This is a genomic window from Stenotrophomonas sp. YIM B06876, assembly GCF_030711595.1.
Classification (GTDB): Bacteria; Pseudomonadota; Gammaproteobacteria; order Xanthomonadales; family Xanthomonadaceae; genus Stenotrophomonas.
In genome coordinates this window covers 1-110,684 of record NZ_JAUJUJ010000007.1, presented here as the reverse complement: position 1 = coordinate 110,684, position 110,684 = coordinate 1, and the positions used below count along the sequence as shown (strand labels likewise).

Genomic DNA, 110,684 nt, shown 5'->3' with positions numbered 1-110,684 from the left:
CAGCGGCCTTCGGCGCCTCCGCGGCGGCCGGTGCCGGCGCAGCGGCGACCGCGCCTGCTTCGATGATGGCCAGGATCTGGTTCGAGGTGACGGTATCGCCTTCCTGGAACTTGATTTCCTTCAGCACGCCATCAACCGGCGCCGGCACTTCCAGCACGACCTTGTCGGTTTCCAGGTCGAGCAGGTTCTCGTCACGCTTGACGGCGTCACCGACCTTCTTGTGCCAGGTGGCGATGGTGGCGTCGGATACGGATTCGGGCAGTACCGGAACTTTGACTTCGGTGGCCATTCGGAGAGCTTCCTGGGTTCGTTTTCTTGAAAGGTGAAAAATTATTCAGCGATCTGGTCGTTGAACGGATTGACCAGTGCATCGGCCACCAGCTTCTGCTGTTCGATCACGTGATCGGCCATATGGCCCACCGCCGGCGACGGCGAGCTGGTACGACCGGCATAGTGCAGGCCCTGATTCTTGCCGGTGCAGAACTGCAGGTGATGGCGGATCTGGTACCACGCGCCCTGGTTCATCGGCTCTTCCTGGCACCAGACCACGTCGGCGGCCTTCGGGAAGCGGGCGAGCTCGGCCACCAGGGCCTCGCGCGGGAACGGATACAGCTGCTCGACGCGGACGAGGGCGACATCGTCCTGGCCGCGCTTGGTCTGGTCTTCAAGCAGGTCGTAATAGACCTTGCCCGAGCACAGCACCACGCGCTTGACCTTCTTCGGGTCGGCCTTGGCGTCGCCGATCAGGGTCTGGAACTCGCCATTGGCCAGCTCCTCCAGGCTCGACACGGCCAGCTTGTGGCGCAGCAGCGACTTGGGCGACATCACCACCAGCGGCTTGCGGGTGGTCATGCACATCTGCCGGCGCAGCATGTGGAACGCCTGCGCCGGGGTCGAGGGCACGCACACCAGCATGTTTTCCAGCGCGCACAGCTGCAGGAAACGCTCCAGACGGGCGGAGCTGTGCTCCGGCCCCTGGCCTTCGTAACCATGCGGCAGCAGCAGGGTCAGGCCGGAGATGCGGCCCCACTTGGCTTCCCCGGAAGCGATGAACTGGTCGATCACGACCTGGGCACCGTTGGCGAAGTCGCCGAACTGGCCTTCCCAGATGCACAGCGTGTTCGGGTCCGTGGTGGAGAAGCCGTACTCGTAGGCCATCACCGCTTCTTCGCTGAGCAGCGAATCGATGATGGTGGCCTGTTCCGGCGACTCGACCAGCTGACGCAACGGCAGGTAATAGCTGTCGGTCTTCTGGTCGTGCAGGATCGCGTGGCGGTGGGTGAAGGTGCCGCGGCCGACGTCCTGGCCGACCAGACGCAGGCCGTGGCCGTCATCCAGCACGGTGGCGTAGGCCAGGTTCTCGGCGAAGCCCCAGTCGCCCGGGATCTCGCCGGCGGCCATCTTGCGACGGTCGTCGTAGACCTTGGCCACGCGCGAGTGGACTTCCACGCCTTCCGGAATGGTGTTGATCATCTTGGCCAGCTGGGTCAGCCTGCCCATCTCGACCCTGGTGCTGACCGGGTCGGCCAGCTTGCCCGACAGGTACTTGGCCCAATCCACGAACAGCTTGCTGGTGGCCGGGGTCTTGCCCACATCGGCCAGCTCGGTGGTGACTTCACCGGCATCGAGCTTGTTGCGATAGCGGTCGACCATGTCCTTGCCGGCACCGGCGGGAATCACTCCGGCCGCTTCCAGCTGTGCGGCATACAGCTCGCGGGTGGTCTGGTGCTTGCGGATCACCTGGTACATCAGCGGCTGGGTGATCGCCGGTTCGTCGGCTTCGTTGTGGCCCCAGCGGCGGTAGCAGATCAGGTCGATCACCACGTCCTTGCTGAACTTCTGGCGGAAGTCGTAGGCCAGCTTGGCGGCGAACACCACGGCTTCCGGATCGTCGCCATTCACGTGCAGTACCGGCGCCCCGATCATCTTGGCGATGTCGGTGCAGTACAGCGTGGAACGGGCGTCGTCACGGTTGCTGGTGGTGAAACCGACCTGGTTGTTGATGACGATGTGGACCGTGCCGCCGACCGCGAAACCGCGGGCCTGCGACATCTGGAACAGCTCCATCACCACGCCCTGGCCGGCGAAGGCGGCGTCGCCGTGGATCAGGATCGGCATCACCTGTTTGCGCGCGGTATCGCCGCGGCGCTCCTGGCGCGAACGCACCGAACCGGCAACCACCGGGTCGACGATCTCCAGGTGCGACGGGTTGAACGCCAGCGCCAGATGCACCGGACCGCCGTCAGTGGCGACGTCGGCCGAGAAGCCCATGTGGTACTTCACGTCACCGGCGACGGCACGCTCGTCATGCTCGAACTTGCCTTCGAACTCGTCGAACAGCTTGCGCGGGTTCTTGCCGAGGGTGTTGATCAGCACGTTGAGGCGGCCGCGGTGGGCCATGCCGATGATCACGTCCTTGACGCCATCGGCGCCGGCGCCGCGGATCACGGTGTCCATCAACGGAATCAGCGAATCGCCGCCTTCCAGCGAGAAACGCTTCTGGCCGACGTACTTGGTGTGCAGGTAGCGCTCCAGACCTTCAGCGGCGGTCAGGCGTTCCAGCGTACGGCGCCGGGTGTCGGCATCCAGGTTGTACTGGCCGCCGGCGGTTTCCAGCCGCTGGTAGATCCACTGGCGCTGCTCCACTTCGGCGATATGCATGAACTCTGCGCCGATCGAGCCGGTATAGGTCGCCTTCAGGCGGGCAACGAGGTCGCGCAGCTTCATCCGCGGCTGACCTGCGATACCGCCGGTACTGAACTCGTCGTTGAGATCGCCTTCGCTCAGATGATGGAACGGCAGCCCCAGGTCCGGCGGATTGACCGGCGGGGTGAGACCCAGCGGATCCAGCCTGGCGCCGAGGTGTCCGCGCGACCGGTAGGCCGTGATCAGACGGCCAACGTGGCGCTCGCGCTCGTCGCCTTCGCCGCCGGCAGGGCCGGCCGTGAGCGCGTTCTTGGCGGCCTCGGTAATGTGCGCGATAACGGCCGAATGCGGCACGTCACCGGCTTCGCGACCTTTGAAGCCGTCGAAGTAGGACTTCCACTTGGGGTCCACACTGTCCGGAGAAACGAGGTACTGCTCGTACAGATCCTCGATATAGGCGGCGTTGCCGCCGGCGAGCTGCGATGACTGCGCAAACTGCTTCAGGAGATTGTCCACGATTGAGTGTCGGATTCGCTTGTGGGGTATGACGCATAGAAACCGGCGTAGACCTTGCTGCAAGGCCGCCGCGCGGGCGTGTTCTAACCTGCAAATTATACCCCCGCCCGGACAGGAAGGGGCAGCACTGCGTCCCGGTCGGTTCATGCATGACCGGGCACTGGCCTGCTTGTGTGCGCTCAGATCCCGAGGGCACGCAGTTCGCTGCATTGGCGGGAGCGTTCCCACATGCGGGTGAACTCCGCTTCCAGCGGCCGGGTGCGTGAAGGCTGCTCGAACGTGGCTTCGCCATCGAAACGGTAATCCAGTAGACGAAAGTAGCAATCACCGTTGTCGTTCAGGACATAGGCCGAAGGGTAATTGCGGTCAACCGGATCCACCGGCTCGCGAAAATGGAACACGCTGGGCAGGCGCTGGGCCAGCGCCAGCAGCGGTGAGTGCGCCTGCTGCACAACCGAGGCGTCGTGCACCAGGATCGACACCTGCTTGTCGTTGCGGGCCGTGGCAAAGCGGCGCAGGGCCTCCATCACCGGCGGCGCATCCAGCACCTTCGGGTCCAGGTGGCGGCTGTGGATCAGCAGACGCCGGCGCGCCCGGGCCACGAGCGCGGTGGTGGCGGCAATGGCGGCCGCCACGCCCTCCACCGTGGCCGCGCCGGACAGGCGCCGGCACATGGTCTGGTGCATGATTCCGGCCTCCTCGAATTCCGACCCTTCGGGCAGGAAGCCGTGGCGCACGTAGAAGTCCCGCGCGGTGAGCTGGGCATGCAGGGTCACCGCCTCCCACTCGCGGTCGCCGGCCTGCCGCAGCAACGCCTGCAGCAGGGCGCCGCCGACGCCTTGTCCCCGCCATTGCGCCCGCACCGCCATCCGCCCGATACGCCGGTCCGGGGTCAGGCGGCCGGTGCCGATGACGCTTCCGCCCTTATCGCGCGCCAGCACGTGCCAGCTCAACGGGTCCAGCGTATCGACCTCCAACTCGGCCGGCACCTGCTGCTCTTCGACGAATACCGCATGGCGGAGCTCGTGCAGCAGCGCCTGCTGGGTGGCGTAGTCGGCCGGCTCGATGTGGAAGGTCGATGGCGAGGTCATTGCGCGTCGGGCTCCGCGTCTTCTTCGTCGAAGCTGACCACCACCTCGACCCCGGCTTCGCTGACGATCACCTGGTCGATCACGATCTGCTCCGCTTCCTCGTCAGCGGCATCGTCTTCGCCGTCCTCGTCGATCTCGATCGCCTGGAACTGGTCGAAGGCGGCCGCATCGCTGTCGTCGTCTTCAAACCCGTCGCCGTGCTGCAGCAGCTGGAAGTGGCCGCTGTCGATCAGTTCGAATACCGTCTCGCGGCCTTTTTTTGAGAGCTTGGCGAACAGTCTGGCATCGATGTATTCGACCGCGGCCAGCGTCTGCGCATCCTTCACCGGCAGCGCGAAGTCCAGCCCGCTGCAGAACAGGCTGGCGCCGCGGTTGGCCCGGCGCCAGGCCAGGCGGGCCCACGGGTGGCGTTCCAGCTGTGCACCTTCCGCCAGTGCGGCTTCGATTTCCTGGCGCGGGCGCGGGGCCTGCGACGGCATCACTTCGCCCGCGGCGCGGTAGGTGGTGATGAAACGGCCGAACCACGCGCCCAGTTTGTCGGGATCGTTCATGCGGATCGCGTTCAGCGCGGTGACCACACGGTTCATCGCGTTGACGTCGATCTCGTTGGGATCTTCCGGCAGCTTCAGGTCCGGGTCCTGGTAGCGGATGGCTTCATCGGCATCGGCGATCAGTGTGTCCAGGTAGTCGCTGATCAGCTCGGCCGACGACGGCGCGCGCATGCCGAAGGAGAAGGTCAGGCACGGGTCTTCGGCCACGCCGTGGTGCGGCACGTTCGGCGGCAGGTACAGCATGTCGCCCGGGGCCAGCACCCAGTCATGGCTGGGCTTGAAGCGCTTGAGCAGTTTCAGCTCGACGTCGTCGCGGAACGCCAGCGGCGGCCGCTTGCCGTTGATCGATTCGCTGGCATCGATCTGCCAGCGGCGATGGCCATACCCCTGCAGCAGGAACACGTCGTACTGGTCGACATGGGCGCCGACCGAGCCGCCGGGGGCGGCGAAGCTGATCATCACATCGTCCATGCGCCAGCGCGGCAGGAAGCTGAAGTGCGGCAGCAGCGCGCGGACGTCCGGGTCCCATTTGTCCACGTCCTGCACCAGCAGGGTCCAGTCGTGGTTCGGCATGCCCGGAAATTCCTCTTCCGCGAACGGGCCGGTACGCACGCTCCAGCGGTCGGTGGCGCGGTCATGGCTGATCAGCCGCGCCAGCGCGCCCTCCTCACAGGCCAGGCCGGCCAGATCCTCGGGCATCAGCGGGGTTGCGAAATCCGGGAAGGCGCCGCGGATCAACAGCGGCCGCTTCTGCCAGTAATCACGCAGGAAGGTGGTGGCGGGCATGCCCAGCGGCAGTCCCGGCTTGGCCTGGACTTCGATGACAGGGGTTTTGGTCTTGCGTGCGGCCATGGGGAAATCCTTGCAGCGTGTAGACGGGAATGCGGGGCGCGGCCGAAGCCGGCGTCACCCGGCTATTGTCCGCTGCCTGCCTGGGATGTGCACCTGCGCTGGAGAGGCGCGGATACCGGTTTGCGCGGCGGGAGCGGCACCCGGTGCGCCTGGGTGGGCGCCGGATGCAAAAAAGGGCGGAGGTTTCCCCCCGCCCCGCTGGATACATGTTGTCTGGAAACTCAGATCGCCTTGGCCAGGCGCTCGGCCAGTCCGACATAGCCACCCGGGGTGAGTTCGCGCAGCGCCTGCTTGGCATCGGCCGGCAGCGCCAGTGATTCGACGAAGGCCTGCATCGACTCGGCAGTGATGCCGTGGCCGCGGGTCAGCGCCTTGAGCTGTTCGTAGGGGTTGGGCAGGCCGTGGCGACGCATCACGGTCTGTACCGCTTCGGCCAGCACTTCCCAGGCGGCGTCCAGATCGGCATCCAGCTGTTGCGGGTTCACGGTCAGCTTGCCCAGGCCCTTGGCCAGCGAATCCAGCCCGACCTGGGTATGGCCGAAGGCGGTGCCGATCGCGCGCAGCACGGTGGAGTCGGTCAGGTCGCGCTGCCAGCGGCTGATCGGCAGCTTGGCGCTGAAATGCTCGAACAGCGCATTGGCGATACCGAAATTGCCCTCGGCATTCTCGAAGTCGATCGGGTTGACCTTGTGCGGCATGGTCGAAGAGCCGACTTCGCCTTCCTTGAGCCGCTGCTTGAAGTAGCCCAGCGAGATGTAGCCCCAGATGTCGCGGGCCAGGTCGATCAGGATGGTGTTGGCGCGCCGGGTCGCATCGCCGATTTCGGCGATGTTGTCGTGCGGCTCGATCTGGGTGGTGTACGGGTTGAACACCAGCCCCAGCGAGGTGACGAAACGCTCGGCAAAGGCCGGCCAGTCCACATCCGGGTAGGCAATGACGTGGGCGTTGTAGTTGCCCACCGCGCCATTGATCTTGCCGGTCAGCTCGACCGCGCCGATCTGCTTGATCTGCCGTTCCAGACGGGCCACGACGTTGGCGATTTCCTTGCCCAGGGTGGTCGGCGAGGCGGTCTGGCCGTGGGTGCGCGAGAGCATCGGCTGGCCCGCCTGGGCGTGGGCCAGCTGACGCAACGCGGCGGCAATGGCGGCAAACGCCGGCAGCACCACTTTTTCGCGGGCTTCCGCCAGCATCAGGCCGTAGGACAGGTTGTTGATGTCCTCGCTGGTGCAGGCGAAATGGACGAATTCCAGCGCCGGGGCCAGTTCGGCATCATCGGCGAGCTGCTCCTTGATGAAGTACTCCACCGCCTTGACGTCATGGTTGGTGGTGCGCTCGATTTCCTTGACGCGGGCGGCGTGGGCCGGCGAGAAGCCGTCGGCCAGCGCATGCAGGCGGGCCGCGGCCGCCGCGGAAAACGCGGGCAGTTCGCCAATGCCGGGTTCAGCTGCCAGCGCCAGCAGCCATTCGATCTCCACTTTCACCCGGGCCTTGATCAGGCCGTACTCGGAGAAGATCGGGCGCAGCGCGTCGACCTTGCCGGCATAGCGGCCATCGAGCGGGGACAGGGCGAGCAGGGTGGCTTCCGGGCGGGACGTATCCGACATGGTCAGCAGGCATCAGGCAGTGGCGGGGGCCATATTCTACGCCGACGCCGCTGCGGGACCGGGCGCCCATGTCATGCACGCGGGCTGCGGCGTATGGTTGGGCCATGGCTCGCGGCGGGCGCACCCGGCGCCGGTGCGACCGCACTGACACCCCACAAGGAGAACTCGGATGAGCGGCAAGACCCGGATCGAACACGACAGCATGGGCGAGCTGCAGGTGCCGGTCGAAGCGCTTTGGGGCGCGCAGACCCAGCGTGCGGTGGAAAACTTCCCCGTTTCCGGGCAGCGCATGCCGCGCGCCTTCATCCGGGCGCTGGGGCTGATCAAGGCTGCGGCGGCCGAAGTGAATGCCGGGCTGGGCCTGCTGCCCAAGGGCGTGGCCAGGGCGATCCAGTCCGCCGCGCGCGAAGTGGCCGAGGGCGCACACGATGCGCACTTCCCGATTGACGTCTACCAGACCGGATCGGGCACCTCCTCCAACATGAATGCCAACGAGGTGATCGCCACGCTGGCCACGCGCAGCGGCCAGGCCGGCAAGACCCGCGTGCATCCCAATGACCACGTCAATCTGGGGCAGAGTTCCAATGATGTGATCCCCACCGCGATCCGGGTCTCGGCGCTGCTGGAAACGGGCGAGCACCTGCTGCCGGCGCTGCGGCATCTGCGCAAGACCATCGACAGGCGCGGCAGGGCGTTGAACAAGGTCGTCAAAACCGGCCGCACCCATCTGATGGACGCCATGCCGCTGACCTTCGGCCAGGAATTCGGCGCCTGGTCGGCGCAACTGGTCTCGGCGCAGGCGCGGATCGAGGACAGCCTCAAGCGCCTGCGCCGGCTGCCGCTGGGCGGTACCGCGATCGGCACCGGGATCAACGCCGATCCGCGCTTTGGCGGCAAGGTGGCCAAGGCGCTCTCGGCGGCGAGCAAGGTCCGCTTTGACAGCGCGGACAACAAGTTCGAGGGGCTGGCCGCGCAGGATGATGCGGTGGAGCTGTCGGGACAGTTGAACGCGCTGGCGGTGGCGCTGATCAAGATCGCCAACGACCTGCGCTGGATGAATTCCGGGCCACTGGCCGGGCTGGGCGAACTGGAATTGCCGGCGCTGCAGCCGGGCAGTTCGATCATGCCGGGCAAGGTCAATCCGGTGATTCCCGAAGCCACGGTGATGGTCTGTGCGCAGGTGATCGGTCACCACACCGCGATCACCGTGGCCGGGCAGACCGGCAACTTCCAGTTGAACGTGACCCTGCCGCTGATCGCGGCCAACCTGCTCGATTCGATCCACCTGCTGGGCAACGTGTCGCGGCTGCTGGCCGATTCGGTGATCGCCGGGGTGGTGGTCAATCAGGCCAGGGTGCGCGAGGCGCTGGATCGCAACCCGATCCTGGTCACCGCGCTCAATCCGATCATCGGCTATGAGAAGGCGGCGGCGATCGCCAAACGCGCCTACAAGGAAAAACGTCCGGTGCTGGAGGTGGCCAGGCAGGACAGCGGGTTGTCGGAGGCCGAGCTGCGGCGGTTGCTGGATCCGGCGGCGCTGACCCGGGGCGGCATCCACGAGGGCTGAGCCGGACAGGGGCAACGGCGCCGACCCAGGCTCCGGCGGCTTGCGGCACCCGGGGGATCAGGGCTCGGCGCGCGGGTTTGCCAGGGCGTCGCCGTAGTCCTTGAACTCGGGAATGCGCTTGACCAGTTCCGGCGGGAACGGCTGCATGTTCGCAGGGACGATGATCGGCACCGAGCGCTGGGCAGCCTGCCCGGCAGGGCGATCGGCCAAGGTGTTCTGGCGCAGGATCTGCAGCTGCACGAAGCTGTGCTGCAGCAGCTGGCGCTGCGCATCGTCCAGTGGAATCTCGATGTCGTCCACCTTCATCCGGCCATCCGGCAGGATTTCGATGTTGGGGTAAGGCGCGCGGCGCACCATCAACGAGTTCTGGCCGACGGCCACCTTGGGTTTGCTGCGCTCGGCGCGGTGGGCGGCGAATTTTTCGCGATCACAGCCGGCCGCCAGACTCAGCAGCACGACAACAACCAGCAGCAACAGCTTTTTCATGGACATATCGGACGACGGGAGAAGGGGGCCATTCTAGACCCCCTCCCCGCAGACGGTCTCAACGTACCGAAACATGCCCGTTGTGGCATTCGTCGATATCGCTCTGGTCCATCCGCGCATACGGCTTGAAGGCCGGTAGCGAGGCCGCCAGTGCCTGCTGGGTGTCGCGCATGGCCGGCAACTGTTCGCAGATCTTCTGCGCGCTGGCTTCGATCTTGCGCGCTTCCTCGTTCACCCGCGCCTCGATGCCGTCGGTGTTGCCGGAAAAGATGCCCTTGATCGCTTCGCCAGCGGCTTTCACCCCGAGGTTGGCGCCCTGCACGCCAATGTCCATGCCGGTCTCGGCGACCTTGATCACCTGGCCGCGATATTCCAGCAGCAGTCTGCGTTGCGCCGCATCGACGATGACCGGTGTGCCGTCGATCAGCAGGTCGCCGGCCGGGGAGATCTCGGCCTTCGCCGTTCCTTCGCCGGAAATGCTGATGTTGCGCACCGCCAGTTCCCGGCGCGCCTTGTCCGTGGCTTCCTGGACCTTGCGGCCCACGGTGGTGTCCGGCGACGTTCCGGGGGCGGTGGGTGCGGTATTGGTGGAATTGCGCTCACCGCAGGCGGCCAGCGGCAGGCATAGCAGCAGGGCGAGAAGGGGAGCTTTGATCCGGGTCATGAGAGGCATCCGTTGCAGGTCGATGGAAACAGCTGTCAGCGCTTGCGCGGCAATTCGACGGTGCCGCCGACACCGGCGTGGCGGATCGAACCGCTGCCGCTGCGCCCGACCGTGAGGTTGCCGCCGGCATTGCGCACGTCGAAGTCGCCCGAGCCGATCGAGCCCAGGGTGACATTGCCACGCACCGTGGCCACCTCGATATCCCCCGAGCCGAGGCTGTCAATGGCGACATCCCCCTGGACATTGCGCAGTTTCAGGTCGCCCGAGCCGACGCTGCCGATCTTCGCCGCGCCCCGCACGCCGTCAACCTTCACATCGCCGGAACCGATGGACAGCACGTGCAGCGGGCCGATATCGGTGAAGTCGATATCCCCCGAGCCCACCGCGGCGGTGACCGGCCCCTTGATGTTGCGGGCCGTCACATCGCCCGAGCCGACATCGGCGCTCATGCTCCCGGCCCCGGCCAGGGTGGCATCGCCGGAACCGACCTTGAGCTGCACCAGGATGGTGTCGGGCAGGGTGCCGCTGATGTCCAGGTAGGCATAGCTGCTGCCGAAGTCCAGGCTCAGGCCTTTGCTTTCGCGCTTGAGCTGCACCACCAGCTTGTCTCCTACCCGTTGCTGGGAAACGGTCAGCTTCGCCAGCAGGTCGGTGGTGGAGGCGCAGGCCCGGCCGCTGAGGTGCGCGGGGGCGCCAGGGGTGGCGGTGAGGTGCAGGTCGTGACTGTTCACTTCGAACACCACCGCCTTGGCACCGGCCAGGTCCAGATCCAGCGCTTTGGGTTGGCTGTGTTTGCATTGCGGGGCGGCGAACGCCGAGGCCGGGAGCAGCAACAGGGCACAACAGGCAAGTTTCAGGTGCATGGCAATTCCTCTGCAGAAAAGGAGATATCAGACTTCGTCGCGCGAGCGGCGCAGGTAGATGGCACCGACGATGAAGGCGATGCCGACGACGGCGCCGATCCACAGCTCGGGGGTGGTGAGGGTGGCAAGCTGGTTGGCAGGCGAGAAGTCGGTGGTCAAACGCTGCAGCGATGCGCCCTGGGTATCCACGGCCCGATAGGCCAGGTCGCTGCCCGGCACGGTACTGAGCAGCAGGCGGCTGACGATATGGCCCCAGAACCAGCCGGCGTTGAGATTGAACAGCTTCATCAGGCCGAACCAGCTGACGATGATCCCGGCAAACACCGGCACCATCACCGCCCACAGGAAGGGCTTGCTGCGCGCCCAGGCCGAGCAGAACAGCAGCCAGCCCACCGTCGGCAGCGCCCACAGCGCATACACCGGCACCCATGACAGATGGCTGGCGGCCACGGTCAGCGGACTGGCCGGCCCCCAGATCAGGGTGATCGGGTTGCCGCCATGGAACAGCACCACTGCGCTGATCATCAGCAGGAAGCCGAACATGGTGAGGATCGCGGCCAGCACCGCCAGCACCGGCGCCACCACCAGCGCACTCAGCGCCTTGGACAGTACGGTCTGCGCATCGGACAGCGGCAACGACTTCCAGAACAGCACGCTGCGGTCGCGGCGGTCGTCGTACAGGGCGCCAAGGCAGTAGAAGAACACCACGAATGCCAGCACGATGAACGGCCACGCCGAGCTCAGCAGCAGGGTGAAGTTGATGCCATCGGCCAGCTTGGCCATGTCTGCGGCGGACAGGCGGCTGGTCAGCAGGCCCAGGTCCAGTCCGTTGACGTTTACGCCTTCGATGTGCAGGTCGCCATTGCGGGCGGCGCGGTGGGTGGCGACCAGGCCGACGATGATCGCCATCAGCGTCAGCAGCAGCGACACGCCGCCGGCCACCAGCGGGGCCCACAGGAAGCCGCCCCGGTTTTCCCAGTATTCGCGCTTGAGCAGCCACTTCATGGTGGTGGCCTTGCTGATGTGTTTGACCGCGTTCATGCGTAGGTTCCCTTCATGATGGCCACGAACAGGTCGGCCAGGCCGGGGTTGCGGGTTTCGCCCAGGGCGGCCAGCTGCTGCGGGTCGGCCCCGTCATAGAGCAGCACGGTCTTGCCGAAGGGCAGCGAGCGCTCGTCGATCGGAGACAGGGCGCGGGCACGGTTCAGGGTGTCGGCCGATGCCAGCACCTCGGTGTAGCGGCCGGCCAGGCTTTCCATATCGGTGGACAGCACGATGCGGCCTTCGCGGATGAACATCACGTCGGTGAGGATGTGCTCGATCTCCTCCACCTGGTGGGTGGTGACGATGATCGTCTTCTGCTCGTCGAAGTAGTCCTCCAGCAGGCGCTGGTAGAACTCCTTGCGGTACAGGATGTCCAGCCCGAGGGTGGGTTCGTCCAGCACCAGCACCTTGGCGTCGATCGCCATCACCAGCGCCAGGTGCAACTGCACCACCATGCCCTTGGACAGCTCGCGCACCCGCGATCTGGGCAGCAGCTTGGTGTTGGCCAGGAAACGTTCGCAGCGGTCGCGATCGAAGCGCGGATGCACGCCGGCCACGAAATCGATGGCATCGCGCACCTTCAGCCAGCGCGGCAGGATCGCCACATCGGCAATGAAGCAGACATCGTTCATCAGCGCGTCGCGCTGGGTGCGCGGGTCCATGCCCAGCACCTGCAGCTCGCCCTCGAACGAGGCCAGTCCCAGCATGGCCTTCAGTACGGTGGTCTTGCCGGCGCCATTGGGTCCGATCAGGCCGACGATGCGGCCCGGTTCAATGGTGAAACTGGTGTTGTCCAGCGCCAGCTTGTTCTTGTAGGCCTTGCGCAGGCCTCTGGCGGAAACAACGGCATCGGATACGACGGCGGCATTCATAGTGTGGTCCCCGGTGGCAGTAGATCTTCCAATGTCAGGCCCAGGCGCTGGATGCGTTCCAGTACCGCCGGCCACTCGTCTTTGAGAAAACGTTCGCGCTCATTGCCGCGCAGCTTCAGGGCGGCCTCCTCGGTCATGAACATGCCCAGGCCGCGGCGCTTTTCAACCAGATTCTCGTCGGCCAGTTCCTGGTAGGCGCGTGAAACCGTGATCGGGTTGAGCTGGTACTCGGCCGCCACCTGGCGCACCGAGGGCAGGGCGTCGCCCGGCTTGATGATTCCGTCCAGCATCATCGCAATCACGCGATCCTTCAGCTGGCGGTAGATGGGAGCACCATCACTCCACTGGATATCGCTCATGGTCAGCTCCGCGGGTTCAGCGTATTTGCAAAGGAAAAATAAGGCATCGACAGGCTGGCGTGGATGCGCCGCGTCGAGCGCCTGTCCGGAGCGGCGAGGGCGGCATCGCATTCTTCAACGGGCTGCGAGGCGGCATACTCCGATCCTGGCGACCGGCCGCCCTCGGCCGAAGCCGGGCAGCCCAGCAGCATCAGGCTGCCGGTGGCTGTTACGGCCTGGAGGGTGTATCTGCAGAGCATCAGGCTCATCGCATGTCCCCTGTGTAGGGTGGCTGGTGTTGTATTCAACTATAACACCGGCACGCCGGTAGTCAACACCCCCGTATATAGACTTTCGGCCTATCTCCATTTCCCGCTTCCCCGCCACAGGACTACTCGAATGAAAATCCGCAAGCTTTTGATTGCAATAACTGTTTCGTCCGTGTTGACGGTGGCGGGCAGTGCCATTGCCGCGCCGTTGCTGGACCAGGCGTTTCGTCCGCTGGCCGGCAAGGGCTCGGTGAACCTGAACCGCGAATACGGTGGGAAAGTGCTGCTGGTGGTGAACACCGCCAGCAAATGCGGCTTCACCCCGCAGTACGAAGGGCTCGAGGCTCTCCAGCAGCAGTACGCCGCACGCGGATTCAGCGTGCTCGGCTTCCCCTCCAATGATTTCCGCGGGCAGGAGCCGGGCAGCGAGGCGCAGATCCAGGAATTCTGCACGCTGACCTACGGGGTCAAGTTCCCGATGTTCGAGAAGGTCAGTGTGATCGGCGCCAACGCCACCCCGTTGTACCAGCGCCTCACCCGCGAGACCGGGGTGGCGCCGGGCTGGAATTTCCACAAATATCTGATCTCCCGCGATGGCCGGGTGGTGGCGCAATTTCCCAGCAAGGTGACGCCGGATGATCCGCAATTGCGCGCGGCCATTGAACGCGAGCTGGCCGCCCCGGCGCGCGGGCGTTGAGGCGTCTCGACATCTCTGGCGTGCGTGCGACAATGTCGCCCCTCGCGCCGACGGCGGCGTCTATTCACTTCCAGGAAAGCAGCGAATGAAGATGGGAATGCGTGGCGCCGCGGCGTCGCTACTGATTCTGGCGATAGCGGCACCGGGTGTCGTGATGTCGCAGCAACCTGCCGCTCCGGCGGCCAGCAAGGAGAAGTCTGTTTTGACCTCGGAACGTGAAAAAGTCGGCTACGCCATCGGTATCGATGTGGCCAGTTCGTTTGAGCCCATCGCATCGGAAGTGGATGTCGCTGCGCTGCGTCGCGCCGTCGAAAACGCGTTTGCAGGCGGCCAGCCGCTGATTTCGCAGGAAGAAGCCCAGGCCACCGACCAGGCGCTGCGCACCGTGATGATGGCGCGCAGCGGCCAGCAGGTGCCGGGCATGGCGCCGGGCAGCCAGCCGCCGGCGGTCAACCGCGAAAAGGTCGGTCTGATGCTCGGCGGCTATGCCATCGGCCCGTCGCTGACCCCGATCCAGAAAGACATCGATCTGGACTCGGTGTTCCAGGCCATCAGCACCGTGTTCGCCAAGGGCACCCCGCTGATGGACCGCCAGCAGGCCCAGGCCACGTTGCAGGCCTTCAGCAGCGCCAAGCAGGCCGCGGCCGGTGCCGACAACCGCAAGGCCGGCAATGACTTCCTGGCCAAGAACAAGACCCAGCCGGGCGTGGTGACCACCGCCTCGGGCCTGCAGTACCAGGTGCTGCGCGCCGGTAGCGGCGAGCGTCCACTGCCCAGCAGCAAGGTCCGGGTGAACTACGAAGGCAAACTGCTCGACGGCACCGTGTTCGACAGCAGCTATCAGCGTGGCGAGCCGATCGAGTTCGGTCTGGACCAGGTCATCAAGGGGTGGTCGGAAGGCGTGTCGCTGATGCCGACCGGTTCGAAATACCGTTTCTGGATCCCGTCCGAGCTGGCCTATGGCAGCAACGGCACGCCGGGTGGTCCGATCGGCCCTGACGCGGCCTTGACGTTCGACGTCGAGCTGCTGGGTATCGTGCGGTAAGAATCACAGGAGTCACCACCGCCATGCGTGTTGCGATATTCGGTACCGGCTATGTCGGCCTCGTCACCGGCACCTGCCTGGCCGAAGTGGGCCACCAGGTGGTCTGCGTCGACATCGACCAGGCCAAGGTGGACGGCCTCAACCGCGGCGTCATCCCGATCTACGAGCCGGGACTGGAATCGATGGTCAAGGCCAACCACGCTTCGGCGCGGCTGGCTTTCACCACCGAGGCGGCCACCGCCATCGCCCATGGGCAGGTGATCTTCATTGCCGTCGGCACGCCTCCCGATGAGGATGGCAGTGCCGACCTGCAGTACGTGCTGGCGGTGGCCCGCACCATCGGCCGCCACCTGAGCGTGCCGGCCGTGGTGGTCAACAAGTCGACGGTACCGGTCGGTACCGCCGACCAGGTGCGTGCGGCCATTGCCGAAGAGCTGCGCGCACGCGCGGTGGAGATCGACTTCGACGTCGTCTCCAACCCCGAGTTCCTCAAGGAAGGCGATGCGGTCGCCGACTGCATGCGCCCCGACCGTATCGTCATCGGCGCCAGCAGCGCCGAGGCGGTGGCGCTGATGCGCCGGCTGTATGCGCCGTTCAACCGCAACCGCGACCGCGTGGTGGAGATGGACGTGCGTTCGGCCGAACTGACCAAGTACGCGGCCAATGCGATGCTGGCGACCAAGATCAGTTTCATGAACGAGATCGCCAATATCGCCGAGCGTGTCGGTGCGGATATCGAGCAGGTCCGCCAGGGAATCGGTTCGGACCCGCGCATCGGCTGGCACTTCATCTATCCCGGGGCCGGGTACGGTGGTTCGTGCTTCCCCAAGGATGTGCAGGCGCTGGCCCGCATCGCGACCCAGCACGGCCATGAGCCGCGCCTGTTGAACGCGGTGGAAGCGGTCAACGAGGCACAGAAGGGCCATCTGTTCGAGCTGATCCAGCGCCATTACGATCGCGGCGAAGACGAGGGCGTCCACGGCAAGACCTTTGCCGTGTGGGGCCTGGCGTTCAAGCCGGATACCGATGACATGCGTGAAGCCCCCAGCCGGCGCCTGCTGGCCCAGCTGTGGGAAGGTGGTGCCAAGGTGCGCGTGTACGATCCGGAAGCCAGCGCCGAAGCGCGACGTGTTTTCGGTGAGCGCGACGATCTGGTGTTCTGCGAGTCGGCCTCGGCCGCACTCGAGGGCGCCGATGCGCTGGCCGTGGTTACCGAATGGAAACAGTTCCGCAGCCCGGATTTTGCCGCCATGCACAGGGCGCTGGGCGATGCCGTCGTGTTCGACGGTCGCAATCTTTATGACCCGCAGGAAATCGAGGCCGCCGGCCTCGCCTATTACGGCATTGGCCGGGGACGTTCGTTGAATGCATGAGTTGCCCCCCACACCGCGCGAGCAGGCCCTGGAAGAGCGTCTGGTCGAGCTGGAAATGCGCGTCTCCTTCCAGGAGCAGGCGCTGGCCGAACTGAGCGAGGCCTTGGCTGACGCGCGCATGCAGGGGTCGCGCAATTCCGACGTGCTGCACCACCTGCTCGATGACCTGGGCAAGGTGCGTACCGCGTTGTATGCCGATGCCACCGATGAACCGCCTCCGCCGCATTACTGACAATTCCCATGAGCGATACTCTCCGCGACCAGCTGCTCGGGCTGGGCTTCAAATCTGCGCCCAAACCGGAGCGCAAGCCCGATTCCCGGCGTGATCAGACACCTTCTGGCGGCCGGTCCACCGGCAAGCCGGGCGATGCCGGCCGCAGCCGTAATGGCGAGCCGCGCAAGCCGCAGGCACGCGCTGGCAACGGCCGGCCCGCACAAGCGCAGGGTCCGGGCAAGCCGCGTTCGCGCGAGGATATCGACCTGGCCAAGGCCTATGCGATCCGGGCCCAGCGCGAGAAGGACGAGCGGCTGGAAGCCGAGCGCCTGAAGCAGGAAGAAGCGCGACTGCGCCGCGAAGCCCGCGCCAGGCTGGACGAGCTGATCAAGGACAAGGGGCTCAACGACCCCGCCGCCGAGATCGCCCGCCACTTCCCCTACGGTGGCAAGATCAAGCGGATCTATGTAAATGCCGAGCAGCTCAAGGCGCTCAACGCCGGCGAGCTGGGCGTGCTGCAGCAGAACGGACGCTATTTGCTGGTCAGCGCCGAGTTGCTGGCGCAGGCCGAGGCGGTATTTGCGCAGGCGGTGGCGTTGAAGGTGGACCCCAACGCCAGCGCTGAAGAAGATCCCTACGCCGATCCGCAATACCGGGTGCCCGACGACCTGGTCTGGTGACTGCGGTCTGGACCGGCAGCGGCAACAGGCGCCCTTGCGGCGCCTGTTTTTTTTCCTGTTCTCAGCCCGTCACCGGCGCAGGCACGGGGGTGCGCGGGGGCAGGAACCGCCAGGCGATCAGGGTGCCCGTCAGCGCGAAGAAACCGGCCACGATAAAGGCGACCTTGCCGTTGCCCAACGGCCACAGCTGGCCGGCGATCAGCGCGCCCAGCACGCCACCCAGGCCGGAGGAAAAACCGTAGAACAGGCCCTGGCCGTGACCGTTGAGGTTGCCGGGGAAATAGCGCGCCAGCAGCTGCATCGCCGAGGCGAAGAAGGCGGCAAAGCCCAGACAGTGGGTGGCCTGGGCGACCAGCATCACCGGCAGGTTCTCCGGCCACAGCGCGGTGGCCCACCAGCGCAGCACGGCACTGGCCATCGACATGATCATCAGCCAGCTGGCATCCCAGCGCCGGAAGAAGCGGGAGATCAGGAAGAATACCGCCAGCTCGAACACCACCCCGACGGTCCACATCAGGCCCAGCGTCGAGGTGGCATAGCCGTGATCGTCCATGTAGAGCGAGAAGAAGGTGTAGTACGGGCCGAACGACAGCTGCTCTAGGAAGGCGGCGATGAAGAACGCCAGCACTGCCGGGCGGCGCACGATGGTCCAGAAACCTTCGGCGTGCAGGCTGTGGCTGCCGACATGGCGCGCATAGCGGTTGGCGAATGACGAGGCGACCAGCAGCACGAACAGCGGCAGCATCAGCCAGGGCAGCCGGCCGGCACCGTAGCGCTCGATCAGCCAGCCGAACAGGCTCACCACCGCGATGAACCCGAGCGAGCCCCAGACCCGGATCATGCCGTAGCGGTGGCTGTCGGCGCCCAGGTGGGTGAGGGTGATCGATTCGAACTGCGGCATCACCGCGTTGTAGAAGAAACAGAACACCACCATCAGCGCATACAGTGCCCACTGTTGCTGCGGCAGCAGGAATCCGGAGAACGACAGCAGGGTGAGCACGCAGCCGAGCCGCAGCCAGCGGATCGGCTGTGGCGACACCGCCGCCAACGAGGTCCAGGTGCTGGGGGCGACCACGCGGGTGGCATACCACAGGCTCATCATCACGCTGATCGCGGTGACGCTCATGCCGCGTGACTGCAGGTACAGGCTCCAGTACGGGGTGAACGCGCCCAGCGCGGCGTAGTAGAAAAAGTAGAAACTGGACAGCCGTGCGGCGGGCACGGCATCTGGAAGGCGGGGAACGGAAGTCATCGGTATCGCGCCCGGAGACGCAGGAAAACAGAAGGGGAAGGTGCTGCGGTCGTGGCACGGGCAGCGCCGATGCACCACATTGTGGACCGGATGCCGGTCTGATGACAGCTGCAGTTATTGCCTTGGATGCATCGGCGCGTTGGGCGATCGCAGGCGGGGCAACGGTTCACCCGCGGCCGTTGTCCTTGCCACGAAGTGATGACGCGCCGGGACGACCGGCGCGTGGCCATGCGCCCACCTGCCTGCCATTCGGCAATGCCCCCTATTCGGGGTCGTAGTCGAGGTTGGACGCCAGCCAGCGCTCGGCCTGCGCCCGCTCCACGCCCTTGCGCCTGGCGTAGTCGCTGGCCTGTTCGCGCGACACCCGGCCGACCACGAAGTACTGGCTCTGCGGGTGGCTGAAGTAGTAACCGGACACCGCCGCGGTCGGCAGCATCGCGAAACTTTCGGTCAGCGACATGCCGATGCGTTCGGCGTCGAGCATCGCGAACAACGTCTGCTTTTCCGAATGCTCGGGGCAGGCGGGGTAGCCGGGGGCCGGGCGGATGCCGCGGTACTTCTCGGCGATCAGCGCCTCGTTGTCGAGCTGCTCGTCGCGGTCATAGCCCCAGAACTCGGTACGCACGCGCTGGTGCAGGCGCTCGGCCAGGGCCTCGGCCAGGCGGTCGGCCAGCGCCTTGAGCAGGATCGAGCTGTAGTCGTCATGATCGGCGGCAAAGCGCGCCAGGTGTGGTTCGATGCCGAGCCCGGCGGTCACTGCGAAGGCGCCGATCCAGTCCTGCTTGCCGCTGCTTTCCGGGGCGATGAAGTCGGCCAGGCAGAAATCCGGGCGTTCGGCCGGCTTGTCCACCTGCTGGCGCAGGAAGTGCAGGGTGGTGGGCTGTTCGGCGTTGTGGACGATGACATCGTCGCCGCGGCTGTTGGCCGGCCACAGCCCGAATACCGCGCGGGCAGTGAGCCATTTCTCCTTGAGGATCCGCTCCAGCATGGCGCGGGCATCGCGGTACAGCTCGCTGGCCTGCGGGCCGACAACCTCGTCGGTGAGGATGGCCGGATACTTGCCGGCCAGCTCCCAGGCCTGGAAGAACGGCGTCCAGTCGATGACCGGCAGCAGATCCTCCAGCGGGTAGTCGTCGAACACATGGAGGCCCGGCTGCGCCGGCACCGGCGCGATGTACTGCGCCCAGTCGCACTGGAAGCGCTGGCCGCGGGCGTGTTCCAGCGAGACCAGCCGCTTGGCGTCGCCGCGGTTGCGGTGGCGCAGGCGGATGTCGGCGTAGTCGGCCTCGTTGGCGGCGACGAAATTCGCGCGCAACTCCCTGGAAATCAGCGACTGGGCCACGCCTACCGCGCGCGAGGCGTCCTTCACCCACACCGTCGGCGCCTGGTAGAACGGGTCGATCTTCAACGCGGTGTGCGCGCGCGAGGTGGTAGCGCCACCAATCAGCAGCGGCAGCTCGAAACCCTGGCGCTGCATCTCCTTGGCCACATGGCTCATTTCCTCGAGCGAGGGCGTGATCAGCCCCGACAGGCCGATCAGGTCGGCTTTTTCGGCCCGCGCGGTATCGAGGATCTTCTGCGCCGGCACCATTACGCCCAGGTCGATCACCTCGAAGTTGTTGCAGGCCAGCACCACGCCGACGATGTTCTTGCCGATGTCGTGCACGTCGCCCTTGACCGTGGCCATCACGATCTTGCCATTGCTCTTGCCGGTGTCGCCGCTGCGCGCCTTTTCCGCTTCGATGTAAGGCAGCAGATAGGCCACGGCCTTCTTCATCACCCGGGCGGATTTGACCACCTGCGGCAGGAACATCTTGCCGGCGCCAAACAGGTCGCCGACCACGTTCATGCCGTCCATCAAGGCACCTTCGATCACATCCAGCGGGCGCGATGACTGCTGGCGCGCCTCCTCGGTGTCTTCCTCCACCCAGGCATCGAGCCCGTGCACCAGCGCATGGGCCAGGCGCTCGCGTACCGGCTTGCCGCGCCAGGCCAGCTCTTCGGTCTTTTTCTCGCCCTTCCTGCCTTTGTAGCGCTCGGCGATTTCCAGCAGCCGCTCGGTGCCGTCGCGGCGCCGGTTGAGGATCACGTCCTCCACGCGCTCGCGCAGTTCCGGGTCCAGATCGTCGTAGATCGGCATCGCGCCGGCGTTGACGATGCCCATGTCCATGCCGGCGGCGATGGCGTGGTACAGGAACACCGCGTGGATCGCCTGACGCACCGTCTCGTTGCCGCGGAACGAGAACGACACGTTCGACACGCCGCCGGAGACGTGGCAGTGCGGCAGGGTCTTGCGGATGATGCGGGTGGCTTCGATGAAATCCACCGCGTAGTTGTCGTGTTCCTCGATGCCGGTGGCCACGGCGAAGATATTCGGGTCGAAGATGATGTCCTGCGGCGGCATTCCCACTGTTTCGGTGAGGATGCGGTAGGCGCGGGTGCAGATTTCCACCTTGCGCGCACAGGTGTCGGCCTGGCCGTCCTCGTCGAAGGCCATCACCACCGCGGCCGCGCCATAGCGCTGCACCTTGCGCGCATGTTCGATGAACTGCGCTTCGCCTTCCTTGAGCGAGATCGAGTTGACCACGCTCTTGCCCTGCAGGCACTTCAGCCCGGCTTCGATCACGTTCCACCGGGACGAATCGACCATCACCGGAATGCGGGCGATATCCGGCTCGGACATGATCAGGTTGAGGTAGCGGGTCATCGCCTTTTCGGAGTCGATCAGCCCCTCGTCCATGTTGACGTCGAGGATCTGCGCGCCGCTGGCGACCTGCTGGCGGGCGACTTCCACCGCTTCCTCGTAGCGCTCTTCCTTGATCAGCTTGCGGAACCGCGCGCTGCCGGTGATGTTGGTGCGCTCGCCGATATTGACGAACAGCAGGTCCGGCGTGATGACCAGCGGTTCCAGCCCGGACAGGCAGGTATAGGCCGGCAGGCTCATGGCGCCTGCTCCTGCCTGCCGGGAAGTTGCCGCGGTGCGATGCCGGCAACAGCCCGGGCAATCGCGCGGATGTGGTCCGGGGTGGTACCGCAGCAGCCGCCGACCAGATTGAGCAGGCCCGACTGGGCGAACTCCTTCAAGGTGGCGGCCATCTCTTCGGGTGTCTCGTCGTATTCGCCGAAGGCGTTGGGCAGGCCGGCGTTGGGATGGGCGCTGATATAGCCACGGCTCACCCGCGACAGTGTTTCCACATGCGGGCGCATATCGGCGGCGCCCAGCGCGCAGTTCAGGCCGATCGACAGCGGGCGGCCGTGCGCGACCGAAGCGTGGAAGGCTTCGGCGGTCTGCCCGGACAGGGTGCGCCCGGAGGCATCGGTGATGGTGCCGGAAATCATCACTGGCAGGCGTCCCCCGCGGGCTTCAAACACCTCTTCGATGGCGAACAGCGCCGCCTTGGCGTTGAGCGTGTCGAAGATGGTTTCCACCATCAGGGTATCGGCACCGCCATCGATCAGGCCCTCGATGGCCTGGCGGTAGGTGTCGCGCAATTCATCGAAACTGGTGTTGCGGAAGCCCGGGTCGGTCACGTCCGGGCTGATAGACGCGGTGCGGCTGGTCGGGCCGAGCACGCCGATGACAAAACGCGGCTGGTCCGGTGTGCGCGCCTCGGCTGCGTCGCAGCATTGCCGCGCCACTGCCGCGCCGGTCCGGTTCAACTCGTACACCAGATGTTGCAGGTGGTAGTCGGCCTGGCTGATCGCGGTGGCGTTGAAGGTGTTGGTTTCCACCAGGTCGGCGCCGGCTTCCAGGTACGCGGTGTGGATCCCGGCGATCACCTCCGGCCGCGTCAGCAGCAGCAGGTCGTTGTTGCCCTTGAGGTCGTGCCCGCAACCCGGGCCATGCCCCTGCCGGCTGTCGAAGCCGCCGGCGAAACGCTCGCCGCGGTAATCGCCTTCTTCCAGCCGGTGGCGCTGGATCATGGTGCCCATGGCGCCATCGATGACCAGGATGCGCTGCTCGAGCGCCTGCAACAGCTTGGCGACACGCGCGGGATGGAGCCAGGGGGAGGCGTGCATGGAATAGGAGACTCTGCGGGAGGGGATCAGGACTTGTGGGCGATCAGCGAGATCACTTCAAAATGCGGCGGGCGCTTTTCACGGGTCACGGTTTCCAGGCTGGAGACGTCCAGCCCGGCCTTCTCGACGAATCTGCGCAGCTCCTTGGCGGTGAAGCCCAGATTGACGTGGCCGTAAGCCTCGACCGCGGCCTTGTGCTCGTGCTGGGCCAGGCTGCACAGCATCAGCCGGCCACCGGGGCGCAACACCCGCGCGCCTTCGGCCACGGCCTGGGCCGGCTTGCTGGCGTAGGTCAGGGCGTGCATCAGGATCACCAGGTCGAAACTGCCGTCGTCGAAGGGCAGGGCATGCATATCGCCTTCAAGGACTTCGACATTGGCCAGCCTGCGCAGGCGCTCGCTGGCCGCGGCCACCACGCGGGTGCTGGTGTCGATGCAGACATAGCGCTGCGCATGCGGTGCCAGCAGCTCGGCCAGTACGCCATCGCCGGAGGCGATATCGAGCACGTCGCCGGTTTCCAGCAGCGGCAGCGCGCTGCGCGCCATGGCTTCCCAGGTGCGGCCGGGTGAATAATGGCGCTCCATATCGCCGGCCACGCTGTCGGCCCAGTTCTGGTCGGCGGCGCGCATGGCCAGTACCGAAGGCACCCGTTCAGCATCCTGGCGCAACAGCGGGTCATCGCTGCCACTGCTCAGCGCATGCCACAGGGCGCGCTGTGCCGGGTCCAGCGCCGCGTCGTCGAAGCGGTAATAGGCCGATACCCCGGCGCGGCGGTCGCGCACCAGCCCGGCTTCCTTCAGTCGCGCCAGATGGGTCGAGACCCGCGGCTGCGCCAGCGTGGTGATGGCCGAGAGCTCGGCCACGGTCAATTCCTCCTGTTCCAGCAGGGTCAGCAACCGCACGCGGGTGGCGTCGGCAAACACTTTCAGCCGGGTTGACCAGTCTTCCAGATCCATAAATATCCACCTATCGCGATATAAAGATATTCTCTTCCCGTGAAGACATCGGGTCAAGCTGCATAGGCTGTGGACCTTGCGGTCGTTACAATCCCGAAATCAAATTCCGGGAGTGGTGCAGTGGATTTCAGCTTTACCGAAGAGCAGTTGATGATTCAGGACGTGGCGCGGCGCATTGCGCAGGAAAAGATCGCGCCGAGCGCCGAGCACCACGACCAGACCGGCGAGTTCCCGCTGGAGAACATCCGTCTGTTGGGCGAAAACGGCCTGATGGGCATCGAAGTGCCGGCCGAATACGGCGGCGCCGGCATGGACCCGATCGCCTACGTGCTGGCGATGGTGGAGGTTGCCGCCGGCGACGCCGCGCATTCGACCATCATGTCGGTCAACAATTCGCTGTTCTGCAACGGCATCCTGACCCACGGCAGCGAGGCGCAGAAGCAGAAATACGTGCGCGCGATCGCCGAGGGCACCGCCATCGGGGCGTTCGCGCTGACCGAGCCGCAGTCCGGATCCGACGCCACGGCGATGCGCTGCCGCGCGGTCAAGCAGGATGACGGCACCTTTATCATCAATGGCAAGAAGAGCTGGATCACCTCCGGCCCGGTGGCCAGGTACATCATCCTGTTCGCAATGACCGACCCGGCGCAGGGTGCGCGCGGCATCAGCGCGTTCATGATCGACACCGACAAGGCCGGCTTCCACCGCGGCAAGACCGAGCCGAAGCTGGGCATCCGCGCCTCGGCCACCTGCGAGATCGAGTTCCAGGACTACGTGGCCAGTGCCGATGACGTGGTGGGCAAGGAAGGCGATGGCTTCAAGATCGCGATGGGGGTACTCGATGCCGGCCGCATCGGTATCGCCTCGCAGGCGATCGGTATCGCCCGCGCCGCCTACGAGGCCACCCTTGCCTACGTGAAGGAGCGCAAGGCGTTCGGCGCACCGATCGGCACGTTCCAGATGACCCAGGCCAAGATCGCCGACATGAAGTGCAAGCTGGATGCGTCGCTGTTGCTGACGCTGCGCGCGGCGTGGGTGAAGGGGCAGGGCAAGCGCTTCAGCAACGAGGCCGCCATCGCCAAGCTCACCGCGTCGGAAGCGGCGATGTGGATCACCCACCAGGCCGTGCAGATCCACGGCGGCATGGGGTATTCCAAGGAGATGCCGCTGGAGCGTTACTTCCGTGACGCCAAGATCACCGAGATCTATGAAGGCACTTCGGAAATCCAGCGTCTGGTGATCGCTCGCAACGAGACCGGCCTGCGCTGAGCCTCGGCCGCCGCGCGAAGGCGGCGCCAACAGAAAGCCCCGGCATTGCCGGGGCTTTTTTTTGTCTGGCCATGGCGGTCCGCGGCGCGGGCGCTTCCATTCGGGGGGTCCCGGCATTCCGCGCCGGGACACACCTTTTCACGATCAGCGGTCCTGCTGGACCGTGTGGACCTGGTGCTGGTCCTGGTATTCCCTGGATGGCTCATCCAGTTTGTCGCCCAGCATGCGCCGCACGATCACGAAGAACACCGGAATCAGCAGCAGGCCGAGGAAGGTGGCGAACAGCATGCCGCCGACCACGCCGGTACCGATCGCATGGCGGGCGTTGGCGCCGGCGCCGGTGGACAGGGTCATTGGAATCACGCCCATGATGAAGGCGAAGGAGGTCATCAGGATCGGGCGGAAGCGCAGGTGCGCCGCCTCGATGGTTGCCTCGCGCAGGGTCTTGCCGGCAGCGCGCTGTTCCACGGCGAACTCCACGATCAGGATCGCGTTCTTGGCGGCCAGGCCGATCACCGTGATCATGCCGATCTTGAAGTAGATGTCGTTGGGCAGGCCGCGCAGCATCGAGAACGACAGCGCGCCCAGCACGCCCAGCGGCACCACCAGCAGCACCGCGACCGGGATCGACCAGCTTTCATACAGCGCGGCCAGGCACAGGAACACCACCACGATGGACAGGATCAGCAGCAGTGTGGCGGCGTTGCCGGCCAGGATCTCCTGGTAGGACATCCCGCTCCAGTCAAAGCCGAACCCGGCCGGAAGATCGTTGTTGACGATGTCTTCCATGGCCTGCATCGCCTGGCCCGAGCTGCGTCCCGGTGCCGGCGAACCGACGATTTCCACCGCCGAATAGCCGTTGTAGCGGCTCAGCGAGGGGGAGCTGGAAATCCACTGCGACTTCACCACGTTGCTCAGCGGGATCATTGCCGGGGTGCCGTCGGCATTGGTGCTGAACGAGCTGGGGGTATAGAAGTTGCGCAGCGATTCGGCGCCGGTGCGGTACGGCGCATCGGCCTGCAACGTCACCCGCTTGATGCGGCCCTCATAGAAGAAATCGTTGACGTATACCGGGGCCAGCATCAGCTGGATCGCGCTGTAGATGTCGGTCACCCCCAGCCCCATCGACTGTGCCTGCACCCGGTCCACATGCAGCTGCAGCTGCGGCGCATCTTCCAGCCCATTGGGGCGCACCCCGGTCAACAGGGTGGGCTGCGCGGCGGCCTTGCCCAGCAGGGTGTTGCGGGCCTGGATCAGCTGGGCATACCCGGCACCGCCGCGGTCCTGCAGCCACATGTCGAAGCCGCCAAACTGGCCCAGCCCCTGCACGGTGGGCAGGTTGACGACAAAAATGCCGGCCTCCTTGATGCCGTAGAACGCGCCGTTCATTTTCTGGATGAACTCCGGCACGGTGACCTTGCGTTCGTCCCAGGGCTTGAGGCGGATGAAGCCCATGCCGACGTTTTCACCGGAACCCAGGAAGCTGAAACCGGCAATCTGCAGCATGCCTTCGAAACCGTCCTGCTTTTCCAGAATGCTCTGCATCTGGGCGAACGCGGCATTGGTCTGGCTCTTGGTCGAGCCGGGCGGCAGCTGCACGATGGCCAGTGCGTATCCCTGGTCTTCCTCGGGCAGGAAACTGCCGGGAATCCGCGTGAACAGGAAGCCGCACAGCACGCTGAGCACGACGAACAGCATCATCCAGCGTGGCGCATGGCGGATCGCACTGCCGATGTGGCCGACGTAGGTGCGGCTGACCCGGTCGTAGTACTTGTTGAAGGTGCGGTATACCCAGTTCGGCTTCGCGTTGTGGGTGGGCTTGAGGAAGCTGGCGCACAGGGCCGGGGTGAAACCCAGCGCGAGGAAGGCGGAGAAGCCCATCGCGATGGCAATGGTCAGCGCGAACTGCTTGTATATCTCGCCCGCGGCGCCACCTTGCAGGGCGCTGGGGATGAATACCGCGGCCAGCACCACGGTGATGGCGACCACCGCTCCGGTGATCTGCCCCATCGCCTTCTGGGTGGCCGGTTTGGGGAGCAGTCCTTCCTCGGTCATGATGCGCTCGACGTTCTCGATCACCACGATCGCATCGTCGACCACGATGCCGATCGCCAGCACCATCGCAAACAGGGTGAGCTGGTTGATGGTGAAGCCGATCACGCTCATGCCGACGAAGGTGCCCAGCAACGCCACCGGGATCACCAGGGTGGGGATGATGGTGGCGCGCAGGTTCTGCAGGAAGATCAGCATCACCAGGAACACCAGCACCATCGCCTCGACCAGCGTCTTGACCACTTCCTTGATCGAGATCTTGACGAAAGTGGTGCTGTCATACGGCGAGAACCACTTCACCCCTTGCGGAAAGCTGGGTTGCAGCTCGTCCATCTTCGAGCGCACCGCGGCGGCCACGTTCAACGCATTGGCGCCGGGCAGCAGCTGGATCGCGAACGCGCCGATCGGCTTGCCGTTGTACTGGGTATCAAAGCCATAGGCCGAGGCACCGAAAGCGACGCGGGCGACGTCCTTCAAGCGCACCATCGAGCCGTCGCTGTCGGCCCGCAGGATGATCTGCTCGAACTGCTCGGGACTGCTGAAGCGGCCCTCGGCCGATACCGTGGCGGTGAACATCTGGCCTGCCGGGGCCGGGTCCGAACCCAGCGAGCCGGCGGCGAACTGCACGTTCTGGGCCTTGATCGCGGCCACCACCTGGCTGGCCGACAGACCATAGCCCTGCAGCTTTTCCGGGTTGAGCCAGATGTTCATGGCGTACTCGGCACCGAACTGCTGGGTGCTGCCGACGCCGGGCACGCGCGAGATCTGGTCCAGCACCCGGGCGCCGACGATGTCGTTGAGTGCGTCACGGTTGATCGACGGATTTTCCGAACGCAGTGCCACCACCATCAGGAAGCCGGCATTGGCCTTGGCCACCACCACACCCTGCTGGGTGACTTCCGACGGCAGACGCGGCGTGGCCAGCGAGACCTTGTTCTGCACCTGTACCTGGGCGATATCGGCATCGGTGCCGGTTTCGAAGGTCAGGGTGATGCTGGCGCGCCCGGACGAGGACGAGGACGAGCTGAAGTACAGCAAGTGATCGATCCCGGTCAGCTGCTGCTCGATCACCTGGGTGACCGACTTTTCAGTGGTGTCGGCGCTGGCACCGGGATAGGTGGCACTGACCGTCACCTGCGGCGGGGCGATGCTGGGATAGGACTCCACGCCCAGGCCGAGGATCGTGATCACACCGCTCAGTGAGATCAGGATCGCGACCACCCAGGCGAAGACCGGATGTTCAATGAAAAATTTAGGCATGGCAGCGGTCCGTTACTGCTTGGGCTGGTCAGCGGCGGCGGCAGGCGGGGCCTGTGCCGGGGTGGCGGTCTCCGGCTTCCACGGCACAGCCTTGGCCGGAGCGCCTTCCTTCACTTTCTGCAGGCCGGCCACGACCACCTGGTCGCCCGGTTCCAGGCCCGAGGAAATGCGCCAGTTGGGGCCCTGCTGGCCGTCGACAGCGACGTTCTTGCGCGTCACCTTGCCGTCCTTGCCGACCACCAGGACGAAGCCGCCATTGGTATCGCGCTGCAGCGCCTGCTGCGGTACCAGATAGGCGTTCTTGCGTTCACCCAGATGTGCGTCGAACGTGACGAACGCGCCCGGCAGCAGCACCCCGTCGGGGTTGGGCAGCACGGCGCGCAGCGACACCGCGCCGGTGCTCGGGTCCACCGTGGTATCGGAGAAATCCAGCGTGCCGGGCTGTGCATAGGTGCTGCCATCGGACAGCAGCACCTGGATGGTGGATTTGTTGTTGTCGTTCAACGCGACCGAGCCCTGGCTCTGGGCCTGGCGCAGCTGGGACAGCTCATCCACGCCCATGGAGAAATTCACGTACAGCGGGTCGATCTGGTCGACGGTGGTCAGCAGGGTTGCTTCGCCCTGGCCGACCAGGGCGCCTTCGGTGACCTGCTGCTTGCCGGCGCGGCCGGGAATCGGCGAGGTCACGTCGGCATAGCCCAGGTTGATCCGGGCGCCGGTCACTGCCGCCTGCGCCTGCTGCACGGCGGCCGCGCCGCTGCGTTCGGCCGCTTCGGCAGTGTCCAGATCGGACTGGGAAACAAATTGCATGGGCGCCAACTTGCGCGCGCGGTCGGCCAGCGCCTTGGCGTTGATGTAGTTGGCGCGGGCCGCGGCCAGCTGGCCTTCGGCCGAAGCCAGCGAGGCGCGCAGCGGGGCCGGGTCGATCTGGAACAGCAACTGCCCTTCCTTGACCAGGCTGCCTTCGGCATACACGCGCTTGAGCAGCACGCCGCTGACGCGGGCGCGGACATCGGCCGAACGGAACGGCGAGAGCCTGCCCACCAGTTCGCGTTGCAGCGGAAGCGTCTGCGGGGCGGCGGTGATGACGCCCACTTCCGGAGGGGGCGGGGCCTGCTGCTCTTCGGATTTCTTGCAGGCGGCCAGCAACACGGTGGCTGCGCAGATCAGAGCAAGGGTGCGGCGCGGGGCGATCATCGGGAGAAACTCCGGGTGGTGTTTATATAAGGTGTCATCGGCCTGTCCGGTGCTGCGGCGGGCGCACGCGGGGCACGCCCGATGGAGGATTCGCGGCAACGCCTGCACTGATGCGCATCGTTGCGGGGAAATACGTGAAAGGGTTGTGCTGCAACATCCAGCCCCGTGATGATGCTCATTAGCAGCCCGGCGATGAAATGCAGGTCGTCATGGTTCTTCCATCCTTGCAGGCCCGGTTTTCATTTGGCCATGGGATGCCCGGAGGATTTCGGCACAGGTCGAAACGGGCGCCCGGGTCGGATCGCGGCCCCTGGCGAGAGCATTGCGTCCAATCTCGCCACGAGGCGCGATTGGATGTGCCGCGGGCGATAGCGGATCAGCAAATCGACCAGGCGCACGCGTGCCGGCCGGCAGCTCGCAAAACACAGTGGGGTCGATGTGCGCCCGGCGTACGCGCGCCGCGTGCAACCGCGGACGCTGGCCATCATGGAGGTGTTCCCGCGTGTGCCCGGCGCGGCCGGTGTGGTCCGCCGCCTGTGTTGCCGGCAACTGGCGCACACCTGCCAACACGCGATGAGCGCGCGCGTCCGTTGCGCCGGGAGCGGGATGGGCTGGAGTCACAGGGTCAGAACTATACCGGTCGGTACAGGATTAATACAGCAATCCAAAGGGTCGGTTGTGATCGGCAATTGCCCCCGTGCCCATCTGCTGGAGTGGGCCGTGGCGTTGTACATATGGCCGGATAAAGCGCAATGGATAGCGGCGCATTGAACGCTGGTTGTTGTCGAAGGCATTGCCGTCCTGCAGCAAGGTTCTTTGAGTTGCGGGGGATACAATCGGTTTTTCCCCAGCCGAGCCTCGCCGTAGCTCTCCCATGAAACTGCAAAAAAGCGCTGCCAAACCCGCAAAAAGCAATTCAAAGTCGGCCGACAAGCAGGTGGTTTCTGCTGCAGGCTTCTCTCTCGACCCGGTGTTTGCAGCGTTGCGCAAGCGCTACCCGGCGGCCGCACAGGCCGAAGCGGTGACCTTTGCTGGAGATTTCTACAGGCGGATGGAAGCGGACGAGTTCCCGCACCATTCGGCGGCGGAGTGGGCGGCGGTTGCCGCTGACATGCTCGAGTTCGCCCGGGTGCGCAAGGCTGGCCAAGCCAATGTGCGGGTATTCAACCCGACCACCAAGAGCGATGGATGGGAGTCGCTGCACACGGTGATCCAAGTCGTCAATGACGACATGCCGTTCCTGGTGGACACGCTGGGCATGGCCTTGGCCGATCGCGGCATCGGCGTGCATGTGCTGGGCCATCCGGTGCTGCAGGTGACCCGCAACAAGGCCGGCAAACTCACCGCCGTGGGCACGGGAAATGCCGAATCGTTGATGCTGCTGGAGATCGATCGCCAGTCTGCCGAGGGCATGGCGCAGGTGGAAGCGGCGATCCGCAAGGCGCTCGACAACGTCCGGGGCATCGTCAAGGACTGGACGCCGATGCGCGAGAAGATGCTGGCGCTGTCCGAAGACCTGGGCAAGCGCCGCCTGCCGGTGGATGACACCGCCCGCCGCGAGGCGCAGGAGTTCCTGCGCTGGGCCGCCGATGACCACTTCACCTTCTTCGGCTACCGCGAATACAAGGTCGTCAAGCAGGGCAAGGAAGATGTGCTGTCGCCACAGGGCGAGACCGGCCTGGGCCTGATGCGCGTGCGCGACCAGTCGCCGCCGCGTCCGGTCAACACGCTGGCCGCGCAGGGCCTGAACACCACCACAGGCCTGGGCGATGCGCTGATCCTGACCAAGACCAATGCCCGTTCGCAGGTCCACCGGGCGGGGTACATGGACTACATCGGCGTGCTGGAATTCGACGCCAAGGGCCGCATCATCGGTGAGCAGCGTTTCCTCGGCCTGTTCACCTCCAGCGCCTACAACCGCCGCCCGTGGGAAATTCCGCTGGTGCGCGAGCGCTACGACTACGTGATGCGCACCTCCGGTCTTGCGGCCAGCAGCCACAGCGGCAAGGCGCTGCGTCACATTCTGGAAACCCTGCCGCGCGAAGAGCTGTTCCAGTCCAACAAGGAAGAGCTGTACCGCACCGCGATGGGCATCCTCGGCCTGCAGGAACGCGTGCGCAGCCGTCTGTTCCTGCGTCGCGACAAGTTCGGCCGTTTCATCTCCGCGCTGGTGTACCTGCCGCGCGAACGCTTCAACACCGATCTGCGGCTGCGCATCGAGGCGATGCTGAAAGACGCGCTGCAGGGCGAATACATCGACAGCAGCGTGGTGCTGGGCGATTCGCCGCTGGCCCAGGTGCACATGATCGTGCGCCCCAAGGTCGGGGGCAGTCTCGATTTCGACACCAGCGAGCTGGAATCGCGCCTGGCCCACCTGTTGCGCAACTGGCAGGACGACCTGCGTGAGGCGCTGGTGGCGCGCCATGGCGAAAGCGCGGGGCTGGAAATCGCCGCCCGCTTCGGCCGCGCCTTGCCGGCCGGCTACATCGAAGAATCCAATGCGGCGATCGCGGCCAATGACGTCAGCCAGCTGGCGGCGCTGACCGGTCCGGACGACCTGCGCCTGAGCCTGCAGTCGCTGCCGCGAGAAGGCGGCGACGGGCTGCGCCTGAAGCTGTATCGCCAGCTCAAGGACATTTCGCTCTCCGACGCACTGCCGCTCATGGAGAACATGGGCCTGCGCGTATTGGCCGAGCGTCCATACCGGCTGATGGTGGACAACGCCGCGACCTACATCCAGGACTTCGAGGTGGAGTCCGCCTCGGGTGAGATCGATGCGGCGCGGGTCGATGCCGTCTTCAGTGAAACCTTCGCCCGGGTGTGGCGTGGCGAGGCCGAAAACGACGGCTTCAACCGGCTGGTGCTGGCGGCCGGGCTGGACTGGCGGCAGCTGTCGATGCTGCGCGGTTACTGCAAGTACCTGCTGCAGATCGGCGTGCCGTTCTCGCAGGTATATGTGGAAGGCACCTTCACCCGCTATCCGCTGTTGGCACGCCTGATCGTGGAACTGTTCGAAGCCCGCTTCGAGCCGAGCCCGGCCACCGACAGCACGGCGATGGATGCCCAGCTGGCCCAGTTCAAGCTGCTGGCCGGTGACGACGCGGCAACGCTCAAGTTGCTCGACGGCGTGGTCAAGGCGCGCAAGAGCAGCCGTGATGCGCGCATGGCTGTTGTCCGCGAGGCGATGTACAAGCTGCTCGATGGTGTCTCCAGCCTGGATGAGGACCGCATCCTGCGCAGCTTCATCGGCGTGATCGGGGCGACCCTGCGTACCAGCTATTACATGCCGCGCACCGATGGCCTGCGCGCCGATGGTGGCCCGGCCGACTACATCAGCTTCAAGTTCGACGCCGCCAAGGTGCCGGACCTGCCCAAGCCGCGTCCGTACCGCGAGATCTTCGTCTGTGGCCCGCGCGTGGAAGGCACCCATCTGCGTTTCGGCCCGGTAGCCCGTGGTGGCCTGCGCTGGTCCGACCGTCGCGAGGACTTCCGCACTGAAGTGCTGGGCCTGGTCAAGGCGCAGATGGTGAAGAACACCGTGATCGTGCCGGTCGGGTCCAAGGGCGGTTTCTTCGCCAAGCAGCTGCCCGATCCGGCCGTGGACCGTGACGCGTGGTTTGCCGAGGGCGTGGCCTGCTACAAGCGCTTCATCAACGGCCTGCTCGACATCACTGACAACATCGTCAACGACAGGATCGTGCCGCCGCTGGGGGTGGTCCGCCACGACCAGGACGACCCGTATCTGGTGGTCGCTGCCGACAAGGGCACCGCGACCTTCTCCGATACCGCCAACGGCATCGCCCGCGCCCACGGGTTCTGGCTGGACGACGCCTTCGCTTCCGGTGGTTCGGTCGGTTACGACCACAAGGGCATGGGCATCACCGCGCGCGGTGCGTGGGAGTCGGTCAAGCGCCACTTCCGCGCCCTGGGCCAGAACTGCCAGAAGCAGGACTTCACCGTGGTCGGCATCGGCGATATGTCCGGTGACGTGTTCGGCAACGGCATGTTGCTGTCTGAGCACATCCGCCTGGTGTGCGCGTTCGACCATCGCCACATCTTCCTCGACCCGCACCCGGACGCGGCCTCGACGTTCAAGGAGCGCGCGCGCATGTTCAAGGTGCCGCGTTCGAGCTGGGCCGATTACGACACCAGGCTGATCAGCAAGGGCGGCGGCGTGTACCCGCGTTCGCTCAAGTCGATCGAGATCACCCCGCAGGTGCGTGAGGTGCTGGGGATCGATCCGGGCATCAAGACCATGACCCCGACCGAACTGATCAGCGCCGCGTTGCGTGCGCCGGTCGACCTGTTGTGGAACGGCGGCATCGGCACCTACATCAAGTCCTCGGCCGAGACCCACGCCGATGTCGGCGACCGCGCCAACAACGCGCTGCGCGTCAACGGGGGCGAACTGCGGTGCCGGATCGTGGGCGAGGGCGGGAATCTGGGTATGACCCAGCTGGGCCGGATCGAAGCCGCGCAGGCCGGGGTGCTGCTCAACACCGATTTCATCGACAACTCGGCCGGTGTCGACACCTCCGATCACGAAGTCAACATCAAGATCCTGCTCAACGATGTGGTGCGGGCCAGGAAGTTGACCGTCGAGCAGCGCAACAAGCTGCTGGCCTCGATGACCGACGAGGTGGCCGGTCTGGTGCTGATGGACAATTACCGCCAGAACCAGGCCATCAGCCTGATGGAGCGGATGAGCACCAAACGCCTGGGCTCCAAGCAGCACTTCATCCGCACGCTCGAGCAGCAGGGCCTGCTGGACCGGCAGATCGAATTCCTGCCGTCCGATGCCGAGCTGTCGGCGCGCAAGGCCCGCGGCCAGGGCCTGACCCGTCCGGAACTGGCGGTGTTGCTGTCGTACTCCAAGATCGTCGCGTTCCAGCAGCTGCTGGCCACCGACATCCCGGAAGACCCGTACCTGTCCAAGGAGCTGCTGCGTTATTTCCCGCTGCCGCTGCAGAAGAAGTACGCCGATGCCATGGAGCGCCACCGCCTCAAGCGCGAGATCATCGCTTCGGCCGTGACCAACCAGACCATCAACCGGATGGGCGCCACCTTCCTGATGCGCATGCAGGAAGACACCGGCCGCAGCATCGGCGAGGTCGCCAAGGCCTACACCATCAGCCGCGAGACGCTGGATGCACGGGCGCTGTGGGCGCAGATCGATGCGCTGGACGGCACCTTGCCGGAGTCGGTGCAGGTGGATGCACTGGAGGTCATCTGGAAGCTGCAGCGCTCGTTCGTGCGCTGGCTGCTGTCGCGTCCGGGCCCGATGCCCGGCATTACCGCGGCGGTGGAACGCTACCAGTCCGCATTCAACGACATCCGCGTTGCGTCCGGTGTGCTGCCTGATTCGCAGCGTCCCGCGTACGAAGCCAGCGTGCAGGAATGGAAGGACAAGGGGTTGCCGGCGGCCCTGGCACAGCAGCTGTCTGAGCTGCAGTTCCTGGAACCGGCGTTCGACATCATCGAGCTGGCGCGTACCCGCAAGCTGAAGCCGGTGGATGTCTCCAAGGTCCACTTCCGGCTGGGGGAGGCGTTGCAGATGCCATGGCTGTTCGAGCAGATCGACGCGCTGGAAGTCAACGGCCGCTGGCATGCGGTGGCCCGTGGCGTACTGCGCGACGAGCTGGCCGCCCACCAGCGCAACCTCACCGCGCAGGTGCTGCCGATGAAGGCCAGCGGCGCCGAGGCCAAGGTTGCGGCCTGGATGAAGCGCGATGACAGCAGCCTGCGCTTCACCCTGGCGATGCTGCAGGAGTTGGGCGAGCAGAAGACGCTCGACTACCCCACGGTATCGGTGGCGGTGCAGCGTCTGGGCCAACTGGCCGCGCACGGGGCCTGATTCCGTTGTTGCGGCCTGGCAACCGCCGGGCCGCGGTTTCAGTGATCGCAGCGACAGCCCCGTTCATGACGGGGCTGTCGTCTTTTCGGCCGCAGGGTATGCTCGTCACCCGAGTTGGAGCCGATGATGACCGTGTCCCCCCGTATCGCCTTTCTCGCCAGCAATACCGCGCCGGCCCAGGCCGCGCTTGCGCTTATGGTCGCGCGCTACGGCGATTACGCACCCGACCAGGCCGACGTGCTGTGCCCGCTGGGCGGCGACGGCTTCATGCTGCAGACCCTGCATCGGCACGGCAGCATGGGCAAGCCGGTATTCGGCATGAAACTGGGGACGGTCGGCTTCCTGATGAACCAGCACCACGACGATGATCTGGTCGAGCGCCTGGCGTTGGCCGAACCGGCGCACCTGCATCCGCTGGAGATGATCGCCCAGACCGAATCGGGCACCACCACCGGCTCGCTGGCCTACAACGACGTGTCGATGTTGCGGCAGACCCGGCAGGCCGCGCACATCGGCATCGACCTCAATGGCCAGGAGCGGGTGGCCGAGCTGATCTGCGATGGCGTGCTGGTATCCACGCCGGCCGGCAGCACCGCCTACAACTATTCCGCGCATGGTCCGGTGTTGCCGCTGGGCTCACATACCATCGCGCTCACGCCGCTGGCGCCCTACCGGCCGCGACGCTGGCGCGGGGCGATCCTGAAGTCCGACACCGAGGTGCGCTTCCGGGTGCTGGACCCGTACAAGCGCCCGGTCAGCGTCACTGCCGATTCGCATGAAACCCGCGATGTGGTGGAAGTGAGGATCCGCGAGTCGCGCCAGCGCAGGGTCACGTTGCTGTTCGACCCGGAACACAACCTGGAAGAACGCATCCTCAGCGAACAGTTCATGTTCTGAGGATGGGCCGCGGTCGCGGCCGCGATGGTCAAACGCCGGTGTGCGCCGGCAACGCTTTCCCCGATCCGGATATGCAGCATATGGGCGACAACTCACCAAGACTCCTCACCGTGGCCGTGACCTCGCGCGCCCTGTTCGACCTCGAAGAAGGCCATGCCCTGTTCGAAAGGGAAGGCGTGGAGGCGTATGCCGCCTACCAGCGCGAACACGAGGACGATGTGCTCAAGCCCGGCGTCGCGTTTCCGGTGGTGCGCAAGCTGCTGTCGTTGAATGCCGGCGCGCCGACGGAAGTGCCGCGGGTGGAGGTGATCCTGCTGTCGCGCAATTCTGCCGATACCGGACTGCGCATCTTCAATTCGATCCAGCATTACGATCTGGATATCGTGCGTGCCACGTTCACCGCCGGCGAGCCGACCTGGCCCTACGTCAAGCCGTTCGGCACCGATCTGTTCCTGTCGGCCAATCCCGAATCGGTGCGGCGGGCGCTGGTGCATGGCATCGCCGCGGCAACAATCCTGCCCAAGGCGCCCGGCGAAACGATGGCCGCCGCCCAGGAGCCGGTGGACAGCGATCGTTGCCCGGCGCAGCTGCGGATCGCCTTCGATGGCGATGCGGTGATTTTCGGCGATGAAAGCGAGCGCATCTCGCGCGAACAGGGCGTGGCGGCGTTCGGCCGCCACGAGCGCGAAATGGCGCATGAACCGCTCAGTGGCGGCCCGTTCCGTAATTTCCTTTCGGCCTTGCACGAACTGCAGGCGGCGTTTCCGGCCGGCGAGAACGCGCCGATCCGCACCGCGCTGGTGACCGCCCGTTCGGCCCCGGCCCACGAGCGGGTGATCCGCACCCTGCGCGAGTGGGGCGTGCGACTGGATGAGGCCCTGTTTCTGGGCGGGCGCCATAAAGGCCCCTTCCTGGAAGCGTTCGGCGCCGATATTTTCTTCGATGATTCGCAACACAACATCGACAGTGCGCGGCAGCATGTCGCCGCGGGCCATGTGCCCCATGGCGTGGCCAATCCCGATTGATCTGGAGTGTTTTACGGCGGCCCGCGTGACGTGTGACAGTTGCCGGCCATCGCCAGGGCCATGTTAGGATGGCCGCGCTCTTGCGAGTCTTCCTGCGACACCGCGTCGCGCACAACCTGCAGAACTGCGGCAGGTTCCACTTGCGGAGCACCCACCCGGTTGGATAGAGGGGCGGGGCCTGATTCCACGGCCGGTAGCGTTTTCGACTGCCTTTACCCCCTGTGATCGCACTGCTTACGGCGGCGGCCGGGTGCCCGTGTGCCATCCGGAGTTCGACCCTTGTCTCTCCGAGTGGCGCGTACCGCGCCCTTGCGCAGTACCGCACCGGTTTCGATGCGGTCGCAACACAGGAGAAACAATCCGAATGACCATGCGTATCGCCATCCTTGGCGCCGGCCCCAGTGGGCTGGCTCAACTCCGTGCTTTTGAATCGGCCCGGCGGGCAGGGGCCGAGGTGCCCGAGATCGTCTGCTATGAAAAGCAGTCCGATCTTGGCGGGATGTGGAACTACACATGGCGGACCGGGCTGGATGCCTACGGAGAACCGGTGCACGGCAGCATGTACCGCTACCTGTGGTCGAACGGACCGAAGGAGGCGCTGGAGTTCGCCGACTACAGCTTCGAGGAACACTTCGGGCGGCCGATCGCCTCGTATCCACCGCGTGCGGTGCTGCGCGACTACATCATGGGCCGTATCGAGAAGAGCGGCGTGCGCGACCAGATCCGCTTCAACATGGCCGTGCAGTGGGTGGAGTACTCCGCGCAAACCGGTCGCTTCACCGTCACCGTGCGCGACCTGAAGAAGGACGAACTGGTCACCGAGCAGTTCGACCGCGTGATTGTGGCCACCGGGCATTTCTCCACGCCCAATGCGCCATTTTTCGAAGGTCTCGAGCGTTTTCCGGGGCGGGTACTGCATGCCCATGACTTCCGCGATGCCTGTGAATTCACCGGCAAGGATCTGCTGCTGGTAGGCAGCAGCTATTCGGCGGAAGACATTGGCACGCAGTGCTACAAGTACGGCGCCAAGTCGGTCACCTTCAGCTACCGCAGCGCGCCGATGGGCTATGACTGGCCGGCGACCTTCGACGAACGGCCGCTGTTGCTGCGGCTGGAAGACGACATCGCGCACTTTGCCGATGGCAGCTCGCGCAAGGTCGATGCGATCGTGCTGTGTACCGGCTACCAGCACCATTTCCCGTTCCTGTGCGACGAGCTGACCCTGCGCACGCGCAACCGGCTGTATCCGGGCGACCTGTACAAGGGCGTGTTCTGGATCGACAACCCCAAGCTGGTCTACCTCGGCATGCAGGACCAGTACTACACCTTCAACATGTTCGACGCGCAGGCCTGGTATGTGCGCGATGAGATCCTTGGCCGGGTGACCCTGCCGGACACCACCACGATGCGCGCCGACAGCGAGGCATGGGTGGCGCGCGAAGAAGCCACCACCTCGGTGGAGGAGGACATCGACTTCCAGACCACCTACGTGCGCGACCTGCTCGATGCCACCGACTACCCGGACTTCAACGTCGAGGCGGTTGCGGCGTTGTTCAAGGAATGGAAGCACGACAAGCAGGCCGACATCCTCGGCTACCGCAACCACAGCTACCGCTCGGTGCTGACCGGCACCCTGGCGCCGCCCCACCACACGCCGTGGATGGAGGCGATGAACGATACGCTGGAAGCATTCCTGGCCGACCGCGAAGTCGAAGACGTCCGCAAGATCGCCTGAGTCAGGCCGGCGCCGGGTTCATCCCGGCGTCGGCCGCAGCGGCAGCACGATGTCGGTCAGCTGCCAGCGCAGCCCGCTGCGGGAAAACACGAACACCATCGGCGTGCCGTCAGCGGTATAGGTGGTGGCGGTGAAACGCGACCACGATTCGTAGCGGTGGCGGGCGCCCTGCAACGGCCTGGCCGGCGCGGGTGCGGCATAGGTGTCGCCGCTGGCGGTATCGCCGATGGCCCGCTTCCACACGTTGCGCCCCTGCAGCAGCGCGCCGATGCCGGCCGGCGTCACCAGCGTATCGACCCCGGCACCGGCCAGATTTCCGGCAATGCCCACTGCCACCGCGCCAAACAGGCTGCTCTGCACCTCCGGGCCGGCGCGGCGGACCATGTAGTCGCCCAGTTGCGCCTTGAGGTTGATCCGGACCGAGGGGAAATCCACATAGCGCGAAAGCCGGGCGCTGTCGTTGTGTTCGAGTGCCTTGGCGATGCCGTGGATGGCCAGGTACGGCCCGGCGGCGACATAGCCGCCCAGTATCAGCAGGATCAGGGTTGCCGCCAGCAGCCACTTCTTCATCGTCCATCCTCGTCATCATGTGCCGGGCAAAGCGTGCCGCAAAACCGCGCTGGATGGGTGAACCGCAGCCCGGCACAACGGCCGACGCCTTCGCAGCCGCTGAGACGCACTCGTGCTGACATGGCCGCAGGATCGCCGGCGGTGCACACTTGCCGCTCTTCGCCACAGCGGATGCGCCTCCGCCATCCACGTCTTTCCGGGAACCGCTTCACATGCGCCTGCTGCACACCTCCGATCTCCACCTGGGCCAGAACTTCCTCGGCCAGTCGCGCGAAGCCGAACATGCGGCGTTTCTGGACTGGCTGGTCGGGCAGGTACAGGCGCACCGGGTGGATGCGGTGCTGGTGGCAGGCGACGTGTTCGATACCGGCACCCCGCCCAGCTACGCGCGCGAGCAGTACAACCAGTTCATCGTCGCCCTGCGCGATACCGGTGCGCGGCTGGTGGTGCTGGGTGGCAACCACGATTCGCCGGCAATGCTTTCCGAATCGCGCGATCTGCTGGCGCGGCTGGATACGCTGGTGGTGCCCACGCTGATGGCCGAGCCGCAACAGCACGTCTACCGCATTCCCGGCCGCGACGGCGCACCGGGCATGATCCTGTGCGCGGTGCCCTTCATCCGCGCCCGCGATGTGGCACGCAGCGAGGCCGGGCAGAGCGCCGATGACAAGCGTGGCACGATGATGGACGGCATCGCCGCGCATTACGCGTGCATCCACGCCGCCGCCGTCGCCCTGCGCGAGGCCGAAGCCGCGCCATTGCCGATCGTGGCTACCGGTCACCTGACCACGGTCGGTGCCAGCACCAGCGATTCGGTACGCGAGATCTATGTCGGCTCGCTCAACGCGTTTCCGACCAGCGCGTTTCCGCCAGCGGCCTATATCGCGCTGGGCCACATCCACCAGCCGCAGAAGGTCGGCGGGCTCGAGCACATCCGCTACAGCGGCTCGCCGATTCCGCTGAGCTTCGACGAGGTCGGGCAGGCCAAGCAGGTGTTGCTGGTCGAGCTGGAGGGCGAACAGCTGCAGTCGGTGACACCGCTGCCGGTGCCATGTTTCCAGGTGCTGGCGCGGGTGGCCGGCACCCTGGCCAGCCTGCCGCAGCAGCTGGCCGACGTGGCTGGGCGTGTGCCGTCCGGCGCGCTGGGCTGGGTCGAGGTCACCGTTGAGATCGATGACTACTTGCCGGACCTGCAAGGCCGCATCGCCGCGCTGGTCGAGGCGCTGCCGCTGGAGGTGCTGCGCATCCGCCGCAAGCGCAGCAGCGTCGGCGCGGTGATCGAGGCCGCCGACGGCCAGCACCTGGACGAGCTGCAACCGCGCGAGGTGTTCGCGCAGCGGCTGGCGCAGGAGGAAGAACTGCCGGAAGCGCGGGTGGCCGAGCTGCACAGCTGTTTTGAGCAGGTGCTGGCTGCGATTGAAGGCGGGGAGCCGGCATGAAGATCCTCTCGCTGCGGCTGAAGAACCTCAATTCGCTCAAGGGCGAAACCCATATCGATTTCACCGCGCCGGCCTTTGCCGATGGCCTGTTTGCCATCACCGGCTCCACCGGTGCCGGCAAGACCACGCTGCTGGATGCCATCTGCCTAGCGCTGTTCCATCGCACCCCGCGCATGGCCACCATCTCGGCCGCACACAACCCGCTGATGACCGAACACACCGCCGACTGCCTGGCCGAGGTGGAGTTCGAGAGCCGTGGCCAGCGCTACCGCGCGTTCTGGGCGCAGCGGCGCGCGCGCGACAAGGTGGATGGGCGCCTGCAGGCGCCGCAGGTGGAACTGGCGCTGGCCGACGGCAGCATCATCACCACCTCGATCAAGGAGAAGCTGGAGGAAACCGAGGCCCGCACCGGGCTGGATTTCGACCGTTTCACCCGCTCGGTGCTGCTGGCCCAGGGCCAGTTCGCCGACTTCCTCAACAGCTCCGACAAGGACCGCGCCGAACTGCTGGAACAGCTCACCGGTACCGATATCTACAGCGACATCTCCCAGCGCGTGTACCAGCAGACCGAGCAGCGCAAACGCGAGGTCGAGCAGTTGCAGGCCCGTGCCGGCGGCGTGCAGCTGCTGCCTGAGCCCGAACGCACGGCGCTGCAGGAACAGGCCGAGCAGCTGGCTGCGCAGCTGCCGCCGCTGCTGGCCGCGCAGCAGCACAGCCGCGAAGCGCTGGCCTGGCGGCAGGAGCTGGACCGGGTGCAGGCGCAGTTGCACGCGGCCGACGCGGACACGCACGCCGCGCAGCAGGCGCTGGAGGATGCCGCGCCGGCGCGCGAGCGCCTGCAACGCGCGCAGCCGGCCGAAGCGGGATGGCCGGCTTACAGTCATTGGCAGCAGGCGGTACAGGCGCTGGTCGAGGCCGGCGCTGGCCGCGAGCACGCGCAGCAGCGGCACGTTGAACACCGCGAGCTGGAGCGCAATGCCCTGTGGCAGTGCCTGCAGCTGGCGCGGCAAAACGCACAGGCCAGCCGTGCTGCGTTGCAGCGCGATGAGCAGCGGCTGGAGCAGCTGCAGGCGATCCAGACCGGTGTTGCCGCGCACGCGCAGCTCGGCGACAAGTTGCCGGGCTGGCGCGCGGGGTTTACCCAGTTGCAGGCCGCCAGCCAGCAGCAGGTGCAGGCGCAACAGGCGTTGACCGATGCGGCCGGCAAGCACGTACAGGCGCAGGCCCAGCTGCAGGCCGGCGACGCCGAGCAGGCAGGGCTGGCGGTGGCAGTGGCGCAGGCCATTGCACAGCGGGACACGCAGGCCGCACAGTTCAGCGCTGCCAGCGCCGGCACCGGTCTGGAGGCGCTGCGCGCCTCGCGCGACCAGCTGCGTGAACGCTATGGGGCATTGCGTGATCTTTCGCCGCTGGCCGAGCAACGGCAGACGCTGCGTGCGCAGATCAGCGCCGAGCAGGCACAGCTGCAGGAGCTGCAGGCCGCACGGGTCGATGACGAACAGCAGCTGTCAGCGGCGCAGGCCGCGCTGGCCGTCGCCAAGGCAACCTGGGACGACCGCCAGCGCATCGCCGCGCTGGAACGGCAGATCATGGATCTGGCCGGTCATCGCGCCGCGCTGGAAGACGGGCAGGCCTGCCCGCTGTGTGGTGCCACCGAACACCCGGCCATCGAGCAGTACCGGCAGCTGGACCCCAGCGCGGCGCAGGCCGCCGCCAGTGCCGCCGAACAGCACTACCAGCAGGCCTACGAACAGCAGCAACGCAGCGAGCTGCAGCTGGCTGCGCGGCAATCGGAACTGGCTCGGACCGGCAAGCAACTGGAAGTCTTGAACGGGCAGTACGCTGCGCTCGGCAACGAGTGGGCGACGCGTTGTGCGCAGCTGCAGCTGCAGCTGGTGCTGGGCGAAGGCGACGAACAGGCATCGCTGCAGGCCGAACTGGATGCCACCCGTGCAGCGGGCACGCAGCTCAGCGAACAGGTGAACCGGCTCGAACAGCTGGGAAACGCGCTGCAGGCTGCGCAGCAACACTGCACCGAACAGCAGCTGGCGCTGGACCGGCATGACACCCGGCTGCAGGGGCTGCGCGACGCATTGGCGCTTGCCGCCGGCCGCGAGCAGGAGCTGAGTGATCGCCACGCTGCGGCCGTCGACGAAAGCGCACGTCTGCGCGAGCAGTTGTCGGCCGGCCTGCCCGAAGGCGAGGTGCCGGCCGATAGCGGCGCATGGCTGCAGCAGCGCGAACAGGAATGGGCGCAATGGCGCCAGCGTGAAACGGAGCTGCAGCAGCTGCAGCAGTTGCTGGTGCAGCGGCGCAGCGATGTCGGGCAGGCGAGCGAGCAGGGTAGTCACTGGCAGCAGCGCTGGGACGACAGCGGCCATCCCGCCGAGCCGGCGCTGGCGGCGGTGGCCGATCCCGCCGCCGCGCTGCGCCACGCCATTGCCGGACTGGAACAGGTGCGGCAGCAGTTGCAGCGTGCCGCCGCCGAAGCGCATGCGGCCGAGGTGCTGCTGGAGAGCCGCACGCAGGACCTGCGCCAGGCCGAAACCCGGCTCGAGGCGGCGCTGCACGAACACGGCTTCGCCGACGCCGGGGCGCTGCTGGCCGCGCGGCTGCCGCCCGAACAGCGTCAACAGCTGCAGGCCCAGCAGGATGCGCTGGCGCAGTCGCTGGCCGATGCCCGCAGCCGTGCGGCGCAGCTGCGCGAACGCGAGCAGGAGCTGCAGGCCAGCCCGCGCAGCGATGCCAGTGTCGAACAGCTGGAACAGCAAGTGCAGGAAAACGAGGCCGCGGTGGCGCAGGCACGCGACCAGGCCACCCAGCTGCGTACCCGGCTGGAACTGGATCAGACCCAGCGCACTGGCCTGCAGGCGCTGCACGCGCAGATCGCCGAGGCCGGCGCGCGGCTGGAACAATGGCAGCACCTCAACGGCCTGATCGGTTCGGCGCAGGGCGACAAGTTCCGCACCTTCGCCCAGGGCCTGACCCTGGACCAGCTGGTGCGGCTGGCCAACCAGCACCTGCAACGTCTTGATGGCGGCCGCTACCTGCTGGCCCGCGCCGGTGCCGGGCTGGCCTTGAGCGTGCTCGACACCTGGCAGGCCGACGTCCGGCGCGACACCCGCACCCTGTCCGGCGGCGAGAGTTTCCTGGTCAGTCTGGCGCTGGCGCTGGGGCTGTCGGATCTGGTCAGCCACAAGACCCGCATCGACTCGTTCTTCCTCGACGAAGGCTTCGGCAGCCTCGACCCGGACTCGCTGGATGTCGCCCTGGACGCGCTGGACAGCCTCAACGCCCAGGGCAAGCTGATCGGCGTGATCAGCCATGTCGATGCGGTCAAGGAACGCATCCCGGTGCAGATCCAGGTACGCAAGACCCGCGGGCTGGGCCACAGCACGGTGCTTAGCCCCTGAGCCGGGGACGTCCTGCGGGCAGATAGCCCCGCGTTCCGAGCAAATTGCTCCATTGGCCGGACAAAAAGCCCCGCGCACCGGGGAAAAAGCCCCGGACTCCGAGCAAACTGCTCCATCAACCGAGCAAAAAGCCCGGCGTTACAGTGGCAGGCGGGGTGAAGCGGGGCCCGATCAGAACTCCAGATCCAGTGCCGCGCACAGGTAGTCGATGAACGGCGCCAGCGTGGTGTAATCCTTGACCAGGGTCTGGCGCAGCTGCGGGCTGCACATCTGCGCTTCGGTCAGCGGGCGCGAATACACCCAGTTGCGCTGTTTCAGATCCTCGATGTGTGGGTGATCGGCCGGGTAGCCGCGCGGCGGCCGCTGCAGCTTCTCGTCGGTTTCCATTTCGAAGCGGCGGGTGATGGCCGGGTCGCGCACCGCGCGCTCCCAGCTGGCCGGGTTGTCGAAAATGAACTGCCGCACTTTGCGCATGCTGTCCGGTTCGGGATGCCACAGGCCGCCGCCGAGGAAACAGTTGCCCGGCTGCAGGTGCAGATAGAACAGCGGCACGATCTGCAGGCGGCGGCGCTCGTGATAGAAGCGCGCGCCCTGCCAGGTCTTGTACGGCGATTTGTCGTTGGAAAAACGTGCATCGCGCTGGATGCGGTACAGCGAGCCGCCCACGGTGCGCGGATCGGCGCGGAAATGCGGGCTGATCGCTTCGATGTCCGGCTGCAGGTCGGCGATCAGGCGCAGGAACGGCTGGCGCACATGCGCTTCGTACTGCGCCTTGTGGTCGTTGAACCAGGTCTTGTCGTTGTGCGCGGCCAGCCCACGCAGGAACTTGAAGCTGGCGTCGGAAAAATAGGCGGTCATAGCGATTGCTGCAGGTGCTGGCCCCACTGCTGCAGGTGCTCCAGCAGGGCGAGGCGCTCGGGTTGGTCGTGGTGTTCGGCGCACAACTGCTCGATCTGCGCGAAATACTGCGGCAGGGTCTGCTCGCCCAGGCGGGCGGCCTCATCGAACAGGCGCAGGCGGCGGTAGTCGTCCCAGCGTGCGCGGTCCTCGCTCTGCAGCGTGTGCGGATGGTTGCGGGCGCGATAGCGGAACAGCAGTTCGGGCAGGCGTGGGTCGCGGAAGCGGCCTTCCAGCTCGGCCAGCGCTTCGGGCGGAGCGGTGCGCACCTTGGGCATCAGCGCCTTGTCGCCGTCGGCCAGGAAGCCGTCGTAGAGCGAGGCGTCGGCATCGACCGGACCGGCCGGGCGCTCGCCGGCGAACACGCAGCGCACCTTCTCGGCCAGTTCCGGGCCTAGCGCACGCAGCTGTTCGACCTTGGCCTCGATGGCCGCTGGATCGATGGCCAGACGTTCGAAGTCAGGCGCGCGCAGGTGGTTCCAGGCGACCAGCGCCGGCACCTTGTTCAGATGCACTTCCTTCAGCGGCACGCGCTGCTGGCCCTCTGGCAGGTCGGCGGCGCGGGTGTACAGGCGCGCGGCGATCTCCTCGGCCGACAGGTCCAGCAGCTGCTGCACGTCGCCTTCCAGATCGAACACGATCACCCGGTTGCTGATGTGCGGGTGGCGGGTCAGCGGCAGCACGGGTGCGGCGCACAGCCGGTTGGCCGGGTAGCGCATGGAGATGTGCAGCACCGGCGTCATCGCCACCACGTCCAGCAGGCTGGCGACAAAGCGCTTGTCGCGCAGCTTCAGCGCGTAGTCCCACATGCGCGGCTGCGCCTGCTTGAAGCGGCGGGCCATGCCGATGGTGGCGTAGACGTCGGACAGCGCTTCATGGGCGTCGCCTTCGCGCACGTTGTTGGCGATGGCCAGGTGTTCGAGCTTGAACGAGGTGGCGCCGTCCTCGCGCTGCGGCCATTCGATGCCGTCCGGGCGCAGTGCGTGCACCAGCCGCAGCATGTCCAGCAGGTCCCAGCGCGAATTGCCGCTGCGCCATTCGCGCTCGTAGGGATCGAAGAAGTTGCGGAACAACCCGTAGCGGACGAACTCGTCGTCAAAACGCAGGGTGTTATAGCCCAGCGTGCAGGTCTGCGGCCGGCTCATCAGGTCGTTGATGCGGGCGAAGGCCTCGGCCTCGCTGACGCCTTCGGCCAGCGCGTGCTGCGGGGTGATGCCGGTGATCAGCGTGGCCACGGGCGAGGGCAGCAGGTCATCGGCTGGCTTGACGTAGAAGCTGACCGGCTCGTCGATCACTTCCAGCTCGGCATTGGTGCGTACCGCCGCGAACTGGGCGATGCGGGTGCGGCGCGGGTCCTGACCGAAGGTTTCCAGGTCGTAGAAGAGGAAGGAGTCTGGCATGTTGGTTTTTACCGTCGGCTATTCGTTTATGTCAGCCGTGGCGACGGCATCGTTCATACGCGACCGGAACGGTACTGGGGTGCGCCATCAGTGCGCTCCTTCCAGAACCGGCAGCTGGGCATGGATGATCTGCTCCAACGCGGCCCAGTCCATATGTTCAAGTGTGGTGTGGCCGGCGGTGGCGTCGGCAAGAATGCGTTGCTGGATGCGGGTGCGCTCCAGCGCCACGGCATAGGGCGTGTGCAGGAAGGTCACCATCGTGTAGTGCGGCACGAAACGGGTGGGCCAGCGTGCCTGTAGTGCCTGTTCCAGCTCGCGCTGTAGCAGGAAGGCTGGATCGGCCACCTGGTCACGCATCTCGATGTAGTTGTCCAGCGCCATCTGCTGGATGGCGGCGGCGTTGGGCTTGCGCTCGGCCTGGAACGCGGCAAATGCGGATTCCACCGAATCGTTTTGCTGCAGCATGCGCGCCAATGCCACACAGTCCTCGAATGCGCAGTTCATGCCCTGGCCGTGGAACGGCACCATGGCATGGGCGGCATCGCCGAGCAGCACCGCGCGCCCGCGCAGGTGCCAGCGGTCCAGGTACAGCGTGCCGAGCAGGCCGGGCGGATGCTGTTCCCAGTCATGGTGCAGATCCGGGATCAGTGGCAGCGCGTCGGCGAAGTCGCGCTGGAACAGCGCTTCGGCCTCGATGCCGTTGCGCACGCTGGCAAAACTGGGGTCGCCCTCGTTGGGCAGGAACACGGTGACGGTGAACGTGCCTTCGTCATTGGGCAGGGCGATGCACATGTAACGTCCGCGCGGCCAGATATGCAGCGCGTGCGGCTCGATCTGGAAACCGCCGGTCGGGCCGGGCGGTATTTCAAGCTCCTTGTAGGAGTGGTCGAGAAACTCGGTGTGCTCGCCCAGCGGCGATTTTCGGTTCATCGCCGCGCGCAGCGCCGAGCCGGCACCGTCGGCCCCGATCAACGGCGTGTTGAAGTGGATGTCGTGCGGCTGGTCGTCGCGGTCGTCGATGAAGCGGGCGTAGCCGGCGTCGAAATCCACGGTGTGCAGGCGGCGGTGGAAGTGGATCTTCGTCCCGGCCTGTTCGGCCAGCTGCAGCAAGGTGGTGTTGAGGTCGCGGCGATGCACCGACCAGATGACTTCGCTGTCATCGCGGCCGTAGCGCTGCAGTTCCTGGCTGCCATCGCGGGCATGCACCATGCGCCCGCGCATCATCACCGTCTTGGCCATCACCTCCGCTTCCACGCCGGCCTGGCGCAGCGCGTTGCGGCCGCGTTCGGCCAGCGCCAGGTTGATCGAGCGGCCGGACTCGTAATCGGCGATGCGCGGGTCGCCGCGGCGTTCGTAAATGGTGATCTGCCAGCCCTGCCGTGACAACAGGATGGCGAGCAGGGAGCCGGCCAGGCCGGCGCCGATGATGGTCAGGGAACGCGGGTTTTCAACGGTCAATGCGATGGTCCGGAAAGGGTTATACGCCCGCCCACGTTTCCACTTCCTCGACGAAGCGGTAGACGTCGCGGTAGCGGTTGTACATCGGGGTGGGGGAGATGCGGATCACGTCCGGTTCGCGCCAATCGCCCAGCACGCCGACCGACTGCAGGTATTCAAACAGGGCGCGGCCCTGTTCGCGGCCGCCGAGCACGCGCAATGACAGCTGGCAGCCACGGCGTTCGGCTTGCGACGGTGTGACGATCTGCAGCACATGCGCCAGGCGGTGCTGCACCAGCGCTTCGAGGAAGCCGGTCAACTGCAGCGATTTGCGCCGCAGCGCTTCCATGCCGGCCTGGTCGAACAGGGCCAGCGAGGCGCGCAGGGGCGCCAGCCCCAGCACCGGCGGGTTGCTCAGCTGCCAGCCTTCGGCGCCGACTGCGGGCACGAACTGCGGCGCCATCTGGAAACGCGAGGCTTCCTCGTGGCCCCACCAGCCGGCAAAGCGCGGCAGGCCGGTGTCGCGGGCATGGCGTTCGTGCACGAAGCAGCCGGCCACTGCGCCGGGGCCGGCGTTGAGGTACTTGTAGTGGCACCACACGGCGAAGTCGGCGCCGTTGTCATGCAGCGACAGCGGCAGGTTGCCCACCGAATGGGCCAGGTCGAAACCGACGTTGGCACCTTGGGCCCGCGCCAGCCGGGTGATCGCGGCCAGGTCGAATGCCTGCCCGCTGCGGTACTGCACGCCGGGCCACAGCACCAGCGCCAGGCGCTTGCCGTGCTCGCCGATCGCGCGTTCGATGGCCTGCATCGAGATCGTGCCATTGGCCTCGTCGGGCTGCACTTCGATCAGGTCGGTAGCCGGGTTGAAACCATGGAAACGGATCTGCGCTTCCACCGCATGGCGGTCGGTGGGAAATGCACCGGCTTCGATCAGGATTGCCGGGCGCTCGGCGGTGGGCCGGTAGAAACTGACCATCATCAGATGCAGGTTCACGCTGAGCGTGTTCATCGCCACCACTTCCGTGGGCTGCGCGCCGACCACGCGCGCCAGCGATTCGGCCACCAGGCGGTGGTAGCCCATCCAGCGGGTCGGCCCGGTGAAGTGGCCTTCAACGGCGATGCTGCCCCACAGGTCCATCACTTCCTGCACCATCGCCCGGGCGCCGCGCGGCTGCAGGCCGAGGGAATTGCCGACGAAGTAGGTCTGGTCTGCGCCCTGGTGCTGCGGGAAAATGAACTCGCCGCGCAGCGGCTTCAGCGGGTCGGCGGCATCAAGGGCGATGGCGTGGGTGCGGGATAGCGTGTCAGTCATCTGCGTGGGCTGCGTTCGGACGAAGCGGCAGTTTACCTGCCGGCCCGTGGTTGCTGCCGGTGCTCTGACCAGCCGGGTGAGAGCCGCGGCTCAGCTGTCGTGCGTCGCCGGTTGCGGCAGCGGATGCAGCGTGCCGCATTTGTTGCAGGTGCGATGCTCCAGCGAGCCGTGGAAACGGTCGAACACCTTGGGCAGGTCGGTCTCGATGTTCTCCAGGGTGAAGAACTCTTCGTAGAGCTTGTGGTTGCACTGCGGGCAGAACCACATGAAGCCGTCGCGCTCATGCGCCAGCCGCTTGCGCTCGACCACCAGCCCGACCGAGCCGGGCATGCGTTGCGGCGAATGCGGCACGCCACCCGGCAACAGGAAAATTTCGCCGGCGCGGATCGGAATATCGCGCACCGCGCCATCTTCCTGCACCCGCAGCACCATCTCGCCTTCGAGCTGGTGGAACCATTCCGGGCCGGCATCCCAGTGATAGTCGCTGCGGTTGTTGGGGCCGCCGACGACCATCACGATGAAGTCGCCGTTGTCGATGACCTTGTTGCCCACCGGCGGCTTGAGCAGGTGGCGGTTCTGGTCGATCCATGCCTGCAGATTGAGGGGGGAAGCAAGCATGGGGCGAACGCCTGTGCTGGGGGGAAGAGGGGGAGTCAGTCGCGGCGGCCCTGGCGCGGCACATGGGCCAGGGCCCGGGCATAGGCCGGCAGCAGGTCATCGGCGCTGCCGACGTCGATGCCCATCTCGCGCACCTTGCCGTCGCGCAGGCTGTAGACCCAGCCGTGCACCATCAGCTTCTGGCCGCGTTCCCAGGCGTCGTTGACGACGGTGGTGTGGCAGACGTTGACCACCTGCTCGATCACGTTGAGCTCGCACAGGCGGGCATGCCGTATTTCCGGATCATCGATCCGCGCCAGCAGATCGGCGTGCTTGGAGGCGACATCACCGACGTGGCGCAGCCAGTTGTCCACCAGCCCCACGCGGGTGTTGTTGAGCGCGGCATGCACACCACCGCAGCCGTAATGGCCCACGATCAGGATGTGCTTGATCTTCAGCTGGTCCACGCCGTACTGGATTGCGCTCAGGCAGTTCAGGTCGGTATGCACCACCACGTTGGCAACGTTGCGATGCACGAACACTTCGCCCGGAGCCATGTCGATGATCTGGTTGGCCGGCACGCGCGAATCCGAACAGCCGATCCACAGATACTCGGGGTTCTGCTGGGTGGACAGTTTGTGGAAGAACTCCGGGTCTTCCTGCACCTGGCGCTCGGCCCATTCGCGGTTGTTCTGCAGCAGCTGGTGGATGTCTTTCATGCGGTGTGGTCCCGGACGTGGAAAAGGGGAAGGCGCTGCGCAGGGGGCGTGGCGTCGTCGGGGGAGTAGAGGGGGTGGCAGCGGCTGTCGCAGCCCAGCCGGTATGCCGAGGCGAGTGGCACACGGCGCTGGCCGCCGCCTTCAGCCGCGCACGCAGGTCGCGCGCGTGACTTCCGGGTGGTGGCAGTGCAGCGGGCCGGATTGGGCATGAAAGCTCTCAGGCGCGGGCGCCCAGGCTCTGCACCATGCGTCCGCGCAGTGCGTCGTCACTGTCGGCCTGCGGGGGCTGCACTTCATGCAGCGAGAAGCCCCGGATCAGCGCGTCTTCTTCGTCGAGGCCGCCAAATGCGACGAACTCGGCGTCGAACAACGCCGCGCGGGCGGTGTCTTCGCTGTCGTAGCTCAGGGTGTTGCCGTCGCTGTCCAGCACCTCGGCGGTACCGGCGGGACGGGTGCGCAGGCGCGCCCAGATCAGGGTGTTGCCCAGACTGGCCAGCCACCATTGGTCAACGGTTTTTTCGGAATCGTTCATGCAAATACCTGTGAGAGCAGCCACAGCGCCAGCGCCATGCCGATGCCGAACACCGTGGCGCCCAGTGCGACAAGCGCCGGCGTCGCCAGCCCGGACAGCGAGCGGTCGCCAAGCTGGCGATAGCTGCGCCTGCCCAGCCAGCGCAATGACGCCGGCTTGAGGAAGGCGCCGGGGCCGAACTGTTCGGCCAGCGCGGGGTGACGGTCGCGGATATGGATCAGGGTGAGGGGCCAGAAAATGAGGAAGGCGCTGACCCCGGCAATTGCCACCGCAACGAAACAGAGTGCAAAAAACAGGGTCATCGCAGCCTCCTAACCGGCATCGGTTGATCAGAACTCCGCAGAGCCCGGTGCGCGCGGGTAGGGGATGGCGTCGCGGATATTGCTCAGCCCGCAGACGTACACCACCAGCCGTTCGAAGCCGAGGCCGAAGCCGGCATGCGGCACCGAGCCGTAACGGCGGAAATCGCGATACCAGCCGTAGTGCTCCCGGTCCAGGCCGAACTGGGCCATGCGCGCATCGAGGACATCCAGACGCTCTTCGCGCTGGCTGCCGCCGATGATTTCGCCGATACCCGGCGCCAGCACGTCCATCGCCGCGACGGTCTTGCCGTCGTCGTTCAGGCGCATGTAGAACGCCTTGATGTGCTCGGGATAGTTGGTCACCACCACCGGACGGCCGATGTGTTCTTCGGTCAACCAGCGCTCGTGTTCGGTCTGCAGGTCCAGGCCCCATTCGACCGGGTAATCGAACTTCCTGCCCGAGTTCTGCAGCAGCCGGATCGCCTCGCCGTAGTCGATCTGCTCGAACGGCGCGTTGATGAAGGCTTCCAGCTTGGTGATCGCGTTCTTGTCCACGCGCTCGGCCAGGAACGCCAGGTCGTCGCCGCGCTCGTCCAGCACCGCGCGGAACAGGTATTTCAGGAACTGTTCGGCCAGCCGTGCGTTTTCAGCCAGATCGGCGAACGCGATTTCCGGCTCGATCATCCAGAACTCGGCCAGGTGGCGGGTGGTGTGGCTGTTCTCGGCGCGGAAGGTCGGCCCGAAGGTGTAGACCTTGCTCAACGCCAGGCAGTAGGCCTCCACGTTGAGCTGGCCCGATACGGTCAGGAAGGTTTCCTTGCCGAAGAAATCGCGGCTGAAATCGACCTCGCCCTTGTCGGTGCGCGGCAGGTTGACCATATCCAGCGTGGAGACGCGGAACATCTGCCCGGCGCCCTCGGCGTCGGAGGTGGTGATGATCGGGGTGCTGATCCAGTTGAAGCCGTTGTGGTGGAAGAACCGGTGCACGGCCTGCGACAGGCAGTTGCGGATGCGGGTCACCGCGCCGAACAGGTTGGTGCGCGGGCGCAGGTGCGCCACTTCGCGCAGGAACTCCAGCGAGTGCGCCTTGGGCTGGATCGGATAGGTTTCCGGGTCTTCGACCCAGCCCACCACTTCCACCGCCTCGGCCTGGATCTCGAACCCCTGGCCCTGGCCCTGCGAGGCGACCAGCTTGCCGCGGGCGATCACGGAGCAGCCGGCGGTCAGTCGCTTCACTTCACTGTCGTAGTTCGGCAGGTCGGCCGGTACCACCACCTGGATCGGGGCGAAGCAGGAGCCGTCGCTGACATTGACGAAGCTCAGGCCGGCTTTGGAGTCACGCCGGGTGCGGACCCAACCTCGGACTGTTACTTCGCCGCCTTCCGGGATCTTCCCGGCAAGCGCATGTTCAACGCTGACCACCGTCATGACTTGAATCCTCTGCTGATCGACTCGATCTGTGAATGCGGGAGTTTAGCGGTTGCCGGCTCACCCTTGCGAGGCATTTGTGCTTCCGCCACCGGCGGCAACCAGGCCCAGGCCCTATAATCATTGCGTATTCTGCTGGAGTTGGTTTGCCATGGCTGTTCATCTCACCCCCGTCGCCTTCGCCCGCGTGCAGCGTTTCGTCGAGCAGAGCCCCGGCGCGCTCGGCCTGCGTTTTGGCGTGACCCGCACCGGCTGCTCCGGCTGGGGGCATGTCACCGATCTGGCGCGTGAGCAGAAAGACGGCGACACCGTATTTGAGCAGGAGGGCGTTCGCATCTATGTGGACGCCGACAGTCTGGCGCTGGTCGATGGCACCGAAATCGACTTCGGCAAGCAGGGGCTGAGCGAGACGTTCATTTTCAGGAACCCGAATGCCACCGCCGAATGCGGCTGTGGCGAGAGCTTCACCGCGGATGCCGACAAGGCCTGAGCCCGTGCGGACTCGCCTGGTGGCGGCCTGCGGCCGCATCCGGGTGCGCTGCTGCAGCGACGGGCTGGATTCCACCGCACGCGCCGCGCCGCGGTAACCGCCGCGACCGCTTTACGGCCCCCTCCCGCGTCACCGGCCGGGTCGCTTGTCTGGCTGCGATGCCCGGTTGGTTGCTTGTAGGCACGTTCCCGACCTGCCATAATTTGCGGCTTCCTGCGCCCTGGTGGCGCGGGAACCCTTGCTCCACCGTATGCCGCCTTGGCCTGCGGGGGGCTGTCCGGCCCTTGCGGGCCACATCCGAAAGGTAGAAAAACATGAGTCGTCATTACGAAATCGTGTTCCTGGTCCATCCGGACCAGAGCGAGCAGGTCCCGGCGATGATCGAGCGCTACAAGGCGCTGGTCGAGAACGGCAACGGCACCATCCACCGCCTGGAAGACTGGGGCCGCCGTCAGCTGGCGTACCCGATCCAGAACCTGGTGAAGGCCCACTACGTGATGTTGAACATCGAAGCCGACCAGGCCGTGCTGAGCGAGCTGGTGGAAAGCTTCCGCTTCAACGACGCCGTGCTGCGCAACCTGGTCATCAAGCGTGACGGCCCGGATACCGAGCAGTCGCTGATCATGAAGAGCAAGGACGAGAAGGGCGAGAAGCCCGAGCGTGGCGAGCGTCGTCGTCGTGACGATGAAGAAGGCGAAGCCGCACCGGCCGCCGAAACCGATGCTGACGGCGACAACGCCGTCTCTGCCGCCTAAGGAGCACTGCCATGTCCAAGTTCTTCCGTCGTCGCAAGTTCTGCAAATTCACGGCTGAAGGTGTGAAGGAGATCGATTACAAGGATCTCAACACCCTGCGCCAGTACCTCACCGAGAACGGCAAGATCGTGCCGAGCCGCGTGACCGGTACCAAGTCGAAGTACCAGCGCCAGCTGGCAACGGCCGTCAAGCGCGCCCGTTTCCTGGCCCTGATCCCGTACACCGACAACCACGACGTCTGATCCGCACTCCCGGCAGTGTCCGCCGCTTGATGTGCAGGTCTTCAGGCCTGCCACCGGTAGCGGACGCTGCAAGGCGCTGGAATCCTGACCGTCCTATTCGGACAGCAAGCGTTGCGGCGGCCCCCGGCTGTCGCTAACGAATAACGGAGCAACACAATGAAGCTGATTCTTCTGCAGAAAGTAACCAACCTTGGCGGCCTGGGCGACCTGGTCGACGTCAAGCCGGGTTACGGCCGCAACTTCCTGGTGCCGACCGGCAAGGCCGTTCCGGCCACCACGGCCAACATTGCCGAGTTCGAAGCCAAGCGTGCCGATTACGAGGCCAAGGCCCAGTCGATCCACGCCGACGCCGAAGCCCGCAAGGTCAAGCTGGAAGGCAAGAGCGTCACCATCGCTGCCAACGCGTCCACCGAAGGCAAGCTGTACGGCTCGGTTGGCCCGCGCGACATCGCCGAGGCGTTCACCGCCGCTGGCCTGCCGCTGGAAAAGAGCGAAGTCATCCTGGGCGAGGGCGCTTTCCGCAATGTGGGCGAGTACGAGGTGACCATTCACCTGCACGCCGACGTGGAAACCACCGTCAAGGTCGTGGTCGAGGCGGAAGCCTGATCACAACTGCCTGATGGCAGGAAAAGGGCGCCGCAAGGCGCCCTTTTTGTTTTTCCGGCCGCCGATCGGCGGGACGCGCTGCGGTGTCGCTATACTCAGCCACTCGCGCCGCCATCGACGCCTTGAAATCCAGTGGGGATCAAAGGCTTGAGGTCGGAAAAGACATCCGGACATTCACCTTCGGCGCTGGCCTGCGGCCGCCACCGCCCGGAAAAACCCAGATCCCATGCGTCTATCCACGATCAAACTTTCCGGTTTCAAGTCGTTCGTCGATCCCACCACCTTGCATCTGCCTACCAATATGACCGGGGTGGTCGGTCCGAACGGGTGTGGCAAATCCAACATCATCGATGCGGTGCGTTGGGTGATGGGCGAAAGCTCGGCCAGCCGGCTGCGTGGTGATTCGCTGACCGACGTGATCTTCTCCGGCTCGTCCGCGCGCAAACCGGTATCGCAGGCCACGGTGGAGCTGATTTTCGACAACTCCGACCACACCATCACCGGCGAGTACGCCTCGTTCAACGAGATCTCGGTCAAACGCCTGGTCAGTCGCGACGGCACCAGCAATTACTACCTCAATGGCACCAAGTGCCGCCGACGTGACATCACCGACCTGTTCCTGGGGACCGGGCTGGGGCCGCGCAGCTACTCGATCATCGAGCAGGGCATGATCAGCCAGATCATCGAGGCGCGTCCGGAAGACCTGCGCGTGTATCTGGAAGAAGCCGCCGGCATTTCCAAGTACAAGGAGCGCCGCAAGGAAACCGAAACCCGCATCCGCCATACCCGCGAGAACCTGGACCGGCTGAACGACCTGCGCGAGGAGATCGGCAAGCAGCTGGAGCACCTCAAGCGCCAGGCGCGGCAGGCCGAGCAGTACCAGGGGTTGCAGGAAGAGCGCCGGATCAAGGATGCCGAATGGAAAGCGCTGGAATACCGCGGACTGGACGGGCGCCTGTCCGGATTGCGCGAGGCGCTGTCGCAGGAGGAAACCCGGCTGCAGCAGCTCATTGCCGAGCAGCGCGATGCCGAGGCGCGGATCGAGACCGGGCGCGTCAACCGTGAAGAAGCGGCCGAGGCGCTGGGCAAGGCGCAGGCCGACGTCTACCAGGTCGGCAGCACGCTGGCGCGGATCGAACAGCAGATCCAGCATCAGCGCGAAATGTCGCAGCGTTTGCACAAGGCGCGTACCGAGGCGCAGCAGGCACTGGCCGAGCTGGGCCAGCACATCAGTGGCGACGAGGCCAGGTTGGGGGTGCTGCGCGAAGCGGTGGACCTGGCCGAGCCGCAGCTGGAGCAATTGCAGGAAGACAACGAATTCCGCCAGGAAGCGCTGCGCGAGGCCGAAGCCCGCCTCGCCGATTGGCAACAGCGCTGGGAATCCCATACCCGTACGACCTCCGAGGCGTCGCGCTCGGGCGAAGTGGAGCGCACCCGGGTCGATTACCTCGACCGCCAGATCCTGGAAGCCGATCGCCGCCGCGAGAGTTTGATTGGCGAACGCGCGGGGCTGGATCTTGAGGCGCTGGATGAGGCCTTGGAACAGCTGCAGGTGCAGCATGAAACCCAGAAGACCGCGCTGGACGGGCTCAACGAGCAGGTCGAACTGCGCCGCGAAGCGGTTTCCGCGCTGCAGGAACAACAGCGCGCCAGCCAGACTGAACTGGCCGAAGTGCGCAAGCAGGCCCAGGCTGCACGCGGCCGGCTGTCATCGCTGGAAACCCTGCAGCAGGCGGCGCTGGGCCAGGAGCAGGGCGCGGCAGTGGCATGGCTGAAGGCGCGCGGACTGGATTCGGCCGCACGCGTGGGCGAGCGCCTCAGCGTCGAGAGTGGCTGGGAAACCGCGGTGGAGAGCGCGCTTGGACAGCTGATCGAAGGGGTGCTGGTGGATGCGCCGGAATCGCTGGTGGAGGCCCTGGCCGAACTGGGCGATGGCCGCATCGCGCTGGTCTCGGGCGAACACGGCGATGCCAGCTTCGCGCCGACCTCGCTGGCAGCCAAGGTGCAAGGGCCGCTGGCGATCCGGCGGCTGCTGGCGCGTCTGCATGGCGCAGAAGACCTTGCGGGCGCCCGGGCGCTGCAACACACCCTCGGCGAAGGCGATTCGGTCATCACCCGTGAGGGCGGACGCCTGGGGGAGGGCTGGGTGCGGGTATCACGCTCGGGCGCGGCCAAGCAGGGCGCGCTGTTGCGCGAACGCGAGATCGTGACCCTGCGCGAGCAGATCGATTCGTTGCAGGATCGCGAAAGCGAGCTCGAGCAGCGCCACGCCAGCTTCCGCGCGCAGATGCTGGCAGCCGAGCAGCATCGCGAGGATGCGCAGCGGGCGCTGTACCAGGCACACCGCAGTGTTTCCGAGCTGGCCGGGCAGCTGCAGAGCCAGCAGGGCAAGGTGGAAGCGGCGCGGACCCGGATCGAGCGCATCGAAGGCGAAGTGGCGCAGCTGCTGGAGACCCTGGACAGCAGCCGCGAGCAGGCCCGCGAGGCGCGCGCGCGACTGGACGATGCGGTCACCAGCATGGGCGATCTGGAATCGCTGCGGCACGCGCTGGAAAGCGAGCGCCGGCAGCTGGCCGAGGCCCGCGATCTGGCGCGCGATGCGGCGCGCAATGTGCGTGACAGCATGCACGCGCTGGCGCTGACACTGGAGTCGCAACGGGCACAGATCAACTCGCTGAGCCAGGCGCTGGAACGCATGAGCACCCAGCGCGGGCAACTGGATTCCCGCCTGGGCGAGCTGCATGCGCAGCTGGATGAAGGCGATTCGCCGGTGCAATTGCTCGAAGAGCAGCATCAGAATGCGCTGGGTGAGCGCGTGCGCGTGGACAGGGTGCTGGCGGAAACGCGGGCTTTGCTCGATGGCATCGATGCCCAGTTGCGCGGCTACGAGCAGACCCGTCAGCAACGCGATGAACAGGCGCTGGCCCAGCGTGAGCGTATTTCCCAGCGCAAGCTCGACCAGCAGGCCCTGGTGCTCAGCGCCGAGCAACTGGCGGCGGCCGTCGAAAAGGCCGGCTTCGTGCTGGAGGACGTGATCAACAGCCTGCCCGAAGACGCGCGACTGTCCGATTGGGAGCAGGCCGTGCACCAGATCGATGGCCGCATGCGCCGGCTCGAGCCGGTCAATCTGGCTGCGATCCAGGAATACGGCGAGGCCTCGCAGCGGTCGGAATACCTGGATGCGCAGAACACCGACCTGACCACTGCACTGGAAACACTGGAGGACGCCATCCGCAAGATCGACCGCGAGACCCGCGGCCGCTTCAAGGACACCTTCGACCGCGTCAACGCCGGCGTGCAACAGCTGTACCCGCGCCTGTTCGGTGGCGGCCATGCCTATCTGGAATTGACCGGCGAAGACCTGCTCGATACCGGGGTGACGATCATGGCGCGCCCGCCGGGCAAGCGGGTGTCGAGCATCTCGCTGCTGTCCGGTGGTGAGAAGGCGATGACCGCAGTGGCGCTGGTGTTTGCGATCTTCCAGCTCAACCCGGCCCCGTTCTGCCTGCTCGACGAGGTGGACGCACCGCTGGACGAGGCCAACGTCGGCCGTCTGGCCAATATGGTCAAGGAGATGAGCGAGAAAGTGCAGTTCCTGTTCGTCAGCCACAACAAGGCCACGATGGAGGCTGCACAGCAGTTGTCGGGTGTCACCATGCGCGAGCCGGGTGTCAGTCGCCTGGTCAGTGTGGATCTGGAGGAAGCCGCGCGTTTGGCGGGCGCGGCCTGACGTGCGATTCTTGTGTGAATGAACAGACGGCGGGGACCTTACTGAATGTCCGACATGGCACTGCTTCGCATCGGCATCCTGGCCGCCGGCTTGTTGCTGGTGGCGGCCATCCTTCTTTTCGGGCGCCCGAAAAAGCCGGTGCAGGGCAAACGGCGCGAGCCGGTCGAGTCTGAAAAAACGCGTCAGGAACCGGCACTGTCTGGCGATGCCGAGACCGCTCCCGCCGGTGATCTGGCAACCGGAGAAGGTGTCAGCCAGCCCGAACTCGGCTTGCCCGAAGTCACGCCCGGCACCACCAGCGAGCTGGGCAAGCGCGTCAGCCAGGATTTCGACAAGATCGTGTCGCTGTACGTGGCCGCGCGTGCCGGTGAAATGCTGCGCGGCGAGGACATCGTGGTGGCGGCCGAGAAGACCGGGCTCGTATTCGGGCACATGAATGTGTTCCACCGGCTGCTGGAAGGGCATTCCGAGCGCGGCCCGATTTTCAGCATGGCCAGCATCATGAAGCCCGGCAGCTTCGACATGACCCATATCCGCGAGATGGAAACGCCGGCGATCGCGTTCTTCCTGACCCTGCCGGCACCATTGACCGCGCTTGATGCGTGGGAAAAGATGCTGCCCACGGTGCAGCGCATGGGCGAGTTGCTGGATGGCGTGGTGCTCGATGATGGCCGCAACGCCCTTGGCCGCCAGCGCATCGCGCATATCCGCGACGAACTGCGCGCCTACGACCGCCAGCACCAGGCGCCGCCGTTGACCAAGGCGCCGCGCTGGTAATCGACAGCGCCCGTCACGGGCGCCTGCTTTCCAGGTGGACGGTGCAGGCGGGCGCCGGCCATCAGCGGCCAGGCCTGCGGCCGGTTAAAATCGCCGGATGACTTCCGACTCCCCCGTCCAGCAACAGATCGCCGCGTTGCGGCAGCAGGTGGCCCGCGCTTCCAGTGCCTATCACGAGCGCGACGAGCTGCTGATTCCCGACGCCGAATACGACCGGCTGCTGCGCGAGCTTGAAGCGCTGGAAGCCTTGCATCCGGAACTGGATTCGCCCGACTCGCCGACCCACCAGATCGGTGGCAAACCGTCCTCGCGCTTTCCCGAGGTGGTGCACGCGATGCCGATGCTCTCGCTGGGCAATGCCTTCAGCGAAGAGGAAGTGCGCGATTTCGTGCGACGCATCGACGAGCGCCTGCACCGCGCGCAGCTGGTATTTTCCGCCGAACCCAAACTCGATGGCCTGGCCATCAGTCTGCGCTATGAGAACGGGGTGTTCGTGCAGGGCGCCACGCGCGGTGACGGCGCCAAGGGCGAGGATGTCAGCGCCAATCTGCGCCAGATCAAGGTGATCCCGCAGCAGCTGCGGGGGCAGGGCTGGCCGGCAGTGCTGGAGGTGCGTGGCGAGGTGTACATGCCGCGGGCGGATTTCGAGCGCTACAACGAACAGGCGCGGCGGCAGGGCGGCAAGGTGCTGGCCAATCCGCGCAACGGCGCCGCCGGGTCGCTGCGGCAGCTGGACCCCAGGATCAGTGCGCAGCGGCCGCTCAGCTTCTTCGCCTACGGTACCGGTGAGGTGACGGGCGGCGAGTTGCCGGACACCCATTCGGCAACGCTGCAACGTTTGCAGCAGTGGGGCTTCCCGGTCAGCGACCTGTGCATGGTCGTGGCAGGGGTGCAGGGCTTGCTGGATTACTACCAGGACATCGGCGCCCGCCGCGACGGACTGGCATTCGATATCGACGGCGTGGTCTACAAGCTGGACGACCGCGAAGGCCAGCAGGCGATGGGCTTCGTCGCCCGCGCCCCGCGCTGGGCCATCGCCCACAAATTCCCTGCGCAGGAACAGACCACCACCGTGGAGGCGATCGAGATCCAGATCGGCCGCACCGGTGCGGCTACGCCCGTGGCACGGTTGCAGCCGGTGCATGTGGCCGGCGTGGTGGTCACCAATGCCACCCTGCACAACGCCGACCAGATCGCGCGGCTGGATGTACGCGTAGGCGATACGGTGATCGTGCGCCGGGCCGGCGATGTCATTCCCGAGGTGGTCAGTGTGATCACCGGCCAGCGGCCAGCGGGTACCGTGCCTTGGCAGATGCCGATGCAGTGCCCGGTATGCGGCGCGGAAGTCGTGCGCGAGGAAGGTGCGGCGGTATGGCGCTGTTCCGGCGAACTGAGCTGTCCGGCGCAGCGCAAGGAGGCCATCGCCCATTTCGCCTCGCGCAAGGCGATGGATATCGATGGTCTGGGCGATCGCTATATCGAAACCCTGGTCGATGCCGGCAGCGTGCGCGGCGTGGCCGATCTGTACCAGCTGCAGCGTGACCAGCTGCTGTTGCTCAAACTGGTGCTCGATGCGGCGTCGCCGGAAGCGCTGGCCAGCCTGGTCAGCCCGCATCTGTCTGCCGAAGGCAGCGGCGTGTATCTGAACCGCATTCTCACGCTGGATCCGGGCAATGGCGGCTGGCGGGCGCAGGCCATGGCGATCCCGGCGCGGTTCGAGTGGAACGCGAAGAAGATTGCCACGCGCTGGGCCGACAACCTGATCACGGCGATCAGCAACAGCCGTGACACCACCCTGGAGCGGCTGCTGTTCGCGCTGGGCATCGAACATGTCGGTGAAAGTACGGCCAAGGCATTGGCGAGCTGGTTCGGCGATCTGGAGCTGGTCCGTCACCTGCCGTGGCCGCTGTTCAAGCGGGTGCCGGATATCGGTGGCGAGGTGGCGCGCTCGATTGGCCATTTCATGAGCCAGCCGGGCAACCAGCAAGCCATCGATGAGCTGCTGCAGCGCGGGGTGCGCATCACCGATACCCATGCACCATCGCCGAAGTTGCGCGGCGGGCTGGGACTGGCGTCGCTGCTGCTGGACCTGGAAATCCCCAGGATCACCAAGCTGCGCGCCGAACAGCTGGCTGCCGCGTTTCCCTCGGCGGCGGCGATCCTGGATGAGGACATCCACAACTTCGTCACGGCCGGCTTGCCCAGCGAAACGGCGCTTGCGCTCGGTGCCTGGCTGGAGGTGCCGGGCAATGCGGAGCTGTTCTCGGCCAGCGGCGATGCATTGGCCCGCCTGCTGGAGCGCGTGCCGCAGATCACCGACCAGCACGCCGGGGTATTGGACGGGCAGACCGTGGTGCTGACCGGCACCCTGTCGCAGATGAACCGCGATGATGCCAAGGCCCGGCTGGAAGCGTTGGGCGCGAAGGTGGCAGGCAGCGTGTCGAAGAAAACCAGTTNCGTGGTGCTGACCGGCACCCTGTCGCAGATGAACCGCGATGATGCCAAGGCCCGGCTGGAAGCGTTGGGCGCGAAGGTGGCAGGCAGCGTGTCGAAGAAAACCAGTTTCGTGGTGGCCGGTACCGAGGCGGGCTCGAAACTGGACAAAGCCAACGAGCTCGGTGTGGACGTCTGGGACGAGTCGCGCCTGCTGCAGTTTTTGAACGAGAACGAAAAAACATCATGACCAACGTATTGCAGGCCCGCAGGGCCACCCCCGCCGAGTTTCCCCAGGTCCTGGCGATGGTGCGCGACTTCTATCAGGAAGACGAAATCCTCTATGACGCCGCGCGCGTGGAACCGGGCCTGCACAGCCTGCTCCAGGACCCGGCCTGCGGCGCGCTGCTGCTGCTCGGTTCGCAGGACATGCCGCTGGCCGGTTACATCACCCTGGGCTGGTGTTTCAGCGTGGAGCAGGGCGGTCGCTTCATCTTGCTCGACGAGCTGTATCTGCTGCCATCGGCGCGCGGCCGCGGTTGGGGCCGGCAAGCCTTGCAGCTGGCACGCGAATGGGCCAGCGGCCAGGGCGCCAGCGTGCTGCGGCTGGAGGTGAACCACCACAACGAACGCGCCAAGGCGTTGTATCTGTCGGCCGGATTCAACGATGACAGCCGCGACATCCTCACCCTGCCGCTGACCGGGGCGGTGCGGAGCACGCATTCGTGATCCAGGCGCTGCGCCAGCGGGCCAGGCTCAATGCGCTGATCCGTGATTTTTTCGCGCGGCGGGATGTGCTCGAGGTGGAAACGCCGATCCTGTCCGAGGCGGGCAACACCGAGCCGAACATCGACAGTTTCCAGACCCGCTTCAGTGGCCACGTCGATGCCGGCTCCCCGGTGCGCTGGCTGCGTACCTCGCCCGAATATCCGCTCAAACGCCTGTTGGCGGCCGGTGTCGGCGACTGCTATGAACTGGGCCGGGTCTTCCGCAACGGTGAAGCCGGCGGGCGCCACAATCCCGAATTCACCATGCTCGAGTGGTACCGGGTGGGCTGGGACCATCATCGGCTGATCGACGAGACCGTGGCGCTGGTCCGCGCTGCGCTGGCGCTGGTCGGGCGCGGGGCGGAACTGCGCGTCACCACCTTCCGCGAGCTGTTCGTCGATGGCGTCGGCGTGGACCCGTTCACCGCCAGCCAGGCGCAGCTGCGTGCGCCGCTGGCCGATATCGCGCTCGATCCGGACGGGCTGACCCGTGATGACTGGCTCGACCTGCTGATGACCCACTGCATCCAGCCGGCATTTCCTGCCGAAGGCATCACCGTGGTCCACGACTGGCCCGCCACGCAGGCGGCCCTGGCGAAGATCCGCCCCGGCTCGCCGCCGTTGGCGGAGCGTTTCGAGCTGTATCTGGGCAACATCGAGTTGGCCAACGGCTATCACGAGCTCACCGATCCGCTCGAGCAGCGCGCCCGTTTCGAGCGTGACCACGCGGTACGCCACGCGCGTGGCAGCGTGTTGCCGCCGATCGATGAATGCCTGCTGCAGGCGTTGCCGCAAATGCCGCCCTGCGCCGGCGTAGCGGTGGGGGTGGACCGCTTGCTGATGGCGCTGGCGTCCACTGCACGCATCGACGAGGTGCTGGCGTTCGATTTCGCCAACGCCTGAGGCAAGCTCGCGATCCGCCTGATCCCACTCCGTCACCGTTCTGTCTTGCCTGTCGCATGATGATGGTGTTCTGATCACAGCGTCCCATGGAGGGTACGACGCTGTTTATTGTTCAAAGACGTTCCAGGGGGCAAGACCGATGAGGATGTGCAGCAGCCTGCTGTTACTGGCGCTTCCGGCAATGGCGGGGGCCGCTGCGCCGGCCCCGTCGCGCTATGCCGACCAGGTGGTGCGCTGCGAATCACGCGATATGGAACGCGTGCACTGTGATCTGGAGGCGCCTGGCGGAATTCAGCTGGCAAGGCAGCTTTCCGAACGCAGCTGCATCCGCGAGAGCACCTGGGGCGCCGATGCGAGCGGGGTGTGGGTCAGTCACGGATGTCGCGCCGAGTTCAGTCGGATCACGCCGGCATCCGCGCGTCCGACACGGCGGGTGATCCGCTGCGAATCCAGCGGGCGTCCGCAGAGCTGTCCGGTGATCCTGCGCGGCGCCCCGGTGCGACTGCTGAAGCAGCACTCGGCGATGCCGTGTCGTGAGGGGCACAGCTGGGGGGTCAAACGCAACGAGCTCTGGGTGACGCGGGGGTGCCAGGGCGAGTTCGAGGTCGGCGCTGAGGATGGCAGCGGGTTTGTCGATATCCCGCGCAAGCTGGTGTGTGAATCCAAGGGCGGTCTCCGCCGCGAATGCGGTGTCAGCGTCCAGCACCGGGTCACCTTGCTCCGGCAGCTGTCGGGGACTCCGTGCGAAGAAGGGCGCAACTGGGGCTGGACCCGCGATGGCGTGTGGGTGGACAAGGGCTGCCGCGCCGAATTTTCCGCGGACTGACGCTGACCCGCTTTGCCGCTGCCGATTACAATGGCCCGATGAACGATTCCGCCCCCATCGATTACGCCCGTTACGACCGCATCCGTCCGATCCAGTGGACAGGTGATGCGCTGGAGCTGCTGGATCAGCGCAAGTTGCCGTTCGTGGTGGAGCATGTGCAGTGCCACAGCAGCGACGAGGTTGCCGAGGCGATCCATGCCCTAACCGTGCGCGGTGCGCCGGCCATCGGTATCGCGGCGGCCTGGGGCGTGGTGCTTGCCGCCCGCACCGTCGACGCCGCTGATGGTGCGCAAGCGCTGCTGGCACTGGAGCCGGCCCTGCAGCGGCTGAACGCCTCGCGTCCGACCGCGGTCAACCTGGCCTGGGCACTGGCGCGGATGCGCCGTGCCCTGGCGGCCGCCCGCAGTGACTGGAAACAGGTGGCCGAGCGCGAAGCGCGGGCCATCGCCGACGAAGACCTGGCGGCCAACCACCTCATGGGTACCCTCGGTGCCGGGCTGATCGCGGCCGGCAGTGGCGTGCTGACCCACTGCAACACCGGCTCGCTGGCCACCGCCGGTTTCGGCACCGCCCTGGGCGTGATCCGTGCCGGCGTGGCGCAGCGGCGCATCGACCGGGTATTTGCCGGTGAGACCCGGCCGTGGCTGCAGGGGGCGCGGCTGACCGTGTGGGAGCTGCAGCAGGACGGCATCGACGCCACCCTGATTGCCGATTCGGCCGCCGCGCATCTGATGAAGACCGGCGTGGTGCAATGGGTCATCGTCGGCGCCGACCGTATCTGTGCCAACGGTGACACCGCCAACAAGATCGGCACCTATCAGCTGGCGATCGCCGCCCGCCACCACGGCGTCAAGGTCATGGTGGTGGCGCCGTCCTCGACGGTGGATATGGCCACCGCCGACGGCGGACAGATTGAAATCGAACAGCGTGACCCGGGCGAGTTGTTTGGCGTGGGTGGCAGCCGCACGGTGGCTGAAGGCATCACGGCCTGGAACCCGGTGTTCGATGTGACCCCCGGCGGGCTGATCGACGCCATCGTTACCGAACGCGGCGTGATCGAACATCCGGACCGCGAATCGATGGCGGCCGCTTTCGCGGCCTGAGGTGTTTCAACGCGTTCCCGCAATATCGCGGCCGCGGCCGCAAGTGCTTGTTTCAACCCGGCAAAAAGCAGCGGAAAGGGGTGGTTTGTGCTAGGATTCACGGGTTGAACCGCAAGCCCGGGATGCCTCTCCTGAACAGGCCGATTGTGCTGGTTGGGGCAGGCGGCATCCACGGCCGGATCGCTACCAGAATACGGAACCCGAATGGCAGAAAACGCCAAGGAAATCATCCAGGTCAACCTGGAAGACGAGATGCGCAAGAGTTACCTCGATTACGCGATGAGCGTGATCGTGGGGCGCGCACTCCCCGATGCCCGCGATGGCCTCAAGCCGGTCCATCGCCGTGTGCTGTTCGCGATGAACGAGCTGGGTGCCCACAGCAACAAGGCGTACTTCAAGTCGGCGCGTATCGTCGGTGACGTGATCGGTAAATACCATCCGCATGGCGACCAGTCGGTGTACGACACGCTGGTGCGCATGGCGCAGCCGTTCTCGCTGCGTTACATGCTGGTCGATGGCCAGGGTAACTTCGGTTCGGTCGATGGCGATTCCGCCGCGGCAATGCGCTACACCGAAGCCCGGATGTCGCGGCTGACGCATGAGCTGATGGCCGATATCGACAAGGAAACGGTCGATTTCCAGCCCAACTACGACGAGAAGGAACTGGAGCCGACGGTCATGCCGACCCGGTTCCCGAACCTGCTGGTCAACGGGTCGGCCGGTATCGCGGTCGGCATGGCGACCAATATCCCGCCGCACAACCTGACCGAGTCGATCAACGCCTGCATCGCGCTGATCGAGAACCCCGAGATCGATGTCGACGGGCTGATGGAGTACATCCCCGGTCCGGACTTCCCGACCGCGGGCATCATCAACGGTACCGCGGGCATCATCGCCGGCTACCGGACCGGCCGGGGCCGGGTGCGCATCCGTTCCAAGGCCGAGATCGAGGTGGCCGACAACGGTCGCGAATCGATCATCGTCACCGAGCTTCCGTACCAGGTGAACAAGGCGCGGTTGATCGAAAAGATCGCCGAGCTGGTCAAGGAAAAGAAGCTCGAAGGCATCAGCGAGCTGCGCGACGAGTCCGACAAGGACGGCATGCGCATCTACATCGAAATCAAGCGCGGCGAGTCGGCCGAGGTTGTGCTCAACAACCTCTACCAGCAGACGCAGATGGAGTCGGTGTTCGGCATCAACATGGTGGCGCTGGTCGATGGCCGCCCGCAGCTGCTGAACCTCAAGCAGATGCTGGAGGCGTTTGTCCGCCACCGGCGCGAAGTGGTCACCCGCCGCACCATCTTTGAACTGCGCAAGGCCCGCGCCCGCGCGCACGTGCTGGAAGGCCTGACGGTCGCGTTGGCCAACATCGACGAGATGATCGAGCTGATCAAGACGTCGGCCAATCCGGGCGAGGCCAAAGAGCGCCTGCTGACGAAAACCTGGGAGCCGGGTCTGGTCGGTGCGCTGCTGGGTGCCGCTGGCGCCGAGGCTTCGCGCCCGGAAGATCTGCCCAAGGGCATTGGCCTGGTCAATGGCAATTACCAGCTCAGTGACATCCAGGCCACGCAGATCCTGGAAATGCGCCTGCACCGCCTCACCGGGCTGGAGCAGGATCGCCTTACCGAAGAATACAAACTGCTGCTGGAGGCCATTGCCGGCCTGATCCGCATCCTGGAAAACCCGGATGTGCTGTTGCAGGTGATCCGTGACGAGCTGATTGCCGTGCGCAGCGAATTCGGCGACGAACGTCGCACCGAAATCCGCCACAGCGAGGAAGACCTCGACATCCTCGACCTGATCGCCCCGGAAGACGTGGTGGTCACGCTGTCGCGTGCCGGCTATGCCAAGCGCCAGCCGGTCAGCGACTACCGCGCCCAGCGTCGCGGCGGTCGTGGCCGTAGCGCGGCGGCGACCAAGGACGAGGACTTCATCGAGCAGCTGTGGCTGGTCAATACCCATGACACACTGCTGACCTTCACCAGCAGCGGCAAGGTGTTCTGGCTGCCGGTGCACCAGTTGCCGGAGGCCGGCTCCAACGCCCGCGGCCGTCCGATCATCAACTGGATTCCGCTGGAGAACGGTGAGCGCGTGCAGGCGGTATTGCCGGTGCGCGAGTACGACGAAACCAAGTTCGTGTTCTTCGCCACCCGCCATGGCACGGTGAAGAAGACCCCGCTGAGCGAATTCGCGTTCCGTCTGGCGCGCGGCAAGATCGCCATCAATCTTGACGATGACGATGCGCTGGTCGGCGTTGCGCTGACCGACGGTGAGCGCGACGTGCTGATGTTCGCGTCCAACGGCAAGACGGTGCGTTTCGGCGAAGACCGCGTGCGTTCGATGGGGCGTACCGCTACCGGTGTGCGCGGCATCAAGCTGGCCAAGGGTGAGGAAGTGGTCAGCCTGATCGTTGCTGAAAGGGCCGGCGGCGCCGAAGAAGAGGGTGAGGAGGACAATGCAGTCGTCGAGGACATCTCCACCGGTTCCGCCGAGGTTGTGCTGGAAGACGGTGCCGAGGATCCCGATGCGCTGTACATCCTGACCGCGACCGAGAACGGCTATGGCAAGCGCACGCCGCTGCCGGAGTATCCGCGCAAGGGGCGGGGCACGCAGGGCGTGATCGGCATCCAGACCAGCGAGCGCAACGGCAGGCTGGTCAGCGCGGTGCTGCTGGGTGGTGCCGACGAGGTCCTGCTGATTTCCGATGGCGGCACGCTGGTGCGGACCCGTGCATCGGAGATCTCGCGGGTCGGCCGCAACACCCAGGGTGTCACCCTGATCCGCCTGTCCAAGGGCGAGAAGCTGCAGGCCGTGGAACGGCTCGATGCGTCGCTGGATTCGGGCGATGACGGCATGGAGGATGCCGAGGCAATCGTGGCGGACGACGCTGCAGTTGTGCCGCCCGCGGAAGCCTGAGGGCCTGCCGCCAACTGCATGAACCGAAGCGCCGGCAGCAATGCCGGCGCTTTTTTTTGCGCCGGCTTTCTGCAATGCGGCCGACAGCCCCTGACCAATGGCGGGCGTGCGACGGGAGGGCCGGTGCTAGATTCAGCCGTCGTCCGGCCGTGGCGTTGCATACGGTCAGCCATTCGCGTGCAAGGAGAAAAACGATGCTCACCGCTAGACCCGCCTGGTCCGTGGCCTTGGCCGCCGCCGTCACCACGCTGTGCTGGACGCCGATGGCGCTGGCCGAATACGCCACACCGCCAGCCAACCTGCTCAAGGTGCTGAAAGCACCGCCTCCGCCCGCGCCCAGCATCGATCCGACCGGACAGCGCCTGCTGCTCACCACCGTGCAGACCTATCCGTCGATCACCCGCGTCGCGCAGCCGTATCTGAAGCTGGCCGGCGTGCGTCTGGAGCCGAAGAACCGTAGCCGCCATGACACTCCGGGCGGCTACGGCATTCCCTCGTGCGTAGCCGATTTCACCGTGGTGGACATCGCCAGTGGCAGGCAAATCCGGGTGCCGCTGCCGGCCGATGCCTGCGCCGGCATGGCGCTGTGGTCGCCCGATGGCCAGCGCTTCGCCTTCCAGAATGTGGTGGCCGATTCGGTGCAGCTGTGGGTCGGCGACGCGGCGACCGGGCAGGTGCGGCAGATGCCCGGGGTGCGCCTCAATCCGATTTTCGGCAGCACCGTGCAGTGGCTCGATGGCGGCCGCCACCTGCTGGTCAAACTGGTGCCAGCCCGGCAAGGCGCTGCGCCGTCCGACCACGGCGTGCCGTCCGGGCCGGACGTGCAGGAATCGCTGGGCGCCACCGGGCAGAGCAGCACCTATGAAACCCGCGACACGCTGACCAGTGCGTATGACGAAAAGCGCTTCGCCTACTACGGGCAGTCGCAGCTGGCGGTGGTGGACGCCGGTTCGGGCAAGGTGCGCGAAATCGGCGCGCCGCAGCTGTTCAACGGTATCAGCGCCGCGCCCGATGGCGTGCATGTGCTGACCGAAACCATCCGCCCGCCGTTCTCGCATGCGGTCACCTACCAGCGCTTCGCCTATGACGTGGACGTGCTGGATCTGGATAGCGGGAAGCGCCTGCAGATTGCCTCGTTGCCTCTGGCCGAGCGTGTGCCGATCCGCGGCGTGCCTGAAGGTCCGCGTGATTTCGACTGGCGCGCGACCGAGCCGGCCACGCTGGTCTGGGCCGAAGCGCTGGACAAGGGCGACTGGAACGTCAGCGTGCCGCAGCGCGACCGCGTGCTGATGCTCAAGGCGCCGTTCACCGCCAAGCCGCGGGAAATCGCCCGTACCACGCAGCGCTTCAATGGCATCGCCTGGGGCGAGCGGCCGGAGCTGGCCTTCCTCGACGAATACGACGAGAACCGCCACTGGCGCCAGACCCGCATCGTCGATGTCGACAAGCCGATGCAGGCCGGCCGGCTGTTGTGGGATCTGTCCAGCGACGAGCTGTATGGCGACCCCGGCAACTTCGTCTACCGGCGTCTGCCCAACGGCGCGCTGGTGGTGCGCGAGGAAGATGGCCAGGTGTTCCTGCGCGGGCAGGGCGCTTCGGCGCAGGGCGATCGCCCGTTCCTCGACCGGCTGGATCTGCGCACGCTCAAGAGCGAACGCCTGTTCCGCAGCGGCACCGATGCCTATGACCAGTTCCTCGGCTTCACCGCCGTCCCCGGCCGCTTCCTCAGCTGGCACCAGTCGGTGATCGATCCGCCCAACGCCTTCGTGCGCGAGCTGGGCGCGCGCGATGGCGCGGCCCGGGCCGGTGAGGCGCAATATGCCTCCAGCACTACCGCGTTGACCCGTCTGGAAGACCCCACGCCGGAAGTGCGGCAGATCCAGAAGCGGCTGGTGACGTACAAGCGCGCTGACGGTGTCGATCTGTCCTTCACCCTGTACACGCCACCGGGCTACACCGAAGGGCAGCGCGTGCCGGCGATCCTGTACGCGTATCCGGCCGATTTCGCCAATGCCGAGCAGGCCGCGCAGGTGTCCGGTTCACAGCAGACCTTCACCCGGCTGGCACCGTACCGGCTGATGCTGCTGGCCGGCTACGCGATCATCGATAACGCCTCGTTCCCGATCGTCGGCGATCCGAAAAGCGCCTACGACACCTATCTGGAACAGCTTGAAGCGAATGCCCGCGCGGCCGTGGACAAGGCGGTGGAACTGGGGGTGGTGGACCGCAACCGTATCGGCGTGACCGGGCACAGTCATGGCGCGCTGATGACCGCCAATCTGATCGCGCACACCGATCTGTTCCGCGCCGGCGTGGCCACCAGTGGCTCGTACAACAAGACGTTCACCCCGTTCGGTTTCCAGAACGAACGCCGTTCGGTGTGGCAGGCGCAGGATGTGTACCTGAAGGCGTCGCCGTACTTCTATGCCGACAAACTCAAGTTGCCGTTGCTGCTGGTCCACGGTGAGGACGACGCCAATCCCGGCACCGAGCCGTTCCAGTCGCGCAAGTTCTACCAGGCCATCCGTGGCAACGGCGGCACCACCCGGCTGGTGATGCTGCCGCACGAACCGCACTGGTACACCGCGCTGGAATCCAACGAGCAGCTGGTGGCGGAAATGCTGGCCTGGTTCGACCGCTACGTGAAGAACGCCCCGGCGGAAAAGGCCGCGGCCAAGCGATAAGAAATCGCGGTCCGGCCTGCCTCGGGGGCAGGCCGGACTTTGGATTTGATCCCGCCGCAGCGCACCGGAATTCCGGTGCCTGTGGTGTTTGCATCCACGCGCAGCGGAGGGCTGCCGCGCTCAATCAGTCGCCCGCGCCGCGCAGTTGCGAACGCTGCCCACATCCCATTTCCGCTGCGACCTTGGCCGCGGAAGTCGGATAGGACGAGTGATGTTTCCGGCGTCGTGGCAATCAGCCAAAACCTCGGGCAGGACCGGGATGGCGTGCGGCATTGCCGCTGCGCTCAGTCGAATCTCCAGCGCAGCCCGGCGTACATCCCGAACCCTTCGCCCGGAGTGGAGCGGGCCAGATCCTTGCCGGCATCGTCATAGCCCGGGGTCACCGTGGCGGCATAGTGGCGGTCGCCCAGGTTGCGCAGCTCCAGCCAGCCCTGCCAGCGGCCGCCGGGCGCATCAACGCCGAGCCGGGTGCCGAAGATCAGATGGCTGTCGGCGTAGAAGGTGTTGGCATAGTCCACCGCCATCGTCGATGCGTATTCGGTAGTGAACCCGGCGTACAGGCCGGAAGGATGCTGGTAGCGCAGCTGCGCCTGATAGTAATGACGTGGCAGGCCGGGCAGGCGGTTGTCGCCAAAGCGCGCATCATGGCGGTAGCGGAAATCGCTGAAGGTATAGGCCTGACGCAGCGACAGCCGGCCGGCGTCGCCCTGCCACAAGGCGCTGTCGAGGCCGGCTTCCAGCCCACGATGCACGGTGGGGCTGGCGTTGTTTTCGGCCACGAACAGATTGGGCAGCGGTTGCAGTTCCACGCTCAGCAGCTCGTGGCGCACATGGGCGTAGTAGCCGGTCAGCTCCCAGCGGCCAAGCGGGCCATCGCCGCGCGCGCCCAGTTCCAGCGTGCTGGCGCTCTGGTTGTCGAGCGGCACGGCGGCACGCTGGCGACCGCTGGAGGGGCCGTGGCCAGGCGCGAAGTACCGGTTCGAGCCCCAGATCATCGACCACGGGTGCGCCGGTTCGACCGAACGGCTCAGGTTGCCGAACCATTGCGTTGCCGGCGTGGCCTGCCAGCTGAAGCCTACGCGCGGGGCGTAGTCCCATGCGCGTCCGGCAAGGTTTTCGTCAGTCACCGGCCAGGTCACCCGTACCTCGCGCCGGGTGTGGATCAGCGCCACTCCGGTCTGCAGCCGCAGGGTGTCGCTCAGCGCCAGATCGTTGCCGACGTGCAGCACGCTGTCAGTGCCGTGGTGCATGAAGTCGCGGGTAGGGGTGCCGGCCGGGTAGCCGTTGTTGGCAACGCGCAGGGTCTCGCGCACATCGGCGTCGAGGTCATGGGTCACGCGCACACCGACAGTGGTGACGCTGTCGTGGCCGAACAGCGCATGCCGGCGCCGGTAATCCAGCGTGCCGTTGAGGTTGGCGTAGTCCAGCTGCTGCCGGTACAGGCTTTCGTTCAGATCCATCGGATAGCGGTGATAGACCAGCCCGGCCTGCAGCGAGGAATCGGCGTCCAGTTGCAAGGTGGTGGTATTGCCGATCCAGGTGCTGCCCGGCTGTGGGCGGCGCGCATCGATCGCCACGCTGGCGGGGTTGGCGGCGCGCGGCTGATGGCGGATCTGCTCACGGGTCAGTCGCCCGGGTGTCTGGTGATCGGTCTGGCGATAGCGCACGGTGAAACGGGTCTGCAGCTCCGGGCTGATCTGCCAGCCGAGGTTCGCCGCCATGCCTTTCCCGTTGCCGGCGGCGTGCTGCTGGTAACCGTCATACGCGCTGTCGGTGTAGGCCAGGAAATAATCGGCATCGCCCGTCGCGCCGGCATAGGCCACGCTGCGTTTCTGATAGCCATGGCTGCCCGCTTCGTAATGCAATTGCAGTCCCGGCGAATCGCGGCCGCTGCGGGTGACGTAATTGATCGCCCCGCCCAGCGCCAGCGCACCGCGGTCAAAACCGTTCGCCCCGCGCAGCACTTCCACCCGGCTCAGCCACAGCGGCTCCAGCAGCTCATACGGGGTGCCGCCGGGGCCGCTCAGCGGCAGGGCGTCGAGCGATACCGAAACACCGGAGGCGTGCGCGCCGGGCCCGCGATTGATGCCCGAGCCGCGGATCGACACCTTGGTGCCTTCGTTGCCAGGCGATTGCGCGTTGATGCCCGGCTGGTAAGCCAACACATCGGCGGTACCACCGACCCGGCCCCGGCCAACGTCGTTGAGATCGATCACGTTGCTGCCGCCGGCAACACGGTGCAGCGCCTGGCGTGCCTGGGTGGTGGCATCGGTAGCGGTCACCTTGACCGAATCCAGGGTGACGGCCTGCCCGGAAGGCGCGGCATGTGCGCTGGCAGTGGCCAAGCCGGTAAGAACCGCGATGGAGGTCAGGGACAGGGCAGGGGAACAGGGGCGGAACGGGAAGACAGGCATGCGTAGATCGGTTCTGGCAGAGAGGTTTCGCCCGCCGCCGTTGACAGCAGCACAGGCGCAGCCGCGAGGAGGCGGCTGCGGCAGGGAGCTGGCGTCGGAAGGGAAGGGCAAAGACGGGAAGGAGCGGATATCGAGAGCGTTCGCGCGAGGCAAGACGGCCCTCTGTAAACCTTGTTATTTTTTTGAAAGTTAACAGAAGGCGTACCCTCCGTCACTTCAAAAGTGTCATTCCCGGCCGATAGAATCGGTCCGAGTGTCGATCAAGCCCACGTATTTCATGGATTTTTAAGGATTTCCCGATGGTTCTGGAAAGCTAGGCCCAGCACTGCGCCCCATCCCTGGATCGCGTTGCCGAGCCGACTTGCGCGGGAGCGGGGTCGAGTGAAGCCGAGCTCCAGGTAGCGTTATTTCCGGGCCCATGCAGGAAGAACGTTTGAAGGTGGGGGATTACCGTGGCAGTTGGGATTGCCCGGATATCACCGGCGCTGACCGCGGGGTTGCCGCTCCGCGATCTTCTCCAGTAGGCAAGGCCGAAAATCAGGGACAGAAGAACTTGATCCGGTGTGTTCAGCCGGTTCCCCGGCATGCGGGGAACCGGCTGCACCCCTTGAAGACATCTCCCGTTCGCCGGTTGCGACGCTCGACCATTCCGGCACCGCACCGGGGGCAGGGAAATACGCCATCGGCTGGGCGGTTGCCGACTGTCTCAACACGTCCGGCAGAAGGAGTCTTGGCATCCGCCTGGGGCGGGGCCTGCGCCGTGCGGATCATCCGCAGCAGCTCTTCGCCTGTCACCAGCTCGATGGGTTTGCCATCGGCAAATACCTCTGCAGCATGGGTGTAGGTTCCGGTGCTGACGATCTTCACCGCGTCGGCGTTGTAATGGACCAGCAGGCCGTACATCTCGCGGACGACGGCGACGCCCACCTGCTGTCGTCTCCACTGTTTGCATTGGACAAGGGTGCGGTGTCCGCCCTTGTGCAGGACCAGATCGATACCGCCATCAGGGCCGGGCCGGTGATTTTCATCGACGCTGTATCCCTGGCGCCGGAAGGCTTCGCCGACCAGCTGTTCGAAATTTCTCCAGCCGGTGGAGAGGCTTTCCAGATTGGTCCGGGTATCGAGCAGGCGGCGCCTCTTCCGGGCGTTGAAGAACGATGCCAAGGCGCCGAGCAGGCAGGCCACCAGCCAGAACCACGCCAGCAGTTTGAGCATTGGCGAGAACGCTGGTGCCAGCATGCCGCCGGTATTGAGCAGCCAGCCGGCGAGTCCATATCGGATAAACAGGAATCCGATGACGGCAAGTGCCACGCCGCCTTGCCACGGCATTACTGCCACAGCGTCCATCAGTCCATTGGGTTTGCGCTTGCGTCCCATGCAGCCCCCTGTAGCTGGATGGACCATAGCAGCGCCGCGGATAAAAGGCAGCCAGCCAGAAAGGCAGCGGCACTGGGTTGCTGTTGCTGGCAGCATTTGAATTTCCAAAGCCGTGAAAGCATGCCGAGCATCGCAGCGTAGCCGGGGGGAGAAGGCGCGGGTGTCTGAGCGCAGCGAGTTCCGCGCCGCCCCGTTCCGCGAGAAACGCAGGGTACCGATGCGGCTCTACCGCATCGGTACCCGTCCGGCGCAAGCGGTTTGACTCGCACCGTGGTGCTCGCCCTTCGGGCCGGCTTCGCCGTTCGTCGCTACGCTCCGTTGGTTACTTTTGCTGCGTCAAGCGCTCTTCAACGGCCGAATGGCTGGTCAAAAGTGACCCGGTTGCGACAGCAAACGGAATGCCTTTGATCTTGATTTTCCGTTTCCAACGAAGCTGGGTTGATGAAGCCAACCCAGCCTACGGCTCTGAAATTTGGCAGCAAGACAAAAGGCAGCCCGGAGGCTGCCTTTTGCGGTTCTGCGAATAACCGAGCGGGATGTTTCCGCTCCGGCAGGGTGAATCAGCCGAGAATCCCTGGCAGGTCCAGCCCCTTTTCCTTCGCGCAGTCGATGGCGATGTCGTACCCGGCATCGGCGTGGCGCATGACGCCGGTGGCCGGGTCGTTCCACAGCACGCGGGCGATGCGCTTGTCAGCGGCTTCGCTGCCGTCGCAGACGATCACCACGCCCGAATGCTGCGAGTAGCCCATGCCGACGCCGCCGCCGTGGTGCAGGCTGACCCAGGTGGCGCCGCCGGCGACGTTGAGCATGGCGTTGAGCAGCGGCCAGTCGGAGACGGCGTCGGAGCCGTCCTTCATCGCTTCGGTCTCGCGGTTGGGCGAGGCGACGCTGCCACTGTCCAGATGGTCGCGGCCGATCACCACCGGCGCGCTGAGTTCGCCGTTGCGGACCATCTCGTTGAAGGCCAGGCCCAGCTTGTGGCGCAGGCCCAGGCCGACCCAGCAGATGCGCGCCGGCAGCCCCTGGAAGGCGATGCGCTCGCGCGCCATGTCCAGCCAGCGGTGCAGGTGCGGGTCATCGGCGATGATCTCCTTGACCTTGGCGTCGGTCTTGTAGATGTCTTCCGGGTCGCCGGACAGCGCGACCCAGCGGAACGGGCCGACGCCGCGGCAGAACAGCGGGCGCACATAGGCCGGCACGAAACCGGGGAAGTCGAAGGCGTTCTTCAGACCCTCGTCGAAGGCCATCTGGCGGATGTTGTTGCCGTAGTCCACCGTCGGGACGCCGGCGGCGTGGAAGGCCAGCATCGCCTCCACATGTACGCGCATAGCGGCCTTGGCGGCGTCACGCACCATCGAAGGGTTGGCCTTCTGTTCGCTGAGCCACTGCTCGACCGTCCAGCCGATCGGCAGGTAGCCGTGCACCGGGTCGTGGGCGCTGGTCTGGTCGGTGACCGCATCCGGGCGCACGCCACGGCGGACCAGCTCGGGCAGGATCTCGGCGGCGTTGCCGAGCAGGGCGATGGACTTGGCTTCACCGCTGGCGGTGTACCTGGCGATGCGGGCCAGCGCGTCGTCGATATCGGTGGCCTGTTCGTCCACGTAGCGGGTGCGCAGGCGGAAATCGATGCTGCTCTGGCGGCATTCGATGGTCAGCGAGCTGGCACCGGCCAGCGAGGCGGCCAGCGGCTGCGCGCCGCCCATGCCGCCGAGGCCAGCGGTGAGAATCCACTTGCCGGTGAGGCTGCCGCCGTAGTGCTGGCGGCCCATCTCCACGAAGGTCTCGTAGGTGCCCTGGACGATGCCCTGGCTGCCGATGTAGATCCAGCTGCCGGCGGTCATCTGCCCGTACATCATCAAGCCCTTCTTATCGAGCTCGTTGAAGTGCTCCCAGTTGGCCCAGTGCGGCACCAGATTGGAGTTGGCGATGAGTACGCGCGGGGCGTCGGGGTGGGTGGGGAACACGCCGACCGGCTTGCCGGATTGGACCAGCAGGGTCTGGTTGTCGTCCAGCCGCTTGAGCGTTTCCAGAATCTTGTCGTAGCTCTCCCAGTCGCGCGCGGCACGGCCGATGCCGCCGTAGACCACCAGCGAGGCGGGGTCTTCGGCCACTTCGGCATCGAGGTTGTTCTGCAGCATCCGGAACGGCGCTTCGGTCTGCCAGGACTTGCAGTTGAGCGTGGCGCCGCGCGGCGCGCGTGGGTGGCGGGAAGGATCGTGACGGGTGTTCATGCATCTCTCCGGGAAGCAAAGTCGAGGCAGGCGCGCAGCACCTGTTGCAGGGTGTCGCGCAGTGCGGTGGCGTGACCGGGGTCGTAGGGCGAGGGCCAGTTGTGTTCGTCGATCCGTGCCGGCTCATGCATGTATCCGCGACAACCCAGCTCCATCTGCAGGGTGTGCACGCCGGCGGGGATGTCGCTGTAATGGCGGGTGATCCAGCCACCCTTGAAGCGGCCGTTGCGCACATGGCTCATGCCGCTGAGCGAGCACAGGTTGTCGACCACATCGGCCAGCGCGTTGTCGCAGGAGGTGTCCGGCTCGCCAGTGGGACCGGCGGTGCCGAGGTTGAACTGCGGCAGCTCGCCCTCGAACAGGTGCGGGATGCGCGAGCGGATCGAATGCGCGTCGTAGACGACCACGCTGCCGTGCTGCGCGCGCAAACGGGCGATTTCCGTTTCCAGTGCGGCGTGGTAGGGGTCGAACCAGATCGCCCGGCGTCGCGCGATTTCGGCCTCATCGGGGACGCAGCCCTCGCGGTACAGCGGCTGGTTGTCGAAGGTGGTCAGCGGGCACAGACCGGTGGTGTTCTGGCCCGGATACAGGCTGATACCGCGCGGATCGCGATTGACGTCGATCACCGAGCGCGAGATAGCGGTGCGCACGGTGGTGGCGCCGAGGTCTTTGGCGAAGGCGTACAGCTCGTGCACCCACCAGTCGGCATCGCGGCGCGCCAGCCATGGCGAGACGAAGTCACCAGCCAGTTCTTCGGGCAGCGCGGTGCCGGTATGCGGAAAGCTGAGGATCAACGGCGCATCACCGCGGTGGATCTGCAGCCAGTCAGGTGCGTGGGTCATGGCAATCTCCTGAAGCGTGGTGCGGGTTTGGTTGGTGGCTGAAGACTGGCAGAGGAGCGCCCCTTATCGGGCGCTTCGCGCCACCTTCTCCCGCACGCGGGAGAAGGGAGACCTGCTGTGCAGGCAGGTGGCCGCCACCGTGCGCGCACAGATGCGGCCATCCGCTCCCTTTCACCGCTTGCGGGGGAAGGTGCCCGCAGGGCGGATGGGGGCGCTGTTCGAGACGGCTGGCAGAAGCGTCCTCACCCGGTATCGCGTCGCCCTTTCGTCCGCTGGCGAGTGGAGGGAGTGCGGGCCGGGCTGGCCTGCGAAGAGCGGCTTCATCGGGCGCGTCGCCTTCTTCTGCGAGCGCGGCAAGGGAAGGGAAACGCGGCGGTGCGCGCGGGATATCAGTGCTGAGCGCGCACAGATGCGGCCATCCGCCCCCTTCCACCGCTTGCGGGGGAAGGTGCCCGCAGGGCGGATGGGGGGCGTTGTTGGACGCAAACTGCAGAAGCGCGCCCATCCGCTGCCATGCACCACCTTTTCCCGCTTCCGTTGCACGCGGGAGGAGGGAGGGCAACGCCGGAGACGTCAACGGCTGGGTGCCCACGCTTCGGCTCATGCGGAGCGGCCAGCCTCTGTCGCATCAACGCCCGGCAGTGCGATATCGATGCTGCGGGCAAGGGCGCCGCTGCGTACCAGCGTGGTGGCGGCGAGCATGTCCGGGTGGAAGTAGCGGTCGTCCTGCAGCGTGGGCACCTGCGCGCGCAGCGTGGCGCGGACGGTCTCCAGCGCGGCGCTGGAGGTCAGCGGGGCGTGGAAGTCACAGCCCTGCGCGGCGGCCAGCAGTTCGATACCGACCACATTGGCGGCGTTCTCGGCCATCGCCAGCAGGCGCCGGGCGCCGTGCGCGGCCATCGACACGTGGTCTTCCTGGTTGGCCGAGGTCGGGATGGAATCGACGCTGGCCGGGTAGGCGCGCTGCTTGTTCTCCGAGACCAGCGCCGCGGCGGTGACCTGCGGGATCATGAAGCCCGAGTTCAGGCCCGGCTTGGGGGTGAGGAACGCGGGCAGGCCGGACAGCGCCGGGTCCACCAGCATCGCGGTGCGGCGTTCGCTGATCGAGCCGATCTCGCAGATCGCCATCGCCAGCATGTCGGCGGCAAACGCCACCGGCTCGGCGTGGAAGTTGCCGCCGCTCAGCGCCTCGCCGGTATCGGTGAACACCAGCGGGTTGTCGGACACGCCGTTGGCTTCGATCTCCAGCGTGGTGGCGGCCTGGCGCATGACGTCGAACGCGGCACCCATCACCTGCGGCTGGCAGCGCAGGCAGTACGGGTCCTGCACGCGCACGTCGTTGTCGCGGTGCGATTCGCGGATGGCCGAACCACTCATCAGCTGGCGCAGGGTGGCGGCGGTGGCGATCTGTCCGCGCTGGCCACGGATGGCGTGGATGCGCGGATCGAACGGGGTGTCCGAGCCCTTGGCCGCTTCCACCGACAGCGCGCCGGTAACCAGCGCGGCCTGGAACACGGTCTCGATCTCGAACAGCCCGGCCAGCGCGTAGGCGGTCGAATACTGGGTGCCGTTGAGCAGCGCCAGGCCTTCCTTGGCGCCCAGCGTCAGCGGCGTCTGGCCGATACGGGCCAGCGCCTCGGTTGCCGGCAGGCGCACGCCATCGACGAAGGCTTCGCCGACGCCGATCATCACCGTGGCCAGATGCGAGAGGGGGGCCAGGTCACCGGAAGCGCCGACCGAGCCCTGGCACGGAATGACCGGAATGAAGTCGTGCTGCAGGAACGCTTCCAGCAGCGCCAGCGTCTTCGGCTGGATGCCCGAGGCGCCCTGGGCCAGGCTGGTGAGCTTGAGCGCCATCATCAGCCGAACGACATTCGCCGGCATCGGCTCACCGACACCGGCGGCGTGGGAGAGCACGATATTGCGCTGCAGGGTTTCCAGGTCCTCGCGCTCGATGCGCACGCTGGCCAGCTTGCCGAAGCCGGTGTTGATGCCATACACGGGATCGCCCTTGGCGACGATGGCCTCGACCACCTGCGCGCTGCGCAGCACCGCGGCCTGCGCGGCCGGGTCCAGCTGGACGCGCGCGCCGTCATAGATCTGCCGCCATTGCGAAAGCGGCACGTGGCCGGGGCGAAGGGTGAGGCGGGAACTCATGGGGTTACTCCATTGGATATGCGAAGCGGAATGCCTGTGTTGGTGTAGGAGCGAGGCAAGTCGCGAGCGTGTTTTGCAGGAAAGCTTCGTTCGCGACTTGCGTCGTCCTACACGGAGGGCCGTGTTTGTCAGGGGGCAGGTTCGCCGCGGAAGACGCGGGCGTGCAGCGGGTTGAAACCCATGCGGTAGACCAGATCCGCGGGCGCTTCGATGTTCCAGATCGCCAGGTTGCATTCCAGCCCCGTCGCCAACCGGCCGATGCGCCCATGGCGGCCCAGCGCGCGGGCAGCTTCGCGGGTGAAGCCGGCGATGCACTCGTCCACGGTCATGCGGAACAGGGTGGCGGCCATGTTCATCGCCAGCAGCGGGCTGGTCAGCGGCGAGGTGCCGGGGTTGCTGTCGGTGGCCAGCGCCAGCGCAACGCCGGCTTCGCGCAGTTTGCCGATCGGGGGCAGGGTGGTGTCGCGGGTGAAATAGAACGCGCCGGGCAGCAGCACCGCGGTGGTGCCGGCCGTGCGCATCGCGGCGATGCCGGCATCATCCAGATGCTCGACATGGTCGGCCGACAGCGCACCAAAGCGCGCAGCCAGCTCGGCGCCATGCTGGTTGGACAACTGCTCGGCGTGGATCTTGATCGCCAGCCCGTGCCGCTGCGCCGCCTCGAACACCTGCTGCGCCTGCGCCGGGGAGAACGCGATGTTCTCGCAGAACACATCGACCGCCTCGGCCAGCGCCTGGGCGGCGATGGCCGGGATCATCACCTGGCAGACTTCGTCGATGTAGTCCTGCCCATCGCGACCGGGCGGGATGGCGTGGGCACCCAGGAAGGTGCGGACGACCTCGACTTTGCGCAGCTGGCCCAGTTGTCGGGCCACGTGCAGCTGTTTGGCCTCGTCCACCAGGGTCAAGCCGTAGCCGGATTTGATCTCGAGGGTGGTGACGCCCTCGGCCAGCATCGCGTCCAAGCGCGGCAGGCTGGCGGCAAGCAGTTCGGCCTCGCTGGCGGCGCGGGTGGCGCGCACGGTGGAGACGATGCCGCCGCCGGCGCGGGCGATATCGGCATAGCTTGCACCCTGCAGGCGTTGTTCGAATTCGCCGGCGCGGTTGCCGGCATAGACCAGATGGGTGTGGCAATCGATCAGGCCGGGGCTGATCCAGCGGCCGTTGCAATCAATGCGCTCGTCCGCCGCGAAGACCGGCGCCGCGCTGGCCGGGCCGACATGGACAATGTGGCCCTGCACGCTGGCGACCACGCCATCACGGATCACGCCCAGGCCGTTGCCGGCGGCGTCCAGCGTCATCAGATGGGCGTTGTACCAGACGGTGTCGCAGCGCATGGGGGCACTCCCGGATATATTTGTATATACAATAATGGCGGCAATCGGAGAGTGTCCAGCGATGGAAACGAAAGAGCAGGCAAGCATTTCTTTCTGGGCGCGGCAGGCGCTGCTGCCGCACGGCTGGGCGCAGGACGTGCGCATCGAAGTGTGTGGGAACGCCATCACTTCGGTTCAGCCCGGTACCGCCACGCGCCCGGGCGACCGGCCGCTGGCGATCGCGATCCCGGGGCTGGGTAACCTGCACAGCCATGCTTTCCAGCGCGGCATGGCCGGGCTGACCGAGATTGGCGGCGCCCGTGGCGACAGTTTCTGGAGCTGGCGCGAGCTGATGTACACCTTCCTGGACCGGCTGGATCCGGACAGCTTTCAGGCCATCGCCGAGCAGGCCTATGTGGAAATGCTCGAGTCGGGCTTCACCCGCGTCGGCGAATTCCACTATCTGCATCACGCCATCGACGGCACGCCATATGCCAACCGCGCCGAGATGGCTGCGCGCGTGGCGGCCGCAGCGCACACCAGCGGCATCGGCCTGACCCTGCTGCCGGTGTTCTACGCACATGCGGACTTCGGCGGGGCACCACCGAATCCTTCGCAACGCCGCCTGATCCATGACGTGGAGGGCTTCGCCCGGCTTCTGGAAGGCTGCGCCCGGGCGCTGGCACCACTGGACGATGCGGTGTTGGGCATCGCCCCGCACAGCCTGCGCGCGGTGACCGGGGCCGAACTGGCCGCACTGCTGCCGCTCAACCGCGGGCCGGTGCATATCCATATCGCCGAGCAGACGCGCGAGGTCGAGGCCTGTCTGGCCTGGAGCGGCCAGCGCCCGGTGCAATGGCTGTATGAGCAGGCCCAGGTCGATCACCGCTGGTGCCTGGTGCATGCCACCCATGTCGACGCCGCGGAGCTGTCCAGCATCATCGCCAGCAATGCGGTTGCCGGGCTGTGCCCGATCACCGAGGCCAACCTGGGCGACGGGGTATTTCCGATGCAGGCCTTCGCCAGGGCGGGGGGGCGTTTCGGCGTGGGTTCGGATTCCAATGTGCTGATCGATGCGGCCGAGGAGCTGCGCCTGCTCGAATACGGCCAACGCCTGCAGCTGCGCGGACGCAACGTGCTCTCGCCGGGCGCGCAGTCCAGTGGCCGCTGGCTGTACGAACAGGCCGCGCAAGGCGCGGCGCAGGCCTTGGGCGTGGAACATGGCTTGCGCATCGGCGCACCGGCCGATCTGGTCGAGCTGGACCCGGAGCATCCTGCTCTGCTGTCGCGCAGCGGTGATGCCTGGCTTGACAGCTGGTTGTTCGCTGCACGTAATGGCGCGGTGCGCTCAGTCTGGCGTGGCGGGCGCGAATGGGTCCGGCATGGCCGCCACCTGCAGCGCGATTCCGTCGCCAGGCGTTTTTCCGCGGCACTTTCCAGGGTGCTGGCGTGAGCTGCCGATTGGCCCCTGGCAACACCGCCTCCCCGCAGGAAACCCGCGAGTGAAGGGCAAGAAAGCACCCACCCTCAATCATCGTATCCGCAGTGAAATCGAAGGCCGCATCCTCAGTGGCGAGTGGCGGCCGGGCTTCCGGATTCCGTTTGAACACGAGTTGATGGAGCAGTACGGCTGCTCGCGGATGACCGTCAACAAGGTGCTCACCGCACTGGCGGAGAACGGCATGATCGAGCGCCGCCGCCGCGCCGGCTCGTTCGTGGCCCGGCAGCATCCGCATCTGGAACAGGTAGCGCTGGAAATCCCGGATATCGCCACGGCGGTAGCCGCGCGTGGCCATCGTTACGCTTACCAGCTGCTGGATCACCAACACCGGCGCGCCAATCGCCAGGTAACCGATGAAGTCGAGCTGGTGGGCGAGGGCATGTTGCTGGCGATGCGCTGCCTGCATCTGGCCGACGGGCAGCCGTTGGCCCTGGAGCAGCGCCTGATCAACCCGGCGACCGTGCCGGAAACCCTGGATGTGGATTTCTCGCAGACCGCACCGGGCAGCTGGTTGCTGCAGAACGTGTCGTGGACCCGGGCGCAGCACCGCATCAGTGCGATCGCCGCCACCGCCGCCGAAGCGGCCCTGCTGCAGGTGGAGGCCGGCGCCGCGTGTCTGGTGATCGACCGCCAGACCTGGCGTGGCGACCAGCCCATCACCTGGGTACGGCAGATGTTCCTGGGCGGTTCCTACGACCTGGTCGCGCGCTTCGCGCCGGGATCGCGCTGACGTCGGCCGCCAGGACCGGCGGCCGTGTTGCGACTCAGATCGTGCTGCACTGGCGCCAGCGCACCGGCTCGTTCGTGCCGGGGCGCGGGTTGAGTTGGATGCGCACGGTACGCAACGCCGGGTAGCGCTGCACTTCCTTGCAGATCAACGGCCAGGTGGCATCGTCGTCGCCGGTGCGATCCACTGCCAGGGTAAGCCGGGTGAGCCAGATTCCACTGGTGATGCCGGGGGTGCGAGCCAACGCCTTGGACACCGCTTGCTGGTAACGCTTCAGCGTTTCATCGTCCGGGTTTTCCAGCAGATCCTGCGCGGCAACCACGGCAGCGGTCGGAGTGGCCGGCGTGGCCTCATCGCTGGCCATGACCGTGGCCGTGTCCGCAGGCGCTGCCGCCGCCGGCACCAGGGGGGCTTCCGCTGCAAGTTCGGACCTGCCGGTATGCGATGTCAGGTAGCCCATACCCACCAGCAGCCCGAGCGTGAGGGATGCCAGGGCGGCGATTCCGATCCGGCGCTGCGCTTCACGCTGGGCGGCGGTGGTCACCTGGGACTCCATTTCGGCCGGGACATACGGTTTGAGAAACGGCCACAGGTGGCGGGCATCCAGCACTTCGATGGACTGTTTTTCCGCCGCCACCAGGCCGTCGCGCTGGACCTTGCCTTCGGTGATCAGAATTCCGCCGCGGGCGCCTGCCAAGCGCAAGGCAGAACCCAGTTCGTTGACCGCGGCTGATCCGATCCGGTAGGCGCGGCCGTGCTTGCACGAGAGCAGCCAAGGCTGCCCGTTCTGCAGCATCAGGAAATCGCTGCTGGGTTCGCGGTGGTCTTCCCCGGTTGTCGGCATATCCTGCATGCCGCGCTGTTCGCTCATCGCGCGGCGCACGATCCGCGAAAAATCGCGCCAATGCATCCCTGCCAGCGCACTGACCCCAAGACTGGCTTCGGTATTGCGACGTTGGACCAGCCAGAGATAGGCGGAAGAAAGGCACCAGACAAGCAGGGCCAGAACCAGTGCCAGAATCCAGGAAAACATGTACGTACCTGAAGCGGATAATTTGAACAGACGCCGAGTCTATCGTTGTTTGCCGCATCCGGGCTGGGCAGTGTTCAACGGGATCGCGACAGCCCCGCAGGGGATGCTTCAAGTACCTTCCCAATGTCCTGCCGGCATCTCGCCTCAGCCGTAGAAACGATGCGATCAGGGTGACGATTGCACAGAACGCCTGGCCCGCCAGTGGGCAATCGTGGCGCTGGGAATGATCGTCAACATGGAAGTGGAATCCTGGAGCAGGCAGGCGCCGGTTGCAGGCAGTTGCAGCAATTGCACACGCCCGCCCGAAGCCGCCGGCTGGGCGCCAACCCTGCGCGATTGCCGCCAAGCCGCTACGCCGGCTTCCCGGCTCCATCGGGTGACAGAGCCGACGGCCATGTGCGTGCACAGCCCGGCGTGGCGAGAGCTGTCACCTGGCGCCGGCCGGCGTCGGCCAGTACAGGCTGTCGGGCGTGGCACGGGCGCCATAGATCGCCTGGCCGACCCGCACCACCGTCGCGCCTTCTTCAATGGCGATCTCGAAATCGCCGGACATGCCCATCGACAGCTGGTCCAGTCCGATCGCCGCGGGTGCCTGTTGCCGCAGTTGATCGCGCAATTGGCGTAGCCGGATGAAGCATTGGCGCACGCGTCCGCTGTCGGCTGACAGCAAGGCCAGCGTCATCAATCCGCGCACCCGCAGCGCGGAAAACGCGGGCAGCTCCTGCAGGAAGCCGGCCACCTCGGCGGGCGGAAGGCCGTATTTGCTGGCTTCCCCCGAGGTATTCACCTGTACTAAGACATCCAGGCTGCGGCCCTCGTGCTGCAGGTGCCGGTCCAGTGCTTCGGCCACGCGCAGGCTGTCCAGCGCCTGGAACTCGTCCGCAAACCGCGCCACCCGCTTGGCCTTGTTGGTCTGCAGATGGCCGATGACCGACCAGCGCAGATCTCCAAGGTCCTGCATGGCTTCCCATTTCTGATAGGCCTCCTGCACTTTGTTTTCGCCCAGGAAACGGCAGCCCGCCGCGTATGAAAGCCGGATATGGGCCTCATCGATGGTCTTGCTGACCGGCAACAGCCGTATCTGATCGGCGCTGCGGTCCACGCGATGGCAGGCCGCGGCAATCCGGGCGTTGATCACCGCCAGGTTGCGGCGGAAGTCCTCGACGGTTTCCGCTTTCAGATACTGGCCATGCAGTGCCTGTGGGGTCGGGGAATCTGTGCGGGTGTCGTTGCGGGAAATCTTCATGGCGGCGTTCATCGAATCTGCTGCGGGCGCAGGACTGGCGCGTCCATCGCGGGCGCCCGTGGAGGCCTATTTTTGCATCCGCAGCGGGGACAGGAGCAATTGCAGTTCCCGCGTGAATAGCGCCGCGCGACCGGTGGTTCGCACGGGTCACCTTCGCGGTCCATGGACGCGCCGAAGAAACGCAGGACAGCATGCAATCACGTCCAGTTGGGTCAAGCCGGAAATCGTTGCAGCTGCGGTGATCGCGCGCCGCCCGGACGAAAGGCCTCGCCGCGGGCCCTGGAAAATGAGCGGACGGGACAGCGGCGGACTACGGCCAAACGGGGTAGGCCGATATCCAGTATCAATGGGAGGACGCCCCAGATCTGCGGGGCGGGGTGGCACACGCGGTGCTGGCGCACGTAAAAACGCGGCCGCAGTGCTCTGCCGCGCTTTTCCAGATGGATGCGGGCCCACGAAAAACCCGCCATCCGGGCGCCGTGAGGGGAGGGGATCAAACGGCGCTCGGTGTTGCTGGCGGGTGCGGGCTATTTTCGCCGAACTTATGCTGCTTTGCAACATCACTCGGTGTGCGGCGGCGTCGCAGTCCCGGAAGAGTGCTCCGCGTCGTGGCGGGCAGCGTTGGCTTCGCTACGGTTGAGGCGGCTGTTCAGCGCGTCGAGGCGCTCGTTGAGTACTTCGATATCGTCTCGGGTGGGAATCTGCAGGCGCCGCAGAACCCGCTGCACACGGTCATCAAAGCTCTTCTCGACCCGGTCCCAGGTGCCGGCCGCACGTTCGCGGGCCTGGCCCAGGGTGGTCTCCACCGTGTCACGCAGGCTGTCGCCGCGTTCGGAATCCTGGCGAGACCGCGCTTCCCAGGATTCCCCTTCCTTGACCAGGGTTTCAAACAGCTTGCCACCTTCAGCCTGCGCGCGACCCAGCGCACCCAGACCGGCCAGCCATACCTGGTGGGCCGACTCGCTGACCCGGCGGCTCAAACGTTCAGCTTGATCGTGCAGGTTCGGGCCCGATGCAGCATCAGAGGTGTGGTCGTGTTTGGTCATGGGCATGCTCCCTTGGGATTGATCGCGTCCCAATCAGCCTAGCCACAGCGGGTACTGCGCCACGTGATGGCGTTATGACCTTCAGCCCAGCTTGTCAGCCAGAACCCGCTGGATTTCCGACTCGACCATTCCCTTCATCGCCGACAACAGGAATCCCAGCTCGGCGGTCACCCGCACCTGGCTGGGCAGCAGTTCGATCGCACCCTCCACGCCGGAGCGCGAAAAACGCAGGATCTCGCCGTCCCAGCGCGAGTTCATCTCGAACCGCTCCTGCAGCTTGCGTGCGACCTCATCAATCGCGGCGCGGGCTTTATCGGCAGGCAGGGAATGGGCGTGGCGGATATCGATGGTGGACATGGAACTCCTGACGGTACGGCATGGATTGGGAGAGCGGCATTGTGCGTATCCCCGCGCCACAGTCCAAGTGCCCATGCACTATCTTCTGCATCCCGGGTCAACCTGATAGGCTGCGCCGGTGCCTAGCCTGCAAGTCCATTTCAGCAACCGCCAACAGCCCGATCAGCCATTGCAACCGGGTGTGCAGCGCATTGTGCGTCATGCCTCCGGCACCGTGCGGCTTGACGATGGCAGCGTCGGTCCGTTGCTTCTGGCCCAGTACTGTCTGGATGATCGCGGACTGTGGCTGCAGGTCGCCAACGGCATCCGTGGCATCCACGTCAACGGTCGTCCTGTGAGGCGCATGGCAATGCTGCGCGCCGGTGATGCGGTGTATGCCGATGGCGTGGAAATGGTGGTGCGCGGCGATTGTGAAACGCTGACGCATCCACCCGGGCCCGTCGCGGTCGATGCGGACAACCCTCAGGTGCTGTTGCGGGGAGTGGGCGGTCAGCACCACGGTCGCAGCTTTACCCTGGATTCTCCGCGGCTGGTGGGGCGTGGCCGCGAGGCCGATATCGAGATCGACAATCCCGCGTTCGCCGCCGGCCACGCACGCATCGAGTGCCACGGCGACAAGGTGCTGCTGCGGGATCTGGGGTCGGCCGACGGCAGTGTCGTCAATGGCAATCCGGTGAGGCATTGCTGGCTGCAGCCGGGCGACCAGGTGGTGTTCGATGGCCATCATCGTTTCGTGCTGGAAGTGCCGCTGCTGCCGCGTCCGCCCGCCTGCGAGGGGAAGGCCTCCAATGACGACGATGCCGGTGCGGCCGAGGCGATGCCGGTTGCAGCGGCTACGCGTCGGTCGCGGCGCTGGCCGTGGTTGTTGCTCAGCGCCGTGCTGCTGGGCGTGCTGATCAGTGCGTTGCTGTTGTTCGGCGCCCGCTGATCGGCAAATTTTCGCGCTGTTGCTGGCATTGTCCGGACGATAGAGCGGGAGCTGGCATGCGCGGTGCACTGCGGTAATTGGGTGCAAATGCAACCAAATTCCACCGTCCCCAAGCCTGTTGCGCTGCGGCATACTAGGGCCAAAGTCCTACAGGTGTGAGATGACGCGCGCATTCAATTTCAGTGCAGGCCCTGCAACGCTGCCGGAGCCGGTCCTGCGCCAGGCGCAGGAGGAAATGTTGGAATGGAATGGCGCAGGTGCTTCGATCGTGGAGATCAGCCACCGCAGTGCCGAGTTCATGGCAGTAGCGCAGCAGGCCGAGACCGATCTGCGCACGCTGCTGGGCATTTCCAACGACTATGCGGTGCTGTTCCTGGCCGGGGGCGCCACCACCCAGCAGGCGTTGTTGCCGTTGAATTTCGCCGCTCCCGGTCAGCGCGTTGACCATGTGGTGAGTGGCCACTGGGGCAAGACGGCGATCAAGCAGGCGCGGCCGTATGTCGACGTCAACATCGCCGCCACTGGCGAGGCGGACGGTTTCCACGACATTCCGCCACGTGCGTCCTGGCAGCTCTCGTCCGATGCCGCCTATGTCCACATCACCGCCAACGAAACCATCCATGGCGTCGAGTTCCGCGACAACCCGGACGTGGGCGATGTGCCGCTGATTGCCGATTTCAGTTCCTCGATCGCCTCCGAGCCGATCGATATCTCCCGCTACGGCGTGATCTATGCGGGCGCGCAGAAGAATCTGGGACCGGTCGGGATTTCGGTGGTGATCATCCGCCGCGATCTGCTCGAGCGCAGCGGCCAGCCGCGCGCCGACATCTTCGATTACCGTTCCCACGCCGCGCGTGATTCGATGCTCAACACGCCGCCGACCTGGAACTGGTATCTGGCCGGGTTGATGTTCAAGTGGATGCTGGCGCAGGGCGGCGTTGAAGAGTTCGCTCGCCGTAGCGCTGCCAAATCGGCAAGGATCTATGCCGCCATCGATGGCTCGGGCGGTTTCTATCGCAACGAGGTTGCAGTTGCGGTGCGCTCGCGCATGAACATCCCGTTCTTCCTGCCCAGCGATGAACTCGACGCGCGTTTTGTCAGTGAAGCCAAGGCGGCAGGATTGCTGGCGCTGAAGGGGCACAAGGCCGTCGGTGGGATCCGCGCTTCGCTGTACAACGCGATGCCGCTGGCCGGTGCCGAGGCACTGGCCACGTTCATGCGCGACTTCCAGCAACGTCACGGCTGACTCCCATTGCACATCACAGCCATGCCGCTCTGCGGTGAGGGTGCTGCCATCCCCGCCTTGAAATAAACGGAATCCGATATGGCCTCCAAGCCGCCCAAGCTGACCCGCAAGCCCGTAGCCACGCGCAGTTCCGAAAAAGCGGACAAAGCCGCAACGCCGGCGAACCCCCCCAAGATCGTCAAGACCGCAAAAAGCCCGGCTGTGGCCGCCCCGGTGTTGTCGGACGTGCGCGCCAAGATCGACCACATCGACCGCAGCATCCAGGCGCTGATCGCCGAGCGCGCGCAGTTCGCCCACCAGGTCGGCAAGGCCAAAGGCAAACTGGCCGCGGCGGTGGACTACTACCGTCCCGAGCGCGAAGCCCAGGTGCTGCGCATGGTGGTGGACCGCAACGAAGGCCCGCTCAGCGATGAAGTACTGGTGCATGTCTATCGTGAAATCATGTCGGCCTGTCTGGCCCAGCAGGAGCCGTTGAAGATCGGCTACCTCGGCCCGGAAGGAACCTTCAGCCAGCAGGCCGTGCTCAAGCATTTCGGTCGCTCGGCGCTGGGTTTGCCGCTGGCCAGCATCGAAGAAGTGTTCCAGGAAGTGGAAGCGGGCAACGCCGATTTCGGCGTGGTGCCGGTGGAAAATTCCGGGCAGGGCACGATCCAGATCACGCTGGACATGTTCCTTACCTCCAACCTGAAGATCTGCGGCGAAACCGAGCTGCGCGTGCAGCAATACCTGATGTCGCGCAGCGGCCGCATCGACGATATCGAGCGGATCTACGCCCATCCGCAGTCGTTCATGCAGACCTCGTCATGGCTGCGCGCCAATCTGCCGAAGGTGGAGAAGATTCCGGTATCGAGCAATGCCGAAGGCGCGCGCCGCGCCCGCAATGCCGATGACGCTGCCGCGATCGGTGGCGAAAGCGCCGGCCACGTCTACGGTCTGAAGAAGGTGGTGACCAAGCCGATCCAGAACGATGCCGACAACACCACCCGGTTCCTGGTGATCGGCCGGCAGATCTTCCCGCCCTCCGGCCACGACCGCACTTCGATACTGGTGTTCATCCACGACAAGCCCGGCGCGCTGTTCGACGTGCTCAGCCCGTTTGCCCGCCACGGCATCAGCATGAACCGCATCGAGTCGCGGCCCTCGCACCAGGCCAAATGGGAGTACGGCTTCTTCATCGATCTGGCCGGCCATATCGAAGACCAGGCGATGCAGGCCGCGCTGGCGGAACTGGAAGCCCATTCGGCACAGATCAAGGTGCTGGGTTCGTATCCTGTGGCCGTGCCCTGATCCGGAAAGCCACGAGCGTCGAAGCCCGGCCCGAAGCACGGATGAGGGCGCTTCGCATTCCCCCACTTGCCCCAACTTCCCTTCTTTTTCGCGTTTTTGCGGAAAGAGCAGCATTCAGAGGACCCGCATGACCGCTCAGTGTTACTGGATTGCACGCAAAGGTTCCGCCCTGCAGGGCACGCTGGCCATTCCCGGCGACAAGTCGATTTCGCACCGCGCGGTGATGTTCGCCGCGCTCGCCGATGGCACCTCGCATATCGACGGCTTTCTGGAAGGCGAGGACACCCGCGCCACCGCCACGATCTTTTCGCAGATGGGGGTGCGGATCGAAACCCCCTCGGCCTCGCAGCGGATCGTGCATGGCGTCGGCGTGGATGGGCTGAAGCCGCCGCCGCGCGAGCTGGACTGCGGCAATGCCGGCACCGGCATGCGCCTGCTGGCTGGCCTGCTGGCCGCGCAGCCCTTCGATTCCACGCTGATCGGTGATGCCTCGCTGTCCAAGCGGCCGATGCGCCGGGTCACCGCGCCGCTGGCGCAGATGGGCGCGAAAATCGATACCCGGGCCGATGGCACCCCGCCGCTGCATATCCACGGCGGGCAGCCGTTGCAGGGCATCGACTACGAACTGCCGGTCGCCAGTGCACAGGTGAAGTCTGCGGTATTGCTGGCCGGACTGTATGCCCACGGCGAGACTTGCGTGGTGGAACCGCACCCGACCCGCGACTACAGCGAACGCATGCTGCGCGCGTTCGGAGTGGAAATTGAATTTTCGCCCGGCAAGGCGCGGTTGCGTGGCGGCCAGCGCCTGCGCGCTGCCGATATCAGCGTGCCGGCGGATTTCTCGTCGGCGGCATTTTTCATTGTCGCAGCCAGCATCATTCCCGGTTCCGAGGTGCGCCTGGGTTCGGTGGGACTCAACCCGCGCCGCACCGGGCTGCTTACCGCACTGCGCTTGATGGGCGCGGACATCCGTGAAGAAAATCACGCCGAGCAAGGCGGGGAGCAGGTGGCGGATCTGGTGGTGCGCTATGCACCGCTGCACGGCGCGGAGATTCCCGAGGCCGTGGTGCCGGACATGATTGACGAGTTTCCGGCGCTGTTCGTGGCCGCGGCTGCGGCCAGCGGGAAGACCGTGGTGCGCGGCGCCGCCGAGCTCCGGGTCAAGGAGTCGGACCGCCTGGCGGCGATGGCCACCGGCCTGCGTTCACTCGGCCTGCGCGTGGATGAAACCGAAGATGGCGCCACCATCCACGGCGGCCCGCTGGGCAGCGGCACCATTGAAAGCCATGGCGATCACCGCATCTCGATGGCCTTCGCGATTGCCGGTCAATTGAGCACTGGCGAGGTCCGGATCAACGACGTGGCCAATGTGGCGACTTCGTTCCCGGGCTTCGACACGCTGTCCGTCGGCGCCGGCTTCGGCCTCAGCGTGCGGTCCTGAACTCCACAGGCACCTGCACCACGCTGGCGATCGCGTGACCTTCGCGCATTGCCGGCTCGAACCGCCAGGTGCTGAGCGCATCGATCACCGCCTGGTCCAGCTGGCGGTCGCCCCTGCCGTGATGTTCGACGATCGCCACATCACGCACATTGCCATGCGCATCAACGCTGAGGCGCGCCACCACCCTGCCTTCAAGGCCGGCCCGCACCGCCGCAGGCGGATAGGCCGGCGGCAGGTTGCCTGGCAGCGGGGTCGCCCCGCGGTTCAAAACCGCCCGGACAATCCTGTGTTGCTGGCGTGCCGCCGCGGCGCTGTTGTCGGAGCCGGCCTGCTGCGTCGACCGGGTTTGCGATGGCACGGAAGCGGGAGTGACGGCGACAGGACCTGGCGTGCCGCGCTCGTGCTGCAACCACCCGATCGTGGCAATGATCAAGGCCGCCCCCAACGCCAGGCACAGCCACAACGCAACCGCCCGCCCGGGGGAGACGGCAGCCTGCGCGTTGCGCAGCCTGTCGTGCAGTTCCTGGGGATGGGTCCTCGACACGGCGCCTCGGGCGTTGCTGGAACAGCTCCAGTCTTGCGCGGAGCGAAGGTCGCAGTGTCAGCCGGCTGTGAACCCGGGGCCGGTCGGGCAGGAGGGATTCAGCTTATTGAACCGGCTTGAAATCGAAGGGGATTTCAATACTGCCCGGCACCGCCTGACCGTTGTTCTGCGCCGGCTGGAAACGCCAGTCGCGGACCGCTTCCAGTGCCGCACGATCGAGCAGCCGTGATCCGCTGCGTTGCACCAGGGTGACGGCCGCAGGCACCCCGCTGGCATCCACATCAACCCGCACCACCACCATTCCGCTTTCCCCGCTGCGCAATGCCGCCGGCGGATAGGCCGGCGCAGGACTGTGGTCTACCAGTGGCACCGGCAGGTCGCTGGCGACCGGTGCCGGCGTTGCCGCCGTGGTGCTCGGCTCCGGTGCTTCCGGCACGACCTGCGGCGGCGCGGTCTCCACCAGCTTGGGCTTTTCTTCAAGGGTCTGCGGCCGCGCATCGGGCATGTCGCTGGCCCCGGCGCTGGCGGCAAGCGGCTCGGGCAGGGGGGCAATCTCGGCCATCGGGTTGTCCGCCTGCACCGGGCCGGCCCGATACTCGTGGGTGTCGCGGCTGCCCAGCCACACGATGAGGAACAACAGCAGCCCAGCGCAGAAGGCGAGCCCTGCGATCTGCAGGCTGCGTCGTGGCAACGGGAACATGATGTGGCGGCTGGGGCGCGGGTTGGATGCAGGCATGGAGTTGACCGTGTTGACCGCTCGGATTCTGGCACAGGAAAAATGAATCGAACGGCAGAGTCGCCCGGTTCAGGCGATAATTGCGCCCAATATCCGTCCACACGTGTCGTTTGCCATGCTCGATCCCGCCCTTCTTCGCCAACAGCCCGCCGAACTGGCCGAACGTCTGCGCGCCTCGCGCGGCTTTGATCTGGACGTGGCCGAGCTGGAAACCCTTGAGGCCGACCGCAAGCGCATCCAGGTGCGCACGCAGGAACTGCAGAGCCTGCGCAACAGCCGCTCCAAGGCGATCGGGCAGGCCAAGGCCAAGGGCGAGGATGTGTCGGCGATCATGGCTGAAGTGGCCGGGTTCGCCGAGGAGCTGAAGGCCTCGGAAGTGCAGTTGGACGAACTGCGCGAGCGCATCGACGCCATCGCCATGGGGCTTCCGAATCTGCCCGCCGCCGATGTCCCCGCCGGCAGGGATGAAAGCGACAACGTGGAACTGGCGCGTGTCGGCACCCCGCGCAGCTTCGATTTCCCGGTGCTGGACCACGTCGAGCTTGGCGCCCGCAACGGCTGGCTCGATGGTGAAACCGCCGCCAAGCTGTCCGGGGCGCGGTTCACCGTGCTGCGCGGCCAGGTGGCGCGCCTGCATCGGGCGCTGGGCCAGTTCATGCTGGACCTGCACAGCAACGAGCACGGTTATGAGGAAACCAACGTCCCGGTGCTGGTCAACGCCGATTCCCTGCGCGGCACCGGGCAGCTGCCCAAGTTCGAGGACGACCTGTTCCAGACCGCGATCGGCGAATCGAAGCGTTACCTGATTCCCACCTCGGAAGTACCGCTGACCAACATCGTCCGCGACGAGATCATCGATGCCGAGCGCCTGCCGCTGCGCATGACCGCCCATTCGATGTGCTTCCGCGCCGAAGCCGGCAGCGGTGGCCGCGATGTGCGCGGCATGATCCGCCAGCACCAGTTCGAGAAGGTGGAACTGGTGACGGCGTGCAAGCCGGAAGACAGCGAGGCCGAGCACCAGCGCATGACCCGGTGTGCCGAAGTGGTGCTGGAAAAACTGGGGCTGCCGTATCGCAAGGTGCTGCTGTGCACCGGCGACATGGGTTTTTCGGCCATCAAAACCTACGATCTGGAAGTGTGGCTGCCCTCGCAGGACACCTATCGCGAGATCTCCTCGTGCTCGAACTGTGGTGATTTCCAGGCCCGGCGCATGCAGGCGCGCTGGCGCAATCCGGCCACCGCCAAACCGGAGCTGCTGCACACGCTCAATGGTTCCGGTGTGGCCGTAGGTCGGGCGATGATCGCGGTGATGGAAAACTACCAGAACGCCGATGGCTCGATCACTGTTCCCGACGTGCTGCGGCCTTATATGGGTGCGCTGGAACGCATCGGCTGAGCGCGGCGATCACGCCCGTTGGGGATGTACACCGGGGCCCGCGATTGCGGGCCCCGTCGTATCGGACAGGGCAGTGCCCAAAAAGTGACGTTCCGTTGCGGAGCCGTCGGGCGGTTGGTCGCCGGGGGAGGAGGGCGACCAGCAGCGGGCGCCTGCCGACCTCATCGCTGGGACGGAGGCCGGCTCGAATGGCTCAGGCGGCTTCGGCCAACAGCTGCGGAATCGAGGCCAGCGCGCCAGCCAGTGCATCGACCCGATGCTGCGGCGAATAGGCCACCCCTTCGGCCCGCACGAATTCGACGGTGTCGATGCCAAGGAAGGCGAACACCTGGCGCAGGAACGGCTCCTGGAAATCGACGTTGCTGCCGGTATGGATGCCGCCGCGGCCGCTGGCGATGATCACCCGCTTGCCACCGGCCAGGCCGACCGGACCGGCTTCGGTATAGCGGAAGGTGCGTCCTGCCACCGCGATACGGTCGATCCAGGCTTTCAGCGTCGACGGCACGCTGAAGTTGTACATTGGCGCGCCGATCACCACGACATCGGCGTCCAGGAACTGTTGCAGCACGCGTTCGCCGGCGGCGGCGTCCAGCTCGTCCACCTTGGCCAGCGACTTGCCACTCAGGTGTGGAACCGGCACGGCATCAAGGTCGCGATACGTCACTTCCACCCCCGGCAGCTGCGCCCGCAGGCCGTTGACCACCGCGGCGGAGAGTTCACGCGTCACCGAGTTGTCGGCCAGTACGCTGGAGTCGATATGCAGCACTTTCATGGGGAATTCCCGCTCATAAGCGGCAGGGATCGCCGCGAGGGAGAGAAAAGTACATCGTTGCCAATTTGGGATAAAGGTGATTGAATGTCACCAATCGTTCTGAATATGGAACTACCGCCATGCAAGACCTGAATGACCTCTACTACTTCGCAATGGTGGTGGACCACGGTGGCTTTGCCGCCGCGGAGCGGGCGCTGGGCATCCCGAAATCGCGCCTGAGCCGGCGCATCAGCCAGTTGGAAAGTGACATGGGTGTGCGCCTGCTGCAGCGCTCCACCCGGCGTTTTGCCGTCACCGATGTCGGCATGAGCGTGCATCGCCACGCCCAGACCATGCTGGCCGAGGCACAGGCCGCGCGCGAAGTGGTGGACCGCCTGAGCGCGGAGCCGCGCGGGCTGGTACGGGCCAGCGTGCCGGTGTCACTGGCGCAGATGCAGCTGCCCAAATTGCTGCCGAAATTCCTGGAGCAGTATCCCAAGGTGCGGCTGCAGCTCAATATCAGCAACCGTCGGGTGGACATCATCAATGAAGGCTACGACGTCGCCCTGCGGGTAAGGTCGCGGCTGGATGACGACGGCAGCCTGGTGATGCGCAGCTTCGGCCAGGTGCAGGAACTGCTGGTGGCCAGTCCGCGTTATCTGGATCGCGCCGGGCGTCCGCAGGACCCCGACGAGCTTTCCAGCCATGTCACCCTGAGCATCAGTGAAGACGAAGCGCGCCAGCGCTGGGAGCTGCATGGCCCGGAAGGTGCGGTGCGCCGCGTGGATCTGCAGCCGCGCGTCGCCGGTTTCGACTTCCCGTTGCTGCAATCGATGGTCAAGGACGGGTTCGGCATCACCATGCTGCCGGAAACCGTCTGCGCCGAAGCGGTGCGCAACGGCGAGCTGGAAGTGGTGCTGCCCGACTGGTCGCTGCCGCAGGGCATCTGTCACGCGGTGTTTGCCTCGCGTCGCGGCCTGCTGCCCTCGGTGCGCGCGTTCATCGACTTCCTTGCCGAACACCTGCCACCAGAACTGGAAGCCTCGCGGCTGGACTGCGGCGGTGCCTGCGAACGGGCCAAGGAAAAGATCCGCGCCTCTGTCGCCGGCGCACTCGCGGTGGATGCGGGTTGAACAAAACCGCCCCGGGCATGCGAGAATGCGCGCCCGGGCGCAGTGCATTTCCCGGAGTCCTCTGACGGACGGCGGCCTCCCTGGCTGCCTGGAAATACGGAGAGATGGCCGAGCGGTTTAAGGCACCGGTCTTGAAAACCGGCGAAGGGTCAAACCTTCCGTGGGTTCGAATCCCACTCTCTCCGCCATCTGGCAATAGTTGCCGGGCCGCATTCCCTCTGTGAGCTGCCGGTGTCGGTGCTCAATCCTCTGATGGTCGGCTCATTGTGCGCGGCGCGCGTTGCGTAGCCTGCGTGCGTCCTTTGCGGCGGTCTGTAGCAGCGGTGATTGCACTGCGCCTTGGGGTGTGGCGGCCAAAATGACTTCGTTGCTGCGGTCCACGCACATCAACTCCTCGCTGCGAAACATATGCGCAGTGTGCAGTGACGCGTCCTGATCGCTGAACCGCTGCCTGCGACAGCGCGAATGCCGGGCATCGCGGCGCACGAGTGTGCGCTGGGTCATCCATTCGTGTTCTGCAATCCGATGCCCGTTGGCAGTGGATGGGGCTTGCATTAGCATCGGCGCCAGCTTCGGGCACCTGGACAGGTCTGCATTGCCGACGCTTTCAATATCGGTGGTGTGGGAGCGCGAACGCCGCGACAAAGCCCGTCGGCCTGGCGCCGCCGGAGCTGCATACAGCTGGATGGAATCACTGCTGCAGCCCGATATCGACTCTTGGGGGAAGGGCGATCTCGTTGAAACGCGTACGGCGCCACGTCGACGCCAATTGCAGCGCCTGCGGGCGCGTCATGGAGGATCGGGGTTTGTCCACTCAGAAGATCGTTATCGCCACCGGCGTCATCCTGTTGACCGCGGCGGCCGGGTTCGTGCTTGCCGGATATCTCACGCTGCTGTTCCTGCGCCTGGATACCGGGTTGTTCGAGTGGAGCACCTATCACCAGTATTACCGGGCGATCGACCAGCCCCAGGTGGCGCCGTTCGTGGGCAGGATCAAAGTGGCCGGGTATGTGGGGTTCGGGCTGCCGGCGCTGGTGGTCCTGGCCGTACTGGGATTCATCGCGCTGCGGCCGAAGAAGCGCTCCCTGCACGGCGATGCGCGCTTTGCCGATGCGTCGGATCTGTCCAGGCACGGGCTGTTCAAGAAGTCCGGCAACGGCATCGTGGTTGGCAGCTTCAACGGCAAACTGGTGCGCCTGAGCGGCCAGCAGTTCGTGATGCTGGCGGCCCCGACCCGCTCCGGCAAGGGGGTCGGCGTGGTGATTCCGAACCTGCTCGAATACGGCGAGTCGGTGGTGGTGCTGGATATCAAGCAGGAGAATTTCGACCTGACCAGTGGCTGGCGCGCCAGCCAGGGCCAGGAAGTATTCCTGTTCAATCCGTTTGCCGAAGATCGTCGAACCCATCGCTGGAACCCGCTCAGCTATGTCGGCGATGATCCGGCATTCCGCGTCTCGGAGTTGATGAGCATCGCCGCGATGCTCTATCCCGATGGTTCGGACGAGCAGAAATTCTGGGTCAGCCAGGCGCGCAATGCGTTCATGGCATTCACCCTGTATCTGTTCGAGAACTGGGACGACGAGCGCAAGATGGGTTTTCCAGGCGGGCAGGGCACGCCCACGCTCGGTGCGGTGTACCGGCTGTCCACCGGGGATGGCGGTGATCTCAGGAAGTACCTGAAGACATTGGCCGAAAAGCGTTTCCTCAGTGGCAACGCGCGCTCGGCATTCGCCAACCTGCTCTCCCAGGCCGATGAAACCTTTGCCTCGATCATGGGCACGTTCAAGGAGCCGCTCAACGCCTGGATCAATCCGGTGCTGGACAAGGCCACCAGCGCCAACGACTTCCTGTTGACCGACCTGCGCAAGAAGAAGATGACGATCTACATCGGCATCCAGCCCAGCAAACTGGCCGAGAGCCGCTTGATCATCAATCTTTTCTTCAGCCAGATCATCAACCTCAATACCAAGGAACTGCCCGGGTCCAACCCGGACCTGAAGTGCCAGTGCCTGTTGTTGATGGACGAGTTCACCGCCATCGGCCGGGTCGACATCATCGCCTCGGCGGTGTCCTACATGGCCGGCTACAACGTGCGTTTGCTGCCGATCATCCAGTCCATGGCGCAGCTGGATGCAACCTATGGCAAGGACGTCTCGCGCACGATCATCACCAACCATGCGCTGCAGATCCTCTACGCACCGCGTGAGCAGCAGGACGCCAACGACTATTCGGAAATGCTCGGTTACACCACTGTCCGCAAGAAGAATGTCACTCGCGGGCGGGAAAAAACCCAAAGCTTCAGCGAGGAGCGACGGGCGTTGATGTTGCCGCAGGAGCTCAAGGCCATGGGTGCAGACCATGAAGTGTTCCTCTATGAGGGCATTCCGCATCCAGTGAAGTGCGACAAGATTCGCTACTACCAGGATCGCTATTTCACCTCGCGCCTGCTTCCCAAGACTTCTGTCCCCGCAATCAATTTGTGAACAGGCGTGTCAGAGCGTGTGACCTTCGTCAGATATTTGACATTTGGCATCGATAGATCAGGGTAACAGCCATTGAATTGACGCCCGGCTGTGGCATTGTGGCCCGCAGATGAGGGCATGAATGGCCCTCAAGCGGCATCATCTGCCGCAATTTGTCACTGCCAGGAGGGCGGGATGGCTTCATTAAGGACGACGTTGCGCGGGGTCTGCACGGGGAGTGCATTCGTCGCCCTGGTCCGGTTCACCGGCAGCCCAGGGGTGCTGGAAACCAACCACATCGCTTTTGAGTGTGCGGCGCCGGAATCCACGATCCGCGCGCCCGCGCCGTGGCTTTGCCTTGGCTCAACTCTGCAGCGTTGTGCTGCCGGATCCTTGCAGCGTCGCGATCCAGTACGTCAAAAGGAAGGTCGTATGAAGCAAGCGCTATTGTCGAAGGTGGGTGTTGCTGCGGTAGTTGCGATGATGCTGGCGGGCTGTGCGACCACGCCCGCCCCCGATTTCGGTGGCCGCTGGAAGCCGGTGAACCGCTTTGCGAACAGCACCATGGAAATACCGCTGTATACGAACTACGTCTATCAGGCCACGCCGATGGACGGCACCCTCAAGACCATGCTCGAACGCTGGGCCAAGGATGCGGGAATGACCCTAGATTACCGGCTCAGCTCCGATTACACGCTCTATGGCGCGGTCTCGCGGATCGGCACCACCAATCCGCAGGAGGCCATGACCGACGTCACTGCGGCCTACGCGATGCAGGGCGTGTCCGTGTCGATTGTCGGCAACAGCATCGTGGTGCAGGCCGCGTCATCCGTCGCCGCACCTACGGCATCGTCAGCCAGTGCGCCGCACCAGGGCGGCAGCTGACATAGCGCGGCAGCCGGTGAACGTGATGCTCCCCGCGCGTGGCGCTGGCGTGCATTGCCCCTTGATGTCCACTCGGTACGGATGGATCCATGTTCGGCAAAAAGCAAACAGCCAGCAGTCAGAAGGTCGACCAGGCAGTGGCGAAAGCCGTCAGCTACGAGTTGACCGTTGCCGACCTGGCGCGTCGCAGCGAGCGTCGTGCCTGGTGGGTGGCGGGTGCCTCGTTGTTGATGTCACTGGCACTGGCCGGTGGTTATTACTACATGTTGCCGCTGAAGGAGAAGGTGCCGTTCCTGGTGATGGCCGACGCCTACACCGGCAATGCCACCGTCGCCCGTTTGAATGGCACATTCCGCGGCGAAACCATCACCGCCAACGAAGCGGTCAATCGCAGCAACGTGGCCCAGTATGTATTGGCGCGCGAGTCGTTTGATTCGGCGGTGATGGGCCTACGCGACTGGGACCTGGTGTTCACCATGTCATCCGAGCCGGTCGCTGCCACCCAGCGCCAGCGCTATGCGAACAACAACCCGCAGAACCCGGTGTATGTGTATGGCGCCAGCAAGGCGATCCGGATCAAGATCCTGAGCATCACCCCGCTGGGTACCGATCCCAATGGCAGCTTCCGCGGCGCGTCGGTACGTATCCAGCGCAGCCTGCTGGACAAGCGCACGGGCGTGCCGCAATTCCTGGACAATCAGCTGGTGACGATGCGGTTTGAATACCGCAATGACCTGGCGTTGTCCGAGCAGGACCGCGTCTTGAATCCGCTTGCCTTCCAGGTGACCGAATACCGGGTGGACAACGATTATGCGCGCGGCGTGCCGGTGCCCGATGACGCCGCGATGGCCAGCCAGTCGGCCCAGGCCGATCAGGCTGTAATGGCCGCGCAGGCGGTGCAGGCCACCTACGATCCGAACAATCCTGCCGCCGCCACGATGATCGACCCGGTCACCGGCCAGCCTGTTGTCTTGCCGGCGCCGATGGCTCCGCCAATGGCTATGCCGGGACAGCCCGTGCCAGACCAATCCCTGCAACGGGGTGGGGCAGGGCTGGTTGCACCTCGCCAGGTGCAACCAGGACAAGTCGCGCCGCGGCAACCGGCGCAGATGCCGGGGCAGAGTGTTTCCACCTCAACTGCTGAGGGAGCAAACAACCGATGAATAGTCGCAAAATTTTCCGGGCGACGTGGGTCCTGTTGCCGGTGCTGTCGGGGTTCAGCGCGCCTGCGGCAGCGCAGGCGGTGCACCAGTACGAGTACGAGAAAGACCGCATCTATCCGGTGCGCACCGGGTTGGGTCTTACAACCCAGATCGAGCTCAGTCCCAACGAGAAGATCATCGATTACAGCACCGGATTCAGCAATGGCTGGGAACTGACGCGGCGCGAGAACGTGTTCTATCTGAAACCGAAAAATATCGATGTCGACACCAACATGATGGTGCGCACCGAAACCCATTCCTACATTTTCGAGTTGAAAGTGGTGGCTACCGATTGGCGCCAGCTCGAACAGGCGCGGCGTGCAGGCGTGCAGTACAAGATCGCCTTCAGCTATCCCAGCGACACCGAGTTCGGCACCGCCCAGCAGGCGGTTGAAGAAGAACTCAAGCCGCTGTTGAGTTCGGAGCTGGCCAAGGACCGCCGTTACTACTTCGATTACGCCTACTCCACCCGTCGCGCCAAGAAGATGGGCTGGCTGATTCCAGTCAATGCCTACGACGATGGTCGTTTCACCTATCTGAAGCTGCCGGCATCACCGGAATACAAGACCGGGATTTTTCCGGCGGTGTTTGGTCGCGAGACCGAGTCTGGCGATGATTTTGTGGTCAACACCACGGTCGAAGGGAACTCGCTGATCGTGCACGGAACCTATCCCTACCTGGTCATCCGCCACGGTGACAGCGTCGTCGGCCTGCGAAGGAACGTGAAAAAATGAGCCAGCACAACAGTCCCGGCAATGAGCCGGCCAACGGACGTGACGAAGGCGGCTACAGCGCACACAGCGGCGGCAGTGAGACCTCGAGCAATCCCTATTACGCCCAAGCCCAGGCCGAACAGGCCCCCGATCTGGATGCCGCCGCGCCGCAGTTGCGCTCGGCGGAAGAGCAGCGGCTGAACCGCAAGGCGCTGCTGTTTCTGGGCGGCATCGTGATACTGCTGATCGCCATGGGCTTCCTGCTGCTGGGCAAGTCCAGGGATGATCAGCAAGCTCCGCCCAAGGTCAACGAAACCGCGCGGGTGACCACTCCCGAGCTACCCACCGCACGGCCCCTGGAGCAGCAGGTGCATGCGGCGCCGATTCCGATGCTGCCGCCGTTGCCGCCGCAGGAGCTGCCACGCACGGCAACCGTATACGAGGATCCCTCTGCGATACAGGACTTCAACCGTGGTCCGACCCTGATGGACCGGCGCATGGGGGCTGCAGGCGTGGGCGGCGGCGATGGCCAGAGCAATGCCGACAGTGCCCCCGGCAGTATGGACGAGTACACCCGCGCGATGCTGGCGCAGTTGCCGAGCAATCAGCAGCCGGCAGCGACCAGGCAGCGCCGCGGTCCGGATGTGGAGGATGTCTCCAGCGCCAGTTTCATCCGCAGCCCGGATGCGCTGCTGGTGCGCGGCACCTATCTGCGGTGTGTGCTGGAAACCCGCATCATCACCGACGTGCCCGGTTTCACTTCGTGCCTGCTCACCGAGCCGGTGTATTCGATCAACGGCCGCAGCCTGCTGTTGCCCCGCGGTTCGAAGATATACGGCAGTTATGGCGGCGGGCCGACCGGGGAGCGCGTGGCGGTGGTGTGGGACCGCATCACCACTCCGAACGGCATCGACGTGGCCATGTCCAGTCCGGGCATCGACCCGCTGGGCGGTGCCGGTCACCCGGGCCAGTACAGCGCACATTGGGGCAGCCGCATCACCTCGGCGCTGATGATCAGCCTGCTTGCCGACGCCTTCAAATATGCCGCTGCCGAAAACGGTCCCGAATCCACCACGATTACCAACAGCGGCATGGCCATCCAGTCGCCCTATGAAAGCGCTACCGCGCGCTCGATGGAGCGGTTGGCCAACGAGGCGCTGAGCGAGCGTCGCCTGCCCACCGTCACCATCAACCAGGGTGCAGTGGTCAGTGTTTACGTGGCCAAGGACGTCGATTTCAGCGACGTGCTGCCGCAGCGCCGCTGACGGTACGGATCAGGCATGGACGCCGAAGTGGCCCCGATCGCAGATGTCTCCAGTGAGTTCCTGAGATACCAGTACGAGGTCTTGGGAATCCACCGGTACATGGCGTCGCCCGATGTGACGGAAATCTGCATCAACCGTCCGGGCGAGGTCTATCTGGAGACCCGTGAAGGCTGGCAGCGCGTGGAAGTTCCCACGCTGACCTTCGAGCGTGCGCGTCAGTTCTGCACGGCCGTGGTCAACGAAAGCAACACCGGGCAGCGCATCACCGATGCCGACCCGGTGGTGTCGTTGACCTTCCCGACGGGGCAGCGGGCCCAGTTCGTGATTCCGCCGGCCTGCGATGCCGGCAAGGTGTCGATCACCATCCGCCTGCCATCCAAGCACACCAAGACATTGGAGCAGTACCAGCAGGATGGATTTTTCGACCAGATCCTGGAGCAGGGCGCGGCACTGGGCGAGCAGGACCGCGAGCTGATCGAGTTGCGCCACGCGCGCAACTATGCCGAATTTTTCCGTCGTGCCGTGCTGTATCGCAAGAATATCGTGGTGTCCGGCGCGACCGGCAGTGGCAAGACCACGTTCATGAAGTCGCTGGTCAACCACATTCCCGCCAGCGAGCGGCTGGTGACGATCGAGGACGCGCGCGAGCTGTTCATCACCCAGCCCAACGTCGTCCATCTGCTGTATTCCAAGGGTGGGCAGAGCGCCAGCAACGTCACCGCCAAGAGCTGCATGGAAGCCTGCCTGCGCATGAAGCCCGAGCGCATCATCCTTGCGGAGTTGCGGGGCGACGAAGCGTTCTATTTCATCCGCAATTGCGCATCGGGCCACCCGGGTTCGATCACCAGCTGCCACGCCGGCAGCCCGGAGCAGACGTGGGACCAGCTGGCATTGATGGTCAAGGCATCGGCCGAGGGCTCCGGGCTGGAGTTCCCGGTGATCAAACGCCTGCTGATGATGACCATCGACGTGGTTGTGCACATCAAGGCCCATGCCGGCAGCCGCTACATCACCGGCATCGATTTCAATCCCGAACGCGCGTTTGCGCAGGCGGAGTGAGGACCCCGGCATGAAGTCCATCGAGATGCATCCAACGATCGCCCCTGAGTCCAGCGCGGCCGCGCCATTGCGTCGGGCCGCGATGCGTGGGCAGCGCCCTGCCAGCGGAGGGAGACACTGATGTTGCCCGGTATCGAAATGCTGGCCTGTCCGGAAATGGCCGTGTCGATGGATGTCATGCGGCACGTGGTCAACGTCGAGTCATCGCGCAATCCCTATGCCATTGGCGTAGTGGGTGGGACGTTGGCGCGCCAGCCACGGCAGCTGGACGAAGCGCTTGCCACGGTGCGGATGCTGGAAGAAAAAGGTTACAACTTCTCGATCGGACTGGCCCAGGTGAACCGCTACAACCTGGCCAGGTACGGTCTGGATTCCTATGAAAAAGCCTTCCAGCAGTGCCCCAACCTGCAAGCGGGATCGCGCATCCTGGCCGAATGCTACGGACGCTCGGGCAACGATTGGGGAAAGTCGTTCAGCTGTTACTACTCGGGGAATTTCACCACCGGTTTCCGCCACGGCTACGTGCAGAAGGTGTTTGCTTCGATCGCCGGCGAGCGCAGCAACCGTGGTGGCGATGTAGGCGCAGCGGCGCCCATCGCTGTGGTCAGCCGGCAGTCGCAGCGTCGGGTGGTCGATGTCGCCCATCATCCGCAGCGCGTTGCGCGGCCGAACGACGTGCTGAGCGCGCGCATCGAGGCTGGACCGCTGGTCGCGACACCGGGATATGCGCAAACCGTTGTCGCGGTGGATCCCGCCCGTGTCTATGAGGTGTATCCGTCCATTGGCGCAAGGGTACGGGGCGGGCTGGTTCGCACCGCAGATGCGGCGCTGTCACGTGGGTTGATGAGCGCCGAGGACCGTGCAGTGCCACACCCGCTGCCGGGTGCACCGCCTGTTGCTGCTCCAGTGGCAATGTCGCAGCGGCCGGGCGCTCCGGTGGTGTTGCGCCCTTGGAGCGAGCGCAATTTACCGCAGGCATTGCCGACGCAGGCCAATTCCGCACCGGCGATGCCCGTAACGAACATTCCCGCTGGGGATTCAGCCTTCGTTTTCTGACGAAGTCTTGGCACGGCCATCCATCCGGTATGGCCGATTCAGTTGTGTTGGACACTCAACAAGGAAATCACCGATGAAGCGTACCCGTCTCGATCCCGCCAACGCGCAGCGCACGCTGAAAGCCCTGCTGATGGCCGTTGCCATCGCCGGTGCAGCTTTCGTGCCGGAAGTGTTCGCCCAGGCAACCAATTTCGGAGGCACCGATCAGAAGGTCTGTGGCTTCTTCAGCAACATCAACGGCCTGCTCAGCATCGCCTCCATCGCCGTGGTGACCATTGCGGTGATCTTCGCCGGTTATCAGATCGCCTTCGCCCACAAACGCATCGCCGATGTGGCCCCGATCCTGATCGGTGGCCTGCTGATCGGTGCCGCCGGCCAGATCGCCAGCATGCTGCTGGGCGACAACAACAGCACCTGCGCCGCCACCACCGCGTTGTTCGATGCCGTCCGGTACCACCGTGCATAGGAATGTGCTGTTCCGGGGTTGTACCCGCCCGCCCATGTTCCTGGGCGTGCCGTATGTCCCGTTCTTTCTGGTGGCAGGCGGCCTGCTGCTGTTGAGCATGTATTTCAACATGTGGCTGTTGCTGTCCATTCCGATCGCCATTTTCCTCATGCGGCAGATGGCCAGGCGCGATGAAATGATTTTCCGGCTGATCGGTCTGCGCCTGCAGTTCAAGTTGAAGGCGCGCAACCTGCAGCAGCACGACGGGATGTGGGTGTTTTCACCCAACCACTATCGCGAAAAACCGCCGCCGTCGCGTTGAGGCAGAAGGCAAAAAGCCGTGCAGGCGATCCACTGGTCGCCTGCACGGTGCAACAGATGCGTGATCTTCGCAGTACCTCCCAACGGAAGCCGGTCATGTTCACCCCCGATACCTGCATCAGTGAATTCATCCCCTTGTCGTCCCATGTGGCGCCGACGGTCGTAAAGACCACCGGGGGCGATTTTCTGCTGACCTGGCATCTGGAGGGCTTGCCATTCGTCGGCCGGGAGGATTGGGAGCTGGAGCACCGGCACAACACTTTCAACCGGTTGTTGCAGACACTGCGTGCCCCCGATTTCGTCAACGTGGCGTTCTGGGTGCATGACATCCGCCGGCGGCGCCAGCTCACCGCGCGCAGCCAGTTCGGCCAGCGTTTCAACCAGGACGTGTCCGACCAGTACATGGGCATGCTGTCGGCACAGCGGATCATGCAGAACGAGTTGTACCTGACCATGCTGTACCGGCCGGTGGTGGCGGGAAAGCGGTTGATGGACAGATCCTCCAACGTGACCAAGCTGCAGGCCGAACAGGATCAGGCGGTTGCCACGCTGCTGGAAATGGCGGGCAACGTCGAGGCGGTGATCCGCGACTATGCGCCTTACCGCATGGGCATGTATGAGGCCAAGAACGGTCAGGTGTTCTCCGAGACCCTGGAGTTCTTCGGTTACCTGCTCAACCGCATCGATGAGCCGGTGCCGGTACTGTCGGCCCCGGTCAAGGATTACCTGCCGGTCAGCCGGCACATGTTCTCGGCCAAGACCGGCGACTTTGTGATCGGTACGCCCAACGGCATCAACCACTTCGGCGCGATCCTCAATATCAAGGAGTATGCCGACGGAACCTATCCGGGCGTGCTCAACGGGCTGAAGTACCTGGACTTCGAGTACGTCATCAGCCATTCCTTCAGCCCGATGGGGCGCCAGGATGCGCTCAAGGTGCTGGACCGCACCAAGGGCATGATGATCTCCTCCGGTGACAAGGCGGTCAGCCAGATCATCGAGCTGGACCAGGCGATGGACCAGTTGTCTTCGGGCAATTTCGTGCTGGGCGAGTACCACTTCATCATCGCCATCTACGCCGACAGCCAGGAAAAGCTGTCACACAACATCGCCGCGACCCGCGCCGAGCTGTCCAACGCCGGCTTTGTATCGACCAAGGAAGACCTGGCGGTCACCTCGGCGTTCTATTCGCAGTTACCGGCCAACTGGCGCTACCGCACCCGCCTGGCCAACGTCAGCTCGTTGAACTTTCTTGGTCTGTCGCCACTGCACAATTTTGCCACCGGCAAGCAGCACAACAACCCGTGGGGCGATTGCGTGACCACGCTGCAGACCACCAACGGGCAGCCGTACTACTTCAATTTCCATGCCACGCACCCTTCGGAAAATTCACTGGGCGAAAAAGCCATTGCCAACACCATGGTGATCGGCAAGTCCGGTACCGGTAAGACCGCGCTGATCAACTTCCTGCTCAGCCAGGTGCAGAAGTACGAGCCGTCGCCCACCATCTTCTTTTTCGACAAGGACCGCGGCGCGGAGATTTTCGTGCGCGCATGTGGCGGCAACTACCTGGCGCTGGCCAACGGCGAGGCCACCGGTTTCAACCCGTTCCAATGCGAGAACAACGAGAGCAATGTCCAGTTCCTGGCCGACCTGGTCAAGGTGCTGGCCGGCAAGCGCGAATACAGCGCCCGCGAGGAAGAGGACATCTTCCGCGGCGTCGAGAACATGCTCGATACACCGATGCACCTGCGCAGCATGACCAACTTCCAGAAGAGCCTGCCCAACATGGGCGATGATGGCCTGTATGCGCGCCTGCGCCGCTGGACCTCCGGCAACTCGCTGGGCTGGGTATTCGACAACCCGGTCGACACTGTCGACCTGAGCCGGGCCAACATCATCGGCTTCGACTACACCGATATCATCGACAACCCTGAAGTGCGGGTGCCGGTGATCAACTACCTGCTGCACCGCCTGGAATCGCTGATCGACGGGCGCCCGCTGATCTACGTGATGGATGAGTTCTGGAAGATCCTGGACGGCGAGGGCGGGCTGAAGGAGTTCGCCAAGAACAAGCAGAAGACCATCCGCAAGCAGAACGGGCTGGGCATCTTCGCCACCCAGAGCCCGGAAGACGCGCTCAAAAGCGACATCGCCGCCGCCCTGATCGAGCAGACCGCCACGCTGATCCTGCTGCCCAATCCCAACGCCAGTCGTTCGGACTATATCGACGGCCTGAAGCTGACCGAAGCCGAGTTCAAGGTGGTCACCGCGCTGGATGAGCGCTCGCGCTGCTTTCTGGTCAAGCAGGGCCACGCCGCCAGCGTGTGCCAGCTCAACCTGCGCGGCATGGACGACGTCCTCTCGGTTATCTCCGCTTCCACCGACAACATCGAAGTGATGCATCGGGTGCTGCAGGAAGCCGCCCTGCGCGAGGGTATAAGCCCGGCCGACCTTGCTCCAGAGGTCTGGTTGTCGCAGTTCTACGAACGCCGCAAAGGATCGGGCAAGCGAGCCGAGCGGGGCGCCACACGGGTGGTGGTGAGCGAATGAAAAGAATAGCGAGGTTGGGGCGTCAATCAGTACCACAGGAGCAAACCATGGATACCGTCGTGCGGCGGGCCAGCGCCCGCAAAATTCTCAATCCGTTGGCAAAGGTGCTGGGCGTTGCCTTGGCGCTATCGGTCGCCAATGCCGGCGCGGTTGGTCCGGTGCAGGAAACAGGACCTGCGCTCGCACAGCATTTCATCAACCAGTTGAATACCTACCGTGCCCAGATCCAGCAAGCTGCGCAATACCTGAAAGACAATACCCAATGGGCCACCGATTGGGCACAGACGCTCAAGGAGTACCAGGAGGCGCTGGTGACGGTGCAGGGAGTCATCAATTCGTTCGGGTTGCCAGATGCTGCGTCGCTGACGCCGGTCACTCCAAACTACCTGGTGGCTGAAACCTGTGGCGCCGGCGCAGATATGAAGGGCTTGCTGAGTTACGTCGTGTTCAATCCCGAGGGTGACTGGAAGAGCCAGCAGACCCAGATCTGCGTGAACATTCGCATGATGCAGAACCGCAAATACAACGAGTCCGTTGATTTCATGCTCACCACCGCACCGTCGTTCCTCGACAGTCTTGATCGGATTGCCAACCTGCGGTTTTCGAGCAATAGACGCGGCAACATGGACGCTGTTGCAAGCGATTCGCTGCGCACCGCCAACGAGATGAATGCAGTTGCCAAGAATTTCGAGACTCGCATCAAATCCTATGACGCCTATATCGAGGTCATGCAGGCCAACCAAAAGATAGTTGCGCAGAATGCACTGAAAGGCAGATCGTCGCTAGCCAGCGACCTGGTCAAGACTGTGGCGCTTAAAATGGCGCTCAGCATTGATTGAGCTTTTTCCAGTATGGCGGGGTTCGGCCGCTGCCAAGCAATGCGGCGCTTCCGGCAGGAACGGAATTAACAAGGGATTGTGGAAATGATCAGGTCGATTGCCAACTTTGATTTCCCGGGCGGGTTGCAGGATCTGCTGGGTCATGTGGCGCGTATCCAGTCCATCGGTGACTTCGTCTTCTTCAGAATTATTCTGGATTATCTGCGTGATCGGATCAGTGACTTCGGGATCGATCTGATGGGGCGCATGATGACCTGGGTCGGTGCCATGGCCTTGGTTCTCATGACCCTGTGGGTTTTGATCCAGGGTTATCGCATTGTTACCGGGCGTAGCCGCGACTCGATGATGGTGCTGGTTACCAACATGGCGCGTGCGGCGCTGATTGTGAGTGTCGCCACCAGTATGGCGATGTTCGGCAGTGGCCTGCAGAAGCTCCTCAACGACGATATGAAGGGCCTGATCACCCATGTGGTGACCGGCAAGGACGAGAACCCCGAGGACCAGATCGACAGGAGCTTGGCGTGGATGCAGGTGGCGCTCTCGAGTATTGACGGTATCAAGGTACTTGACGACTCCGGTCTTCAGGCGGACAAGACCCGTGCACTCTGGTTCATTGGCCTGGGTACAGGTGGCCCGGCAGTAACCGCCGGCTCGATGCTGCTGCTCTATGAAGTGGCGATGGCGTTGTTCATCGGCCTTGGCCCATTATTCATTCTGTGTCTTCTGTTTGACCAGACGAAACAACTATTCCAGCGATGGCTATTCTATGGCATCGGCACCATGTTCTCGATGGCGGTGCTGGCAGCGATTATTTCTATCGCGTTGGACATGGTCATACGCGTATCCGCCTCGTTCTGGACCACTGCTCTGGTAAATGAATATCTACTGGCAGGCGTCTCAAGCGATGGCATGACCAGTCAGGCGATGCAGCAGGGTGGTATGGGGTTGATTCTTACTACGTTGATTCTGACGGCGCCGCCGATGGCCGCCATGTTCTTCCAAGGC

Annotated in this window: 86 protein-coding genes, 1 tRNA gene and 1 pseudogene; 47 read left to right on the top strand and 41 right to left on the bottom strand. The window is 65.4% G+C overall.

The annotated features are described in order from the left end of the window. The 5 genes from QZH66_RS05300 to purB form a co-directional block, all read right to left on the bottom strand. Positions 1-289, bottom strand: a 289-nt coding sequence (locus tag QZH66_RS05300; protein WP_305804919.1) for a biotin/lipoyl-containing protein, incomplete at its 3' end; no start/stop codon positions are given. Between the two features lie 41 nt (positions 290-330). Beyond that, positions 331-3,162 (bottom strand): 2-oxoglutarate dehydrogenase E1 component, encoded by a 2,832-nt coding sequence (locus tag QZH66_RS05295; RefSeq protein WP_305804918.1) that lies wholly within the window; start codon positions 3,160-3,162, stop codon positions 331-333. Positions 3,163-3,341: 179 nt separating this feature from the next. Continuing rightward, a complete protein-coding gene (locus QZH66_RS05290; RefSeq protein ID WP_305804917.1) occupies positions 3,342-4,253 on the bottom strand; it encodes a GNAT family N-acetyltransferase in 912 nt (303 codons plus the stop codon). Next, a complete protein-coding gene (locus tag QZH66_RS05285) occupies positions 4,250-5,656 on the bottom strand; it encodes a cupin domain-containing protein (RefSeq protein WP_305804916.1) in 1,407 nt (468 codons plus the stop codon). The genes QZH66_RS05290 and QZH66_RS05285 overlap by 4 nt, the downstream gene beginning before the upstream one ends. A gap of 221 nt (positions 5,657-5,877) precedes the next feature. Continuing rightward, positions 5,878-7,260: an adenylosuccinate lyase gene (gene purB, locus QZH66_RS05280; RefSeq protein WP_305804915.1), complete on the bottom strand. Its 1,383-nt coding sequence runs from the start codon at positions 7,258-7,260 to the stop codon at positions 5,878-5,880. Positions 7,261-7,429: 169 nt separating this feature from the next. Here purB and QZH66_RS05275 point away from each other — a divergent pair, with 169 nt between their 5' ends. Beyond that, positions 7,430-8,827 carry a class II fumarate hydratase gene (locus tag QZH66_RS05275; protein ID WP_305804914.1) on the top strand — a complete coding sequence of 466 codons (1,398 nt, stop codon included), beginning with the start codon at positions 7,430-7,432 and terminating at the stop codon, positions 8,825-8,827. Positions 8,828-8,884: 57 nt separating this feature from the next. Here QZH66_RS05275 and QZH66_RS05270 read toward each other — a convergent pair whose 3' ends face one another. Genes QZH66_RS05270 through QZH66_RS05240 form a run of 7 tightly spaced genes read right to left on the bottom strand, consistent with a single transcriptional unit; the run spans position 8,885 to position 13,363 of the window. Then, the gene (locus QZH66_RS05270) at positions 8,885-9,313 is read right to left on the bottom strand and encodes a hypothetical protein (RefSeq protein ID WP_305804913.1); all 429 of its coding nucleotides are present in this window, start codon (positions 9,311-9,313) and stop codon (positions 8,885-8,887) included. 58 nt (positions 9,314-9,371) lie between these two features. Next, the gene (locus tag QZH66_RS05265) at positions 9,372-9,977 is read right to left on the bottom strand and encodes a hypothetical protein (protein ID WP_305804912.1); all 606 of its coding nucleotides are present in this window, start codon (positions 9,975-9,977) and stop codon (positions 9,372-9,374) included. 35 nt (positions 9,978-10,012) lie between these two features. Further along, positions 10,013-10,840, bottom strand: coding sequence for a DUF4097 family beta strand repeat-containing protein (locus QZH66_RS05260; protein ID WP_305804911.1), 828 nt, complete (start codon positions 10,838-10,840; stop codon positions 10,013-10,015). A gap of 27 nt (positions 10,841-10,867) precedes the next feature. Continuing rightward, positions 10,868-11,881, bottom strand: a complete 1,014-nt coding sequence (locus QZH66_RS05255; RefSeq protein WP_305804910.1) for a hypothetical protein — start codon at positions 11,879-11,881, stop codon at positions 10,868-10,870. After that, positions 11,878-12,756, bottom strand: coding sequence for an ABC transporter ATP-binding protein (locus QZH66_RS05250; RefSeq protein ID WP_305804909.1), 879 nt, complete (start codon positions 12,754-12,756; stop codon positions 11,878-11,880). The genes QZH66_RS05255 and QZH66_RS05250 overlap by 4 nt, the downstream gene beginning before the upstream one ends. Continuing rightward, positions 12,753-13,115: a GntR family transcriptional regulator gene (locus tag QZH66_RS05245; protein WP_305804908.1), complete on the bottom strand. Its 363-nt coding sequence runs from the start codon at positions 13,113-13,115 to the stop codon at positions 12,753-12,755. Before QZH66_RS05245 ends, QZH66_RS05250 begins: the two co-directional genes overlap by 4 nt. Positions 13,116-13,117: 2 nt before the next feature. Continuing rightward, positions 13,118-13,363: a hypothetical protein gene (locus QZH66_RS05240; RefSeq protein WP_305804907.1), complete on the bottom strand. Its 246-nt coding sequence runs from the start codon at positions 13,361-13,363 to the stop codon at positions 13,118-13,120. A gap of 130 nt (positions 13,364-13,493) precedes the next feature. Here QZH66_RS05240 and QZH66_RS05235 point away from each other — a divergent pair, with 130 nt between their 5' ends. The 5 genes from QZH66_RS05235 (at position 13,494) to QZH66_RS05215 (ending at position 17,372) form a co-directional block, all read left to right on the top strand. Further along, positions 13,494-14,060 (top strand): glutathione peroxidase, encoded by a 567-nt coding sequence (locus tag QZH66_RS05235; RefSeq protein ID WP_305804906.1) that lies wholly within the window; start codon positions 13,494-13,496, stop codon positions 14,058-14,060. 85 nt (positions 14,061-14,145) lie between these two features. After that, positions 14,146-15,105, top strand: a complete 960-nt coding sequence (locus QZH66_RS05230) for an FKBP-type peptidyl-prolyl cis-trans isomerase (protein WP_305804905.1) — start codon at positions 14,146-14,148, stop codon at positions 15,103-15,105. Between the two features lie 23 nt (positions 15,106-15,128). Continuing rightward, on the top strand, positions 15,129-16,478 hold the full coding sequence (locus tag QZH66_RS05225) for a UDP-glucose/GDP-mannose dehydrogenase family protein (protein WP_305804904.1): 1,350 nt from the start codon (positions 15,129-15,131) through the stop codon (positions 16,476-16,478). Continuing rightward, entirely contained in the window at positions 16,471-16,710 is a 240-nt protein-coding gene (locus QZH66_RS05220; protein ID WP_305804903.1) for a SlyX family protein, read from the top strand. Before QZH66_RS05225 ends, QZH66_RS05220 begins: the two co-directional genes overlap by 8 nt. Before the next feature lie 8 nt (positions 16,711-16,718). Then, on the top strand, positions 16,719-17,372 hold the full coding sequence (locus QZH66_RS05215) for a DUF2058 family protein (RefSeq protein ID WP_305804902.1): 654 nt from the start codon (positions 16,719-16,721) through the stop codon (positions 17,370-17,372). A gap of 61 nt (positions 17,373-17,433) precedes the next feature. On the opposite strand, the gene QZH66_RS05210 is transcribed toward QZH66_RS05215, so the two are convergent. The 4 genes from QZH66_RS05210 to QZH66_RS05195 all read right to left on the bottom strand — a co-directional run bounded on the left by QZH66_RS05210 (position 17,434) and on the right by QZH66_RS05195 (position 23,600). Next, positions 17,434-18,624, bottom strand: coding sequence for an MFS transporter (locus tag QZH66_RS05210; RefSeq protein WP_305804901.1), 1,191 nt, complete (start codon positions 18,622-18,624; stop codon positions 17,434-17,436). 262 nt (positions 18,625-18,886) lie between these two features. After that, positions 18,887-21,568 carry a methionine synthase gene (gene metH / locus QZH66_RS05205; RefSeq protein ID WP_305804900.1) on the bottom strand — a complete coding sequence of 894 codons (2,682 nt, stop codon included), beginning with the start codon at positions 21,566-21,568 and terminating at the stop codon, positions 18,887-18,889. Further along, positions 21,565-22,644, bottom strand: a complete 1,080-nt coding sequence (locus QZH66_RS05200; RefSeq protein ID WP_305804899.1) for a homocysteine S-methyltransferase family protein — start codon at positions 22,642-22,644, stop codon at positions 21,565-21,567. The genes metH and QZH66_RS05200 overlap by 4 nt, the downstream gene beginning before the upstream one ends. A gap of 26 nt (positions 22,645-22,670) precedes the next feature. Beyond that, positions 22,671-23,600, bottom strand: coding sequence for a metalloregulator ArsR/SmtB family transcription factor (locus tag QZH66_RS05195; RefSeq protein WP_305804898.1), 930 nt, complete (start codon positions 23,598-23,600; stop codon positions 22,671-22,673). A 120-nt stretch (positions 23,601-23,720) separates the two neighbouring features. Here QZH66_RS05195 and QZH66_RS05190 point away from each other — a divergent pair, with 120 nt between their 5' ends. Next, positions 23,721-24,869 (top strand): acyl-CoA dehydrogenase family protein, encoded by a 1,149-nt coding sequence (locus QZH66_RS05190; protein ID WP_305804897.1) that lies wholly within the window; start codon positions 23,721-23,723, stop codon positions 24,867-24,869. A gap of 144 nt (positions 24,870-25,013) precedes the next feature. On the opposite strand, the gene QZH66_RS05185 is transcribed toward QZH66_RS05190, so the two are convergent. After that, positions 25,014-28,181 carry a multidrug efflux RND transporter permease subunit gene (locus QZH66_RS05185; RefSeq protein ID WP_305804896.1) on the bottom strand — a complete coding sequence of 1,056 codons (3,168 nt, stop codon included), beginning with the start codon at positions 28,179-28,181 and terminating at the stop codon, positions 25,014-25,016. Positions 28,182-28,253: 72 nt separating this feature from the next. Further along, a pseudogene (locus QZH66_RS05180) lies at positions 28,254-29,378 on the bottom strand (efflux RND transporter periplasmic adaptor subunit); the annotation flags it as partial. Between the two features lie 874 nt (positions 29,379-30,252). On the opposite strand from QZH66_RS05180, the gene QZH66_RS05175 reads away from it, so the two are divergent. From QZH66_RS05175 to QZH66_RS05160, 4 genes are all read left to right on the top strand, one after another. Continuing rightward, a complete protein-coding gene (locus QZH66_RS05175) occupies positions 30,253-35,232 on the top strand; it encodes an NAD-glutamate dehydrogenase domain-containing protein (RefSeq protein WP_305804895.1) in 4,980 nt (1,659 codons plus the stop codon). Positions 35,233-35,358: 126 nt separating this feature from the next. After that, positions 35,359-36,129, top strand: a complete 771-nt coding sequence (locus QZH66_RS05170; RefSeq protein ID WP_305804894.1) for an NAD kinase — start codon at positions 35,359-35,361, stop codon at positions 36,127-36,129. A gap of 80 nt (positions 36,130-36,209) precedes the next feature. Next, entirely contained in the window at positions 36,210-37,154 is a 945-nt protein-coding gene (locus QZH66_RS05165; RefSeq protein ID WP_305804893.1) for a 5'-nucleotidase, read from the top strand. A 364-nt stretch (positions 37,155-37,518) separates the two neighbouring features. Then, a complete protein-coding gene (locus tag QZH66_RS05160; protein ID WP_305804892.1) occupies positions 37,519-38,889 on the top strand; it encodes an NAD(P)/FAD-dependent oxidoreductase in 1,371 nt (456 codons plus the stop codon). Positions 38,890-38,907: 18 nt separating this feature from the next. On the opposite strand, the gene QZH66_RS05155 is transcribed toward QZH66_RS05160, so the two are convergent. Beyond that, positions 38,908-39,459, bottom strand: coding sequence for a DUF2939 domain-containing protein (locus QZH66_RS05155; protein WP_305804891.1), 552 nt, complete (start codon positions 39,457-39,459; stop codon positions 38,908-38,910). Positions 39,460-39,671: 212 nt separating this feature from the next. Between QZH66_RS05155 and sbcD the strand changes: the two genes are divergently transcribed. Together sbcD and QZH66_RS05145 are read left to right on the top strand one after the other, a co-directional pair. After that, a complete protein-coding gene (gene sbcD, locus QZH66_RS05150) occupies positions 39,672-40,898 on the top strand; it encodes an exonuclease subunit SbcD (protein ID WP_305804890.1) in 1,227 nt (408 codons plus the stop codon). Continuing rightward, positions 40,895-44,311 carry an AAA family ATPase gene (locus QZH66_RS05145; protein ID WP_305804889.1) on the top strand — a complete coding sequence of 1,139 codons (3,417 nt, stop codon included), beginning with the start codon at positions 40,895-40,897 and terminating at the stop codon, positions 44,309-44,311. The genes sbcD and QZH66_RS05145 overlap by 4 nt, the downstream gene beginning before the upstream one ends. A 171-nt stretch (positions 44,312-44,482) precedes the next feature. On the opposite strand, the gene QZH66_RS05140 is transcribed toward QZH66_RS05145, so the two are convergent. The 9 genes from QZH66_RS05140 to asnS all read right to left on the bottom strand — a co-directional run bounded on the left by QZH66_RS05140 (position 44,483) and on the right by asnS (position 52,938). After that, positions 44,483-45,169 carry a DUF2461 domain-containing protein gene (locus tag QZH66_RS05140; protein ID WP_305804888.1) on the bottom strand — a complete coding sequence of 229 codons (687 nt, stop codon included), beginning with the start codon at positions 45,167-45,169 and terminating at the stop codon, positions 44,483-44,485. Further along, positions 45,166-46,608, bottom strand: coding sequence for an exodeoxyribonuclease I (sbcB, locus tag QZH66_RS05135; protein WP_305804887.1), 1,443 nt, complete (start codon positions 46,606-46,608; stop codon positions 45,166-45,168). Before sbcB ends, QZH66_RS05140 begins: the two co-directional genes overlap by 4 nt. Positions 46,609-46,695: 87 nt before the next feature. Further along, positions 46,696-48,066, bottom strand: coding sequence for an NAD(P)/FAD-dependent oxidoreductase (locus tag QZH66_RS05130; protein WP_305804886.1), 1,371 nt, complete (start codon positions 48,064-48,066; stop codon positions 46,696-46,698). Positions 48,067-48,085: 19 nt separating this feature from the next. Continuing rightward, on the bottom strand, positions 48,086-49,360 hold the full coding sequence (gene kynU / locus QZH66_RS05125; protein WP_305804885.1) for a kynureninase: 1,275 nt from the start codon (positions 49,358-49,360) through the stop codon (positions 48,086-48,088). Positions 49,361-49,450: 90 nt separating this feature from the next. Then, the gene (locus tag QZH66_RS05120; protein WP_305804884.1) at positions 49,451-49,978 is read right to left on the bottom strand and encodes a 3-hydroxyanthranilate 3,4-dioxygenase; all 528 of its coding nucleotides are present in this window, start codon (positions 49,976-49,978) and stop codon (positions 49,451-49,453) included. A gap of 35 nt (positions 49,979-50,013) precedes the next feature. Continuing rightward, entirely contained in the window at positions 50,014-50,676 is a 663-nt protein-coding gene (gene can, locus QZH66_RS05115; protein ID WP_305804883.1) for a carbonate dehydratase, read from the bottom strand. A 217-nt stretch (positions 50,677-50,893) separates the two neighbouring features. Next, positions 50,894-51,208 carry a hypothetical protein gene (locus QZH66_RS05110; protein WP_305804882.1) on the bottom strand — a complete coding sequence of 105 codons (315 nt, stop codon included), beginning with the start codon at positions 51,206-51,208 and terminating at the stop codon, positions 50,894-50,896. Next, the gene (locus QZH66_RS05105; RefSeq protein ID WP_305804881.1) at positions 51,205-51,510 is read right to left on the bottom strand and encodes a hypothetical protein; all 306 of its coding nucleotides are present in this window, start codon (positions 51,508-51,510) and stop codon (positions 51,205-51,207) included. The genes QZH66_RS05110 and QZH66_RS05105 overlap by 4 nt, the downstream gene beginning before the upstream one ends. A 27-nt stretch (positions 51,511-51,537) precedes the next feature. After that, complete coding sequence (gene asnS, locus QZH66_RS05100; protein ID WP_305804880.1) at positions 51,538-52,938, bottom strand: asparagine--tRNA ligase; 1,401 nt, start codon at positions 52,936-52,938, stop codon at positions 51,538-51,540. A gap of 151 nt (positions 52,939-53,089) precedes the next feature. Between asnS and QZH66_RS05095 the strand changes: the two genes are divergently transcribed. The 13 genes from QZH66_RS05095 to QZH66_RS05035 all read left to right on the top strand — a co-directional run bounded on the left by QZH66_RS05095 (position 53,090) and on the right by QZH66_RS05035 (position 71,170). After that, positions 53,090-53,428: an iron-sulfur cluster assembly accessory protein gene (locus tag QZH66_RS05095; protein ID WP_305804879.1), complete on the top strand. Its 339-nt coding sequence runs from the start codon at positions 53,090-53,092 to the stop codon at positions 53,426-53,428. A gap of 314 nt (positions 53,429-53,742) precedes the next feature. After that, positions 53,743-54,183, top strand: coding sequence for a 30S ribosomal protein S6 (rpsF, locus tag QZH66_RS05090; protein WP_305804878.1), 441 nt, complete (start codon positions 53,743-53,745; stop codon positions 54,181-54,183). 11 nt (positions 54,184-54,194) lie between these two features. After that, entirely contained in the window at positions 54,195-54,425 is a 231-nt protein-coding gene (gene rpsR / locus QZH66_RS05085) for a 30S ribosomal protein S18 (RefSeq protein ID WP_002804494.1), read from the top strand. Between the two features lie 156 nt (positions 54,426-54,581). After that, positions 54,582-55,031: a 50S ribosomal protein L9 gene (rplI, locus tag QZH66_RS05080; protein ID WP_305804877.1), complete on the top strand. Its 450-nt coding sequence runs from the start codon at positions 54,582-54,584 to the stop codon at positions 55,029-55,031. Between the two features lie 226 nt (positions 55,032-55,257). Then, on the top strand, positions 55,258-58,761 hold the full coding sequence (gene smc, locus QZH66_RS05075; protein WP_305804876.1) for a chromosome segregation protein SMC: 3,504 nt from the start codon (positions 55,258-55,260) through the stop codon (positions 58,759-58,761). Positions 58,762-58,806: 45 nt separating this feature from the next. Beyond that, on the top strand, positions 58,807-59,538 hold the full coding sequence (zipA, locus tag QZH66_RS05070) for a cell division protein ZipA (protein WP_305804875.1): 732 nt from the start codon (positions 58,807-58,809) through the stop codon (positions 59,536-59,538). 97 nt (positions 59,539-59,635) lie between these two features. Beyond that, positions 59,636-62,221 carry an NAD-dependent DNA ligase LigA gene (ligA, locus tag QZH66_RS05065; protein ID WP_305804874.1) on the top strand — a complete coding sequence of 862 codons (2,586 nt, stop codon included), beginning with the start codon at positions 59,636-59,638 and terminating at the stop codon, positions 62,219-62,221. Next, positions 62,218-62,700, top strand: coding sequence for a GNAT family N-acetyltransferase (locus tag QZH66_RS05060; protein ID WP_305804873.1), 483 nt, complete (start codon positions 62,218-62,220; stop codon positions 62,698-62,700). Before ligA ends, QZH66_RS05060 begins: the two co-directional genes overlap by 4 nt. After that, entirely contained in the window at positions 62,697-63,641 is a 945-nt protein-coding gene (gene epmA, locus QZH66_RS05055) for an EF-P lysine aminoacylase EpmA (protein WP_305804872.1), read from the top strand. Before QZH66_RS05060 ends, epmA begins: the two co-directional genes overlap by 4 nt. 181 nt (positions 63,642-63,822) lie before the next feature. After that, a complete protein-coding gene (locus tag QZH66_RS05050; protein ID WP_305804921.1) occupies positions 63,823-64,467 on the top strand; it encodes a DUF3011 domain-containing protein in 645 nt (214 codons plus the stop codon). 38 nt (positions 64,468-64,505) lie between these two features. Beyond that, positions 64,506-65,570, top strand: coding sequence for an S-methyl-5-thioribose-1-phosphate isomerase (gene mtnA, locus QZH66_RS05045; RefSeq protein WP_305804871.1), 1,065 nt, complete (start codon positions 64,506-64,508; stop codon positions 65,568-65,570). Positions 65,571-65,774: 204 nt separating this feature from the next. Then, positions 65,775-68,486, top strand: coding sequence for a DNA gyrase subunit A (gene gyrA, locus QZH66_RS05040; RefSeq protein ID WP_305804870.1), 2,712 nt, complete (start codon positions 65,775-65,777; stop codon positions 68,484-68,486). A gap of 194 nt (positions 68,487-68,680) precedes the next feature. Beyond that, complete coding sequence (locus tag QZH66_RS05035) at positions 68,681-71,170, top strand: prolyl oligopeptidase family serine peptidase (RefSeq protein ID WP_305804869.1); 2,490 nt, start codon at positions 68,681-68,683, stop codon at positions 71,168-71,170. Between the two features lie 284 nt (positions 71,171-71,454). Here QZH66_RS05035 and QZH66_RS05030 read toward each other — a convergent pair whose 3' ends face one another. From QZH66_RS05030 to hutI, 6 genes are all read right to left on the bottom strand, one after another. Next, positions 71,455-73,584 carry a TonB-dependent receptor gene (locus tag QZH66_RS05030; protein ID WP_305804868.1) on the bottom strand — a complete coding sequence of 710 codons (2,130 nt, stop codon included), beginning with the start codon at positions 73,582-73,584 and terminating at the stop codon, positions 71,455-71,457. Between the two features lie 567 nt (positions 73,585-74,151). After that, positions 74,152-74,961, bottom strand: a complete 810-nt coding sequence (locus tag QZH66_RS05025) for a restriction endonuclease (protein WP_305804867.1) — start codon at positions 74,959-74,961, stop codon at positions 74,152-74,154. A gap of 560 nt (positions 74,962-75,521) precedes the next feature. Further along, positions 75,522-77,192, bottom strand: coding sequence for a urocanate hydratase (gene hutU, locus QZH66_RS05020; RefSeq protein ID WP_305804866.1), 1,671 nt, complete (start codon positions 77,190-77,192; stop codon positions 75,522-75,524). Next, positions 77,189-78,034, bottom strand: coding sequence for an N-formylglutamate deformylase (gene hutG, locus QZH66_RS05015; protein ID WP_305804865.1), 846 nt, complete (start codon positions 78,032-78,034; stop codon positions 77,189-77,191). The genes hutU and hutG overlap by 4 nt, the downstream gene beginning before the upstream one ends. 600 nt (positions 78,035-78,634) lie before the next feature. Beyond that, the gene (hutH, locus tag QZH66_RS05010; protein ID WP_305804864.1) at positions 78,635-80,191 is read right to left on the bottom strand and encodes a histidine ammonia-lyase; all 1,557 of its coding nucleotides are present in this window, start codon (positions 80,189-80,191) and stop codon (positions 78,635-78,637) included. A gap of 128 nt (positions 80,192-80,319) precedes the next feature. After that, complete coding sequence (gene hutI, locus QZH66_RS05005) at positions 80,320-81,528, bottom strand: imidazolonepropionase (RefSeq protein WP_305804863.1); 1,209 nt, start codon at positions 81,526-81,528, stop codon at positions 80,320-80,322. Between the two features lie 61 nt (positions 81,529-81,589). Here hutI and QZH66_RS05000 point away from each other — a divergent pair, with 61 nt between their 5' ends. Together QZH66_RS05000 and hutC are read left to right on the top strand one after the other, a co-directional pair. Next, entirely contained in the window at positions 81,590-82,960 is a 1,371-nt protein-coding gene (locus QZH66_RS05000) for a formimidoylglutamate deiminase (protein ID WP_305804862.1), read from the top strand. Between the two features lie 49 nt (positions 82,961-83,009). Continuing rightward, the gene (hutC, locus tag QZH66_RS04995; protein ID WP_305804861.1) at positions 83,010-83,738 is read left to right on the top strand and encodes a histidine utilization repressor; all 729 of its coding nucleotides are present in this window, start codon (positions 83,010-83,012) and stop codon (positions 83,736-83,738) included. 34 nt (positions 83,739-83,772) lie between these two features. Here hutC and QZH66_RS04990 read toward each other — a convergent pair whose 3' ends face one another. The 4 genes from QZH66_RS04990 to QZH66_RS04975 all read right to left on the bottom strand — a co-directional run bounded on the left by QZH66_RS04990 (position 83,773) and on the right by QZH66_RS04975 (position 87,417). Next, positions 83,773-84,768, bottom strand: coding sequence for a restriction endonuclease (locus tag QZH66_RS04990; protein ID WP_305804860.1), 996 nt, complete (start codon positions 84,766-84,768; stop codon positions 83,773-83,775). Positions 84,769-85,195: 427 nt separating this feature from the next. Then, a complete protein-coding gene (locus QZH66_RS04985; protein ID WP_305804859.1) occupies positions 85,196-86,014 on the bottom strand; it encodes a YggS family pyridoxal phosphate-dependent enzyme in 819 nt (272 codons plus the stop codon). Positions 86,015-86,574: 560 nt separating this feature from the next. Further along, positions 86,575-87,060 (bottom strand): phasin family protein, encoded by a 486-nt coding sequence (locus QZH66_RS04980; RefSeq protein WP_305804858.1) that lies wholly within the window; start codon positions 87,058-87,060, stop codon positions 86,575-86,577. A gap of 81 nt (positions 87,061-87,141) precedes the next feature. Then, a complete protein-coding gene (locus QZH66_RS04975; protein WP_305804857.1) occupies positions 87,142-87,417 on the bottom strand; it encodes a polyhydroxyalkanoic acid system family protein in 276 nt (91 codons plus the stop codon). 118 nt (positions 87,418-87,535) lie between these two features. On the opposite strand from QZH66_RS04975, the gene QZH66_RS04970 reads away from it, so the two are divergent. The 4 genes from QZH66_RS04970 (at position 87,536) to aroA (ending at position 92,319) form a co-directional block, all read left to right on the top strand. After that, positions 87,536-88,345 carry an FHA domain-containing protein gene (locus QZH66_RS04970; RefSeq protein WP_305804856.1) on the top strand — a complete coding sequence of 270 codons (810 nt, stop codon included), beginning with the start codon at positions 87,536-87,538 and terminating at the stop codon, positions 88,343-88,345. Between the two features lie 160 nt (positions 88,346-88,505). Continuing rightward, entirely contained in the window at positions 88,506-89,591 is a 1,086-nt protein-coding gene (gene serC / locus QZH66_RS04965) for a 3-phosphoserine/phosphohydroxythreonine transaminase (RefSeq protein ID WP_305804855.1), read from the top strand. Between the two features lie 78 nt (positions 89,592-89,669). Beyond that, positions 89,670-90,878, top strand: a complete 1,209-nt coding sequence (pheA, locus tag QZH66_RS04960; protein WP_305804854.1) for a prephenate dehydratase — start codon at positions 89,670-89,672, stop codon at positions 90,876-90,878. Positions 90,879-91,005: 127 nt separating this feature from the next. Continuing rightward, on the top strand, positions 91,006-92,319 hold the full coding sequence (gene aroA, locus QZH66_RS04955; RefSeq protein WP_305804853.1) for a 3-phosphoshikimate 1-carboxyvinyltransferase: 1,314 nt from the start codon (positions 91,006-91,008) through the stop codon (positions 92,317-92,319). On the opposite strand, the gene QZH66_RS04950 is transcribed toward aroA, so the two are convergent. Beyond that, positions 92,303-92,863, bottom strand: coding sequence for an energy transducer TonB (locus tag QZH66_RS04950; RefSeq protein ID WP_305804852.1), 561 nt, complete (start codon positions 92,861-92,863; stop codon positions 92,303-92,305). The genes aroA and QZH66_RS04950 overlap by 17 nt on opposite strands. A gap of 103 nt (positions 92,864-92,966) precedes the next feature. Further along, entirely contained in the window at positions 92,967-93,599 is a 633-nt protein-coding gene (locus QZH66_RS04945) for a TonB family protein (protein ID WP_305804851.1), read from the bottom strand. Between the two features lie 115 nt (positions 93,600-93,714). Here QZH66_RS04945 and serS point away from each other — a divergent pair, with 115 nt between their 5' ends. Continuing rightward, positions 93,715-94,995 (top strand): serine--tRNA ligase, encoded by a 1,281-nt coding sequence (gene serS / locus QZH66_RS04940; protein ID WP_305804850.1) that lies wholly within the window; start codon positions 93,715-93,717, stop codon positions 94,993-94,995. 193 nt (positions 94,996-95,188) lie between these two features. Here serS and QZH66_RS04935 read toward each other — a convergent pair whose 3' ends face one another. Further along, positions 95,189-95,767 (bottom strand): NAD(P)H-dependent oxidoreductase, encoded by a 579-nt coding sequence (locus QZH66_RS04935; protein WP_305804849.1) that lies wholly within the window; start codon positions 95,765-95,767, stop codon positions 95,189-95,191. A gap of 119 nt (positions 95,768-95,886) precedes the next feature. Between QZH66_RS04935 and QZH66_RS04930 the strand changes: the two genes are divergently transcribed. The 14 genes from QZH66_RS04930 to QZH66_RS04865 all read left to right on the top strand — a co-directional run. Further along, positions 95,887-96,879 carry a LysR substrate-binding domain-containing protein gene (locus QZH66_RS04930; RefSeq protein WP_305804848.1) on the top strand — a complete coding sequence of 331 codons (993 nt, stop codon included), beginning with the start codon at positions 95,887-95,889 and terminating at the stop codon, positions 96,877-96,879. 98 nt (positions 96,880-96,977) lie between these two features. Then, a tRNA-Ser gene (locus QZH66_RS04925) sits at positions 96,978-97,067 on the top strand. A 618-nt stretch (positions 97,068-97,685) separates the two neighbouring features. After that, positions 97,686-99,362: a type IV secretory system conjugative DNA transfer family protein gene (locus tag QZH66_RS04920; RefSeq protein ID WP_305804847.1), complete on the top strand. Its 1,677-nt coding sequence runs from the start codon at positions 97,686-97,688 to the stop codon at positions 99,360-99,362. A 411-nt stretch (positions 99,363-99,773) separates the two neighbouring features. After that, complete coding sequence (locus QZH66_RS04915) at positions 99,774-100,226, top strand: TcpQ domain-containing protein (protein ID WP_305804920.1); 453 nt, start codon at positions 99,774-99,776, stop codon at positions 100,224-100,226. An 89-nt stretch (positions 100,227-100,315) separates the two neighbouring features. Then, positions 100,316-101,389, top strand: coding sequence for a VirB8/TrbF family protein (locus tag QZH66_RS04910; protein ID WP_305804846.1), 1,074 nt, complete (start codon positions 100,316-100,318; stop codon positions 101,387-101,389). Next, positions 101,386-102,162 carry a TrbG/VirB9 family P-type conjugative transfer protein gene (locus tag QZH66_RS04905; RefSeq protein WP_305804845.1) on the top strand — a complete coding sequence of 259 codons (777 nt, stop codon included), beginning with the start codon at positions 101,386-101,388 and terminating at the stop codon, positions 102,160-102,162. The genes QZH66_RS04910 and QZH66_RS04905 overlap by 4 nt, the downstream gene beginning before the upstream one ends. Then, the gene (locus QZH66_RS04900) at positions 102,159-103,406 is read left to right on the top strand and encodes a TrbI/VirB10 family protein (RefSeq protein ID WP_305804844.1); all 1,248 of its coding nucleotides are present in this window, start codon (positions 102,159-102,161) and stop codon (positions 103,404-103,406) included. Before QZH66_RS04905 ends, QZH66_RS04900 begins: the two co-directional genes overlap by 4 nt. Before the next feature lie 15 nt (positions 103,407-103,421). After that, a complete protein-coding gene (gene virB11, locus QZH66_RS04895; protein ID WP_305804843.1) occupies positions 103,422-104,465 on the top strand; it encodes a P-type DNA transfer ATPase VirB11 in 1,044 nt (347 codons plus the stop codon). 120 nt (positions 104,466-104,585) lie between these two features. Then, complete coding sequence (locus QZH66_RS04890; RefSeq protein ID WP_305804842.1) at positions 104,586-105,521, top strand: transglycosylase SLT domain-containing protein; 936 nt, start codon at positions 104,586-104,588, stop codon at positions 105,519-105,521. Positions 105,522-105,594: 73 nt separating this feature from the next. Further along, positions 105,595-105,987, top strand: coding sequence for a TrbC/VirB2 family protein (locus tag QZH66_RS04885; protein ID WP_305804841.1), 393 nt, complete (start codon positions 105,595-105,597; stop codon positions 105,985-105,987). After that, positions 105,980-106,288, top strand: a complete 309-nt coding sequence (locus tag QZH66_RS04880; RefSeq protein WP_305804840.1) for a VirB3 family type IV secretion system protein — start codon at positions 105,980-105,982, stop codon at positions 106,286-106,288. Before QZH66_RS04885 ends, QZH66_RS04880 begins: the two co-directional genes overlap by 8 nt. 95 nt (positions 106,289-106,383) lie before the next feature. Beyond that, complete coding sequence (locus QZH66_RS04875) at positions 106,384-108,840, top strand: VirB4 family type IV secretion/conjugal transfer ATPase (protein ID WP_305804839.1); 2,457 nt, start codon at positions 106,384-106,386, stop codon at positions 108,838-108,840. Positions 108,841-108,887: 47 nt separating this feature from the next. Further along, entirely contained in the window at positions 108,888-109,679 is a 792-nt protein-coding gene (locus QZH66_RS04870; protein ID WP_305804838.1) for a hypothetical protein, read from the top strand. 84 nt (positions 109,680-109,763) lie between these two features. Continuing rightward, positions 109,764-110,684, top strand: a 921-nt coding sequence (locus QZH66_RS04865; protein WP_305804837.1) for a type IV secretion system protein, incomplete at its 3' end; no start/stop codon positions are given.

What these genes read in the sequence shown, in the direction of transcription:
- QZH66_RS05290 (WP_305804917.1), bottom strand. Translation starts at nt 4,253, where the DNA reads ATGACCTCGCCATCGACCTTCCACATCGAGCCGGCCGACTACGCCACC.
- QZH66_RS05285 (WP_305804916.1), bottom strand. Translation starts at nt 5,656, where the DNA reads ATGGCCGCACGCAAGACCAAAACCCCTGTCATCGAAGTCCAGGCCAAG.
- purB (WP_305804915.1), bottom strand. Translation starts at nt 7,260, where the DNA reads ATGTCGGATACGTCCCGCCCGGAAGCCACCCTGCTCGCCCTGTCCCCG.
- QZH66_RS05275 (WP_305804914.1), top strand. Translation starts at nt 7,430, where the DNA reads ATGAGCGGCAAGACCCGGATCGAACACGACAGCATGGGCGAGCTGCAG.
- QZH66_RS05270 (WP_305804913.1), bottom strand. Translation starts at nt 9,313, where the DNA reads ATGAAAAAGCTGTTGCTGCTGGTTGTTGTCGTGCTGCTGAGTCTGGCG.
- QZH66_RS05265 (WP_305804912.1), bottom strand. Translation starts at nt 9,977, where the DNA reads ATGACCCGGATCAAAGCTCCCCTTCTCGCCCTGCTGCTATGCCTGCCG.
- QZH66_RS05260 (WP_305804911.1), bottom strand. Translation starts at nt 10,840, where the DNA reads ATGCACCTGAAACTTGCCTGTTGTGCCCTGTTGCTGCTCCCGGCCTCG.
- QZH66_RS05255 (WP_305804910.1), bottom strand. Translation starts at nt 11,881, where the DNA reads ATGAACGCGGTCAAACACATCAGCAAGGCCACCACCATGAAGTGGCTG.
- QZH66_RS05250 (WP_305804909.1), bottom strand. Translation starts at nt 12,756, where the DNA reads ATGAATGCCGCCGTCGTATCCGATGCCGTTGTTTCCGCCAGAGGCCTG.
- QZH66_RS05245 (WP_305804908.1), bottom strand. Translation starts at nt 13,115, where the DNA reads ATGAGCGATATCCAGTGGAGTGATGGTGCTCCCATCTACCGCCAGCTG.
- QZH66_RS05240 (WP_305804907.1), bottom strand. Translation starts at nt 13,363, where the DNA reads ATGAGCCTGATGCTCTGCAGATACACCCTCCAGGCCGTAACAGCCACC.
- QZH66_RS05235 (WP_305804906.1), top strand. Translation starts at nt 13,494, where the DNA reads ATGAAAATCCGCAAGCTTTTGATTGCAATAACTGTTTCGTCCGTGTTG.
- QZH66_RS05230 (WP_305804905.1), top strand. Translation starts at nt 14,146, where the DNA reads ATGAAGATGGGAATGCGTGGCGCCGCGGCGTCGCTACTGATTCTGGCG.
- QZH66_RS05225 (WP_305804904.1), top strand. Translation starts at nt 15,129, where the DNA reads ATGCGTGTTGCGATATTCGGTACCGGCTATGTCGGCCTCGTCACCGGC.
- QZH66_RS05220 (WP_305804903.1), top strand. Translation starts at nt 16,471, where the DNA reads ATGCATGAGTTGCCCCCCACACCGCGCGAGCAGGCCCTGGAAGAGCGT.
- QZH66_RS05215 (WP_305804902.1), top strand. Translation starts at nt 16,719, where the DNA reads ATGAGCGATACTCTCCGCGACCAGCTGCTCGGGCTGGGCTTCAAATCT.
- QZH66_RS05210 (WP_305804901.1), bottom strand. Translation starts at nt 18,624, where the DNA reads ATGACTTCCGTTCCCCGCCTTCCAGATGCCGTGCCCGCCGCACGGCTG.
- metH (WP_305804900.1), bottom strand. Translation starts at nt 21,568, where the DNA reads ATGAGCCTGCCGGCCTATACCTGCCTGTCCGGGCTGGAACCGCTGGTC.
- QZH66_RS05200 (WP_305804899.1), bottom strand. Translation starts at nt 22,644, where the DNA reads ATGCACGCCTCCCCCTGGCTCCATCCCGCGCGTGTCGCCAAGCTGTTG.
- QZH66_RS05195 (WP_305804898.1), bottom strand. Translation starts at nt 23,600, where the DNA reads ATGGATCTGGAAGACTGGTCAACCCGGCTGAAAGTGTTTGCCGACGCC.
- QZH66_RS05185 (WP_305804896.1), bottom strand. Translation starts at nt 28,181, where the DNA reads ATGCCTAAATTTTTCATTGAACATCCGGTCTTCGCCTGGGTGGTCGCG.
- QZH66_RS05175 (WP_305804895.1), top strand. Translation starts at nt 30,253, where the DNA reads ATGAAACTGCAAAAAAGCGCTGCCAAACCCGCAAAAAGCAATTCAAAG.
- QZH66_RS05170 (WP_305804894.1), top strand. Translation starts at nt 35,359, where the DNA reads ATGACCGTGTCCCCCCGTATCGCCTTTCTCGCCAGCAATACCGCGCCG.
- QZH66_RS05165 (WP_305804893.1), top strand. Translation starts at nt 36,210, where the DNA reads ATGGGCGACAACTCACCAAGACTCCTCACCGTGGCCGTGACCTCGCGC.
- QZH66_RS05160 (WP_305804892.1), top strand. Translation starts at nt 37,519, where the DNA reads ATGACCATGCGTATCGCCATCCTTGGCGCCGGCCCCAGTGGGCTGGCT.
- QZH66_RS05155 (WP_305804891.1), bottom strand. Translation starts at nt 39,459, where the DNA reads ATGAAGAAGTGGCTGCTGGCGGCAACCCTGATCCTGCTGATACTGGGC.
- sbcD (WP_305804890.1), top strand. Translation starts at nt 39,672, where the DNA reads ATGCGCCTGCTGCACACCTCCGATCTCCACCTGGGCCAGAACTTCCTC.
- QZH66_RS05145 (WP_305804889.1), top strand. Translation starts at nt 40,895, where the DNA reads ATGAAGATCCTCTCGCTGCGGCTGAAGAACCTCAATTCGCTCAAGGGC.
- QZH66_RS05140 (WP_305804888.1), bottom strand. Translation starts at nt 45,169, where the DNA reads ATGACCGCCTATTTTTCCGACGCCAGCTTCAAGTTCCTGCGTGGGCTG.
- sbcB (WP_305804887.1), bottom strand. Translation starts at nt 46,608, where the DNA reads ATGCCAGACTCCTTCCTCTTCTACGACCTGGAAACCTTCGGTCAGGAC.
- kynU (WP_305804885.1), bottom strand. Translation starts at nt 49,360, where the DNA reads ATGACTGACACGCTATCCCGCACCCACGCCATCGCCCTTGATGCCGCC.
- QZH66_RS05120 (WP_305804884.1), bottom strand. Translation starts at nt 49,978, where the DNA reads ATGCTTGCTTCCCCCCTCAATCTGCAGGCATGGATCGACCAGAACCGC.
- can (WP_305804883.1), bottom strand. Translation starts at nt 50,676, where the DNA reads ATGAAAGACATCCACCAGCTGCTGCAGAACAACCGCGAATGGGCCGAG.
- QZH66_RS05110 (WP_305804882.1), bottom strand. Translation starts at nt 51,208, where the DNA reads ATGAACGATTCCGAAAAAACCGTTGACCAATGGTGGCTGGCCAGTCTG.
- QZH66_RS05105 (WP_305804881.1), bottom strand. Translation starts at nt 51,510, where the DNA reads ATGACCCTGTTTTTTGCACTCTGTTTCGTTGCGGTGGCAATTGCCGGG.
- asnS (WP_305804880.1), bottom strand. Translation starts at nt 52,938, where the DNA reads ATGACGGTGGTCAGCGTTGAACATGCGCTTGCCGGGAAGATCCCGGAA.
- QZH66_RS05095 (WP_305804879.1), top strand. Translation starts at nt 53,090, where the DNA reads ATGGCTGTTCATCTCACCCCCGTCGCCTTCGCCCGCGTGCAGCGTTTC.
- rpsF (WP_305804878.1), top strand. Translation starts at nt 53,743, where the DNA reads ATGAGTCGTCATTACGAAATCGTGTTCCTGGTCCATCCGGACCAGAGC.
- rpsR (WP_002804494.1), top strand. Translation starts at nt 54,195, where the DNA reads ATGTCCAAGTTCTTCCGTCGTCGCAAGTTCTGCAAATTCACGGCTGAA.
- rplI (WP_305804877.1), top strand. Translation starts at nt 54,582, where the DNA reads ATGAAGCTGATTCTTCTGCAGAAAGTAACCAACCTTGGCGGCCTGGGC.
- smc (WP_305804876.1), top strand. Translation starts at nt 55,258, where the DNA reads ATGCGTCTATCCACGATCAAACTTTCCGGTTTCAAGTCGTTCGTCGAT.
- zipA (WP_305804875.1), top strand. Translation starts at nt 58,807, where the DNA reads ATGTCCGACATGGCACTGCTTCGCATCGGCATCCTGGCCGCCGGCTTG.
- QZH66_RS05060 (WP_305804873.1), top strand. Translation starts at nt 62,218, where the DNA reads ATGACCAACGTATTGCAGGCCCGCAGGGCCACCCCCGCCGAGTTTCCC.
- QZH66_RS05050 (WP_305804921.1), top strand. Translation starts at nt 63,823, where the DNA reads ATGGCGGGGGCCGCTGCGCCGGCCCCGTCGCGCTATGCCGACCAGGTG.
- mtnA (WP_305804871.1), top strand. Translation starts at nt 64,506, where the DNA reads ATGAACGATTCCGCCCCCATCGATTACGCCCGTTACGACCGCATCCGT.
- gyrA (WP_305804870.1), top strand. Translation starts at nt 65,775, where the DNA reads ATGGCAGAAAACGCCAAGGAAATCATCCAGGTCAACCTGGAAGACGAG.
- QZH66_RS05035 (WP_305804869.1), top strand. Translation starts at nt 68,681, where the DNA reads ATGCTCACCGCTAGACCCGCCTGGTCCGTGGCCTTGGCCGCCGCCGTC.
- QZH66_RS05030 (WP_305804868.1), bottom strand. Translation starts at nt 73,584, where the DNA reads ATGCCTGTCTTCCCGTTCCGCCCCTGTTCCCCTGCCCTGTCCCTGACC.
- QZH66_RS05025 (WP_305804867.1), bottom strand. Translation starts at nt 74,961, where the DNA reads ATGGGACGCAAGCGCAAACCCAATGGACTGATGGACGCTGTGGCAGTA.
- hutU (WP_305804866.1), bottom strand. Translation starts at nt 77,192, where the DNA reads ATGAACACCCGTCACGATCCTTCCCGCCACCCACGCGCGCCGCGCGGC.
- hutG (WP_305804865.1), bottom strand. Translation starts at nt 78,034, where the DNA reads ATGACCCACGCACCTGACTGGCTGCAGATCCACCGCGGTGATGCGCCG.
- hutH (WP_305804864.1), bottom strand. Translation starts at nt 80,191, where the DNA reads ATGAGTTCCCGCCTCACCCTTCGCCCCGGCCACGTGCCGCTTTCGCAA.
- hutI (WP_305804863.1), bottom strand. Translation starts at nt 81,528, where the DNA reads ATGCGCTGCGACACCGTCTGGTACAACGCCCATCTGATGACGCTGGAC.
- QZH66_RS05000 (WP_305804862.1), top strand. Translation starts at nt 81,590, where the DNA reads ATGGAAACGAAAGAGCAGGCAAGCATTTCTTTCTGGGCGCGGCAGGCG.
- QZH66_RS04990 (WP_305804860.1), bottom strand. Translation starts at nt 84,768, where the DNA reads ATGTTTTCCTGGATTCTGGCACTGGTTCTGGCCCTGCTTGTCTGGTGC.
- QZH66_RS04985 (WP_305804859.1), bottom strand. Translation starts at nt 86,014, where the DNA reads ATGAAGATTTCCCGCAACGACACCCGCACAGATTCCCCGACCCCACAG.
- QZH66_RS04980 (WP_305804858.1), bottom strand. Translation starts at nt 87,060, where the DNA reads ATGACCAAACACGACCACACCTCTGATGCTGCATCGGGCCCGAACCTG.
- QZH66_RS04975 (WP_305804857.1), bottom strand. Translation starts at nt 87,417, where the DNA reads ATGTCCACCATCGATATCCGCCACGCCCATTCCCTGCCTGCCGATAAA.
- serC (WP_305804855.1), top strand. Translation starts at nt 88,506, where the DNA reads ATGACGCGCGCATTCAATTTCAGTGCAGGCCCTGCAACGCTGCCGGAG.
- pheA (WP_305804854.1), top strand. Translation starts at nt 89,670, where the DNA reads ATGGCCTCCAAGCCGCCCAAGCTGACCCGCAAGCCCGTAGCCACGCGC.
- aroA (WP_305804853.1), top strand. Translation starts at nt 91,006, where the DNA reads ATGACCGCTCAGTGTTACTGGATTGCACGCAAAGGTTCCGCCCTGCAG.
- QZH66_RS04945 (WP_305804851.1), bottom strand. Translation starts at nt 93,599, where the DNA reads ATGCCTGCATCCAACCCGCGCCCCAGCCGCCACATCATGTTCCCGTTG.
- serS (WP_305804850.1), top strand. Translation starts at nt 93,715, where the DNA reads ATGCTCGATCCCGCCCTTCTTCGCCAACAGCCCGCCGAACTGGCCGAA.
- QZH66_RS04935 (WP_305804849.1), bottom strand. Translation starts at nt 95,767, where the DNA reads ATGAAAGTGCTGCATATCGACTCCAGCGTACTGGCCGACAACTCGGTG.
- QZH66_RS04930 (WP_305804848.1), top strand. Translation starts at nt 95,887, where the DNA reads ATGCAAGACCTGAATGACCTCTACTACTTCGCAATGGTGGTGGACCAC.
- QZH66_RS04915 (WP_305804920.1), top strand. Translation starts at nt 99,774, where the DNA reads ATGAAGCAAGCGCTATTGTCGAAGGTGGGTGTTGCTGCGGTAGTTGCG.
- QZH66_RS04910 (WP_305804846.1), top strand. Translation starts at nt 100,316, where the DNA reads ATGTTCGGCAAAAAGCAAACAGCCAGCAGTCAGAAGGTCGACCAGGCA.
- QZH66_RS04905 (WP_305804845.1), top strand. Translation starts at nt 101,386, where the DNA reads ATGAATAGTCGCAAAATTTTCCGGGCGACGTGGGTCCTGTTGCCGGTG.
- QZH66_RS04900 (WP_305804844.1), top strand. Translation starts at nt 102,159, where the DNA reads ATGAGCCAGCACAACAGTCCCGGCAATGAGCCGGCCAACGGACGTGAC.
- virB11 (WP_305804843.1), top strand. Translation starts at nt 103,422, where the DNA reads ATGGACGCCGAAGTGGCCCCGATCGCAGATGTCTCCAGTGAGTTCCTG.
- QZH66_RS04890 (WP_305804842.1), top strand. Translation starts at nt 104,586, where the DNA reads ATGTTGCCCGGTATCGAAATGCTGGCCTGTCCGGAAATGGCCGTGTCG.
- QZH66_RS04885 (WP_305804841.1), top strand. Translation starts at nt 105,595, where the DNA reads ATGAAGCGTACCCGTCTCGATCCCGCCAACGCGCAGCGCACGCTGAAA.
- QZH66_RS04875 (WP_305804839.1), top strand. Translation starts at nt 106,384, where the DNA reads ATGTTCACCCCCGATACCTGCATCAGTGAATTCATCCCCTTGTCGTCC.
- QZH66_RS04870 (WP_305804838.1), top strand. Translation starts at nt 108,888, where the DNA reads ATGGATACCGTCGTGCGGCGGGCCAGCGCCCGCAAAATTCTCAATCCG.